The sequence below is a fragment of the Rhodococcus antarcticus genome, from assembly GCF_026153295.1.
Taxonomy (GTDB): domain Bacteria; phylum Actinomycetota; class Actinomycetes; order Mycobacteriales; family Mycobacteriaceae; genus Rhodococcus_D; species Rhodococcus_D antarcticus.
Window position 1 is genome coordinate 57188 of sequence record NZ_CP110615.1, and the last position, 115343, is coordinate 172530.

Genomic DNA, 115343 nt, shown 5'->3' on the forward strand with positions numbered 1-115343 from the left:
TGGCCCAGTACCGGCCCGACCCCGACGGTGACCACGTGCCCTGGGGCATCCACGTCCTGGACCTCTCCGGCGGGAAGGTCGTCCGGATCACGTCGTTCATCGACCCGACGCTGTTCCCCCGCTTCGGGCTGGCCGACCGCCTCTGAGCCCGCGGCCCCTCCGACCGCGACCGCAGGAGGGTTCCGACGTGCGGTGAGCGGGGTGCGCACGCGGCTGTTCCGTCGATCGACCGGGTCGCGCTAGGTTGGCGCGCGTGATGGACAAGGTGGTCCCCAGCGCGGCCGACGCGGTCGCCGACATCGCCGACGGAGCCTCGCTGGCCGTCGGCGGGTTCGGCCTGTGCGGAGTGCCCGAGGCGTTGATCGAGGCTCTGCTCGCCCAGGGTGCGACCGACCTGGAGACGGTGAGCAACAACTGCGGCACCGACGGCCTGGGCCTGGGGGTGCTGCTCTCCGAGCACCGGATCCGGCGCACCATCGGCTCCTACATCGGGGAGAACAAGGAGTTCGCGCGCCAGTTCCTCGGCGGCGAGATCGAGGTGGAGCTGGTCCCGCAGGGCACCCTCGCCGAGCGCATGCGGGCCGGGGGCGCGGGCATCCCCGCCTTCTTCACCCCCGCCGGCGTGGGCACCCAGGTGGCCGACGGTGGCCTGCCGTGGCGCTACGACGGTGCCGGCGGCATCGCGCTCGCCTCCCCGCCCAAGGAGACCCGGGTCTTCGACGGCGCCACCTACGTCCTCGAGCGCGCCATCACCACCGACTACGCCCTGGTGCACGCGTGGAAGGGCGACCGGCACGGCAACCTCGTCTACCGCGAGTCCGCCGCGAACTTCAACCCGCCGGCCGCGTGCGCCGGGCGCATCACCATCGCCCAGGTGGAGCACCTCGTGGAGCCCGGGGAGATCGACCCGGCGCACGTCCACACCCCCGGGATCATGGTGCAGCGGGTGGTCCACGTCCCGGATGCCGCGAAGCGGATCGAGAACAGGACGGTGCGCGCATGACCGACCACAGCCCCCACCCCGCCGCCCGCACCCGCGACGAGCTGGCCGCGCGGGTGGCCGCCGAGCTCACCGACGGGCAGTACGTGAACCTCGGCATCGGCATGCCCACGCTGGTGCCCGGCCACGTGCCCAAGACCATGACCGTGGTGCTGCACTCCGAGAACGGGGTCCTCGGCGTGGGTCCGTTCCCCACCGAGGAGCAGGTGGACGCCGATCTCATCAACGCCGGCAAGCAGACCGTGACCGTCCTCCCGGGCGCGAGCTACTTCGACTCCGCCACCAGCTTCGGGATGATCCGCGGCGGCAAGGTCGACGTCGCCGTGCTGGGCGCCATGCAGGTCAGCGCCACCGGCGACCTGGCCAACTGGATGATCCCCGGCAAGATGGTCAAGGGGATGGGCGGGGCGATGGACCTCGTGCACGGCGCCGCGAAGGTCATCGTGATGATGGAGCACGTCAACCGTGACGGCGAGCACAAGATCGTGGACCGCTGCACGCTGCCGCTCACCGGGGTGGGGTGCGTGAACCGGATCATCACCGACCTCGCGGTCATCGACGTCGCCCCGAACGGTCTGGTCCTGGTGGAGTGCGCGCCCGGGGTCAGCGAGGACGAGGTGCGCGCCGCCACCGGGGCGACGCTGCACTGACGAGCGCCGCTGCACTGGAGCCCTCCGCTGCTGGGTAGCGTCCCGGGTGGTTCTCGACGACGAGCGCCGTCCCCCACGAGAGGAACCCCCGTGCGCGCAGTGCAGGTCAGTCGGCTGGACGGCCCCGAGTCGGTCGAGGTGCTCGAGATCGACGAGCCCACCGCCGGGCCCGACCAGGTCGTCATCGAGGTGCACGCCGCCGGGGTGGCCTTCCCGGACGCGCTGCTCACCCGCGGGCTCTACCAGATGAAGCCCGAGCTCCCGTTCGTGCCGGGCAGCGAGATCGCCGGGGTCGTCCGCTCCGCGCCCGAGGGCTGCGGCTTCGCGGCCGGGGACCGCGTGCTCGGGCTCACCGGGGTCAGCGGCGGCATGGCCGAGGTGGCCGTGCTCCCGCCGCAGAACGTGTTCGCGCTGCCCGACGCAGTGTCCTTCGCCGCCGGCGCCGGCATCCTGTTCAACGACCTCACCGTGCACTTCGCGCTCGCCGTCCGGGGTCGCCTCGCGGCGGGGGAGACGGTGCTGGTGCACGGGGCGGCCGGCGGTATCGGCACCTCCGCGCTGCGGCTGGCCGGGTTGCTGGGCGCCGGTCGCACCATCGCCGTGGTCAGCACGGAGGCCAAGGCGGAGATCGCCCGCGCGGCCGGCGCCACGGACGTCGTGCTCACCGACGGGTGGCTCGCGGCGGTCAAGGAGCTCACCGACGGCCGCGGGGTCGACATCGTGCTGGACCCGGTGGGCGGCGACCGCTTCACCGACAGCCTGCGCTCCCTCGCCCCCCAGGGCCGGGTGCTCGTGGTCGGCTTCACCGCGGGCGAGATCCCGACGGTCAAGGTGAACCGGCTGCTGCTCAACAACGTCGACGTCGTGGGCGTGGGCTGGGGTGCCTGGTTCACCACCCACCCCGGGTTCATCGCCCAGCAGTGGGCGCAGGTGCAGCCGCTGCTCGCCTCCGGGGCGCTCGTGCCGCCGGAGCCGCAGGTGTTCGCCCTCGACCAGGCGGCGACGGCCATCGGTGCGCTGGAGCGGCGCGAGGCGCTGGGCAAGGTCGTGGTCGCGGTCCGCTGACGGTCCCGCGCCGGGCTGCCAGACTGGGCGGGTTCGCCGTCCCCGCCCAGGAGGTCCTCCCGTGCCCAGCCCCACCCGGTCGGAAGTCGCCGGCATGGTCGACCACACCCTGCTCAAGCCCGAGGCCACGGCGGCCCAGGTGGCGGCGTTGTGCGACGAGGCCCGCGCTCTCGGTGTGCTCGCCGTGTGCGTCTCGCCGTCGATGCTGCCCCTGGACGGGACCGGGCTGGTGGTGGCCACCGTGTGCGGCTTCCCGTCGGGCAAGCACACCAGCGAGGTCAAGGCTCTCGAGGCGGCGACCGCGGTGGCCGCGGGTGCCGACGAGGTGGACATGGTGATCGACGTGGGGGCCGCCGTCGCGGGCGAGATCGACGCCGTGCAGGCCGACATCGCGGCCGTGCGCGCCGCCGTGCCCACCCCGGGCGTGCTCAAGGTGATCATCGAGTCGGCCGCGCTGGACGACGACACCATCGTTGCGGTGTGTCGGGCCGCCGAGGCCGCGGGGGCAGACTTCGTGAAGACCTCCACGGGCTTCCACCCCGCGGGTGGTGCCAGCGCGCACGCCGTGCGGCTGATGGCCGAGACGGTCGGCGGGCGGCTGGGGGTCAAGGCCAGCGGTGGCATCCGCAGCACCGGGACCGCGCTGGAGATGGTGGCCGCCGGGGCGACGCGCCTGGGACTGTCCGGCTCCGCGGCCGTGCTGGCCGGGCTGTCCGACTGACCGCAGCACCTCGCGCCGACCTCTGACCCGACCACCTCGGCAGGGACTTCACGGGGACGGTGCTCACCGGGGCGGTGCTCACCAGGACATCGGCGTGCTCCTGTGGACCGTCCCGGCGCTCGGGAGTCCTGGTGATCGTCGCGGCAACATGCGGCACGCCGAGCTCCGGGTCGACGACCAGCTGCACCCGCTCACCAGCGGTGCAGGTGGCCGTGGCGCAGGGGACCGCGGTGCAGGAGGCCGCGGTGCAGGAGGCCGTGGCGCAGGGGACCGCGGTGCAGGAGGCCGAGGTGCCGCGGCGGCCCAGGCGGGAGGGGCCACGCAGTGGCTCGGGCGGGAGGGTTGCCACCGCGACGCTGTGAGATCGGGGCGCGTCCCGCACGCCGGACGGGCGCGCGACGCCCCGAAGCCATCTTCGCTCGCAGGCAAGAAGGGTGGATCGGGGCGCGTTCTGCACGCCGGGCGAGCGCCCGGCGCCCCTATTTCACAGCACCGCGCGCGAGGTCCGTCCCGCGCTGGGTCGGCCGTCCGACCAGCGTCGCGCGCGGGGTCCGTCCCGCGCTGGGTCGACCGTCCGACCAGCACCGCGCGCGAGGTCCGTCCCGGGCTGGGCCGACCGTCCGACCAGCGTCGCGCGCGGGACCCGTCCCAGGCCGGCCGGCCGCCGTCCGGGCCCCCCTACTCCGTGGCGACGACAGCGGCGATGGTGGCCAGCGAGTGCGTCCAGCCCTGGGTGTGCAGCCGCGCGACCTCGGCGCTGGAGAGCCCCTCGTTGCGCAGGTGCAGCCGGGTGCCCGCGCCGTCGGGGGTGAACGTCAGGGTGGCCACCGAGCGCTCGTCCATTCCACCACCGTGCAGCACCAGCTCCATGACCAGGCGACGGGCGGGCTCCAGCTCCCGGTAGGTCGCCGTCTCGGTGTACCCGTTCCCGTCCGGTCCCGGGCCGAAGACGACGTGGTACCCGCCGCCCACCCGCGCGTCGACGGTGCAGGTGGAGACGGTCATCTCGTCGTCCGGGCAGCACCAGGACCGCATCGTGGCGGCGTCGGTCCAGGCCGTGAACACCCGCTCCGGGGTCACCGGGTAGGTGTGGGTGAGGTCGACGTGGTGGGGCACCGCCAGCAGTGTTCCACCCACCGGTCCCCGTCTGCGTCCGACGGGCTCGCGGGCCTGGCCGCGGTCGACGGGCCGCCCGCGGCCGCCAGGGGGTGGTCGTCGGACGCCGGTCTGCTCGACGGGCGCTCGCGAGGGACGTCGAGGAGGTCCGCGACAGCCTGACCCCGTCGGCCGGGAGGGGCGGGACCACAATGGTCCGACGCCCCGGGGACCGACCGGGGCCCGCTGACCGGAGGTGCCCAGGGTGACCTCCGCCGAGCCCGACGACCCCGCCGCCGCGGAGGCGGTCCACCACGAGCTCGACGTGCACCCGTACGGCACCGAGGGCGAGGGGCCGCTCGCGGACGCGGAGGCCCGCGCCGCCGAGCTGCGCACCACGGAGCGGCCGCTGGGCATCCCCGGCCGACGCTTCGACCGGCGCTCGCCGTTCTTCCTCGGGCTGGCCGCGGCCGCGGGCGTCGCCGTCACCTACGGCGCGGTGCAGGCGCTCGTCGTCGTCCACCAGGCCCTCACGCTCGCCGGCTCGGCGCTGTTCCTGGCGGTGGGGCTGGAGCCGGTGGTGTCCTGGCTCGTCCGTCGCCACCTGCCGCGCTGGGCCGCCGTGACGGTGGTCTACCTGACGACGCTGCTGGCGGTGGTGGCCTTCCTGAGCCAGGCCGTGCCGCCGCTGGTGGACCAGGCCACCCAGCTCGTGGTGCGGGCGCCGGGCTACCTCGCGCAGGCGCAGGACCACTCCTCCTCGCTGGGCCGGGCAGTGGACCAGCTGGGTCTGCAGCAGCGGCTGACCGACCTGCTGAACAGCTCGTCGCTGGTCAACGGCCTGCTCGGCGCCGGGGTGCTGGTGTTCGACGTCGTCACCAACCTCGTGCTGCTCGCGGTGCTCACGGCGTACTTCCTGGTCGACCTGCCGCGGATCCGGGTGGTGGTCTACCGGCTGGTCCCCGCCTCGCGCCGCCCGCGGGCCATCCTCATCGGCGACGAGATCCTCGCGAAGGTCGGCGGGTACGTGCTGGGCAACGTCATCATCTCGTTGATCGCCGCGGCCGCGACCTTCGCCTGGCTCCAGGCCTTCAGCGTGCCCTACCCGCTGCTGCTGGCGATCTTCGTCGCGGTCTTCGACCTGGTGCCCGTGGTCGGCTCCACGGTGGCCGGTGTCGTGGTGGCCGCGGTGGCGCTGACGGTGTCCCTGCCCGCGTGCCTGGCCACGGTGGCGTTCTTCGTCGTCTACCGGCTCGTGGAGGACTACTTCCTGGTGCCCCGCATCATCGGGCGGGCGGTGCAGGTGCCGGCGCTGGTGACCGTGGTGGCCGTGCTGATCGGGGCGGCCCTGCTCGGGGTGGTGGGTGCCCTGGTCGCGATCCCGGTGGCCGCCGCGGTACAGCTGCTGGCCAGGGAGATCCTCTTCCCGTGGCTGGACGAGGCCTGATCGCGCCGGCGACTACACGCCGGCGCGAGCGACCGGGTCCGCGTCCTCGCGGTCCGGGGGGTACTCGGTGCGGACGAGGGCGATGACGGCCACGCCCAGGACGAGCAGCAGCGCGCCGAGGCCGAGCGCGGCGGGGACACCCTGGCGCACCTGCTCGTCGTAGACGACGACCCCGATGGCGATGCTGAGGAGCGGGTCCACGGTGGCGATGGCCGGCAGGCTGGCGCTCAGCGGTCCCGCCTGGAACGCCAGCTGGTTCAGCAGCAGACCTGTCGCCCCCACCACGACCACCACGTAGAGCTGCCAGCTGGTCAGCAGGGCGCCGACACCGTTGAGCGCGATGGAGGTCAACGCCTTGAGCAGCGCGGCCGTCGTCGCGTACACGGCGCCCACGGCGATGCCGAGCAGCGCGGCGGAGCGTCCCTTCCGGGTGGTGCGACGACCGAGCGCGACACAGGCCACCGCCAGCACGGCACCCACCGCCGCGGCGGCGACCGCGGGCTTGCGGTCGATGCCGTCGACCGGGAGCACCGAGTTGGCCGTGCCCGCGAGGGCCAGGAACCCGGCGAGGGAGGCGATGACGACGCACGCCCAGCCGATCTCGCGAGCACTGATCCGTCCTTGGCTGCGCCCGCGCAGCAGCAGCGCGAACAGCAGACCGGTGAGCAGCAGCGGCTGCACGACGCCGAGCGCGCCGAGGTGCAGGGCCACCAGCTGCAGCGAGAGCCCCACGGCGTCCGCCACGATGCCCCCCAGCCAGTACCGGTTCGACACGGTGGCCGCGACGAACCGGCCGAGCGCGCGTGGTTGCATCCCGCTGGCGTCGGGGGCCTGACCCGCGCTGACGTGCTTGAGCGCCGAGGACGTGGCGAAGGCCAGGGCGGCGGCCAGCGTCACCAGCACGACCACCCATCCGCTGCTCACGGGTCCATCGTGGCGCACGCACACCCAGCCGTCACGCCGGACTGCGGCGCGCCGGGCTCAGCGGTAGGACCACCCCGTGGTGAACGGCAGGCCCACGTAGTTCTCCGCGAGCGTCGTCATGGCCGCCCGCGAGCTGACCGTGTACCGGAGCTGGCTCAGCTGCACCCGCTCGTCGAACGGTGTCGAGGTGGCGTCGTAGCCGTCGAAGCGGTGCAGCATCGAGGTCATCCACCAGGAGAAGTGCGTGGTGCGCCACACCCGGGCCAGGGCGGTGTCGGAGTAGGCGTCCAGACCCTCGGTGGAGCCGGTGGCCGCCCACTGCCCGAGGGCGTGGCTGAGCACCCGGACGTCGGCGATCGCGAGGTTCATGCCCTTGGCGCCGGTGGGCGGGACGATGTGCGCGGCGTCCCCGGCCAGCAGCAGCCGCCCGTGCCGCATGGGCTCGTGCACGAAGCTCCGCATCCCGGTGATCCCCTTGTCGAAGATCGCGCCCCTGGTGAGGGTGAACCCGTCCTCGCCGGCCAGCCGGGTCGACAGCTCGTCCCAGATCCGCTCGTCGGACCAGTCCGCGAGGTCGGCGTCCGGGTGCACCTGCAGGTAGTTGCGGGTGACCACCGGTGAGCGCATGGAGTGCAGGGCGAAGCCGCGGTCGTGCTTGGCGTAGATGAGCTCCGCCGAGCTCGGTGCGGCGTGCGCGAGGATCCCCAGCCAGGCGAACGGGTACTGGCGGTCGAACACCTGGCCCGGGACGTGCGCCCGGCTCGAGCCGTGGAAGCCGTCGGCGCCCACCACCCAGTCGGCCGCCAGGCTCTGCGCGGTGCCCTCGTGGGTGTACGTGACGCGCGGGTGGTCGGTGTCCTCGTCGTGGATCTGCACGTCGCCGACCTCGAAGCGCAGGTCGCCGGAGTCGGCCAGGCGGCGGCCGATGAGGTCCTTGACCACCTCCTGCTGGCCGTAGACGACGATGGACTTCCCGGTGAGCTCGGCGAAGTCGACGTGGTGGCTGCGGCCGTCGACGCGCAGCTCGGTGCCGCCGTGCGCCAGTCCCTCGGCGTCCATCCGCGCGCCCACCCCCGTCTCGCGCAGCAGCTCCATGGTCCCGTGCTCCAGGACGCCGGCCCGGACCCGGGACTCGACGTAGGTGCGGTCCCGGGCCTCCAGCACCACCGACTCGACCCCCTGCAGGTGCAGCAGGTGGCTCAGCACGAGCCCGGCGGGCCCCGCCCCGATGATCACGACGGGGATGCGCTCCCCCCGTGCGTGATGTCTGGACCCAGGTGGCGAGGTTTCGTTCACAGAGCGATCGCGCCGCCCGGGGCCGGGGTGAGGTGGGGGGGTGTCCACGGGGTGCTCCGTCCCGCACCACGCCGTCGCGGTGCTGGGCACCACTGTCGCCCACCGCCCGGGTCGCGCGCGTCGCGTGGTTCACCCAGCGGAAGGGGCAGGTCGACGGGCAGTGGGCCCGGGGACGACATCGCGCCCGCGGGATGCGCACGGGGCGGGACACGGCAGGACGTCGCGCCGGACGACATCGCGCCCGCGGGACGCGCGCGGGCGGCTCAGCGGGCCGCGGCGGTGAGACCCCGAGAGATGCCTCGGCACGCCGCACGCAGCGCAGGCAGCAGGGGACCCGGATCGTCCGACGTGGACACGACCACGGACACCGCGGCCAGCACGGCACCCCCGGCCAGGACCGGTGCGGCCACGGCCACCGACCGGGGGTCCAGGTGCTGGCGGCAGGTGACCGTGCCGGTGCGCCGGACGTCGGCCAGCGTCGAGCGCAGGCGGTGCTCGCTGGTGATGGTGTTCTCGGTGAACCGCTCCAGCCCGCCCTCGAGCACGGCGAGCAGCAGCTCCGGCCCCGCGTGCGCGAGCAGCACCAGGCCCCCGCTGGAGGCGTGCAGCGGCAGCCGACCACCGGCGCGGCTCAGCAGCGGGACGGCGTGGTGGCCGGAGATCCGTTCCACGTACAGCGCCTCGGTGCCCTCCAGCACCACGAGCTGCACGTTCTGGTGGGTCGCCTCGTACAGGTCCTCCAGGAACGGCAGGGCCACCTGGCGCAGGCCGTGTGCTCGGGGCGCGAGGGCGCCGAGCTCCCAGAGCCGCACGCCGATCCGGTACCGGCCGTCCTCGGTGCGCTCCAGCGCGCCCCTGGTGCACATCTGCGCGCAGAGCCGGTGCACCGTCGGCGTCGGCAGACCCGTGCGCCGCGCGAGCTCGGACAGGCCCAGCACGGGCCGCTCCGCGGTGAAGGCGCCGAGCAGGTCGAACGCCCGGCCGAGGACGGTGCGCTCGTCGGGGTTCACCCGGCGATGGTGGCACCCCGCGGTCGCAGCGCGAGCACGACCGCCGTGGCCCGGGGCGCGACCGGTCCGGTGGCGGTTCGGCGCTATAGGAGTCCGCTGCTCATGGGCACAGCGTGCCCGGTGGACCTGGGAGCAGCCTGTGGGCCCGGCTCAGCCGACGGCGTCGCCGACCCGCACGAGCCCGGCCGCCGCGACGCCCGCGTAGACCCCGGCGCACGCCCAGGTGCCGAGCCCGGGGATCTCGCGGCGGTGGTGCCGGGCGATCGTGCGCAGGGTCTCGGCGTCCGGGTACATCTCGCGCTGGCCCAGCGTCGTCATCACGCAGCGCATCGTCAGCATGCTCACCGACACCTGCGCCCCGCCGACGGTGAGCGTGCTCCCCACCCAGTCGTCCTCGAGGAACCCGCCCTCGGCGTGCCCGGCCCCGTCGTCCCCGGCCCCGTCGTCACCGAGCAGCAGGTTCGGACGGTAGCGGCGGGGGTCGAAGTCCGGGTCGGCGCCGGACTCCACGGCCAGCTCGTGCAGCCGGTCCAGCGTCGCGGTGGTGAGCAGGTGCAGGGGCGCGAGGTCGAAGAACGTGCCGGCCGGGGCCATCGAGCCCAGCGCGATGCGGCTGACGGACTCGCCCGTCTCGGCCTCGGCGCCGTGCCGGGTGGCGTCGATGAACTGCTGGGGTGCCAGCCCGTCGATCTCCGGCCAGACCTCGTCGAAGCGGGCGTCCGCCGGGGGCTCCCGGATCAGCTGCACCGGTCGGCCGATGGCGGCGGTGAGCGCGTCGTCGACGTCCGGGTCGTCGCTGCGGTGCCGCGACCCGTCGGGGAACGCCAGCAGCACCGGCGGTGCGTCCTGCCCGGCCACCGGCTCGTCGACGAAGGTGGCGGCGAAGTTGAGCAGAGCGCCCCAGCGGCGCGGGTCCTTCGCGCTCGCGACGGTGCCCTGCTCCACGTCCAGCAGCGCGTAGGCACGGTCGGCGAGCAGGCCGCGGTCGTCCACCGCGCACTCCTGCAGGCTCTCGCCGAGCATCGACTTCACGGGGTAGCGGTGCAGGGAGCGGACGACGGTGGCCATCCGTGCTGCTTACCGCACGGCGGCGCGAACCGGTACCCCGGCCCGGTGGTGGTCGCGGCGCTGACGGGTCCCGCGCGGGGCGCCCGGTGCTCAGGCGGCCTTGGGCATGACCAGCCAGAGCACGAGGTAGGCGATGAACTGGGGGCCGGGCAGCAGGCAGGAGAGCACGAACACCAGCCGCACGGTGCTCGTGCTCCAGCCGTAGCGCTGGGCCAGGCCGGCGCAGACGCCGGCGATCAGCTTGCCGCTGCGGGGACGCTCGAGGGTGGTCACGGTGCTCAGGCTACCGACGCCGCTGCGGACCCGTGGTCATCCGACCGCTGACGGTGACCCCGGTGTGGGTGCCCGGGGTGAGCCAGCCGGGCAGCGTCGGACCGGACGAGTCCACGTCCACCCGGGCGAGCCGGAACCGGCCGGCCATCCGCACGGTCGCCACCCCGAGACCGCCGTCCACGGGCTGGGCGAAGCGGATCGCGCCCGCGACCGGCAGGCGCGGGCCGAGCGGGCGCACGGAGGTCCGCACGTGCCAGCCCTCGCCCTCGGCGGCGCCCACCGCGGTGACGTCCCCGGTGAACACGGCCAGGGTCTTGGGCAGGTCCCAGTGCACCCGCCCGCCGTGGGCCGAGGTGGGGGAGTCCACCGCGATGAACGGCACGACCATGGTGGGCAGCAGCGTCCGGCGCAGCACGGGGCTCGCCAGCACCTCGCGGTAGGGGCCGACCGGGGAGCTCAGGTAGTCCACCACCATCCCCACCGTGACCGGCAGGGACGCCGACGGACCCAGCGTGCGGGCGTCCGGGCTCGCCCGGTGCCACCACAGCGTCGCCCGCACCGCGGCCGGCCAGGGCGGCGGTGCACTGGCGGGGAGCTCGACGGTGGGCTCCGCCGACTCGGGGACCGCCCAAATCAGACCGGCTCCACCACTCCCGCGCCGACCGCCGGACCGGGTGCCACGGCCGGCTGCGGCGCGCGTGCGCCGTGCACCACCGCGCGGGCGCCGTGCACCACCGTCAGCGGCAGCCGCAGCGCACCGGGCGCGCTCGCGGGGACCACGGGCGACCGCGGAGGTACGGGGTCGACCGAGGCGTACTCCGCGCCCAGCCCCGGGCGGGTGTCCGCCTGTCCCTTGTTCGGCCACAGGGCGAAGGCCCGCTCGGCCTGCGCGGTGATGGTCAGCGACGGGTTCACCCCGAGGTTCGCGCTGACCGTCGAGCCGTCCACGACGTGCAGCCCGGGGTGGCCGTAGGCGCGGTGGTAGGGGTCCACCACCCCGGTGTCGACGGAGTCCCCGATGGCGCAGCCGCCCAGGAAGTGCGCGGTCATGGGGATGTTGACCACCTCGGCCATGCTCCCGCCGGGGTCGCCGCCGATGGTCTCCGCGAGCAGTCGCACCGCGGTGTGGCCCTGCGGGATCCACTGCGGCACCGGTGTTCCGGGTCCCGGGGCGCTGGTGAGCCGCCGTCGGCCGAGCTTGTTCCGGGCCGTGCGCAGGACCAGCGAGTTGTCGCCGGTCTGCATGACCAGCGCGATGACCGTGCGCTCGGACCACCGGTGCACCGACAGGCTCCGCACGGCCGCGCCGGGGTGCCGCAGCGCCACCCCCAGGGTCTTGAGCACCCGGGGCACCCGTCCGCCGCCGTCGCTGAGCACGGTCTGCAGCAGGCCGATCGCGTTGCTGCCGCGCCCGTACCGCACCGGCTCCACGTGGGTGCGCTCGTCGGGGTGGAAGCTCGAGGTGATCGCCACGCCCTGGCTGTAGTCCACGCTCCGGTCGCGCGCGGTGGCGGCCAGCACGGCCTCGGAGTTGGTGCGCACCGTGGTGCCGAGGCGGTCGGACAGCCCGGGCAGCACGCCGTCGGCCTTCATCCGCGACAGCAGCCGCTGCGTGCCGTAGGTCCCGGCGGCGACGACGACGTGGTCGGCGGTGAAGGTGGTGCCCGCGCGCGGCCGTAGTCCGCCCGTGCGCCGGGTGCGCACCTCGTAGCCGACGCCACCGCCGTCACGGTCATCCAGGGGCCGCACCGCGTCGACCGTGGTCAGCGGGCGCACCACGGCTCCGGCCCGCTCGGCGAGGTAGAGGTAGTTCTTCACCAGGGTGTTCTTGCCGCCCACCCGGCACCCGGTCATGCAGGCGCCGCACTCGGTGCACCCGGTGCGCTCCGGGCCCACGCCCCCGAAGTACGGATCGGCCACGGTCGTCCCGGCCTCGCCGAAGAACACCCCGACCGGGGTGGAGGTGAACGTCTCGCCCACGCCCATCTGCTCGGCCACGGTGCGCATGGCGACGTCGGACGGGGTGGTCGTGGGGTTGGTGGCCACGCCCAGCATCCGGGTCGCCTGCTCGTAGTACGGCGCGAGCTCGGTGGCCCAGTCGGTCACGTGGGCCCACTGCGGGTCGTCGAAGAACGCCTGCGGCGGCTGGTAGAGGGTGTTGGCGTAGTTCAGCGACCCGCCGCCGACCCCGGCTCCGGCCATCACGAGCACGTCGGGCAGCAGGTGGATGCGCTGCACCCCGTAGCAGCCGATCTGCGGCGCCCACAGGTAGCGCCGCACGTCCCAGCTCGTCCGCGGCAGCTCGTCGTCGGCGAAACGGCGCCCGGCCTCCAGCACCGCGACCGAGTAGCCCTTCTCCACCAGCCGCAGCGCCGCGACGCTGCCGCCGAACCCGGAGCCCACGACCACCACGTCCACGTGCGTCATGCCGCGGCCCCGGCCTTCTCGGCCGTGCGGCGCGCGGTCGAGTAGTTCTCGACGTCGAACCGGCGGGTGAGCCGGCGGAAGGTCCAGGTGAAGGTCGGCCACATCGCGGAGTTCCGGCCCGTCGCGTCGAAGTACCAGCTGGAGCAGCCGCCCGCGTTCCACACCGTGGTGCTCAGCGAGCTCTCGACGTCCGCGTTGTAGGCGGACTGGGCGGCGGGTCGGACGTCCACGCTCGTCAGCCCGCGGGAGTCCATGGTGCGCAGGGCGTCCCGCACGTAGGCGGCCTGGCTCTCCAGCATGAACACGATGGAGCTGTGCCCGAGGTTGGTGTTCGGCCCGTACATGAGGAACAGGTTGGGGAACCCGGCGACGGTGGTGCCGCGGTGGGCGTGCGGGCTGCCCGCCCAGTGCTGTGCCAGGCTCTGCCCGCCCGCGGTGACCAGGTGTGCCACGGGGGGCTCGGTGGGGGTGAACCCGGTGCCGAAGATCAGGGTGTCCAGCGGGTGCTCCACGCCGTCGTCGTCGACCACGCCCGTCGGGGTGACGCGCGCGATCCCGGCGGTGACCACGTCCACGTCCGGGCGGGCCAGGGTGGGCAGCCACGAGGCCGACAGCAGCAGCCGCTTGCAGCCCAGCGTGTAGCTCGGGGTGAGCTTGGCGCGCAGGGCGCCGTCGCGCACCTGGTTGCGCATCAGCGCCTTCGCCACGACGGTGATGCCGGGCAGGATCACCGGAGCCTTGGCCAGGGCCACCACGTAGGCCTCCCGGTAGGTGTAGACGAGCGTGCGCACGGCCCGCTGGACGGCCGGCACCCGGCGGTACAGCGCCCGCTCGGCGCGGGGGAGCTTGCGGTCGATGCGGGGGATCACCCACGCCGCGGTGCGCTGGAAGACGGTGAGGTGGTCCACGGTGTCCGCGATCTCCGGGACGAACTGGATGGCCGAGGCCCCGGTGCCGATCACCCCGACCCGCTCGCCGGTGAGGTCGTGGCCGTGGTCCCAGCGGGCGGAGTGGAACGTGGTGCCCGCGAAGGAGTCCAGGCCCGGGATGTCGGGCAGCTTGGGCTCGCTCAGCGTCCCGGTGGCGGTGACGAGCACGCTCGCGGTGAGCTCCCCCCGACTGGTGCGCACGCGCCAGAGCTGGGCGTCGGCGTCCCAGTCCGCGCCGAGCAGCTCGGTGTCCCGGCTGACCGGGATGCGCTCGTCGGCGGTGACCTTCTTGAGGTAGGCCAGGATCTCCGGCTGCCGGGCGAAGGTGTGGCTCCACTCCGCGCTGGGCGCGAAGGAGAACGAGTAGAGCGCGGTGGGCACGTCGCAGGCGCAGCCCGGGTAGGTGTTGTCCCGCCAGGTGCCGCCCACCTCGGGGGCCCGCTCGATGACCAGGACGTCCGCATCCGGGTCCTCGCGGCGCAGGGTCGCGGCCATGCCGAGGCCGGCGAACCCGGCGCCGACCACGAGGGTCCGCACGTGGGACGGCAGGTGGGAGCGGTGCACCTCGACCTGCGCGGGCGTGCTCATGCGGTCTCCAGCAGCTCGGACCAGCGGGCGAGCAGCCGTCGTCGGTGCCGCTCCCCCGTGGCCGGTGAGTTGAACAGGACGGACATCCCCAGGCCCCGCACGAGCTCCAGGGTCAGCTCGGCGTCGGTGGGACTGGCACCCAGCAGGTCCGCGGCCAGCCCGGCGAGCTTCTCGTGCACCGCGCGCTCCAGCGGCACCAGCGCCTCGCGCAGCGCCGGGTCGGTGCGCGCGGCCACCCACAGCTCCAGCGCAGCGAGGAACAGCGGACCGGTGAAGGTGTCGGCCAGCAGCTCCAGGGCGTGCTCCCGGCCGACGGTGGCGCGGATCTCAGCGTCCCGCTTCACGGCCAGGTGCTCGACCGCGGCGACCACGAGCAGCTCCTTGGTGGGGAAGTGGTGCAGCTGCGCGCCCCGGGACAGCCCGGCCCGGGCGGCGATGCCCTGGGTGGTGGTGCGCCCGTAGCCCAGCTCCACGAGGGAGTCCAGCGTGGCGTCGAGCAGCGTCGCCCGGGTCGCGGCCGTGCGCTCTGCCTGTGACCGCCGAGCCTGCGAGCGCCGAGCCGTGGTCCTGCGGGGGGTTTCCACCGTCATGGCGGCGAACGCTAGACGCGGATCCACAAACAGTCCAGACTGCATGTAACTTGGGAACCGTTCGCAGGACCCATCAACGCTGGAGGAACCGACGTGGACCGCACCCTGTACGAGCCCGAGCACCTGGCCTTCCGGGACTCCTACCGCGCGTTCCTGGCGCAGCACGTGGCACCCAACCACGAGCAGTGGGAGCGCAACCAGATCGTCGACCGCTCGGTGTGGACCGAGGCCGGCAAGCTCGGCTACCTGGGCATGGCCGTGGACGAGGCCTACGGCGGCGGTGGCGTCAAGGACTTCCGCTACAACTGCGTGATCACCGAGGAGACCACCCGCGGCGGCTACTCCGGCCTCGGCTTCACCCTGCACAACGACGTCATCGCGCCGTACCTGACCGACCTGACCACCGACGAGCAGAAGCAGCGCTGGCTGCCCGGGTTCTGCTCCGGCGACATCATCACCGCCATCGCGATGACCGAGCCCGGCACCGGCAGCGACCTGCAGGGCATCACGACCCACGCCCACCGCGACGGCGACGACTGGGTGCTCAACGGGTCCAAGACCTTCATCACCAACGGCATCAACGCCGACCTCGTCATCGTCGTCGCGCGCACCGACCCGGACGCCGGCGCCATGGGCTTCAGCCTGCTGGTCGTCGAGCGGGACATGCCCGGCTTCGAGCGCGGACGCAACCTCGACAAGGTCGGGATGAAGGCCCAGGACACCGCCGAGCTCAGCTTCACCGACGTGCGGGTGCCCGCGGCGAACCTGCTCGGCACCGAGGGCCAGGGCTTCGTGCACCTGATGAACAACCTGCCCCAGGAGCGGCTGTCCATCGGGGTGGTGGCCGCGGCCGCCATGGCCAGCGTGCTGGAGCAGACCATCACCTACACCAAGGAGCGCAAGGCCTTCGGCAAGCCGATCAGCGCCTTCCAGAACACCCGCTTCGTGCTGGCCGAGCTGGCCACCGAGGCGCAGGTGGCGCAGGTGTTCATCGACCGCTGCATCGAGCTGCTCAACGACGAGAAGCTGACGGTGCAGGAGGCGGCCATGGCCAAGTGGTGGACCACCGAGCTCCAGGTCAAGCTGATCGACCGCTGCCTGCAGCTGCACGGCGGGTACGGCTACATGCGCGAGTACCCGGTGGCCAAGGCCTACCTCGACTCCCGCGTGCAGACCATCTACGGCGGCACCACCGAGATCATGAAGGAGATCATCGGGCGCTCGCTGTAGCTCGCCCCCGTGCGTGATTTCTGGACCCAGGACACGAGCTTTCCTGCACGGTCGAGCTGAACCCGGCGAGAAGGTCAGCTCGACGCGTACGCCCGTGCGGGGCTACTGTCGGTAGGAGGCCAGGAAGTTGCCCAGGCGCTCGATCGCCCGCGTCAGGTCCCGCGCCCAGGGCAGGGTGACGATGCGCAGGTGGTCCGGGTGCGGCCAGTTGAACCCGGTGCCCTGGGTCAGCAGGATCTTCTCGGCCACGAGCAGGTCGAGCACCAGCTTCTGGTCGTCGCGGATCGCGTGCACCTCCGGGTCCAGCCGCGGGAAGGCGTACAGCGCCCCCCGCGGGACCACGCAGCTCACCCCGGGGATGGCGTTGAGCCCGTCCACCGCCGCGTCGCGCTGCTCGAGCAGCCGCCCGCCCGGCAGGATCAGGTCGGTGATCGACTGGTACCCGCCCAGAGCCGCCTGGATCGCGTTCTGCGAGGGCACGTTCGGGCACAGCCGCATGGAGGCGAGCAGGGTCAGGCCCTCGAGGTAGCTGCCCGCGTGCTGCTTCGGCCCCGTGACCGCGAGCCAGCCCGCGCGGTACCCGGCCACCCGGTAGGCCTTGCTCAGCCCGTTGAAGGTCAGGCAGAACAGGTCCGGCGCCACGGACGCCAGCGGGACGTGCACGGCGTCGTCGTAGAGGATCTTGTCGTAGATCTCGTCGGCCATCAGCACCAGCCCGTGGCGCCGGGCCAGGTCGACGATCCCGCCCAGCACCGCGCGGCTGTACACCGCACCCGTGGGGTTGTTGGGGTTGATGACGACGATGGCCTTCGTGCGCGGGGTGATCTTCGCCTCGAGGTCGGCCAGGTCGGGGTTCCAGCCCTGCTCCTCCTCGCACAGGTAGTGCACCGGGGTGCCGCCGGCCAGGTTCACCGAGGCCGTCCACAGCGGGTAGTCCGGCGCCGGGATGAGCACCTCGTCACCGGCGTCGAGCATGGCCTGCAGGCTCATGGTGATCAGCTCGGAGACGCCGTTGCCCAGCCACACGTTGTCGACGTCGAGGTCGGGGAACCCCTTCTGCAGCTGGTAGTGGTGCACCACGGCGCGGCGGGCGGGCATCACGCCCTGGGAGTCGGAGTAGCCCTGCGCGGTGGGCAGCCCGGCGATGACGTCCTGCAGGATCTCGTCCGGCGCGTCGAACCCGAAGGGCGCCGGGTTGCCGATGTTCAGCTTGAGGATGCGGTGACCCTCGGCCTCCATGCGGGCTGCGTGTGCCTGCACCGGCCCGCGGATGTCGTAGAGGACGTTCTCCAGCTTGGTCGACTGCCGCAGCGGGCGAGAGGTGGTCACGACCGCAATGGTCGCACCCGCGTCGAACGAGTTCGGCCGCACCTGGCCTCAGCCCAGCGCGCGACCGACCGGCAGCTCGCCGTAGCGGGCCAGGACCTTGGCGCGCAGCTCGGGGTCGTGGCGCGGCACGGGCTCCAGGAACACCTCGTCCACCTCGGCGAAGGCTTCCTGCAGCTCGCGGTCCAGCCGCAGGCACGCGTTCTCCACCTCGCTGGCGGTGAGGCCGTCGGCCAGGTCGATGCGCGCGCAGACCAGCACCATGTCGGTACCCATCACCTGGGTGATCAGGTCGACCACCGCGTCCACCTCGGGCGCGGCGTCGAGGAGCTCGCGCACGGCGTGCACCAGGCGCGGATCGGCCTGGCGACCGACGAGCAGCGCCTTGTTCGTGCGCCCGAGCAGGTACGCGACGCCGGCCAGCAGCACGCCGATGAGCAGCGACGCCAGGCCGTCGAACACCGCGGAGCCGCTCACCTGGTGCAGCGCGATCCCGGCGAGGGCCAGCACCAGCCCGACGAGGGCGGCGGAGTCCTCGTAGAACACGGTCTTCACGGTGGGGTCGTCGGAGCCGCGGAGGTAGGCGGCCAGGCCCCGGTGCTCGGCCGTTGCCTCGGCGCGCACCTGCTTCAGGGCCCGCAACCAGGACGCGCCCTCGAGCGCGAACGAGATGACCAGGACCACGTACGCGACCCAGACGTAGGTCTGCTCGGCCTCCCCACCGAGGATCGTGCGCACGCCCTCGTAGATCGCGAACACCGCGCCGGAGACGAAGATGCTGACCGCAGCGATGAGGGCCCAGAAGAAACGCTCCTTGCCGTACCCGAGGGGGTGGGTGCGGTCGGCGGGCTTCGTGGACCGTCGCAGGGCGGTGAGCAGCAGGCCCTCGGTGACGGTGTCGGCCAGCGAGTGCACCGCCTCGGCGAGCATCGCCGCCGACCCGGTGAGCACCCCGGCCACCAGCTTCAGCACGGCGATGGCGAGGTTCGCCGCGCCGGCGACGAGGACGGTGGCCGTGCTCTCGGCCTGGTCGTCCTCGTCCTCGGCGCCGCGGTCGTCGGGGGTGTCGGTGGAGCCGGGGGCGGAGGTCACGGTCGATGACGGTAGGCGCGTGCGCGGTGGGCTGCGCGACGGCCCGGCACCCACCAGGGGTGCCGGGCCGCAGGGCGCGTCGATCAGGCCGGGCCAGCGCCTCCGGCCGCGGTGGTGGTGGTCGAGCCGGGCCCCTCCTCGGCGTCCTCGGCGGGCAGCGCCGCGGCCTCCACCGTGCCCGTGACCTCGGCGTCGTTGCCTGCCGCGGCCGGCCGGGTGGCCGACTGCGCGGCGTCGGGGGCATCGTCACCCTCGGGCAGCGGCGTCCCGCTGGACACGTCCTCGGTGGGGGTGTCCGCGTCGAGGTCGTGCCCGGTGGCGGCGGCCTCGGCCCCGGGCGGCTGGACCACCGCGCGCCGCACGGACGCCAGCAGCAGCTGGGCGACGTCCACCACCTCGATGTTCTCCGCGGCGGCCTTCTCGTCCTTGCGGGCCCCGAGACCGTCGGTGAGCATGACGCGGCAGAACGGGCAGCCGGTGGCGATCTTGGTCGGGGCCGTGCTGAGCGCCTCGTCCACCCGCTCCAGGTTGATCCGCTTGCCGATCTTCTCCTCCATCCACATCCGCGCACCACCCGCGCCGCAGCACAGCGCGCGCTCGGCGTGGCGCGGCATCTCCCGCAGCGTGGCGCCCGACGCGCCGATGAGCTCGCGCGGTGCGTCGTAGACCTTGTTGTGCCGCCCGAGGTAGCAGGGGTCGTGGTAGGTCACGTCCTCGGCCACCGGGGCCACGGGGATCAGCTTCTTCTCCCGCACCAGCTTGTTCAGCAGCTGGGTGTGGTGCACCACCTCGTAGTCCCCGCCCACCTGGGGGTACTCGTTGCCCAGGGCGTTGAAGCAGTGCGCGCAGGTGACGACGACCTTGCGCGTGCCCGCCGGGCGGCCGTCGAAGACGCCGTTGAGGGTCTCCACGTTCTCGGCGGCGAGGGTCTGGAACAGGAACTCGTTGCCCGCGCGACGGGCCGGGTCACCCGTGCAGGTCTCCCCGGCGCCGAGCACCGTGTACGTGACGCCGGCGATGTGCAGCAGCTCGGCCACCGCGCGCGAGGTCTTCTTGGCCCTGTCCTCGAAGGCGCCGGCGCAGCCGACCCAGAACAGGTACTCGGTGTCGCCGAGCTCCCCGGAGTAGACGGGGACCTCGAAGTCCAGGCCCTCGGTCCAGGTGAGGCGGTCCTTGGAGTTCTGGCCCCAGGGGTTGCCCTTGTTCTCGAGGTTCTTGAACAGCCCGCCGAGCTCGGTGGGGAACGCCGACTCGATGAGCACCTGGTAGCGGCGCATGTCCACGATGTGGTCCACGTGCTCGATGTCCACCGGGCACTGCTCGACGCACGCGCCGCAGGTGGTGCAGCTCCACAGCACCTCCGGGTCGATGACCCCGCCGTCGACGGCCTCCGCGATGAGGGCGCGGGCCGCCTCGTCCCTCGCCTCCTGCGGGATCGCGGCCAGCCTGGCCTCCGCGTCGTCCCCGGTGATGCCGACCTCGTCGCCGGCCATGTCGGTGGAGCCGCCGGCCATGAGGTACGGCGCCTTGGCGTACGCGTGGTTGCGCAGCGAGGTGATGAGCAGCTTGGGGCTCAGCGGCTTGCCGGTGTTCCACGCCGGGCACTGGCTCTGGCAGCGGCCGCACTCGGTGCAGGTGCTGAAGTCGAGCCAGTTCTTCCAGGTGAAGTCCTCGATCTTGCCGGCGCCGAACACGTCGGTCTCGGGGTCGGCCTCCTCGAAGTCCAGGGGCTTGCCGCCGGACATCATCGGGCGCAGCGCACCGAGGGCGGTGGAGCCGTCGTCCTCGCGCTTGAAGTAGATGTTGGGGAACGCGCTGAACCGGTGCCACGCGACGCCCTGGGTGATGTTGCGGCCCACGACGAGCAGCCACACCATGCCCGAGAGCAGCTTCACCACCGCGAAGATCGACACCAGGGTGAGGCTGGCCGGCAGTCCCTTGGCGATGAAGTGGGTGGCGAAGGCCGCCCAGATGGGCGGGTCCTCCACGCCGCTGGCGATCTTCTGGGCCTTCACGAACACGACACCCAGGCCCTCGATGAGGACGACACCCTCGACGAAGTAGGCGAAGGCGAAGTCCGAGCCGGCGAAGCGCGAGACACGGTCGGCCCGGCGCGGGTGCTCGCGCTGGCGGATGACCATGAGCACCACGATGCCGATCACCGTCCCCAGGCCCAGCAGCTCGACGAGGAGCAGCCACGGGTCCCACGCGCCGAAGACCGGCCAGTGGAAGTAGGGGTCGAACGACTCGCCGTAGGCCTCGAACCAGGCCAGGAAGCCGATGAGGAAGCCCCACATGACGAGCCAGTGGGCCCGGCCGGAGCTCTTGACCCGGTTCATCCGGGTGTGCGCCGCGAACTCGGTGACCAGCGTGCGCATGCGCGGGACGAACGGGCCGCTGCGGGTGCCGTCCGGCTGGCCGAGCCGGATGACGCGGACCATGCGGGTGGCGCCGACGACGAAGTAGTACCAGCACACGAGGCTGATCAGGGCGGCGATCGTGCCGATCGTGTACGTCAGTGTGTAGTTGACGCCCATCTACCGAGCCTCTCTGTCCTGGCGCGGTCGTCCGCGCGCAGCCCCGCGCACCTGCCGCCGGAGCGGCCGAGGTGTCTCGACCCCCGGGGCAGTTAGGTTACCCACCGGTAATTGTGCCGCGCAGGGCGGCGCCGGAAACACTGCAGGACCCTCGGTGCCGAGGGTCTGCATTAGACCACCCCACGCCCGTTCGCCCCGCCGTCGGACCGCTCGACGGTGGTCTGCGTCCGCTGTCCGGACGGCAGCGCCACCCTCACGTCGCCGGGCCGTCACCCGTGGGTGTCACGCCGGGGTTCGTCTGCCCGGCAGCCCGCAGCATCGCGAACAGCTCGGACCGGGACTGCGCCCCCAGGCGACCGCGGATCCTGGCGACGTGGTGCTCCACCGTCTTCGCCGAGATGAACAGCTGCTCACCGATGTCGCGGTAGGTCAGGCCGTGCACGACGAGCGCGGCGACCTCGCGCTCCCGGTCGCTCAGCAGCGTGCCGTCCCCGGGCAGGGCCGCCGACGCGGTGGAGCCCGAGGTCGTCGTCGAGGGCGCGAGGCTGCGCGCGACGTCGAGCAGATCGGTCGCGACGGAACCGCCGGTGGCCCGGAGCGCGGCCTGCCCCGCCAGCCGTGACCCGTCCCAGGAGAGCCCGAACCGGGCCAGGGCCCGGGCCGCTGCGGTGACCTCGTCGGTGTCCACCCGACCCACGAGAACCCGCAGCCACGCCTGGCCCGCCATCGCCAGGGCAGCCGCGTACTCGCTGTGGTGGGAGGCGGCAGTGAGTGCGGCGGCGTGGGGACGCAGTCCGTCGGGGTCCTCCTGCAGGATCGCCGCGTGGACCCCCGACCAGTGCAGGGCCGAGGACCACAGCACCGGGTCGCCGAGCCGTGCGAGGAGCTCCTGCGCCTCCTCGACCAGCGGGGCGAGCCGAGCGGCCGATCCCACCCGGGCGGCCGCCACCCACAGCTCGCCGAGCGGCAGCAGGGTGAACAGGTCGGGGGTCAGCTCCCCGAGGACCTCGCCGGCGCGGCCCCACGCCGCCTTCAACGCGGCGAGGTCGCGCGAGCGCCGGGCCAGTCCCACCTCGAGCGCGCGCAGGAACAGCTCGTCCCGCAGCGCCGGACTCCCCACCGCCACACCCTGTGCGCGCAGCTCGTCGGCTCCCGCGAGGTCGCCGCGAAGCATCGCCGTCCACCCCAGCAGGGCCAGGTGGTGGGCACGTGGCGGGCCGGTGACGGCGGGGTCGCCCACGGACCGGGCCAGGACGAGGCCCGCACGATCCAGGTCACCCGCGTGCAGCGCGGCGATCGCGGCTACCGCCGTGGCGGAGACCGGGGTGGGCGCCGGGTCCGGCGGGTGCAGCATCGTCACCGCCCGGCCCAGCACGGTCAGGGAGCCGGCGGGGTCGGGTCCGAGGGAGAGCGCGAGACCCTCGACGAGCAGCCGCAGCCCGGCCGCACGGGCGGTCGGCGGTCCCGTCGGCGGGGCGGCCGCCATCGCTGCGGCCGCGGCGGCGTCGCCCGATCCCCACAGGACGACGGCAGCGAGCGGCGCGTGCGCGCCGGCGCGCTCCGGACCGAGGTGGCGGTAGAGCGCGGCCGCGTGGCGTGGCGTGCCGCGCAGCACCGACACCGTCGCCCCGATCTGGACGAGGGCGCCGAGCTCGTCGTCGGGGACGTGCTCCCACGCGGCGTCCACGATCTCCAGGGCGCCCGCGAGGTCGCCGGCCCGCACGGCCGCGTCGCCGCGCCGCACCGCCAGCGCGCCGTCGGGCGCACCGGCCCACACCGCGGCGGTGTAGAGCTCGGTGGCGCGGGCCGGGGACGACGTGGTGACGGCGTCCGCCGCGGTGACGAGCACGGCCGCGAGCCTGTGGTCGCGCAGGCCCTGCGTGGCGAGCCGGTGGGCCAGCGCCGGTTGCAGCGTCCCGTGCTCGAGCTCCACCTCCAGCACAGCGCGGCGGACGTCGTCGACCATGGTGGGCCCCGCGACCTCGGCCAGGGCGTGCACGACGGCCGGCCGCAGCCGGTCGCCCGCACCGAGCAGCCCCGACCTGCGGGCGGAGCCGAGCAGGCCGGCCACCTCGCCCGGGCCGCACCCGAGCACGACGGCGACGGTCGCCGCGTCGATCCCGTCGCGCACCTGGGCGAGCAGGAGCAGACGCACCGTGCTGGACGGGGCGGAGACGAGGTGGTCGTGGGCCGTCGTGCTCATGCCGGCGGGCTCACCGTCCTCGCCCACGGGCACCCGGTTCCGGCCGTCGCCTCCCGGGGCGGACACCCCGTCCCCGGTGCGGTCACCAACCACGCGTTGGTGCCCCGTAAGCTGTCGTGGCGCCACTGCGTCAGGGCGTCGAGCTGGTGACGGTTCCGTTGCCCGGGGCGCTCGCCGCGGGCGCTGCAGGGGCCACCGTGTCAGCGGGCGGCGCGGGCTCGGTGCCCGCCGCGGGAACTGTGGGCGCACCGCTGCCGCCCGAGCCTCCGGATGCGCCGCCGGCGCCGGCACCGGCACTACCGGCCGCCTCGTTCCTGGTGGTGGGGCCGGTGCCTCCGGCTCCCGCACCGGAGGCGGTCCCCTCGGACGCGGGAGCTGCCGGTGTTCCCGGCGCCGGCGGCTCGTCTCGTGCCTGGCTCGGAGCTGCACCCGTCGACGCGGGCCGTCCCTTGGTGCTCGCCGTGCCGGGTGTCGTGCCGGGTGTGGTGCCGGACTTCGTGCCGGGTGTGGTGCCGGACTTCGTCCCGGGTGTGGTGCCGGACTCCGTGTCCGGTGTGGTGCCGGGTCCGGTGCCGGACGTCGTGCCGGGTGTGGTGCCGGAGGAGCGGACACCGGGCGGCATCGTGGAGGCCACCTCGGTGGTAGTGCCCGGCTGTTCGGTGGCCACTGCGCCGGACCGGCTCGTCTCAGCGGTGGACGACGTGCCGGCCGGTTCGGTGGTCGACGCTCCCGCCGTGCCGAATCGCGTCGTGATGGGGCTGTCTGATCGGCCGGCGAGCTGGTACGAGCCCAGGGACACCGCGATGACCGCGACCATGGCCACGAGGACCCGAGTGAGCACGCGGTCACGGCGCCGGTCCGGGGTGGTGCGCACAGCGGGTGGGGCGAAGACGGGCCTCGGCGGTTCCACCGCGGCGGTGTAGACGTCGAGCAGGGTCGGCTCGAGCGGGACCACGGTCGGGACGAGGGCTCCCGCGAGCAGCGCCGCGCCACCGGCCACAGCCAGGCCCGGGGAGGGCTCGCTGCGCACCGGGACGCCCAGCGCCGCGGAGAGCTGCTCGGCGACGAGGGCCGCCGGCAGCACGCCGGTGACCACGATGTGGTCGAGCTCCGCAGCACTCACGCCGGCCATCTCGAGCAGGCCCGCGGCGTCGTCGGCCACCGCGCGCACCGCGGGGGCCAGCAAGAGCTCGAGCTCGGCACGGATCACCCGGACGCAGGTGCTGGTGCCGTCGAGGTCGACCGGAACGGCAGCCTCGGTGTCGACGGCCAGGTCCTGCACGGCCAGGGCGCAGTCAGCTCGTACGCGGTTCAGCGCCGCGATCGCCGCAGGTGAACGGAGCGCGGCCGGATCGAGGGCTGGGACGCCCTGCAGCACGTGCCGCAGCAGTGCGTGCCCGACCTCGTCCGCGGTCAGCACCTCGCCGGTTCGGCTGCTCACCGTCAGCAGAGGAGCAGGGTTCGGCGACGGATCCGACGGCGCGGCCGGGCCGCTCCGGCGGAGGGTGACCACGCTGGTGCGCTGGCCGATCGCGACGACGAGCAGGGACGTGCCCGTCGGCTGGCCGTCTGAGGAGCGGGGCGGGGCAGGGCGGCGGTCAGCGACCCAGGCCGCGACCGCGTCGGAGGCCGGGACCAGCTGGAACGGGCCCGCGAGCCGTCCTCCGAGCTCCTCGCCGACGACCTCGGAGGAGTACCGCGACCAGCTGTCCGGGTGGGCGACGACCACTGCGTCGCCGGGTGCCACTCCACTTCCGAGGAGCTCGGCGAGCTGCACGTGCGCCAAGACTGCCCCACGGAGCGGAACGGGGTCACCAACCCGCTCGAGGACGTCGGCGTAGTCGTCCGGGCGGATGCCCGCCGCCCTGTCGAAGCGATCGACCAGGGTCAGGGGCTGTCCACCGGTGGTCTCGAGGTCGCGCAGGGCTGCCCCTGTCGCGCCGGACACAAGATCCACTCCGTAGAGAACACCCACTGCGACCACCCCGTTCATCGGACCTGTAACGGGAGTCCGCAACCGGTTCAATCCCCCAAATCGCCAGTAGGCTACATGTCCCACCCGTGATCAACAATCCCCCCGTGAGCACTGACGGCGGGTCGTGGGCGCCGTCGGGGTCGGAACCCCCAACGAGGGGTCACCCCCTAGCGCCGAACACCCGGGGGCCGGTCGCACACGTGGTGTGCGGACCCCGTTCCCCCCGCCCACGTGTGCCTCCTAGCTTCAGATCAGGCCACACCGCCCGGGGTGGACCGACTCTGCGACCCAGGAGATCCACCGATGGCAACCACGGCCAGCTCCCTGCTCAACTTCATCCTCGGACTGCTCCGCGACCCGCAGGCGGCCGCCGAGTTCCAGTCCAACCCCGACGCGGTCCTCGCTGCGTCCGGGCTCGGCGGTGTGACGTGCTCCGACGTCGACGCGGTCGCCCCGATGCTCGCCGAGTACGCGCCGGTGCACGCCACGGCGTTCAGCGGCTTCGCCGGCACGGCCTCGGCCCACGCCTACACCTCGTCGGCCCACGCCCACACCACGTCGCACGTCGTCACGTCGACGGCGACGGCGACGGCGACGGTGGACCACGCCGCGGCCGTCAGCCAGATCCAGGTCGTGGTGCAGAACTACCAGAGCTGGGACCTCGACCTCCCGATCTCGGTGGGCATCGACAGCCACAACATCGACACGTCGACCGACTCCAACGTGTGGGCCAACGGCGACGTCCAGCAGTCCTTCGACAACCACTCCGTGATCACCCCCGGCGACGGCGCGGTGGGTGTCGGCGCGGACGCGACGGTCAACTCGCCGATCGTGACCGGGGACGGCGCTGTTGCCGCCGGTCGCGACATCACCGGCAACGTCGCGACCGGCGACGGCAACACCCAGGTTGATGGCCCCAACAACGGCGTCATCGGATCCGGCACCAACGTCGCCGGCGACGTCAACGGCGCGGTCGGCGACGGCAACACCGTCATCGAGGGCGACAACCTCGGTGCGGTCGGCGACGGCAACACCACTGTCCAGGGCGGCGTCGGCGGCCCGCTCACCCAGGGCAACGGAAACCTCGTGGTCAACGGCCCGGCGGAGGCGCCCATCACCACCGGTGACGGCAACACGGTGGTTGACGGCGACGCGAACGCACCGGTGGTCTCCGGTGACGGGGCGACGGTCACCGAGACCGGCGGCGGCGACGCCTTCCTCGGCGACGGCAACGTCGCGACCCAGGGCGGGGACGCCATGGTGGGTGACGGCAACACCAACTACCAGGGTGCGATCGATGCCCCGATCGTCTCCGGCGCGGGTGCCGTCGTGGTTGACACCCCGGCGTTCAACGCGCCGCTGATCATCGGTGACGGGAACGCCGCGGTCGGCGGGTCCGTGCCCGTCAACGCGCCGGTCTTCGCCGGCAGCGGCAACATGGTCGGCTCCAACATGGGCAACACGACGGTCACCGACAACAGCAACAACTCGAACCAGGGCAACATGACGGCCACCGACAACAGCAACAACTCGAACCAGGGCAACGACTACTCCGACAGCCGCGACCAGTCGGACAACTCGAACCAGGGCAACACCGACTCGTCGGGCTCGGGCAACACCGACAACCGTGGCGCGGGTGCTGACAACTCGGTCGACAACACCAACAACTCGAACCAGGGCAACGACAGCTCGGACAACTCGAACCAGGGCAACGACAGCTCGGACAACTCGAACCAGGGCAACGACAGCTCGGACAACTCGAACCAGGGCAACGACAGCTCCGACAACCGCGACCAGAGCGACAGCCGCGACCAGTCGAACAGCTCGGTCAACGACTCGGGCAACACCGACTCCTCGGGCTCGGGCAACACCGACAACCGTGGCGCAGGTGCTGACAACTCGGTCGACAACACCAACAACTCGAACCAGGGCAACGACAGCTCCGACAACCGCGACCAGAGCGACAGCCGCGACCAGTCGAACAGCTCGGTCAACGACTCGGGCAACACCGCCAGCACCGACAGCAGCTCCACCGTCGGCGACGTGACGACCGACTCGGGCAACACCGACAACCGTGGCGCGGGTGCGGACAACTCGCTGGACAACGTCGGCAACGACAACAGCGACAACCGGAACAACAACGGCAACACGCAGCCGGTGAACTCCAACAACGGCGGCAACACGGCCAACACCGACGCCTCGACCTCGCTCATCCTCACGGACTCGCTGAACACCGACCAGAGCCTCACCCAGGGCGACGTCCTCACGGGCAACGTGTTCGACAGCAACAACGGCAACACCGCCAACGCGAACGTGGGCAACGACCAGTCCGCCGACAACTCGCAGGCGAACGACAACTCGGTGAACATCGACAACTCGCTCGACGGCAGCCTGAACACCGACAACTCGCTCGATGGCAGCCTGAACACCGACAACTCGCTCGATGGCAGCCTGAACACCGACAACTCGCTCGATGGCAGCCTGAACACCGACAACTCGCTCGATGGCAGCCTGAACACCGACAACTCGCAGGCGAACGACAACTCGGTGAACACCGACAACTCGCTCGATGGCAGTCTGAACGCCGACAACTCTCAGGCGAACGACAACTCGGTGAACACCGACAACTCGCTCGATGGCAGCCTGAACGCCGACAACTCTCAGGCGAACGACAACTCGGTGAACACCGACAACTCGCTCGACGGCAGCCTGAACACCGACAACAGCCAGAACAACGATGGCAACCTCAGCAACGTCGGCAACGACCAGTCCAGCGGCGACGAGCTGACCAACGCCAACAACGACTACAGCTCGCAGGACGGCTCCGACAACTCGTTCGACGCCGGAGACGCGGTCACCGGCGACCAGTTCAACGACGGTGCGGACCAGAACAACGGCGTGGTCGTCGTCGACGGCGACGTCGACGTCGACCTCGGGATCGGGGTCTGACCCACCTGAGCAGCCCGGTGAGCACCTCACCGGGCCCTGGCTGACCCGACCGGACCCCGCACGCTCCTCGCGTGCGGGGTTCGTCGTCCGCCCGCATCGATAGCATCGTGTCGGCGGGTTTCGCACCGCCTCCCTCACCGTCGCAGGAGTCCCGTGAGCGCTCCCACCGTTCCGCCCCCCGCAGGCCACGCCCGTGCCTCGGCGGCCGACCTCGTCCGTGACGCCCGGTCCGTCGTCGCCGACGCCGAGCGTCCTGACCTGGTCTCCCGTCTCGACGCCGTCCTCGCCCGCACCGAGGACCCCCGCACCCGGGTCGTCGTCGTCGGTGAGCACAAGCAAGGCAAGTCGATGCTGGTCAACGCGCTGCTCGGAGCCGAGGTGTGCGCCGTGGACGACGACGTCACCACCGCCGTGCCACTGGTCCTCTCCCACGCCGAGCGGCCCACCGCGCGGATCGTGGTGCAGGGTGCCGGCGAGGTGGACCCGACGGTGCTGGAGATCGAGCCGTCCGCGCTCGCCGCCGTCCTCGCGGGGATGCCGCTGGCCGACGACGGCCGAGAGGTGCTCCGCGCCGAGGTGGGTGTGCCCAGCCCCCTGCTCGCCGAGGGGCTCGTCGTCGTCGACACCGCTGGTGCCGGTGGGCCGAGCTCGCGGCACGCAGCGACCGCGCTCGGGCTGCTGCCGGGAGCCGATGCGGTCCTGGTCGTCACCGACGCCAGCCAGGAGTACACCGAGCCCGAGCTCGCGTTCCTGAGACAGGTGCTCGCGCTGTGCCCCACCGCGGTGTGCGTGCTGAGCAAGATCGACCTCTACCCGGACTGGCGGGTGGTCGGGCAGGCCGACCGTGCGCACCTGGACCGGGCCGGTGTCGGAGTGCCGCTCGTCGCGATCTCCGCCGCGCTGCGCTCCCACGCCCTGCGGACTGGTGATGCCGTCCTCAACGGCGAGTCCGGCTACCCCGACCTGATCACGTTCTTGCGGCACCGCGTGGTGCGGCAGTCCGACCAGCTGCTGCGCACCGCCGTTGCCCGCGAGGTGACCGGTGTGCTCGACCACCTGACCCTGGGGCTGCGCACCGAGCTGGACGCGCTGCGCGACCCGGCCGTGGGGGAGCGCTCTGCCGCGGACCTCGCCGTGGCCCGCACCCGGGCCGAGGGGCAGCAGCAGCGCAGCGCGCGATGGCAGCTGACGCTCAACGACGGCGCGCTCGACCTGTTGACCGACCTCGAGCACGACCTGCGCGACCGACTGCGCCGGGTGACGAAGGCGGCGGAGGAGGTCATCGACGGCGTCGACCCGGGGATGACGTGGGGCGAGCTCAGCGACTGGGTGGAGAACGAGGTGGTCCGCGCGGTCTGCGACAACTTCGTGTGGGCCCAGGAGCGGTCGGTCTGGCTGGCCGAGACGGTGGCCGAGCACTTCACCGAGGTGCAGGCGGTGCTGCTGCCGGAGCTGGACCTCACCAGCACCGACGGGGTGCTGGAGCCGGTCAGCGGGCTCGCCGAGCTCGACGCCGGCCGGCTCACCCCCACCCAGAAGCTGCTCGTCGGCATGCGCGGCTCCTACGGCGGCGTGCTCATGTTCGGGATGGTCACCAGCCTGATGGGCTTCGCGCTGGTCAACCCGATCTCGATCGGCGCGGGCCTGCTGCTGGGGACCAAGGCCTACCGCGACGACCGGGAGCAGCGACTGGTGCGGCGCCGCAACGACGCCAAGCAGGCGGTGCGCCGGCTCTCCGACGACGTGGTGTTCCAGGTGGGCAAGCAGTCCAAGGACCGGCTGCGGGGAGTGCAGCGCACCCTGCGCGACCACTTCACCGGGGTGGCCGACCAGACGCTGCGCACCCTCAACGCCTCGCTCGCCGCCGGCAAGGCCGCAGCGCGCACGGCGGAGACCGACCGGGAGCGCCGCTGCGCCGACCTCGAGGCTCAGCTGGCGACCCTGGGATCGTTGCGCGCACGAGCAGCCGCGGTGAGCGCCCCGGAGCCCACCCGGGCCGCCGCGGCGACGGCGAACCGGTGAGCGCACCGATGACCGTCGTGGCGGTCCGGGCGGTCGTCACCGACGCAGAGGTCCTGCTGCGCGGGCGACCGGAGGCGCTCGACGCCGTGCGGGCCTGTCGGGAGCGGATCGACGGGCCGTTGCGCGTCGCCCTGGCCGGCACGGTCAAGGCGGGCAAGTCCACGCTGCTCAATGCCCTTGTCGGCGAGGAGGTCGCGCCCACCGACGCCACCGAGTGCACCCGGGTGGTCACCTGGTACCGCCACCACCACGAGCGGTCGGTGCACCTGGTCCACCGGGTCGCAGGGGGCGAGCGTCGCGACGAGCTGCCGGTGCGGCGGAAGCGTGGTGGTCTCGAGATCGACCTCGGCGACGTCGCCCCGGACGAGGTGATCCATCTCGAGGTGGGCTGGCCGGCCCGAGCGCTGCGGGCCGCGACCCTCGTCGACACCCCTGGGACCTCGTCGTTGTCCCAGGACGTCTCGGCCCGGACCGCGCAGCTGCTGACCCCGTCCGGGTCCTTGCCCGGGGTGGATGCCGTGGTCTACCTGATGCGTCAGCTGCACGCGAGCGACGTGGCGTTCCTGCGACGTCTCCACGAGACCGCGGCCGATCCCGGCAGTGACGGCGGGGCAGGACAGGGGGCCGTCGGGGTGGTGGGAGTCCTCTCCCGGGCCGACGAGGTCGGGGCCGGACGGCTCGACGCGATGGCGGCGGCGCGCGACGTGGCGGCACGGCTGGCCGCCGGTCCGGACCTGGCCGGGCTGTGCCACACGGTGCTGCCGGTGGCGGGCCTGCTGGCCCTGGGGGCACGGACGCTGCGCCAGGAGGAGTACCTGGCGTTCCGGTCGCTGGCGGCGGTGGGCCGCGACGAGCTGACGCTCGCGCTGCTCTCGGTCGACCGCTTCCTGCGGGACGACGTGGAGCTGCCCGTCGAGCCCGCGCTGCGCGAGCAGCTCGTCCGGCGCTTCGGGGTGTTCGGCCTCCGCCTCGCGGTGGCCCTGGTCCGGGGTGGGACCCCCGATGCTCCGACGCTGGCCGCCGAGCTCCGCCGCCGCAGCGGCCTCGACGACCTGCGCGACACCCTCGAGGTGCAGCTCGCGCAGCGCTCCGACCTGCTCAAGGCCCACTCGGCGCTGCTGGCGGTGCGGGCGGTCCTGCGCGAGCACGCGGTGGCCGGGTCAGCGGTGCTCGCCCGGCGGGTGGAGGCGTTGCTCGCCGACACCCACGGCTTCACCGAGCTGAGGCTGCTCGGCCGGCTCGCGGCCCTGCACCTGGACCTGCCCGCCGACGAGCTGGCCGAGCTGGAGCTGGTCCTGGGGGGGCGCGGTGCGAGGCCGTCCCAGCGCATGGGCACCGACCCGGACGCGCCGCTGCAGCTCGTCCGGGCACGAGCGCTCGAGCTCGCAGGCACGTGGCAGGCACGGGCCCGCCGCCCGCTGCAGGACCCGGCGACCGCCCGCGCGTGCCGGGCCGCCGCACGCAGCGCCGAGGGCGTGCTCGCCTCGCTCCCGGGCTGAGGGCTCCGCCCGTCATCCGCGCCCGAGGCGGGGCCCCGGGCGCCGCAGCCAGGAGCGGCTGGCCGGCAGCAGCAGCAGGGCGACGGCGACGAGCAGCAGCAGACCGTGCACCACCGGTGCGAGCCCGGCCAGGCGGAGCTGGCCGCTGGACACCCCGACCTGGGCATCTGCCAGCAGTGCGCTGGTGACCACCAGGGTGACGACGTTGAGGCTCGCGGCGCCGACGAGCAGGTACTGCGCCGTCCGGGACCGCCGGCCCAACCACACCACGGTGACCAGCTCGACGACGCCCAGGACGGCGGCGGCGCCGGCCGCGCCGAGCAGGGTGAGGCGCACGGCGGAGGTGACTGCCTGGTCGGACCGCTCGGGGTTGCCCTGCGCCAGGCCGAGCTCGAGGCGGCTGCGGACCGGGTCGAGGTTGGCGGCGATGACCAGGGCGGCCAGCACCGACACCGCCACCCCGGCCACCACGACCCGCCGCGCGGCCGTGACGACGCGGGGTGGGCGCGTCGCAGGGGACAGGTCCGGCCTCGACGGGGTGAACGGGGGCCGCTCGGGAGCTTGTGGGCGTGGGCCGGGCCGCGACGGGCCGTCCTCGGTCACCGGCCACGTCCGGCCGCGGTCGTCCTGCTGGGCCGGGGGGAGTCCGTGCGTGCCACAGAGTCGAATCTACCGCCCGCGGGCCCATGGTTCCGCTGCTCGGGAACACCGGGCGGCGCAGCGCCGTTGATCGAATCAGTACACCTTGAGCCCGTCGCGCTCAGGTCTGGCTTGACGGCCGAGCCCTCGGTCGGCCAAACTTGAGCGCAGCAGGCTCAGCCCGGTCGCGGCAGGCCCGCACCACCAGTGAGCAGCACCCCCAACATGCAGGAGGAACACCCATGTCACGTGCGGTCGGCATCGACCTCGGCACCACCAACTCGGTGGTCTCGGTCCTCGAGGGTGGCGAACCCACCGTCATCGCCAACGCAGAGGGCTCCCGCACCACGCCCTCCGTCGTCGCGTTCGCGCGCAACGGCGAGGTCCTGGTGGGCCAGCCCGCCAAGAACCAGGCCGTCACCAACGTCGACCGCACCATCCGCTCGGTCAAGCGCCACATCGGCACCGACTGGTCGACGAAGATCGACGACAAGGACTACACCTCGCAGGAGATCAGCGCCCGCACGCTGATGAAGCTCAAGCGCGACGCGGAGGCCTACCTCGGCGAGGAGGTCACCGACGCGGTGATCACCGTGCCCGCCTACTTCGAGGACGCCCAGCGCCAGGCGACCAAGGAGGCCGGCCAGATCGCGGGGCTCAACGTCCTGCGCATCGTCAACGAGCCCACCGCGGCCGCCCTGGCCTACGGCCTGGACAAGGGTGAGAAGGAGCAGACGATCCTGGTCTTCGACCTCGGTGGCGGCACGTTCGACGTGTCCCTGCTGGAGATCGGCGACGGCGTCGTCGAGGTCCGCGCGACCTCCGGGGACAACCACCTCGGTGGCGACGACTGGGACCAGCGCGTGGTGGACCACCTGGTCGAGAAGTTCAAGGCCCAGCACGGCATCGACCTGACCAAGGACAAGATGGCCCTGCAGCGCCTGCGCGAGGCCGCGGAGAAGGCGAAGATCGAGCTCTCCTCCGGGCAGAGCACCTCGATCAACCTGCCCTACATCACCGTCGACGGGGACAAGAACCCGCTGTTCCTCGACGAGCAGCTCTCCCGCAGCGAGTTCCAGAAGATCACCGCGGACCTGCTCGACCGCTGCCGCGCGCCGTTCCAGGCCGTCATCAAGGACGCCGGGATCGCCGTGGGCGCGGTGGACCACGTCGTGCTCGTCGGTGGCTCCACCCGCATGCCCGCCGTCTCCGAGCTCGTCAAGGAGCTCACCGGCGGCCGCGAGCCCAACAAGGGCGTGAACCCCGACGAGGTCGTCGCCGTGGGCGCGGCCCTGCAGGCCGGCGTGCTGCGCGGCGAGGTCAAGGACGTGCTGCTGCTCGACGTCACGCCGCTGTCCCTGGGCATCGAGACCAAGGGCGGCATCATGACCAAGCTCATCGAGCGCAACACGACCATCCCGACCAAGCGCTCGGAGACCTTCACCACGGCCGAGGCCAACCAGCCCTCGGTGCAGATCCAGGTGTTCCAGGGCGAGCGCGAGATCGCGGCGTACAACAAGAAGCTCGGCATGTTCGAGCTGACCGGCCTGCCGCCGGCGCCCCAGGGCGTGCCGCAGATCGAGGTCACCTTCGACATCGACGCGAACGGCATCGTCCACGTCGGGGCCAAGGACCTGGGCACCGGCAAGGAGCAGTCCATGGTCATCACGGGCGGCTCGGCGCTGAGCAAGGACGAGATCGACCGGATGATGAAGGACGCCGAGGCCCACGCCGAGGAGGACAAGTCGCGCCGCGACGAGGCCGAGGTCCGCAACCAGGCCGAGTCCCTCGTCCACCAGACGGAGAAGTTCGTCAAGGACAACGAGGACAAGATCTCGGCGGGGACCCGCACCAAGGTCGACGCCGCGATCGCCGAGGCCAACGAGGCGCTCAAGGGCACCGACACCGGGGCCATCAAGGCCGCGGTGGAGAAGCTCGCCAACGAGTCGCAGGTGCTGGGCACCGAGATCTACGCCGACGCCGCGGCCGCCGGTGACGCTTCCGCGTCGCAGGCCGACGACGGCGTGGTCGACGCCGAGGTCGTGGACGAGCCCGTCGACGAGGCTGCCGGTGCGCCCAAGGTCGACACCGAGAAGAAGGACGGCGAGGGCAAGTGAGCCCGCGCGAGGACGAGCGCGAGCGGGAGCCGGTGACCATCACCGACCGCCGCCGCATCGATCCCGAGACGGGCCGGGCGCGGGTGGTCGACACGGCTGCGGCCGACGTCGACCCGTCGGAGCCCCCGGTCGTGGAGCCCCCGGTCGGGGCGCCCCCGGTCGTGGAGCCCCACGACGCGGAGCCGAGCCCCGCCGAGGAGGCTGCCCTGCTGGGTGAGGTGCTCGACGCCGAGGTCACCGAGGAGGGGGCGCTCGACCCGGTGCAGCTGGAGCTGGCCGAGCGGACCGCGGACCTGCAGCGCGTCTCCGCCGAGTACGCCAACTACCGGCGCCGGGTGGACCGCGACCGGCAGTCGGTGGTCGACGGGGCCAAGGCCCAGGTGGCGGTGGCGCTGATCGGGGTGCTCGACGACCTCGACCGGGCGCGCAGCCACGGTGACCTGGAGGGTCCGCTGAAGGCTGTGGCCGACAAGCTCGTCGACGCCCTCACCGGGCAGGGTCTGGCGTCCTACGGGGCGGTGGGCGACGCGTTCGACCCCGCCCTGCACGAGGCGGTGTCGCACTCCGGTGACGGCGGCGCCCCGGTGCTGGACATGGTCATGCGGCAGGGCTACCGCTTCGGTGAGCGCGTTCTGCGCCCGGCGATGGTCGCGGTGACGGAGGATGCGCAGCAGGAGACACCGGTCGCGCAGGACGAGCAGTGAGGGGAGGGGACGCCCGGTGAGCGCGAGGGACTGGATGGACAAGGACTTCTACGGAGACCTGGGCGTCCCCTCCGACGCGTCCGAGGCCGACATCAAGAAGGCCTACCGCAAGCTCGCCCGCGAGCTGCACCCGGACGCCAACCCCGGCGACGCCGGAGCCGAGGCACGGTTCAAGACCGTGTCCGAGGCCAACGGTGTCCTCGGGGACGCCGCCAAGCGGGCGGAGTACGACGAGGCCAAGCGCATGTTCGCCACCACGGGCGGCCGCGGGTTCAGCGGGCGCGGGGCCGGTGGTGGCGGCCAGGAGTTCGACCTGAACGACCTGTTCGGCCAGGCCGGCGGGGCCGGGGCCAACGGCGGGCTCGGCGACCTGCTCGGCGGGCTGTTCACCCGGGGTGCGCGCCCCGGCGGCAGCCGGCCCCAGCGCGGCAGCGACGTGGAGACCGAGGTCCGCCTCGACTTCGCCGAGGCCACCAAGGGCGCGGTGGTGCCGCTGCGGCTGACCAGCCCCGCCCCGTGCACCACCTGCCACGGCAGCGGGGCCAAGCCGGGGACCTCCCCGCGCACCTGCCCGACCTGTGCCGGCTCGGGCCTGGTCAGCCGCAACCAGGGCGCCTTCGGCTTCAGCGAGCCGTGCCGCGACTGCCGGGGCACCGGCTCCCAGGTGGACGACCCGTGCCCGGACTGTCGCGGCACCGGCGCCACCACCCGCACCCGGACCATCACGGTGCGGGTCCCCTCGGGCGTCGAGGACGGTCAGCGCATCCGGCTCGCCGGACAGGGTGAGGCGGGGCTGCGGGGCGCACCCTCGGGTGACCTCTTCGTCACCGTGCACGTCAACGCGCACGCGGTGTTCGCCCGCTCGGGTCACGACCTGACGCTGACCGTGCCCGTGAGCTTCGGCGAGCTGGCCCTGGGCACCACGCTCTCGGTGCCGACCCTGAACGGGCGGGTCGGGGTGAAGCTGCCGCCGGGCACCTCCGACGGACGGACCCTGCGGGTGCGCGGGCGTGGCGTGAGCACCCGGGACGGCGTGACCGGGGACCTGCTCGTCACCGTGGAGGTCGCCGTGCCCCCGACCCTGGACACCGCAGCCACCGAGGCGCTCACCGCCTACGCCGCGGCCGAGCGGGCCAGCGGGTTCGACCCCCGGGCACGGTGGGCGGGCTCGCGGTGACGGGGCGGTGCCCGTGACGGGCGCGTTCGGCGGGCCACCGGTGGACCCCGACGCACGGGTGTTCGTGATCAGCGTCGCCGCCGAGCTCGCCGGCATGCACGCCCAGACGCTGCGCACCTACGACCGGCTCGGCCTGGTCACCCCGCACCGCAGCGCCGGCGGGGGTCGGCGCTACTCCCCGCGCGACGTGGCCCTGCTGCGGGAGGTCCAGCGCCTCAGCCAGGACGAGGGCGTGAACCTGGCCGGGATCAAGCGGATCATCGAGCTGACCAACCACGTGGAGGCGCTGCAGCAGCGCCTGACCGAGCTCACCGACGAGCTGCTCGCGACTCGGGCCGCAGCGGCGGCCGCCACGGCCGGGGTGCACGCCAGCTACCGGCGCGACCTGGTGCCCGTGCGGCGGGACACCGCGCTCGTGGTGTGGCGGCCGGCGCCGCGTCCGGACCGCTCCGCGCGCTGACCGGGCCTGCCGCCGACCGGCGGGACGCCCGGCTCCTGACGCCGACCGGCGGGACGCCCGGCTCCTGTCGCCGACCGGCGGGACGCCCGGGCCCGTCGTTCTCGCACACCGAACGGCCGTCACCGTGGCTACGGGGTGCCTGGGCCGTTGGGTGTGTCCAGGCGACGGCGGGCACGGGCAGGGCGGGCACGGGCAGGGCGACGGCGGGCACGGGCAGGGCGACGGCGCGCACCGCCTGCACCCCGGCGGGCAGGACGACGGTGCTCACGCCGGGGGCAGCGGGTCCCAGCTGATCTGGTGGGGCGGGGTGCCGGCCGCGGTCATCGCGGCCAGCGTGGCGCGCACCATGCCCGGCGATCCGCTGAGCAGCACCTGCCGGTCGGCCCAGTCGCCGAGCCCCGCGACCACCTCGGCGAGAGTGCCCCGCAGCACGGTGTGCATCCCGTCCGGCCGTTCCTCGGGCGCGCCGTGTCGGCCCACCGACTCCTCCAGCACCGGCACCACGGTGAGCCACGGGTTGGTGGTGGCCGTGCGCTGCAGCGCGTCGAGGTCGTAGAGGTCTGCCCGTGTGCGCCCGCCCACGAACAGCTGAACCCGCGGGTTCGCCCCCCTGGTGGCCATCTGCTCGACGATCGCGCGGAGCGGGGCGAGCCCGGTGCCACCCGCGACCATCAGCACGTCGCGCCCGCCGGCGCGGTCCACCGACATCCGCCCGAGCGCCGGGCCCACCAGCCAGCGGTCCCCGACCCTAGTGTGCGCGACGATCGAGCCGCTCACCCACCCGCCCGGCACCGCACGGACGTGCAGCTCGAGCTCGCCGGTGCCGTTCGGGGCGCTCGCGGGGGACATCCAGCGCCACATCCGCGGCCGCTGCGGCACCTGCACGCTCACGTACTGCCCCGCGGCGCGCGGGACGGGGGTGTCGCTCAGCAGCCGGACCACCGCCAGGTCGTCGCCCAGCCGTCGGTGCCCCACCACGGTGGCCGCCCAGGTGGCCGGCCCGCGCTCGGTGCGGGCGGCGGTCGACATGGTCTCGGCGACGGTGCGGAAGGCCTCGGTCCAGGCCTGCTCGAGGTCGTCGTCCCACCGGTCCCCTGCGTGACGGCGCACCGAGGTGACCAGGGCTGCGCCCACGCTGGCGTAGTGCTCGGTCAGCACGCCGAACTTCCGGTGGTCCCGGCCGAGCTGGGCCAGGAAGGGCACGAGCCGGTCGGGGTCGTCCACCCTCCCCAGCACGTGCGCCAGGGCGGCGACGAACCGCTCCCGCTGGGCGGTCATGGTCACGGGGAACAGGTCACGGGTGGGTGGATCGATCGCGAACAGGGTGGCGTAGAACAGTCGCGCGACGCTCTCTGTGTCGTCGGCGAGCGCCGCGAAGCTGGTGCGGACGAGCTCGGCGTCGGTGGCGCGGACCGGCGGGACCTCGACCACTCGGACGCCTCCCGCTCCGCCGCCACGCTCCTCGGACGCCGCCGAGGGTACCGGCGGTGCTCAGGTGCGGGCACCACGGTGGCGAACGCGTCGGAGGTGTCCACCACGCCGTCCAGGGTGCTCGCCCCGGTCGCGGCGACCGCGTCCTCGATGCCGGTCAGCGCCCCCGTCGGCCGCGAGCTGGGTGGTGACCGCCAGGGGAGGGGGTCGTGGGTCAGCAGTCGATAAACGGGCGCACGAGGAGCGACTCTCTCAGGGTTGAGCGGAAGTGACTCAACTCTGTGTACGGTGGTCCCGTAGGCCGCGCACGACGAGCACGAGGACGGACCAGTGGACTCCTTCACCCCCACCACCAAGACCCAGCAGGCCCTCTCCACGGCGGTGCAGTCCGCGACCACCGCGGGTCACCCCGACGTGCGCCCCGCCCACCTGCTCACCGCGCTGCTGGACCGGGCCGACGGCCTCACCGGCCCGCTGCTGCAGGCGGTGGGCGCGGACCCGGCGCGCGTGCGCACCGAGTCCGAGGCGCTGCTGCGCGCCCTGCCCACGGCCGCCGGCGCCGCGGTGAGCGCACCGACGCTGGACCGTGCCGCCGTCCGCGCCCTGACCGCGGCGCAGCAGCTGGCCGGGGAGATGGGCGACGAGTACGTCTCCACCGAGCACGTCCTCGTCGGCCTCGCCCAGGGCGAGAGCGACGTGGCGACGCTGCTGCGCCGCCAGGGCGCCACCGCCGAGGCCGTCCGCGAGGCCTTCTCCACCGTCCGCGGCTCCGCCAAGGTCACCTCCCCCGACCCCGAGGGCAGCTACCAGGCGCTGGAGAAGTACGGCACCGACCTGACCGCCCGGGCCAGGGCCGGCGAGCTCGACCCCGTCATCGGCCGCGACACCGAGATCCGCCGGGTGGTGCAGGTGCTGAGCCGCCGCACCAAGAACAACCCGGTGCTGATCGGCGAGCCCGGCGTGGGCAAGACGGCCATCGTCGAGGGCCTCGCGCAGCGGATCATCGCCGGCGACGTGCCGGACAGCCTGCGCGGGCGCCGCGTCATCTCCCTGGACCTGGGGTCGATGGTGGCCGGGGCCAAGTACCGCGGGGAGTTCGAGGAGCGGCTCAAGGCCGTGCTCGCCGACATCACCGCGTCCGCCGGGGAGGTCATCACCTTCATCGACGAGCTGCACACCATCGTCGGGGCGGGGGCCTCGGGCGAGGGTGCGATGGACGCCGGCAACATGATCAAGCCGATGCTGGCCCGGGGCGAGCTCCGGCTCGTCGGCGCCACCACCCTGGACGAGTACCGCAAGCACATCGAGAAGGACGCCGCCCTGGAGCGTCGCTTCCAGCAGGTGCTCGTGGGCGAGCCGAGCGTGGCCGACACCGTCGGCATCCTGCGCGGGCTCAAGGAGCGCTACGAGGTGCACCACGGGGTCCGGATCACCGACTCCGCCCTGGTGGCCGCGGCGACCCTGAGCGACCGCTACATCACCTCGAGGTTCCTGCCCGACAAGGCGATCGACCTCGTCGACGAGGCGGGCTCGCGGCTGCGGATGGAGATCGACTCGCGGCCGGTGGAGGTCGACGAGGTGGAGCGGGTGGTGCGCCGCCTGGAGATCGAGGAGGTGGCGCTGGCGGGCGAGACCGACGCCGGCTCGCAGTCCCGGCTGGTCACCCTGCGCGCCGAGCTGGCCGACGCGCGGGAGCGGCTGGACGAGCTGACCACCCGCTGGCAGAACGAGAAGGGCTCCATCGAGGGCGTGCGCGTGCTCAAGGAGCGACTGGAGGGCCTGCGCGGGGAGTCTGAGCGGGCCGAGCGCGACGGCGACCTCGGGCGGGCCGCCGAGCTGCGCTACGGGCTCATCCCCGGGGTGGAGCGCGAGCTCGCGGCCGCCGTGGACGTGACGGCTCAGGGTCCGCTGCTGCTCAAGGAGGAGGTGGGTCCCGACGACGTGGCCGACGTGGTCGCGGCTTGGACGGGCATCCCGGCGGGGCGGCTGCTGGAGGGGGAGACCGCCAAGCTGCTGCGCATGGAGGAGGTGCTGGGCGCCCGGGTGGTCGGACAGCCCGAGGCCGTCCGTGCGGTGAGCGACGCCGTTCGTCGGGCCCGGGCCGGGGTGAGCGACCCCGACCGTCCCACCGGCTCCTTCCTCTTCCTCGGCCCCACCGGCGTGGGCAAGACCGAGCTGGCGAAGGCGTTGGCGGACTTCCTGTTCGACGACGCGCGCGCCATGGTCCGCATCGACATGAGCGAGTACGGGGAGAAGCACTCGGTGGCGCGCCTGGTCGGGGCACCCCCTGGCTACGTCGGTTACGACGCGGGCGGCCAGCTCACCGAGGCCGTGCGCCGCCGGCCGTACACGGTGGTGCTGTTCGACGAGGTGGAGAAGGCGCACCCCGACGTGTTCGACGTGCTGCTCGCGGTGCTCGACGAGGGCCGGCTCACCGACGGCCAGGGCCGGACGGTCGACTTCCGCAACACGATCCTGGTGCTCACCTCCAACCTGGGGGCCGGTGGCACCGAGGAGGAGGTCCGCGAGGCGGTGCGGCGGCGGTTCAAGCCGGAGTTCGTGAACCGGCTCGACGACGTGCTGGTCTTCCACGCCCTCACCGCCGAGGACCTGGTGGCCGTGGTCGACATCCAGCTGGACGTGCTGGCCCGCCGGCTGGCCGCGCGCAGGTTGGAGCTGGCCGTGGACGACGACGCCAAGCGGTGGCTCGCGGAGCGCGGGTTCGACCCGGTGTACGGGGCGCGGCCGCTGCGCCGGCTGGTGCAGAGCGCGATCGGGGACGCCCTCGCCAAGGCCCTGCTCGCCGGGGACGTGGCCGACGGCGACACCGTGCGGGTGGGGGTGTCGGCCGACGGCTCCGCCCTCGAGCTCGGCTGAGCCCGGGTCCGTGCGGTGCACGGTCGTGCGCTGTGCCACTGTCGAGAGACACCACCAGCGCAGGAGGTACCAGTGTCCGAGATCCACCAGGGCAAGGTCGACCCGCTCGCCGCGGCCGGCGACTTCTACGACGTGAAGGGCATGCTGGCCCCGGACGAGCGCGCCGTCCTCGACCGCGTCACCGCCTTCGTCGACTCCCAGGTCAAGCCGATCGCTAACGAGTACTGGCTGCGCGGGGAGTTCCCCCGCCAGCTCGTGGCCGGCTTCCGGGAGCTCGGCATCGCCGGACTCACCTACACCGAGCACGGCTGCCCGGGCGGCAGCTACCTGCTCAGCGGCCTCGTGGCCCAGGAGCTGTGCCGCGGGGACGCCTCGGTGGGGACGTTCTACGGCGTGCACGCGGGGCTGGCCCTGGGGTCGCTCATGCTGTGCGGCTCCGAGGAGCAGAAGGCCCGCTTCGCCCCGTCGATGCTGAGCTGGGAGCGCATCGGCGCGTTCGGGCTGACCGAGCCGGAGGTGGGTTCCGCCGTCGCGCAGGGCCTGCAGACCACGGCCACCCGTGACGGCGACACCTGGGTGCTCAACGGCGAGAAGAAGTGGATCGGCAACGGCACCTTCGCCGACGTCGTCGTCATCTGGGCCCGGGACACCGCCGACGACGAGGTCAAGGGCTTCCTGGTCGAGACGCCCACCGACGGTTTCACGGCCGAGAACATCGAGGACAAGATCGCGCTGCGCAGCGTGGAGAACGCCGTGCTGCACCTGCACGACGTGCGCGTCCCGGAGGCGAACCGGCTGCAGGAGGCGAACAGCTTCGCCGACACCGCGCGCGTGCTCAAGGCGACCCGCGCCGGCGTCGCGTGGAACTCCGTCGGCTGCGCCATGGGCGCCTACGAGGCGGCCCGGGCCTACACCGTCGAGCGCGAGCAGTTCGGCCAGCCCACGGCCAGCTTCCAGCTCGTCCAGGACCTGCTGAGCCGGATGCTCGCGAACACCACCGCCAGCCAGTGCCTCGCGGCGCGGCTCTCCCAGCTGCAGGACGCGGGCGGGGTCTCCGAGCAGCAGGCGTCGCTGGCCAAGATGTACTGCACCACGCGCACCCGGGAGACCGTGCAGTGGGCGCGGGAGTCCATGGGCGGCAACGGCATCCTGCTGGAGCACGACGTCGCCCGCTTCTTCGTCGACTCCGAGGCGCTGTACTCCTACGAGGGCACCCGCGAGGTGAACTCGCTCATCGTCGGCCGGGCGATCACCGGCTACGGGGCCTTCGTCTGATCGTGGGCGGGAGCGGACGGGGCGGGCCGATAGTCTCGCCCCCGTGACGCAAGCGGTCTGGTTCGCCCTCGCCGCCCTGGCGCTGGTGGCCGGGGCGGTGCTGCTCGTGCTCGACTCCCGTCGCCGCACGGCCCGCACCCGGGCCCGGCGGGAGTGGGCGACCGCCCGCGGGCTCCGGTTCACCCCGGCCGACCCGGTGATGACCGCCCAGTACTCCTTCGGGGTGTTCACCCGGGGCGGGGCGGGCCGGGCGCTTGACCTCGCCACGGGGCCGCAGGCGGGGACCACCGTGCACGTGTTCGACCTGGAGCAGCGCGGCACGGTCACCGCGACCGTGGTCGCCCTGCAGCGCGCCGCCGCGTCGGCCACCGTGCTCGAGCTCCGGCTCAACTCCTCCGACGCGCCCCAGGAGGCGGGCACCGACCTGCTCGGCCCCGTGGGCACGCGCTTCGCGTTCACCACCGACCTGGAGTCGGCGCGGCGCGCGGTGGACCAGCGGATGGTGACCCTGGCCGATGCCACGGGCTCCGACGTCCCCGTCCTGTGGGGCGAGGGCGCCTGGGTGCTCGCCGCCGTCGCCCCGTCGGCCGGGCCGCAGCGGTGGGACGAGGTGCTCGCGGTGCTGGGCCGCTACGCCGACCTGCTCCGGGTCCTGCCGCCGGTCGAGCCCGCCGGCTCCCCCCGGGTCTGACGGGGCGGGCTGGGTAGCGTCACCCCGTGCCCACCGCCCTCGTCACCGGTCCCACCTCCGGCATCGGGGCGGCCTTCGCCCGGCGCCTGGCCGCCGACGGCAACGACCTCGTGCTCGTGGCCCGCGACACCGCCCGGCTGCAGGCGCTGGCCGCCGAGCTGCGCGGGCGGCACGGGGTGGCCGCGGAGGTGCTCACCGCAGACCTCTCCGTCGCGGCCGACCGGCTGCGCGTCGCGCAGCGGCTGGGCTCGGGGGTCGACCTCCTGGTGAACAACGCGGGCTTCGGCACGTCGGGCGAGTTCTGGACCGCCGAGCCCGCCCAGCTGCAGGCCCAGCTCGACGTCAACGTCACCGCCGTCATGGCGCTGACCCGCGCCGTGCTGCCGTCGATGGTGGCGGCCGGCGCGGGTGCGGTGGTCAACGTGTCCTCGGTGGCGGGCTTCCTGCCCGGCCGCGGGTCCACCTACTCCGCGTCCAAGGCCTGGGTGACGCTGTTCAGCGAGGGTGTCTCCGGCGGGCTGGTCGGCACCGGGGTGAAGGTCCTTGCGCTGTGCCCGGGATTCGTCGTCACCGAGTTCCACGCGCGGGCGGGCATCGACGCCGGCCGCCGGCGGGGGCCGTTCTGGCTGGACGCGGACGCGGTGGTGGACCGGTGCCTGGCCGATCTGGCCCGCGACCGGGTGGTCAGCGTGCCCGGGGCGCCCTACCGAGCGATCCTCGGCCTCACCCACGTGCTGCCGCGGCGGACGCTGCGCTGGGCCACCTCGCGGGTCGGCCGGGGCCGCGGTCGGACGTGAGCGGGCAGGACATCGCGCCGGGAACCGGTGCGCCGGGAACCGGTGCGCCGGGCCCCGACGCCCCGGGCCTCGCCGCCCCTGATCTCGCCGTGCCTGATCTCGCCGTGCCTGATCTCGCCGTGCCTGATCTCGACGCACTGGTCGCGCGGGCCTCGGCGCTGGCGGACGCCGCCGGAGCCGGTTCGGGCCGCGCCCTGCTCGGGATCGCCGGGGCGCCGGGCGCGGGCAAGTCCACCGTGGCCGCGGCGCTGGCGGGCGCACTGGGTGACCGGGCCGTGGTCGTGGGCATGGACGGCTTCCACCTGGCCGGGGCCGAGCTGCGCCGGTTGGGGCGCGTGGACCGCAAGGGTGCCCCGGACACCTTCGACGGCCACGGCTTCGTCGTGCTGCTCGAGCGTCTCGCGCGGCCCGGGCCTGCGACGGTGCACGCACCGGTCTTCGACCGCGTGCTCGACGAGGCGGTGGCCGGCGCCGTGGCGGTGCCGCCCGGGGTGCCGCTGGTGATCGTGGACGGCAGCTACCTGCTGCTCGAGGCCGATCCGTGGTCGCGGGTGCGCCCGCTGCTGACCGAGGCCTGGTTCGTCCGGCTGCCGCGCGGCGTGCGCGAGCGCCGCCTGATCGCCCGGCACGAGCACTTCGGAGCCTCGGCGTCCCGGGCCCGCGCGCACGCCCTGGGCTCCGACGCCGCCAACGCCGAGCTGGTGGCCCCCACCGCCTCCCGGGCCGACCTCGTCGTCTGACCGTGCGATGGGTCTGACCGTGCGATGGGTCTGACCGTGCGGGTCTGACCGCGCGATGGGTCTTACCGTGCGGGTCTGACCGTGCGGGGCGGGGCCGTCGACCTGGGTACGGTCGTCGGCGTGACCACACTGATCGTCGTGATCGTCGTCCTGGTGCTGCTGGCGGCGGGGGCGTGGTTCGTGCTGCAGTCCCGTCGCGGCCCTGGCGCGGCGGTGCCGGGGACCCCGGGGCCCGCCGGCGCACCGTCCCCGGCCGCCCAGGGCCGGGTGCCCGTGGTGGGTGAGCCGCCCATCGTCGGCCCGCCCACCGCGCCGGAGACGACCGTCGAGACCGGCGTGTCCACCCCGCCGCAGGGCAACCCCGCGCAGATCCCGCCGAGTGCGGCGATCACCCCGCCGGAGGGCGTGCCCGCCCAGTCCCTGCCCGAGGGCGAGAGCCGGCCGTGAGCGCCCCGGTGGTGGACGCGGCGGCCCGCGCCGAGCTGGCCGCCCTCGTCCGCGAGCTCGCCGTGGTGCACGGCCGCGTCACGCTCTCCTCCGGGCTCGAGGCCGACTACTACGTCGACCTGCGCCGGGCGACCCTGCACCACGCCGCGGCGCCCCTGATCGGTCGGCTGCTGCGCGAGCTCACCGCCGACTGGGACTTCGTGGCCGTCGGCGGGCTGACCCTGGGCGCCGACCCGGTGGCCACCGCCGTGCTGCACGCACCGGGGCGTCCGCTCGACGCCTTCGTCGTGCGGAAGACGGCCAAGGCGCACGGCATGCAGCGCCAGGTCGAGGGCCCGGACGTGGTGGGGCGCAGGGTGCTCGTGGTCGAGGACACCACGACCACCGGCCAGAGCCCGCTCGCGGCCGTCGCAGCGCTGCGCGGGATCGGGGCCGTGGTGGTCGGGGTGGCGACGGTGGTCGACCGTGCGACGGGGGCGGACGCCGTCATCGCCGCCGAGGGGCTGGACTACCGCTCGGTGCTCTCCCTCGCGGACCTGGGGCTCTGAGCCGGGTCGGTCGCCGGTGGGCTCACGGCTGCGGGAGCAGGGCCTCCAGGACGGGCGCCAGCCGTTCCAGCTCCTCCAGGTGCTGCCCGGACAGTGATCGCAGCGTGTCCTGGCCCGCTCCCGTCAGGGCGAGCCGGACCACGCGGTGATCGCCCTCGTCGGTCAGGCGCGTGACCAGCCCCAGCGCCTGGGCACGGTCCACGAGACCGACCGCCGTGTGGTGCCGGACGAGGAGGTGGGACGCCAGGTCGCCCATCGTGGGCGGCTGCGGCCCGGGGTGGCCACGCACCGCCAGCAGGAGCTGGTGCTGGGCGGCGGTGAGACCGAGCGCGGCGGCGCTCTCCTGGCTCCAGCGCTGGAACTCCCGCAGCCGCGTCCGGAACGCGAGCAGCCGGGCGTAGTCGTCGTCGGTGGGCGCTCTCGTCACGACGACCAGTGTCACCGACCGACCCGGGGGTGCGGGACGGCGTGGCACGGGTAACACCCTGGAGCGCGGTCCGGGGCGGACCGGACCGCTACGGTTTGTATCGTGCCACGACAGGAAAGCGCCGTGACGTCCAGCTCCCCCGTCCGCCGGGTGGACCACCTCGGCGACTTCAGCGTGACGCCGAGGGTCCTGGTGATCGGCGCCCTCGCGCTCGCGGTGGGAGCCGTCAGTGCCGTGGTCGCCTGGGTGTTGCTGCGCCTGATCAGCCTCATCACGAACGTCGTGTTCTACCAGCGGCTGGAGACCGCCCTGGTCGCGCCGGGCGGGGCCCACCACCCCTGGGCGCTCGTGCTGCTCGCCCCGGTCGCCGGTGGTCTCGTCATCGGGATGATGGCCCGCTACGGATCGGAGAAGATCCGCGGGCACGGGATGCCCGAGGCGATCGAGGCGATCCTGATGGGCGGTAGCCGCGTTGCCCCCCGCGTCGCCGTCCTGAAGCCGATCTCGGCGGCGGTCTCGATCGGGACGGGTGGGCCCTTCGGCGCCGAGGGTCCGATCATCATGACCGGCGGCGCCGTCGGATCGTTGTTCGCGCAGCTGCTGCACCTCACCGCGGACGAGCGCAAGACGCTGCTCGTGGCCGGGGCCGCGGCCGGCATGGCGGCCACCTTCAACGCGCCGCTGGCCTCGCTGCTGCTCGCCGTCGAGCTGCTGCTGTTCGAGTGGCGCCCGCGCAGCTTCATCCCCGTCGCCGCCGCGGTGAGCGTGGCCACCATCGTGCGGTTCCCGCTGCTCGGCCACGGAGTCGTCTTCCCGAGCACCGCCGCCTTCCACCTGTCGACGGCCGCCTACCTCGCCTGTGTCCTGTCCGGGGTCGTCGCGGGACTGCTGGCGGTGGTGGCGACGGCGCTGGTCTACTTCTCCGAGGACCTGTTCGCGCGGCTGCCGGTGCACTGGATGTGGTGGCCGGCCCTGGGTGGGCTCATCATCGGCGTCGGCGGGCTCATCACGCCGCAGGCCCTCGGCGTCGGCTACGACGTCATCGGCGCCGAGCTGACCGGTCAGATCGGGATCGGCCTCGTCGTCGGCATCCTGGTGGTGAAGACGCTCATCTGGTCGCTCTCGCTCGGCTCGGGAACCTCCGGCGGCGTGCTCGCGCCCATGTTCATGATCGGTGGCGCGCTGGGAGCTCTGGAGAGCCAGGTGTTCCCCGAGGTGGGGCTCGGCTTCTGGGCGCTGATCGGGCTCGCGGGCGTCCTCGGTGGGGTGATGCGGTCCCCGTTCACCGGCGTCGTCTTCGCCGTCGAGCTCACCGGCCGCTTCGACGCCGTGCTACCGCTGGTCATCGCGACCGGCAGTGCCTACGCGCTGTCGGTGCTGGTGCTCAAGCGTTCCGTGCTGACCGAGAAGATCGCGCGCCGTGGCTACCACCTGACGCGCGAGTACGACGTGGACCCGCTCGAGGCGCTGTTCGTGGAGGAGGTCATCGACGACACGGTCGTCGTCCTCGGCGAGGACCTCTCGATCGCCGACGCCTCCCGACGGATCGCCGACCATCCGGCCGGTGGTGGACAACGGTTGTTCCCCGTCGTGGCGGCGGACCGGACGCTGCTCGGCGTCGTCAGCCAGAACATGGTGGGCGCAGCTCTCGACCGCGGAGCCGCACGTGAGGCGGTCACCAGCCTCATGCACGCGAACCCGGTGTGCGCCCACGCCAACGACACGCTGAGGCAGGCCTCGACCGTGATGGCCGAGACGGGTGTGACCAGGCTCGTCGTCACCGACCGGGCGAACCCGACGCTGCCGATCGGGGTCGTGTCCCTGGAGCAGCTGCTGGCCGGACGGGTGCGCGACCTCCACGAGGCGACGCACCACGAGCGGGTCCTCCGACTGCCGCGACCGTTCCCCTCGCGGTGGAGTCGGTCGGCCCGGCTACCGGTAGGTGAGCAGGTCCGCGTGCGCGCCCTCGAAGTGGGCGTGGTCGTTGAACGACACCAGCGTGGACCCGCGCCGCCCGTGCACGATCTTGGTGATCCCCGCGTTCACCACGACCCGGTTGAACGCCACCGTCGCGTCCGGCGGCAGCGCCAGCAGCCGCGCGCACACCGCGCTGATCACCCCGCCGGAGGTGAACACCACCACGGTCTCCCCGCTGCCCAGCCCGTCGGCGACCGCGTCCGTGGCCGCCGTCACCGCCGAGGAGAACTCCGCCCACTCCGGGCGCAGCCCCGTCCCGGTCGCCCCGCCGGCCCACGCGTGCAGCGCCACCTCGAGCCGGTCCTGGAAGCCCCGGGCGGCCTCGGCGCGCTCGACGGGCACACCGCCGGCCGCGTAGTCGTCGTAGACGGGGGTGTGGTCGTACTCGTCCCAGCGCGGGTCGACCCGTGCCACCACGTCCGACCCGGCAGCGGCCAGCGCGGCGCGCGCGGTGTCCCGCTGACGGGCGAGCCCACCGCTCACGGCGCGGTCGACGTGCACCCCGCGCGCGGCCAGCGAGGCCCCCACCACCTCGGCCTGGCGGAAGCCGGTGGGGGAGAGGACGTCGTAGTCAGCCTCCCCGAAGGAAGCCTGGCCGTGGCGGACCAGCAGGATCACCGACACGGGCTGCTCGCAGACGGGGGCACGCCCGCGATCCTGGCAGACGTCGGGTCCGTGCCCGGGCTCACGTCGGCCCCGCTGACGATCACGCCCTCCCGCGGCTACGATCACCCGGTGGACAACCGAGACCTGACGATCCGCCGCGTGGTGGACCACGGGCGGCTCAGCTCCACGCTCTGTCCGGCCTGACGCGCGCCCACCAGCGCTGCACCAACGTCCGTCGACACCCTCCCCGCGCCCTGACGACCGCCACACCCCGCGGTCCGCGCACGCCCGTCCACCCCGTGAAGCCCCAGGAGACCCCCGTGACCAGCACCCTCCGCCGCAAGGACACCGTCGTCCCGTTCACCGTCACCGGATCCGGCACCGGTGTCGCGCAGACCGTCGACGTCGACGGCAAGCACACCATCCAGGTCGACACCTACCCGTCCTTCGGCGGTGACGACGCGGCACCGAGCCCGCTGGCGTACCTGCTCGCCGCCCTGACCTCGTGCAACCAGGTGGTCTCCGCCGTGGTCGCGAAGGACCTCGGGCTCACCCTGGGCCAGGTCCAGGCCGAGGCCGTCGGCGACCTCGACACCGCCGTGATCGGCGGCGGCGCGCAGGGCAACGCCAACTTCGACGCCGTGCGCCTGCAGGTCAGCATCGAGACCGACGCCACCGCGGAGCAGTTCGCCCAGCTCAAGAGCGAGACCGAGCGCCGCTGCCCCGTCAGCCAGATGTTCATCCGCTCCGGCCTGGAGTTCAGCAACGAGTGGACCCAGAAGCCGCTGGCCTGAACGGGCAACGCCAGCAGCACCGTCTGCCCCGCAGGAGCCCGCGGTCCCGGGAAGGGGCCTTCCCGCGGGGCAGACTGCTGCGGTGAGCACGCCCCCCGAGCCCGGACCCACCGAGTGGCAGCAGGCTCCGGTGGGGGTCGGGCCGTGGTCCGGGCCGTGGCCCACCGACGCCCGCTACGACCCGGAGCTGCTGCGTGACGGCGACCGCCGCAACGTGGTCGACGCCTACCGGTACTGGCGCCTCGACGCCGTGGTCGCCGACCTCGACACCCGGCGGCACCCGCTGCACGTGGCCATCGAGAACTTCGCCCACGACGCGAACATCGGCACCGTCGTGCGCACCGCCAACGCCTTCGGGGCCGCGGCCGTGCACGTCGTGGGGCGCAGGCGGTGGAACCGGCGCGGAGCCATGGTCACCGACCGGTACCAGCACGTGCACCACCACCCCGACGTCGCCGCGCTGGTGGCGTGGGCGGCCGTGCAGGGCCTGCACGTGGTGGCCGTCGACAACACCCCCGGCGCGCAGCGGCTGGAGACCGTCGAGCTCCCGCGGGAGTGCCTGCTGCTGTTCGGCCAGGAGGGCCCCGGGGTCACCGAGGCCGCCCGCGCGGCCGCCGAGCTGACGGTGTCGGTCGCCCAGTTCGGGTCCACCCGCAGCATCAACGCCGGGGTGGCTGCCGGCATCGCGATGCACGCCTGGGTCCGTCAGCACGCGGACCTGGACACCGCCTGGTGACACGAGCGCGACGCCTGCACGCCCTCGGCCACCCGAACGGGCAAGATCACCGGGGTGCGTGAGATCTGGTCGGGGCGTGCCGACGAGGCGGAGCGTGCCGTGCTGGGTCGTCACGTCCGCCGGCTGTGGGCGCTGCCGGGCACTGCGCTCGGCGTGGTCAGCCACCCCGCCACCCCCTCGAGCCGGCTCTTCGCCCGCTGGGACTACTGGTGGCAGGCGCACCTGCTGGACTGCGCGGTGGACGCGTTCGACCGCAGCCCGAGCCGCGAGCGTCGTGCCCTGGTCGCGGCCGTGGTCCGCGGCCACCACGTGCGCAACGGCGGACGCTGGGGAAACGACTACTTCGACGACATGGCCTGGCTGGGTCTCGCCCTGCAGCGGGCCGACGAGGTGGTGGGGGTGCGGCAGCCGGCGGCGGTCGCCGAGCTCACCCGCACGCTGCACGGCGCCTGGTCCGACGAGGCCGGTGGCGGGGTGCCGTGGCGGCGCGGGGACGACTTCCGCAACGTCCCGGCCAACGGCCCCACCGCGATCCTGCTGGCGCGCACCGGGGACGTGGTCCGGGCGGAGGCCACCGCCGGCTGGATCGACGAGCGGCTGCTCGACCCCGCCACCGGGCTCGTGCTCGACGGGCTGCGGCCGGGGGGCGTGCTGGAGACCACCGTCTACACCTACAACCAGGGCGTCGTGCTCGGCGCGGAGACCGAGCTGGCGGTGCGCACCGACGCCCCCGTGCACGCGGAACGGGTGCACCGCCTGGTCGCCGCCGTCGCCGAGCGCCTGGCCACCGACGACGTGCTGCACACCCACCGTGGCGGGGACGGCGGTCTGTTCAGCGGCATCCTCGCCCGCTACCTCGCGCTGGTGGCCCGTGCGCTGCCGGGTACCGGCGAGGCCGACGAGCAGGCGCGGACCACGGCCACCCGGCTGGTGCTGCGCTCGGCCCGGTCGGTGTGGGCGCACCGGGCGCAGACCCCGGACGGGGCCGTGTTCGGCCACGACTGGACCGTGCCGGCCCGCGTCCCCCGGCCCGGCGGCGACGAGCCGGAGCGCGACCTCTCGGTGCAGCTGGGGGCCTGGATGCTGCTCGAGGCCGCCGCCCGGGTCTGCGACGAGCCGGTCTGACGGGCGGTAGCGTCGCCGGCGTGGACTTCCAGACGGCGAAGACGATCGGCCTGGTGCTGCTGGGCGTGCTGCTCGTCGGTGGGGTGCTGCTCTCGCTGCTCGTGCGCGCCGTCGTCGGCAAGGTGCTGGTGCTCGTCGTCGCGGTCGCCGCCGCCGGGTTCGTGTTCTCCCAGCGGGTGGCGCTCTCGGACGCGGTGTGTGCGGCCCAGCCGAGCTTCCTCGGCGTCAGCGTGGACGTCTCGCCGGACCTGCGCGCCCAGTGCTCGACCCGCCTGACGCGGTGAGGCGCCGCTACAGGTAGTCGTGCCCCGGAAGGGTCGGCACGCCCACGGGGTCCTCCTCGACCGGGCGGCGCAGCTCCTGCCGGTACCGCAGCAGGCCCACCACCGTCGCGAGGACCACCACCACGGTGAGCACGGCCACGACCGTCGGCAGCAACCACGGCACGCGGTCGAGGAACCCGGCGCCGAAGTTGCCGAGCAGCACCAGCGTGGGCACCCAGGCGACGGCCCCGATGGTGCTGGCCAGCGTGTAGCGGCGGGCGTCCATCTGTGCCGCGCCCGCCAGCATCGGGGCCAGGGTGCGCACCCACGGGATCCAGCGGGCCAGCACCACCGCCCAGAACCCGTGGCGCTCCATCAGGTCGGTGGCGCGCTGCACGTTCACCGCGGTCAGCACCCGGCCGCCCTTGCGGGTCATCACCCGGCCCCCCGCCCTGCGTCCGATGCGGTAGCCGACCTGGTTGCCGGCCACGGCGACGACGGTGGCGACGACGGCCAGCGCCCACGCCTGGCCGTGGCCCTCCGACTGGGCCGCGAGCACGATCCCCGCGGTGACCAGCAGCGAGTCGCCCGGCAGGAACAGCCCCACCAGGAACGCGCACTCGACGAAGACGAACGCCAGGACGATGACCCACACGAGCACCGGGCCGGCGGTCTCCAGGTGGCGGATCACCGCTCAGGCCGCCGTGGTGCCGCGCCCGCGCCGGGCCTGCTGGCCGGCGCGCCAGGAGCGCAGGACCTGGAGCGCCACCGGCAGCACGGACAGCGCGACGATGAGGATGAGGATGAGCTCGATGTTCTTGGCCACGGCGTCGATCTGGCCGAGGAAGTAGCCCAGCAGCGTCACCCCCACGCCCCACAGCAGCCCGCCGAGGACGTTGGAGGTCAGGAACGAGCGGTAGGGCATCCGGGCCACCCCGGCCGTGACGGGGATGAACGTGCGGACGACGGGCACGAAGCGCGCCAGCACGACCGCCTTGCCGCCGTGCTTGTCGAAGAACTCGTGCGCCTCGGTGACGTAGCGGCGCTTGAACAGGCGCGAGTCGTCGCGGTCGAAGATGGACGGACCCGCCTTCCGTCCGATGAGGTAGCCCACCTGGTCACCGGCGATGGCGGCCACGGGGACGGTGACGAGCAGGAGCCACAGCGGAGCCACCGACGACACCTGGCGGCCGGCGAGCTCCGCGCCACCGGTGGCGAGCAGGCCCGCGGTGAACAGCAGCGAGTCCCCCGGGAGGAAGAAGCCGACGAGCAGCGCGCACTCCGCGAACACCACGAGCAGCAGCCCGATCAGCCCGAAGCTGTCGAGCAGGTAGTTCGGCTGGATGAACTCGGGCCCGAGGGCGAGGGTGGCGGTGCTGGTGGGCGTCACTGAAGCCACGATACCGACCACCGGCCCGTCGATCGGCTCCGCGGACGGCGTGGGTGACATGCTCGGTGCCACACGATGACCATGCTCGCGGCCGCTCGACCGCCGCGCACCACTGGAGGACCGTCACCATGCCGATCGCGAGCCCCGAGGTCTACGCCGAGATGCTGGACCGCGCCAAGGCGGGCGGCTTCGCCTACCCGGCCATCAACGTCACGTCGTCGGAGACCCTGAACGCGGCGCTGCGGGGGTTCGCCGACGCCGAGAGCGACGGCATCATCCAGTTCTCCACCGGCGGTGCGGAGTTCGCCTCCGGCACCAAGGTCAAGGACATGGTCACCGGGGCGGTGGCGCTGGCGGAGTTCGCCCACGTGGTCGCGGACCGCTACCCGGTCACGGTGGCGCTGAACACCGACCACTGCCCCAAGGACAAGCTGGACACCTACGTCCGCCCGCTCATCGCGCTCAGCCAGGCCCGGGTGGACGCGGGCGGGCTGCCGCTGTTCCAGAACCACATGTGGGACGGCTCCGCGGTCGAGCTGCACGAGAACCTGGAGATTGCCAAGGAGCTGCTCGCCGCGGCGGCCAGGGCGAAGATCATCCTCGAGGTCGAGATCGGCGTGGTCGGGGGCGAGGAGGACGGCGTCGACAACGAGATCAACGACAAGCTGTACACGACCGCGGCGGACTTCGAGGCGACCATCGACGCGCTCGGGCAGGGCGACGCCGGGGCCCGCTACATCCTGGCCGCGACCTTCGGCAACGTGCACGGGGTCTACAAGCCGGGCAACGTGAAGCTGCGCCCGGAGGTGCTCGCGGAGGGGCAGCGGGTGGCCGCGGCCAAGCTCGGCCTGCCCGAGGGGTCCAAGCCGTTCGACCTCGTCTTCCACGGCGGCTCCGGGTCGCTGACCAGCGAGATCGAGGAGGCGCTGAGCTACGGCGTGGTGAAGATGAACGTCGACACCGACACCCAGTACGCCTTCACCCGTCCCATTGCCGGGCACATGTTCACGAACTACGACGGGGTGCTCAAGGTCGACGACGAGGTGGGCAGCAAGAAGGTCTACGACCCCCGCTCGTACATGAAGGCCGCCGAGGTCTCGATGGCCGCACGGGTGTCCAAGGCGTGCGAGGACCTGCACTCCTCGGGCCGCATGCTCGCGGGCTGACCCCAGCTTCTTTTCCGCCAAGTGCGGGCTTCTGGTCGTCATCCCGGGTGGAATGACGACCAGAAGCCCGCACTTGGCGGTGGGGCGGCGGGCGCGGGGCCTGCGATGATGGGCGCATGAGCCTCCACCACCACGACCTGCTCGGCCCGCAGCCCACCCTGCTGCCCGGCGACCCCGACGCCGAGTCCGACCTGCTGAACGGGGCCGACCCGACGGCCGTGGCGGCGGCGCACCCCAGCGCCAGCATCGCGTGGGCCACCCTGGCCGAGGCCGCGCTCGACGTGGAGCAGCCGGTGCAGGCCTACGCCTACGCCCGCACCGGCTACCACCGCGGCCTCGACCAGCTGCGCCGCAACGGCTGGAAGGGCTTCGGCCCGGTGCCCTACTCCCACGAGCCCAACCGGGGCTTCCTCCGCGCCGTGGCCGCCCTGAACCGGGCCGCGACGGCCATCGGCGAGGTCGACGAGCAGGCCCGCACGCTCGACCTGCTCGAGGACTGCGACCCCGCCGCGGCCCCCGCGCTGGGCGTGCGCTGACCCTGGCGTGAGCGCCGTCCGGGTCCTGCTGGCCCGGCGGGTCGGCCGGCTCCGGACGTCCGCGCTGCCCGTGCTGCAGTGCGCCCTCGCGGCGGCGCTGGCCTGGTTCGTGGCCACCGAGGTCGTCGGCCACGCCCGGCCGTTCTTCGCCCCCGTCGCAGCCATCGTGTGCCTGGGGGTGTCGCTGGGCGCGAAGCTGCGCCGGACGGTGGAGCTCGTGGTGGGGGTGAGCGTCGGCATCCTCGTGGCCGACCTGTTCGTCACCCTGATCGGCACCGGCTCCTGGCAGATCGGGCTCGTGGTGCTGCTGGCGATGAGCACGGCCGTGCTGCTCGACGGTGGACCGGTCCTCACCCTGCAGGCCGGGTCGTCGGCCGTGCTGGTGGCGACGCTGCTGCCGCCGGGGCAGTCCGGTGGCCCCGAGCGGGCCCTGGACGCGCTGGTCGGCGGGATCGTCGCCATCGTGGTGGTGGCCGTGGTGCCGGCCGATCCGCTGCGTGCGGCCCGCCGGGACGGCTCCGCCGTGCTCACCGCGCTGGCCCAGGCGCTGCGCGGGGTGGCCGACGGGCTGGCCGAGGAGGACCCGGCCCCCGTCGGGGTCGCGCTGACCCGGGCCCGCGGCACGCAGGTCACCCTCGACGCGCTGCGGGCGGACCTCGTCAGCGGCCGGGAGATCGCCCGCATCGCCCCGCTGCGGTGGCGGTCGCGGGCCGGGGTGGTGCGCCTGGCCGCCATGGTCGAGCCGATCGACAACGCCGCGCGCAACGTCCGGGTGCTGGCGCGGCGGGCTCTCGTGGTGGTGGGTGACCAGGAGCCGGTGGACCCACGGATCGTGCTGCGGCTGGTCGAGCTGGCCGCGGCCGTGGAGGTCCTGCGGGAGGTGGTGGGTTCCGAGCCCGGCTCCGCACCCAGCCGGGCCGATGTCGCGACCGCGCTGCGCGGGGTGGCGCGGGGCCTGACGGCCGACCTCGGGGCCGACGGCGGTCTCTCGGTGCGCGTGGTGGTGGCGCAGCTGCGGTCCACCGTCGTCGACCTCATGCAGGCCGCCGGAGCCAGCCGCATCTCGGCCCTGGCCATGCTGCCGCCGACCGTGCGGCACCCCGCGGTGGCGCCCTACCTGGACGACTGAGCTCGACGCCTCGTCCGGTGGTGTCTGCTTGACCCGGTAGTCGTCGTCACTTTTGCACACATGCGCACCCCGCTATACGTTGACGGTCGACGAGGGGAGCAGCGGTGGGCGCAGGACACGGGCACGGGCACGCACAGCTGGCGGACGCCCGCACCGGCTCGGGTCGCAGCGGGCGGCTGCTGGTCTCCCTCGGCGTGATGGTCGGCTTCCTCGTGCTCGAGGTGGTCGTCGGCCTCAGCACGTCCTCGCTGGCCCTGCTGTCGGACGCGGGCCACATGCTGACCGACGTCGTCGGCATGACCATGGCCCTCGTCGCGCTGGAGCTCGTGCGGCGCGGCGGCCAGCGGGCCGCGCGCACCTACGGCTGGCACCGCGCCGAGGTGCTCACCGCCGTCCTCAACGCCGCGCTGCTCGTCGGGGTGGCGGTGTTCATCCTCGTCAGCGCCGTCGGCCGGCTGTCAGACCCGCCGGCGGTGCCCGGCCTGCCCCTGGTGGTGGTGGCCCTGGCCGGGCTCGCCGCCAACGTCGGGGTGATGCTGCTGCTGCGCAGCGACGCCCGGAACAGCCTGGCCGTGCGTGGGGCCTACCTCGAGGTGTTCGCCGACGCCCTCGGCAGCGTCGGGGTGCTCGTGGCCGGGCTGCTGACCGCGCTGTTCGGCTGGCGCTACGCCGACCCGGTGGTGGCCGTGCTCCTCGGGCTCATGGTGCTGCCCCGCGCGGTGAACCTGGGCCGCGCGGGGGTGCGCATCCTGGTCGAGGCCGCGCCGTCCCGGGTCGACGTCCCGGCCGTCCGCGCCGAGCTCGCGGGGGTGGCGGGCGTGACCGACGTGCACGACCTGCACGTGTGGACGCTGACCGACGGCATGGACGTGGCCACCGTGCACCTGTCCACCACCGACACCGACCGGGACCGCGTGCTGCACGACGCGCGCGAGGTGCTCGCCCGTCACGACCTCGGCCACGCCACCGTGCAGGTGGAGCACACCAGCCACCGGGCGGGCTGCGGCGAGGACGCCTGCTGAGGGTCAGCGGGCGCTGAGCAGGAACAGCAGCGCGCTCGTCCCCGCGGGCCGTCCGACGGGTCCCCGGCGGGCGACGCGTCCACCCACGCCCTGACGCGAGTGCCGGCCACCCTGCTACCGTGCCGAGCCCGACGACCGGCCGGACGCACACCCGGGAGCCCCCATCAACAGCAGCACACCGGTTCGGGTGGGACGGATCCTGAGCCGCGCGCTCGGCCGCTCCACCCGGAGCCTCACCTCCCCCCGCGAGGGCTTCGACCCCGCGCATCCGTGGTTCCTCACCCAGCGCGAGCGCGGCAACGACGCGACCGCCCTGCAACCGTGGACCGCGGGCAGCACCGCGCGCGCACTGGTGCACGGGAGCACCTACTTCCAGGCCCTGCTCGACGCCGTGGAGGCTGTGGGACCCGGCGACCTCGTGCTGTTCACCGACTGGCGGGGTGACGCCGACGAGCGCCTCGCTCCGGACGGACCCACCGTCAGCCAGCTGTTCAGCGCTGCCGCCGCCCGGGGGGCCGTGGTGCGCGGGCTCGTCTGGCGCTCGCACACCATCCGCCTGGGCTACACCGCCGAGCGCAACCGCACCCTGGCCGAGTCCGTCACCCGGGCCGGTGGCGAGGTGGTCCTCGACCAGCGGGTGCTCGCGCTGGGCAGCCACCACCAGAAGCTCGTGGTGGTGCGGCACGCCCGGGACCCGGCTCGCGACGTGGCCTTCGTCGGCGGCATCGACCTCGCCCACGGGCGCCGTGACGACATCGACCACCGTGGCGACCCGCAGACCCGGTCGTTCCCCGACGTGTACGGACCGACGCCCGCCTGGCACGACGTGCAGGTGGCGCTGTCCGGACCGGCGGTCCGCGAGGTGGAGGAGTGCTTCCGGGAGCGGTGGGCCGATCCCGCGCCGCTGGTCCGGCTGCCCTGGCACGTCGTCCCCGAGCTGCTGCGCCGGCGCCCGCTGCACGAGCCGTCCGAGCTGCCCGCGCCGCTGCCCGCCCCGGAGGCGACCGGCACGTGCGAGGTCCAGCTGCTGCGCACCTACCCCCGACGCCACCCCCCCTACCCGTTCGCCCCGCACGGGGAGCGCAGCGCGGCCCGGTCCTACGCCAAGGCCCTGCAGCGGGCCCGGCGGCTGGTCTACGTCGAGGACCAGTACCTCTGGTCGGCCGACGTGGCCCGGGTGTTCGCCGAGGCGCTGCGCCGCACGCCGACGCTGCACCTGGTGGTGGTGGTGCCCCGGCACCCCGACTCCGACGGCGGCATCACCCCGCCGTCGGCGCTGCTGGGACACGCGGAGGCGCTGCAGATCGTCCGGGCCGCGGGCGGGGACAGGGTGCTGGTGCTGGACGTGGAGAACCACGCCGCGGTGCCGGTGTACGTGCACGCCAAGGTGTGCGTGGTCGACGACGTGTGGGCGGTGGTCGGCAGCGACAACTTCAACCGGCGCTCGTGGACGCACGACTCGGAGCTCGGTGCGGCCGTGCTCGACACCGATCGGGATCCTCGGGCGCCGACCGACCCCGGCGGGCTCGGTGACGGGGCGCGCACCTTCGCCCGGGCGCTGCGCCTGGAGCTGCTGCGCGAGCACCTCGACCGGGAGCCCGACGACGACGACGACCTGCTCGATCCCGACGACGCGGTGGCGGCGATCGTGGCGAGCGCCGAGCGGCTGGAGGCCTGGCACGCGGGAGGACGGGTGGGCCGGCGGCCGCCCGGCCGGTTGCGGCCGCACCGGGTCTCGTCGACCCCGGTCTGGCGTCGGCGGCTGTTCGTCCCGTTCTACCGGTTGTTCGTCGACCCGGACGGCCGCCCGTTCACCCTGCGCCTGCGCCGCCGCTTCTGAGCCTGCTGGTCGGGGCCGCCCTGTGGCGGTCCGTGCCTCAGCGCACCAGCAGCCAGTCCTCGACGTGCCGGTAGAACGCCCACCGGGTGACCGACCGCTCGTGGACCACGCCGTCGTGGACCACCTCGCCCGAGACGCAACCCAGCTGCAGGGCCCGGCCCACGACCTCCGGCCCGCGTCGACGGAAGCGTCCCGTGGCCACCCTGGCGCCGACCCCGGTGGGCCCGGCGTTCACCACCACACCGGCGACGTCACCGGAGAACACCCGGGTGTCGTCGCAGTAGGCCTCTCCGCGCAGCGGCGCCCCGTCCACCCCGCGCAGCTCGCCGACCCCCACCAGCACGCCGCCGTGGTCGTCGCGGACCAGCGGCGAGGCGATCGCCGTCCCCGCGACGGCGAGGCGGGCGGCCTCGTCGGAGTGCGGCAGGCCCCACGCTCGGGTCGCGGCGGTGGCGGTCGCGCTGACCAGGGCGAGCTCGACGTCGAGGCGCTCGGCGCGCAGCAACCGGGTCAGGACGGCGGCGAGGTCCGCGTCGTCGCCCACGACCACCAGCCGGCGTGCCCCGGGGAGCAGCGGGTCGACGTCGGTGCGCCCGGGCCGCGGGGGCACCCGCACGACGCGCCGCCCGACCGGCGCGGTGGGTGCGGGCGCAGCACCGCAGGCCAGCACCACGAGACCGCCGTCCTCGACCTCCACGCGCGCGATCCTCCGGTTCTCGGACGCCCGGTCCGGGCGGTTAGGGTTCTCCGGGCGCCCCGGGTGGGGTGCCGCCCGACCATCCTGCCCTCGCACCACCTTGGAGCTGACATGCCGGCGATCGTCCTGATCGGAGCCCAGTGGGGTGACGAGGGCAAGGGCAAGGCCACCGACCTCCTCGGCGGCCGCGTGCAGTGGGTGGTGCGCTACCAGGGCGGCAACAACGCCGGGCACACCGTGGTGCTGCCCAACGGCCAGGACTTCGCCCTGCACCTCATCCCGTCCGGCATCCTCACCCCCGGCGTCACCAACGTCATCGGCAACGGCGTCGTCGTCGACCCGGGCGTGCTGCTCGACGAGCTGAAGGGCCTGGAGGACCGGGACATCGACACCACCCGGCTGCTGCTCTCGGCCGACGCGCACCTGCTCATGCCCTACCACGTGGCCATCGACAAGGTCACCGAGCGCTTCCTCGGCAACGCCAAGATCGGCACCACGGGCCGCGGCATCGGCCCCGCGTACCAGGACAAGATCGCCCGGGTCGGTGTCCGGGTGGCCGACGTGCTGGACGAGAAGATCCTGACCCAGAAGGTCGAGGCCGCCCTGGACTTCAAGAACCAGGTGCTGAGCAAGATCTACAACCGTCGCGCACTGGACCCCCAGCAGGTCGTCGAGGACGTGCTGACCCAGGCGGAGGGCTTCCGGCACCGCATCGCCGACACCCGCCTGGAGCTGAACAAGGCCCTGGAGCGCGGCGAGACGATCCTGCTCGAGGGCAGCCAGGGGACCCTGCTGGACGTCGACCACGGCACCTACCCGTTCGTCACCTCGTCCAACCCCACCGCGGGCGGCGCGGCCGTGGGCTCGGGCATCGGCCCCACCCGGATCACCGCCGTGCTGGGCATCCTCAAGGCCTACACCACCCGGGTGGGCTCCGGCCCGTTCCCGACCGAGCTCACCGACGAGTGGGGCGAGTACCTGCGCAAGACCGGCGGCGAGATCGGCGTGACCACCGGCCGGCTGCGCCGCTGTGGCTGGTTCGACGCCGTCATCGCCCGCTACGCCACCCGGGTCAACGGCATCACCGACTACTTCCTCACCAAGCTCGACGTGCTCTCCAGCCTGGAGCAGGTGCCGATCTGCGTGGGCTACACCGTCGACGGCGTGCGCACCGACGACATGCCCATGACGCAGACCGACATCCACCACGCCGTCCCGGTCTACGAGAACATGCCCGGCTGGTTCGAGGACATCACGCACTGCCGCACCTTCGAGGAGCTGCCGGCCAACGCCCAGGCCTACGTGCTGCGCGTCGAGGAGCTGTCCGGCGCCCGGGTGTCCTGCATCGGCGTGGGCCCCGGCCGCGAGCAGACCATCGTGCGTCACGACGTCCTACGGACCCGTGCGTGATTTCTGGACCCAGGACGCGAGGTTTCCTTCACAGCGGATGCTCGTGCAGCCCGGTGGTCTACTGAGCCCGTGGGGACCCGACACCCTCGTGCCGCGCCGGTTGCGGTGCTGGGGCTCCTCCTGGCGGCCGTTCCTGCGTGCGCGCAGGGTGCCGATCCCCGGGTCGCCAGGTCACTGGTCAGCCCGTCGGGGGTGGCTCGACGATTGTGACGCCCCCCGCCCTCGGCCCCGGGCGCCACGCCACCACGGCAGCTCCCCTGCGGTCGGTGCCGCGCAGTCGCAGACCCACCGCCTCGGCAGCGTGGAGGTCGCGGGCGGGGGCGGGACCGGCGCCGTCGAGCACCTCTGGGGCGAGATGGCCGGGCGTGCCGGGCACTGCTCGACCGCGGTGAGCCGCGCCTGCCGGGGTGCACGGCGAGCACGACGTCGGCCAGCGACAGCTCCGGCCACCCCGCGCCGGTGGGCTCGAGCACCAGGTGGGCTCGAGCACAGGTTGGGCCACGGTGACGTCGCGGTGCACCCAGCCCGCGGCGTGCACGTGCTCCAGGGCATCGCGGAGCTGCTCGAGCAGATCCGCGGTGGTGGCCGTGGTGGGTAGGCAGATGCGCGCCCACGGTGTCGCCGGCGACCACGCGTGAGGCGTCGACGACGTGGGCGTCCTCCGCGGCGCGGGACTGCGGGGTCAGCACATACGGGTGGCCGCGCTGGTCGCTCTGCTCGCGCACGAAGCACACCAGGCCCCCGGAGGCGCGGGTTCGCGGGTCGGGGCCGCGCAGACTGATCGAGCCGTAGGTCGTGCGCCCGCCGCACCGCTCCCGAGCCCCCGGTGGCGACGAGGTCGACCAGCGCGAAGCGCCCCGCGATCGACTCCATCGGGTTGTCCTGCCCTGTGCGTGATTTCTGGACCCAGGACGCGAGGTTTCCTTCACGATGAATGGCCTCCCCTCAACCTGGCCGGGCTCAGGGACAACGTCCGCAGCGCGCTCCACCCGTCCACCCGCCCCGAGCCAGCACCTCGGTCACCTCGTCAGCCACCCCGCACGGGTCCTTGGCAACCTCGTCCCAGCCGTAGACCAGCCGCGGCCGGCCCGCGAGCTCCGCCGCGTTGTCCCGCCGGCGGTCCCGGAAGACCACACCCGGCAGCGAGTGGTACTTCCGCCCGTCCAGCCGAACGACGAGCGGCACTCCCGACGCCGTGTAGTCGACGTCCTCGAACAGCGTCACGCCGTCCACCACGACCGGTGACTGACGAGTGGCCCGGGGCAGCCGGTGCGCGGCCTCGACGTCCACGGCGTAGCGGTGCTCCAGCGCCGACTGGACGCCGTCGGTCATCAGCTGCAGCGTCTCCCGGAGCAGCCTTCCGTGCCGCCGGGGCCGGCGTAGCTCCATCCGCGCCAGCAGCACCCCGGTGGGCACTCGACCGGCAGACGCCAGCGCCACGAGCCGCCGCGCCGCGTCCCGACCGTCCAGCTCGGCCACCGCGAGGTCGAGCACCGTGTCCGCCGAGGACGTCCGCGGCGGGTCGGCCTCGACGACGACGTGGGCAAACGCGCGGGAGCGGTGCACGACCACGCCGGGGTGGGCCAGGCCGAAGGGTCCCCAGGTGGCCGGCTGAGGGGTGGTCGAGCGGGAGTAGGGGACGGTGACGTGCACCGGGGCGTCGTCGACGGCACGGAGCATCCCCCACTCGTGTGCGGCGGTGTCGTGGCTGAGCGCGCCCTCGGGCCCGATATAGAGCAACGCCGCCTCGAGGATGGCGGGGCGGATGAGCGGCCCGGTGTGCACGGCGTACACGCGGTGCAGGACGCGTTGCCAGCGACGCTGCCGGAGCCGGTGGGCGATCGCGTGGTCGTCGAGCCCGAGGCCGATGAGCTGGCTCCGGCTGATGACGCCGAGCTGGGCGTGGACCGTCGCGAGGAACGCCGCCTCGTCGACCGCATCGCGGGTGGTGGTCACAGACCGGATGGTGCTGGACGTCGTCGGTGCGCCGTGCTGTTCAGCGGGCGGGTGTGGACAACCTCGCTCGTTGTGGACAACCCCGTGACCGTGAAGGAATCCTCGCCTCCTGGGTACAGCAATCACGCACGGGCGAGCATCGCCTCCTCCAGGTCGAGGTCGTGCAGCACCGTGCGCAGCACCTCGTCGTCGATCCGGCCGGCGTCGCGGTGGGCGATGAACACCTCGCGCTCGGCGGTGAGCATCTCCTGGCGCAGCCGCCGGAACGCCGCGGTGGGGCTCTCGCCGACCTCCTCCTCGGTGCGGCCCAGCCGCTCCCAGGCGGCGTTCGAGCGGCGCTCGGTCCAGGTGCGCAGGACCCCCGCGGCGCGCTCCCGCACCGCGCCCGGCCCCTCCTCGACGGCCACGAGCTCCTCGAGGCGGGCCAGCGCGGCGGTCCCGGCCTCGTGCTGCGCGGCGGCCTCCGCCACGGCGTCGGCCCGAGCCTCGTCGTCGGACCGCACCCCGAGCCGACGGATCACCCAGGGCAGCGTCAACCCGTGCAGCAGCAGCGTGCCGACCACCACCACGAACGTGAGGAACAGGATCTCGGCCCGGGCGGGGAGCTCGGACCCGTCGTTGACCGTCAGCGGGATGGCGAAGGCCGCGGCCAGCGAGACCACCCCGCGCATGCCGGCCCACGCCACGACGAACACCCCGCGCCACGGCGGGGCGGGCTCCCGGGTGCGCACGCGGGCGGAGAGCAGCCGCGGCAGGTAGGTCGCCGGGAACACCCAGACCAGCCGCACCAGGACCACGGCGGCGAGCACGACCACCGAGGCCACCACGAGGGAGGCGACGCTGCGCCCGGCCAGCCCGTCGAGCACCGCGCGCAGCTGCAGCCCGATGAGCAGGAACACGAACGACTCCAGGATCACGTCCGCGGCCTTCCACACGGCGTCGTCCTGCAGCCGGGTGGCGAAGCCGGCCCGCGAGGAGCGGCTGCCCAGGTACAGACCCGCCACCACCACGGCCAGCACCCCGGAGCCCTCGACCTGCTCGGCCGCGGAGTACGTCAGGAACGGCACCACGAGCCCGATCGCGCTCTCCAGCACCGGGTCCGAGAGCCGTCGTCGCACCGCGGCCACCACGAACCCGGCGACCAGGCCCACGGCCACCCCGACGACGGCGGCCACCACGAACACCTCCAGCCCGCCGAGAACGGACGCGCCGGTGCCCACCACGACGGCGAGGGCCACCTTGTACGCGGTGAGCGCGGTGGCGTCGTTGAGCAGGCTCTCCCCGCCCAGCAGGGTCATGATCCGGCGCGGCAGCCCCAGGCGTCGGCCGACGGCGGTCGCCGAGACGGCGTCCGGCGGGGCCACCACCGCCCCGAGCACGAGTGCTGCGGTGAACGGCAGCTGCGGCAGCGCCAGCCAGGCGACCCAGGCCACGGCCACCGTCGTGACCAGCGGCAGGACCACCGCGAGCAGCCCGATCGGCCGGAGGTTGTCCTTGATCGCCAGGTAGGAGCTGTCCAGCGCGGCCGAGTAGAGCAGCGGGGGCAGCACCACGAACAGCACGAGCTCGGGGTCCAGGGTCACCTGGTCCAGCCCCGGCAGCAGCGAGGCCAGCAGGCCCACCACGGTGAGCAGCAGCGGGGCCGATAGTCCCTTGGCCCTGGCCACCCCGGCGACCAGCAGCGCGAGCACGGCGACGACGAGCAGCAAGCCGTTCACTCCCGGACCTCCTCCTGCAGCCAGTGCACCCAGCACCGGGGGCTGGGGCGCGCGGCGGGCACGGTGCAGGATGATCCCTGATGAAGCTGCGCAGGAAGTCCACGGAGACCTCGACCACACCCGCGTCGCCCGTCGTCGCCCCCGTGGCGGGGTGCCCGGAGCTGCGTGCCTGCAGGGTCGAGCCGGACCCGGAGCCGCTCGGCAGCGACGGCTGCCTGGACTGCGCCGCCCTCGGCGAGCAGACGTGGACGCACCTTCGGATGTGCCTGACGTGCGGCGGGGTGCGCTGCTGCGACTCCAGCCCGCACCAGCACGCCACCGCGCACTTCCACGCGAGCGAGCACCCCGTCATGCGCTCCTTCGAGCCCGGGGAGACCTGGCGCTGGTGCTACGTGCACGCCCTGCTCGGCTGATCCCGCGCTGACCACCACCCACGACGAGCTCGACCACGGCCTCGGCATCCTCGCCGCCGCGGCCGACGACCTGCTCTCCTGAGCACCAGGACCGACCCGAGAGGAGCCACCATGATCGTGCGCACCACCGAGGAGATCACCGGGACCGAGCGCGACGTCACCAGCGAGGACGGGCAGTGGCGCAGCAAGCGCATCGTGCTGGGCGGTGACCGTGTCGGGTTCTCCTTCCACGAGACGACCATCCGGGCCGGCAGCACCAACGAGTTCCACTACGCGAACCACGTGGAGGGGGTGTGGCTGGTGGAGGGCACCGGGACCCTGACCAACCGGGAGACCGGCGAGACCCACCCGCTGGCCGCCGGCACGATGTACCTGCTCGACGGCCACGAGCGGCACACGGTGCGCGCGGAGACCGAGCTGCGGATGCTCTGCGTGTTCAACCCCCCGGTCACCGGGCGCGAGGTGCACGACGAGAACGGTGTGTACCCGCTGGTGACCGTGGACTGACTACCGTGGGCAGCCGTGCGCGTCCTCGTGATCGGTTCCGGTGCTCGTGAGCACGCCCTGCTGCTGGCCCTGCGGCGCGACCGGGGGGTGAGCGACCTGCACTGCGCCCCGGGCAACGCCGGCACCGCGCGGGTGGCCACCACCCACGCCGTGGATCCGGTGGACGCCGTGGCGGTGGTCGCCCTGGCGCGGTCGGTGGCGGCCGACCTGGTCGTGGTCGGTTCCGAGGTGCCGCTGGTGCTCGGGGTGGCCGACGCGGTGCGCGCGGCGGGGATCGCGTGCTTCGGCCCGTCCGCGGCGGCCGCACGGATCGAGGGTTCCAAGGCCTTCGCCAAGGACGTCATGGCCGCCGTCGGCGTCCGCACCGCGCACAGCGAGGTCGTGGACTCCCCGGCCTCCCTCGACGCCGCCCTGGACCGCTTCGGCCCGCACTGGGTGGTCAAGGACGACCGGATCGCGGCGGGCAAGGGCGTGGTGGTCACCGAGGACCGCGACGCCGCCCGGCGGCACGCCGCCAGCCTGCTCGACGACGGCCACCCGGTGCTGCTGGAGAGCTTCCTCGACGGTCCGGAGGTGAGCCTGTTCTGCCTGGTGGACGGCGAGACCGTGGTGCCGCTGCTGCCCGCGCAGGACTTCAAGCGGGTGGGTGACGGCGACAGGGGCCCCAACACCGGTGGCATGGGCGCCTACGCGCCGCTGCCCTGGCTGCCCGAGGGGGCCGCCGATGCCCTGGCCGCCGAGCTGGTCACCCCGGTGGCCGCCGAGCTGGTGCGCCGGGGCACCCCGTTCTCGGGGCTGCTCTACGCCGGGTTCGCCATGGGCGTGGGCGGGCCTGCCGTGGTCGAGTTCAACTGCCGCTTCGGAGACCCCGAGACCCAGGCCGTGCTGGCCCTGCTGGAGACCCCCCTGGGTGCGCTGCTGCACGCCACGGCCACCGGCACCCTCGCCGACGCGCCGCCGCTGGAGTGGGCCCCCGGCTCGGCGGTCACCGTGGTGCTGGCCGCGGAGAACTACCCGGGGCGCCCGCGCACCGGGGACGTGGTGACCGGTGGCGACGCCGAGGGCGTGCTGCACGCGGGCACGGCCGTGCGCGGAGACGGCGCCGTGGTCTCGGCCGGGGGGCGGGTGCTCAGCGTCGTGGGCACCGGGGCCGACCTGGCGGCTGCCCGTGAGGACGTCTACGCGCGGCTGGACCGGGTGCACCTGGCCGGCGGGCACCACCGCCGCGACATCGCCCTCGCCGCCGCGCAGGGCCGGGTGAGCCTGCCGGCCTGAGGGGGAACCGGTGCTCCTGCGGCGCCGTCGGAGGTCGAGGAACTCGGGAGCAGAGGGGACGTGCGGTGGCTGACCAGGACATCTCGGCCCAGCTCGGCGATCTGGAGGCGTGTGCGAGCGCGCTGAGCAGCGAGGCCTCGCCCGTCGGGGCGCTGGCGGACGAGGTCGGTGGCGCAGTGGTCGGTGGGGCCGCAGCCGGCACCACCGACGCGTCGGCGGCGCTGGTCGCCGCCCTCACCGCCGCTGCCGCGCACTGGCAGGGCGAGCTGGCCGAGTCCTCCCGGCTGCTCGGCGCGCTCGGTCTGGCCATCGACTCCGACGCGATGGCTCTGCGTGGCGCCGACGCGTCGATCGCGCGCTCCATGAGCGCCCCTGCCGCGAGGGTCTGACCCGTGGCCCCCGTGATCGGCGCGGAGCGCCTCCAGGAGATCCTCACCCAGCTCGACGGCGACCCGGGTGCGCTCTCCGCCGCTGCCGGGCAGTGGACCGCGACGACCACCGCGGCCGGCTCGACGGGCGACCTGGTGGGCACCCGGGTCACCGCGCTGGACGCGGCGTGGTCCGGGGCGGGCGCGGAGGCCGTGGTGGCCTGGACCGCCGGGTTGCGCGGCGGTCTCGACCAGGTGGGGCCGGCGGCCGACGCGGTGGCCGCGGCGCTCACCGCCGCGGGCGGGGCGCTGGAGGCGGCGAGCACCGCGGTGCAGGCGATCGTGGACCAGGTGAGCGCGGACTGCGCCGCCGTGGCGCTGACCAGCGAGCCCGCCGTGCTCGCCGCGGTGGCCGCCATCGTGCAGGCCGCGACCGGCCGGGCCGAGGAGCACCTGGGCACCGCGCAGGACGCGCTGTCCCGGGCCACGCAGGCGATCACGGCGGCGAGCGCGGCCACCCCGTTCACCGGGCTGCCGCCCATCGCCGAGCAGCGGTTCGAGCCGGCGCACTTCGCCGTCAGCGACTGGACGGTGGAGGTGCCGGCCTCCACCAGTGCGCAGGGCACGCACGTCGAGCCGGTGTCAGCGCACGTCGAGCCGGTGTCAGCGCACGGGGGCGGCTCGGGCGGCAATGGTGCGGGCGGTGGCGGGTCGGGTGGGGGTTCGGGCGGGGGCGGCGGGGGCGTCGACTCCGGGGGTGGTCCGCCGAGCGGCGGCGGGGGGTCCGCGGCCCCGGCCCAGGTCCAGCGGTGGATCGATGAGGCGATGAAGGTGTTGCAGGACAACGGCGTCGACACCTCGAAGCTGAGCCGCGACGACATCTGGACGATGATCCAGCACGAGTCCGGAGGCGACCCGCACGCCATCAACGACTGGGACTCCAACGCGGCCCAGGGCACCCCGTCCAAGGGCATCATGCAGACGATCGGCCCCACGTTCGACAGCTACAAGGTCGCCGGGCACGACGACATCTGGAACCCGGTGGACAACATCGTGGCCGCCTGCCGCTACACGCTCTCCCGGTACGGCTCGACGTCGGGCGTGCCCGGCATCGAGGCCATCCGCGGTGGCGGTGCCTACCAGGGCTACTGAGCGGGGCACGGGCCGACCGGCGGTCCGGGCGCCGCACCGGCGTGCGGCGAGCACGGCCAGCGAGCGGGTGGTCCGGACGGGCTCGGCGATGGCGACGTCGAACCCCAGCGCCGCGAGCCGGGCGGCGTGCCAGTGCTGCAGCTCGGCTCGTCGATCGCGTCGAGGACGCGGAGCTCGGTGCGGGTCAGCTCGGCACTGACCACCAGGGGGTGGGTCACCGGCCGACGGCAGCGGCGGCCGACCCTCGGCGGAACCGCCCGGGAGATCCTGGCCCGTCCGGACCAGGTCGATCGGCTGGGCTGCACCCTGCACCCCGCCCGCCGCCGTCGACACCCGCCTCGCCGTCGAGGCGCGTCCCACCGTGCAGGACCTCGGGCTGCGCCGGACGTCCTTCGTGCGCCGCGCCAGCCTCGTGCCGCGAGCGGTGGACGAGCTCCACCGCATCCTCGTCGGCCCGCTGCCGGGCCACCCGCGCCAGGCCGACCACGAGGAGCAGCAACGGCGGAGGAGCCGGGCGGTCGCCGGGGAGGAGGCTGTCGCCGTGCGGGGCGCGCTCACCGGCCACTAGCGTCGCGGGGTGACCCCGACCAGCTCCCGCCGCTCCCGGATCGAGCCGTTCCACGTGATGGACGTGTGGGCCGCGGCCGCCGAGCGCGCCCTGACCCACGGCGACGTGCTCACCCTCGCCGCCGGTCAGCCCTCCACCCCCGCGCCGGCCCCCGTGCTGCGCGCGGCCCGGGAGGCGCTGGAGGGCCAGCTGCTCGGCTACACCGTCGCCCTGGGGCTGCCGCAGCTGCGCCACGCGATCGCCGGGCACCACCGCCGGGCCACCGGGGTCGACGTCACCGCCGCCGACGTCGTGGTCACCACCGGCAGCTCGGGGGCGTTCACCCTGCTGTTCCTGGCCGCGTTCGACCCGGGCGACGTGGTGGCGATGGCCCGACCCGGCTACCCCGCCTACCGCAACACCCTCACCGCGCTGGGCTGCGAGGTGCTCGAGCTCGACTGCGGCCCGGACACCCGCTTCCAGCCCACCGTTGCCATGCTCGAGGCGCTGCCCGCCCCCTTGGCCGGGCTGATCGTGGCCAGCCCGGCCAACCCGACGGGCACGATCCTGGCCGCCGAGGAGCTCGCGGCGCTGGCCCGCTGGTGCGAGGCGCACGGCACCCTGCTGATCTCCGACGAGATCTACCACGGCATCAGCTACGGCCAGCCCACGGCCAGTGCCTGGGAGACCTCCCGCGAGGCAGTCGTGGTGGGCTCGACGTCGAAGTACTTCTCCATGACGGGCTGGCGGCTGGGCTGGGTGCTGCTGCCGGAGCGCCTGCGGGGCGCGGTGGACCGGCTGACCGGCAACCTCACGATCTGCCCGCCGGCCCTGGCCCAGCACGCGGCGGTGGCAGCCTTCACGGACGAGTCCTACGCCGAGCTCGACTCCCACGTGCACCGCTACCGCACCAACCGCGACCTGCTGCTCGCCGGGCTGCCCGCGCTGGGGATCACCGACCTCGCCCCCGCCGACGGGGCGTTCTACGTCTACGCCGACGTCGCCCACCTGACGCAGGACTCCACCGCCTGGTGCGCGGCCCTGCTCGCCGAGACCGGGGTGGCCCTGGCCCCCGGGGTGGACTTCGACACGGTGCGGGGCGGGTCCACCCTCCGGCTGAGCTTCGCCGGGGCCACGGCCGACGTGGAGGGGGCGCTGCAGCGGATGGCCACGAGCACCCTGCTGCGCGGGTAGGAGCACGCAGCGGCCCGGTCGGTGCCGTGGAGCGTGCGGGACGGCCCCCGGCATCCTGGTCACCGGGCCGTGCAACCCTCCGGCCCGCTCCGTCCGTCCTCGTGCTGCAGGGAGGTGATCGGTGCACCCGACCCAGGAGCAGGCGTTCGCCGTGTACTTCGCGGACCGGCAGGACGCCGTGCGCCGCAGCGCCTACCTGCTCTGCGGGGACTGGCACCGCGCGGACGACGTGGCCCAGACGGCCTTCGTGAAGCTGCACCGGAGCTGGGACCGGGTGCGGGACAAGGGCGCGCTCGACGCGTGGATGAGGCGGACGGTGGTTCGGGTGGTGGTGGACGAGAGCCGACGACCCTGGCGGCGCGAGCGGTCGACGGAGGTGCTGCCCGAGCCGGTCGTGGACACGGTCGACCCCGGGGAGGCCATGGGGACGAGGGAGCTGGTGCTGGCGGGTCTGCGGAAGGTCCCCCCACGCCAGCGGGCGGTGCTGGTGCTGCGCTTCATCGAGGACCAGGACGTGGCCTCGACGGCGGCCGCGCTGGGCTGCAGCGAGGGCACGGTGAAGAGCCAGACCGCCCGTGGTCTCAGCACCCTGCGCGCGGCGCTGGAGACGGACGGGGAGGTGGTGGGCCGTGGCTGACCCGCACGGGGACGAGGCGCTCACCGAGCTGCTGCGCACCGCGGCGCCCACCCGGCTCCCCCCGGCCGGCTTCGACCACGGGTCGGTGCTGGCGGCCTCCCGGCGGGCCGGGGTGCGGCGCCAGCGGCTGCTGGCTGGCGGGGCGGCGGCCGTGGTCGTGGTGCTCGCCGGGGGTGGCGCGCTCGCGGTGCTCGGTGGTCCCGGTGAGCAGGGCACGGCGGCATCGGCCGCGGCCGGGCAGCAGGAAGACCCCGCGCCCCGCCGGAGCGCGCCGGGGGCGGCCTCGCAGCCCCGGGGGGCCGGCACGTGCGGTCCGACCGACCGCACCGTGTACGCGGCGCTGCAGCGGGTGTTCCCCGAGCTCGCCGCGCAGCCGCCCTTCCCGCTGGCCCGGGCGTGCCCCGCCGGCACCACCGGAGCGGGGGTGCTGCTCAGCGCCGACGGGGTGGTGGGCCGGGTGGAGGTCCTGGTCGGCCCCGCCGCGGTGCCGGCCACCGACGGGGCGACGGGCACCGCGACCACGGCCGACGGGCGCACCCTGACCGTCGTCTCGGTGCCCGCCGGGGGGTCTCCGGCGGGGCCGTACGCCGACCGCCTCGACGACGTCGCGCGCCGGGTGGCGGCCGCACTCGGGTGAACAGGGGGCACGCGGCGAGCACGAACGGGCGCCCCGGTCCGGTCGGGGTGCCGGCGCGGGGTGCGCACGGCCGGGCGCCCCAGGTTTGGCACGATGGGGTGATGACGTCGGAGGGGGCCGCCACGCCCAAGGGGGAGCGCCGCCGCCAGGCGCTGGCCGCCGCCGCGTCGGAGCTGCTGGACTCCGGGGGGTTCGACGCCGTGAAGCACCGGGCCGTGGCCGACCGGGCCGGGCTGCCGCTGGCGTCTACGACGTACTACTTTAACTCCCTCGACGAGCTGCTCGTGGCCGCGGTGGAGCACGGTGCCGCCGTCGAGCTGGAGGCGGTGCGCGCCCGCATCGACGACGTGACCCGTCGCCGCCGCGGGGCCGACGCCGCGGCCGAGCTCGTGCTGGACCTGCTGGTGGGTCAGGGTGAGGCCGAGGCGGACCGGGAGAAGCTGGTGGCCCGCTACGAGCGCTTCGTCTCCTCCGCCCGGCGTCCGGCCATGGGTCCGCTGCAGCGCCGGCTGCGCGTGCAGCTCGACGAGCTGCTCCACGAGGTGCTGGCTCGGTGCGGCCGCACGATCACCGAGCGGCGGCTGCGGCAGATGGTGGCCGTGGTGGACGGGGCGGTGGTGAGCGCGCTCATCGAGGGCCGGTCCGACCCACGGACCGTGGCGCGGGAGATGCTGCTGGAGGTGCTCGACGATCTCGCACCGCCCGTGGGTGGTGCCCTCGGCACGACCCTCGAGGTGGAGGCGCCCGGGACCGTGGGCGGCGAGCACTAGCCTGGTCGCGTGATTCCCGACGTCCTCGCCGCCCGCTACGCCAGCCCCGAGCTCGTCGAGCTGTGGTCGCCCGAGCACAAGATCGTCCTCGAGCGACAGCTGTGGATCGCGGTGATGACGGCCCAGTCCGAGCTCGGCGTCGACGTCCCGGCCGACGCCATCGCCGACTACGCCGCCGTGGTCGAGCAGGTGGACCTCGCGTCGATCGCCGCCCGCGAGCGCGTCACCCGGCACGACGTCAAGGCCCGCATCGAGGAGTTCAACGCCCTCGCCGGGCACGAGCACGTGCACAAGGGGATGACCAGCCGCGACCTCACCGAGAACGTGGAGCAGCTGCAGGTGCTGCGCTCCCTGCAGCACGTGCACGCCCACGGGGTGGCCGTGGCCGCACGGCTCGCGGAACGGGCGACGGAGCACTCGTCGCTGGTGATGGCCGGGCGCAGCCACAACGTGGCCGCCCAGGCCACCACGCTGGGCAAGCGGTTCGCCTCCGCCGCGGACGAGCTGCTGCTGGCGCTGGTCCGGGTGGAGGAGCTGATCGCCCGCTACCCGCTGCGCGGCATCAAGGGTCCGATGGGCACGGCGCAGGACATGCTCGACCTGCTCGACGGCGACCCGGCCAAGCTCGCCGCGCTGGAGTCACGGGTGGCGCAGCACCTGGGGTTCGCGCGCGTGCTGACCTCGGTCGGCCAGGTCTACCCGCGCTCGCTGGACCACGACGTGCTCTCCGCCCTGGTGCAGGTGGCCGCGGGGCCGTCCTCGTTCGCGCACACCGTGCGGCTGATGGCCGGCAACGAGCTGGTGACCGAGGGGTTCGCGGCCGGGCAGGTGGGCTCCTCGGCCATGCCGCACAAGATGAACACCCGGTCCTGCGAGCGGGTGAACGGCCTGGCCGTGGTGCTGCGCGGGTACGCGTCCATGGCCGGGGAGCTGGCCGGGGCGCAGTGGAACGAGGGCGACGTCTTCTGCTCCGTGGTGCGCCGGGTGGCCCTGCCGGACGGGTTCTTCGCCGTCGACGGGCTCATCGAGACCTTCCTGACCGTGCTCGCGGAGTTCGGCGCGTACCCCGCGGTGGTGCAGCGCGAGCTCGACCGCTACCTGCCGTTCCTGGCCACCACGCGCGTGCTCATCGCGGCCGTGCGGGCCGGGGTCGGCCGGGAGACCGCGCACGAGGCGATCAAGACCCACGCGGTGGCCGTCGCGCTGGCCATGCGCCAGGACGGTGCGGACAACGACCTGCTCGACCGGCTCGCCGCCGACGACCGGCTGCCGCTGGACCGGGCGGGGCTCGACGCGGCACTGGCCGACCGCTCGGCGTTCACCGGGGCGGCGGGTGCGCAGGTGGAGGCCGTGGTCGCAGAGGTGGCCGCGCTCGTGGCCCGGTACCCCGAGGCCGCGGGCTACACCCCCTCGCCCATCCTCTGAGGGGTCCTGGGTGCGGCGGCCGGGTCGGGTCCTGGGTGCGGCGGATGGGCGCGGGCCAGGTCGGGTCGGGTCGGGCGTTGGCCGGGTCCTGGGTGCGGCGGATAGGCGCGGGTCGGGTCGGGCGTGGGTCCAGTCCAGGGAACGGGTGATCGCCGTTCGGGCACCGTCACGTGGGCTGGGCCCACCTGAGCGTGCCCGAACAGCGATCACCCGCCGAGGACCGCGCGCCGCACCTCGTCCACGACCTCGTCCGGCCGCACCGTCAGGTCGTGCCAGGTGTACCGCAGCACCCGCCACCCGTCGTGGACCAGCGCGTTCTGCCGCACCCGGTCGGCCTGGAACCGTCCACGGTCGACGTGCCAGGCCCAGCCGTCCACCTCCACGGCCACCCGCTCGCGGACGAACGCCAGGTCCAGCTCGTAGCCGAGTGCCCGGTGGTGCAGCGTCCAGCCGCGGATCCCGGCGACGCGGAGCAGGCGCACCAGCACGCGCTCGGCGTGCGAGCCGGCCCGGTCGGAGGCGACGGCGAGCAGGGCCGCGGCAGCGGGGGAGCCGCGGCGGCCCACGTTGCGGCAGTGCGCCCGGTGCAGCGCAGGAAACCGGACCCGCCGCTGCAGGGCGCGGTCCAGGAAGGACGGCCCGTCCGGGCCCAGCGCCACGGCCGTCTCCAGCACGGTCAGCGCCACGTCGGTGACCCACAGACCGCGCAGCTCGACGCGATCGAGGTGGCTGAGGTCGCGGCGGCGCACCACGGCCGAGGACGCACCCGCACGGCGACGGCGGGGCACGGTCACGCCGATCGTCGTGGGTGCCTCGTCGAGCAGTCCGTGCCACCACGCAGCAGCGGGTCCGTGCACGGTGGCACCGGACCCGGCGCCCAGCGCTGCCTCGAACAGCCGGGCGCGGTCGGTGTGCTCGCGGTCGGCGACGCGGTAGATCGCCGGACCGAGGCGGAGCCACCGGCCGGTCGCCGCGCGGTGGGTGACCTGGTGGGGGGCCAGCCCGGCCTCCAGCGCCTGCGCCCAGCTGATCACGCCGTCCTGGCGCCGGAGGAACTCGTCGAGGAGCACGGTCGTCGGACGGCGCGGGCCACCCATCGGTTCCGAACCCTGGCGGGTGATCGCCGTTCGGGCACCGTCACGTGGGCTGAGTTCACGTCAGCGTGCCCGAACGGCGATCACCCGGACGTGGACGGCCGCACTCCCACGGGCTGGGCCCCTGCGGACGGCCGCACTCCCACGGACGGGGCTCCTGCGGGCGGGGCTCCTGCGGACGGGGCCCCCACGGGTGCGGCGAGCCCGGGCGCAGCCACGGCCGGCGGGGTGTCGCGGCCGGGCAGGGCGAGCACGGCTACGGTCATCACCGCCGCCAGCACGGCCACGGCCAGGAACACGTGCTGCGAGCCGGTCTCCACCGCGGCCGGGGTCTCGCCCGAGCGCACGGCCAGGTTCACGATGGCCCCGAACAGCGCGATGCCGAGCGCCGAGCCGATCGAGCGGCTGAACAGGTTGTTCCCCGTCACCACCCCGCGCTCGGCCCAGTCGACGGACGACTGCGCGGCGATCAGGGTCGGGCTCGCGACCAGGCCCATCCCGAGCCCGACGACGAAGCAGTACCCGGCCACCGACCAGACGGACGTGCTCGCGGTGAGGGTGGCCACGAGCCCCGTCCCGACCACGGCCACGGAACCGCCGAGCAGCGCGGTGGCCCGGAACCCGAAGCGCAGGTACAGCCGACCCGCCTGCGAGGCCGCCAGGGGCCACCCGATGGTGAGCGTGGCCAGGGCGAACCCGGCGACCAGCGGCCCGTGCCCGAGCACCGTCTGCACGAAGGTCGGCACGTAGGAGGTGAGCCCCAGGACGACCGCCCCCACCGCGGCCGCGACCAGGCTGGTCACCACGAGCAGCCTGCGCCGGAACACCCACAGCGGCAGCACCGGCTCGGGGACCCGCTGCTCCACGAGCACGAACCCGACGAGCAGCAGCACCCCGCCGCCGAGCACGCCGACCGAGAGCACCGAGGCCCACGCCCACGCCTGGCCGCCCTCGAGCAGCCCGAGCACCAACATCGTGGACCCCACGGTCAGCAGCGCGGCGCCGGTGGCGTCGATCCGGTGCCGGGTGCAGTGCACGGTCTCGTGGAAGCGCCGCTGCAGCGCCCACGCCGCCACCAGGCACAGCGGGATGTTGACGAAGAAGATCCACCGCCAGGAGACGTACTCGCTGAACACCCCGCCCAGGGTCGGCCCCACCACGGCGGAGATCCCCCACACGCTCGCCAGGTAGCCCTGGGCCTTGGCCCGCTCGGCCAGGGTGTAGATGTCCCCGGCGATGGTGATGCTCATGGGCTGCACCGCGCCCGCGCCGAGGCCCTGCACCGCGCGGAAGACGATGAGCGCGGGCATCGACCACGCCAGCCCGCAGAGCACCGACCCGAGCAGGAACAGCCCGATCCCGAACAGCATCACGGGCTTGCGACCGACGACGTCGGCAAGCTTGCCGTACAACGGCACCGAGACCGCCTGGGCCAGCAGGTAGGTGGAGAACAGCCACGGGAACGAGCTGAACCCGCCGAGGTCGTCGACGATGGACGGCACGGCCGTGGCGATGATCGTCGAGTCCAGGGCGACGAGCCCCGTGCAGAGCATCAGCGAGACGAGGATCGGGCCGCGCTCGGAGCGGAAGCCGACGTCGACCTTCTCGGTGGTGCTGGTCATGCGGGCCTCTCGGGGACGGGCGTGGCCGTGCGGGTCGTTGCTGGACGCAACTGTGCACCGGGTCCGTCTGTTCCGCCCCCGCTGCGCCGCCGCCGTCCCCGCTAGGGTCTGCGGTCGTGCGCCCCGACCTCAGCCGCTACCCGCTCGTCGCCGCCGGCAAGGTCCGCGAGCTGTACGAGGTGGACGCCGGGCACCTCCTCATGGTGGCCAGCGACCGCATCTCGGCCTACGACCACGTGCTGGAGACACCCATCCCCGGCAAGGGTGCGCTGCTGACGCAGATGAGCGTGCACTTCTTCGACGTGCTCGCCCGCGCGCTGCCCGGGCTGCGCAACCACCTGGCCGGGACGCTGGACGACGAGCGGATCCCCCAGTCGGTGCTGGGGCGAGCCCTGGTGGTCCGGCGGCTGGAGATGCTCCCGGTGGAGTGCGTCGCCCGGGGCTACCTCACCGGCTCGGGCCTGGCCGACTACCAGCGCACGGGTGCGGTGTGCGGGGTCCGGCTGCCTGAGGGCCTGGTGGAGTCCAGCCGCCTGCCGGAGCCGATCTTCACCCCCGCAGCCAAGGCCGAGCTGGGCAGCCACGACGAGAACGTGGACTTCGAGACCGTGGTGCGCACCGTGGGCCGGGAGCGCGCCACCGAGCTGCGCGAGCTCACGCTGCAGGTGTTCGCTGCTGCGTCCGTGCACGCAGAGCAGCGGGGGATCATCCTGGCCGACACCAAGCTCGAGCTGGGCCTGGACGCCGACGGCGAGCTGGTCCTGGCCGACGAGGTGCTGACCCCCGACTCGTCGCGGTTCTGGCCCGCCGAGGGCTACGCGGCCGGCCAGGTGCAGCCCAGCTACGACAAGCAGTTCGTCCGCGACTGGTTGACCTCGCCCGCCTCGGGCTGGGACCGCCACGGCGGTGCCGCGCCCCCGGCCCTGCCCGAGGACGTCGTGGCCGCCACGGCCGCCCGCTACGCCGATGCGCTCGCGAAGCTCGCCCGTGCGTGAAGGCTGGGGACAGGTGCCCCACCAGCACGCACGACCCCGGGCGCGACACCTGCCCCGCTGGGCCGACCTGCCCCGCTGGGCCGACCTGCCCCGCTGGGCCGACCTGCCCCGCTGGGCCGACTTGCCCCGCTGGGCCGACCTGCCCCGCTCAGCCGACCTGCCCCGCTCAGCCGACTTGCCCCGCAACGGCCGTCCGCGCGACACGTCCGGGACGCCCGGCGTTCGCCTCGCGCGCCCACACTCGCCCTGTGCCCGCCCAGGTGATCGTCTCGCTGTCGGGGATCCGCTCCGCCCACCTCGATCTCGCCGCCGAGCTGTCGGAGGTCCTCGCCGCCCGCGGGGTGCCGCTGTCGCTGCTCCTCGCGCCGCGGAGCGGGGGTGGGCACCGGCTCACCCACGACGCCCCGACCCTGGAGTGGCTGCGGCTGCGCCGTGACGCGGGGGACGCCATCGTGCTCCACGGCTACGACCAGGCCGCCACCAAGGGCCGCCGCGCCGCGCTCGCCGCCCTGCCCGAGCACGAGGCGGCGCTCCGGCTCACCGCGGCCGACCGGGTGCTCGAGTCGCTCGGCCTGCGCACCCGGCTCTTCGCCCCACCGCGCTGGACCGTGTCGACCGGAGCGCTCCGAGCCCTGCCCCGCACCGGGTTCCGGCTCTGCGCCGACCTCACCGCGGTGCACGACCTCGAGCACGCCAGCCAGGTCCGCGCCCGCGTGCTGGGGGTGACCGGCCGCGCCGGGGGCTCCGGGCTGGGGGCCACGGAGAACGCCACGACCGAGCCGTGGTGGTGCCGGGCGCTGGTCATGGGGGCCGGTCGCACGGCCCGACGGGGCGGAGTGGTCCGCATCGCCGTCGACGCCCGTCACCTCGGCCGCTCGGGCCCGCGCCAGGCCGTGCTCGACGCGGTGGACCTCGCCCTGCACCACGGGGCCCGGCCGGAGCGCTACCGCCTCGCCTCCGAGCCCGCCGTCGTCCGTGCGGCCTGACCCGCCCCGGGCTCAGACCTCCGTCGCCACGCCCGGCTCCAGCACGGTCACGGTGGTCCCCTCGGGGGCGAGCCCGCGGAACGCGTCGTAGTGCATCGAGGCGATGGTCGTCACGGCCTGGTGGATCGGGACCGCCACCCGGGGCGCGACGGCCTGCAGGTAGTCGACCCCCTCGGAGAGCTTCATCCACGGGGCCGCGGTCGGCAGCGCCAGCACCTCGACGGGTGAGCCCGGCACGTGGAAGGAGTCCCCCGGGTGCAGCAGCTGGCCGGGGGCGGAGTCCGTGCCGAACAGCAGGGCCACGTTGTCCACGCCCGGGAACGCCGGGTGGATGACGGCGTGGTCACCGCCCTGCACGTCCACCGTCACCGCGCCGACCTGCAGCGACTCGCCGACGTGCAGGGCGCGCCAGGAGCCGCCCTGCTGCTCGGCGGTCTGCGGGTCGCAGGCCAGCAGGACGCCGGGGTTCGCCTCGACCAGCGCGGGCAGCACCGCGGGGTCGAGGTGGTCGGCGTGCTGGTGGGTGACGAGCACGGCGTCGAGTCCCGTCAGGGTCTCGAACCCGCTGGAGAACGAGCCCGGGTCGACGAGGATCCGGGTGCCGTCGATCTCGACGAGCAGGCAGGCGTGGCCGAAGTGCGTGAGCTTCACGGGGTGGTCTCCTCAAAACTGGCCAGGACGTCAGCGGCCGGGCGGGGGTGCCGGCCGGGGTGCAGGAAGTTGCGGGTCAGCGCCATCGTCAGCGCCGGCAGCTCGAACTGGGGCACGTGCCCGCACTGCGGGATGATGAGCGACTCGGCGTCCGGCACCGCCTCGGTGACGTGGCGGGCGAACGACGAGGGCACGAGCTTGTCGTCGGAGCCCCACAGGAACAGCGCCGGGGTGGTCATCTCCGGCAGCCGCTCCCAGAAGCCCGCCTCGCCGAAGGGCTCGTCGGTGTAGATGTTGAGCGCGGCGGAGATGAAGGCCCGGCGGTGCCCGGCGTGGCCCATCGCGTTGACGTACTCGTCCACGGCGGCGTCGTACCAGCTCTGCGGGACCCGGTCCGGCACCGCGAACATCCGCTTGAGCCCGCGCAGCACCACCGGCCGCGGCAGTCCCAGCGGGGCCCGGGCCAGCCCCACCGGCAGCACCTTCGCCAGCGGCGCGAGCTGGCGGTAGCGGCGGAAGGCGGGTGCGGCGCAGAGCAGCACGAGCTTCGAGACGGCCTCGGGGTCGCGCAGGGCCAGCTCCAGGCCCAGGCGCCCGCCGAGGGAGTTGCCGATGACGATCGCGCCCCGGGCGTCCACCGCGTCGAGGAACGAGCGCAGCCACCGGTAGAGCTGGTCGGCGCTGTAGGCCCAGGGCGGCGCCTCGGACGCGCCGAATCCGGGGGTGTCGGGGGAGAACACGTGGTGGTCGCGGGCGAGGTCGGCCAGCACCGGGAGCATGGAGGCGTTGGTGGCGCCGAGCCCGTGCAGCAGCACCACCGGTGGCCCGTCCCCCGGCCCGGCCTCCAGGTAGGCGGTGCGGGCGCCGAGCGCGCTGACCTCCCGGGCCACGGGTCGGTTCGGCTGCGGCACGTCCGGGGCGAAGGAGCCACCGATCTGCAGCACGGTCGCGAGGCTGCCGCGGGCCACGAGGTCGCCGGCCAGGAAGGCATCCACCCCGGTGCGCCGGCCCAGCAGCAGCTCCTCGAGGGTGCGGGCATCGGTGCGCAGGGAGCAGGTGGGGTGCGGCGCGGCGCCCTCGGTGAGCGTGACGGCACCGTGGTCCACGTCGACGGTCCACCTCCCCCGGCCCACCACGTCGAGCAGCAGGGAGGCGCGCGTGCCGGCCAGCACGGTGCGGCTGAGGTCACGGGGGAGGTGCTCGGCCAGCAGGGTGGCGGGGTCGGTCCCGCGGGAGGTGCTCCGCATCACGTGCCCGACGGTAGCCCGTGGCCGTCCCCAGGGCTGCAGGAAGGGCCCCGTGCCACCCATCGGTACCGGACCAGGGGTCGCCCGGCCCGGCCGTGCTCGGTGGTCCGCTCCACCAGGCCGTCACCGGCCATCCGCTCCAGGTAGCGCCAGGCCGTCACCCGGGAGATCCCGACGGCAGCTCCTGCCTCGGCCGCGCTCACGCCGTCGGTGCTGTCCCGCAGGGCGGCCGCCACCTGCTCGAGGGTCTCCGGGGCGACCCCCTTGGGGCTGGTGGCCCGCTCGTCGGTGGAGCGCAGGCTGGCCATGGCCCGGTCCACGTCGCGCTGGCTCACGGCCACCTCGCCGTCGGGCAGGGCGCGCCGGTAGTCGGCGTAGCGGTCGAGCTTCTCCCGGAACGCGGCGAACGTGAAGGGCTTGAGCAGGTACAGCAGCACCCCGCTGGCGACGGCCTCGCGGACCACGGCGAGGTCCCGGGCGGAGGTGATCGCGATGACGTCGGGGCTCGGCAGCAGGGCCTTGAGCGCACCGCAGACCTCGAGGCCGCCGGTGTCGGGCAGGCCCAGGTCCAGCAGCACCAGGTCCGGCTCGTGGGTGGCCGCCTCGCGCAGGGCCGCAGCCGCGGTGTGCGCCGTGGCCACCACCCGGAAGTCCTCCAGGCGCCCCACGTAGGCCACGTGGGCGGCGTTGATCAGCGGTTCGTCGTCCACGACGAGGACCCTGATCACCGGGACCGGACCCCCAGGGGCAGCACGGCCGTCACCACGCTGACCTCGCTGTTCTCCGCCCGCACGCTCCCGTGGTGCCGGGCCACGAGCTGGGCGACGAGGGCCAGACCGAGCCCGGCGTGGCCGGACTTGGTGGAGCGGCCGCGCTCGGTGGCGACGGTCAGCGCGGCCGCGCTCATCCCGGGCCCGCTGTCGGCCACCGTCACCACCAGCGCTCCGTCCTCGGTGCGCACGCTCACCTCCACCCACGGCTCCCCGTCCACCGCGCTCGTCGCACCCACGGCCGCGTCGCACGCGTTGTCGAGCAGGTTGCCGACCAGGGTCACCAGCTCCCGGGGGTCGAGCCCGGTGTCGGCGGCCACGGCCGTGTCCTCGCTGACCGTGAGCGCCACCCCGCGCTCGGCCGCCTGGGACACCTTGCCCAGCAGCAGGGCCGCCAGGGCCGGCTCGCCCACCGCGGCCACCAGCCGGTCGACCAGGTGCTGGCTGAGCTCCAGCTCGGCGGTGGCGAACGCGACCGCCTCGTCGGTGCGGCCCAGCTCGACCATGGTGATGACGGTGTGCAGCCGGTTGGCCGACTCGTGGGCCTGGCTGCGCAGGCTCTCGGCGAACCCGCGCACGGAGTCCAGCTCACCCAGCACGCCCTGGAGCTCGGTGTGGTCGCGCAGGGTCAGCACCGTGCCCAGGGGGCGACCCTCCCACGTCGCGGGCACCTGGCTGACCAGCAGCACCCGCGCACCCGTCAGGTGCAGCTCGTCGGTCACCTCGGCCCCGCTGCGCACCAGCTCCCGCAGCGAGTCCGGCATCTCGTCCACCCGCACGTCCGGCTCGTGCAGGTCGAGCAGCCGACGCGCCTCGTCGTTGACCAGGCTGACCCTGTGGTCGGGGTCCACCACGACCAGGCCCTCGCCGACGGCGTGCAGCACGGCCTCGTGGTGGACGTAGGTGTGGCGCAGCTCGTCCGGGCGCAGGCCCAGGGTCTGGCGACGCAGCCGTCGGCTGAGCAGCAGCGAGCCCGCGGTGGCCACGGCCAGGGCCACGGCCACCACCACCGCGAACACCGGGAGCTGGCCCACGAGCTGGCGGCCCAGGGCCTCCTGGGTGATGCCGACGGCCACCAGCCCCACCACGGCCCCGTCGGCGTTCTGCACCGGGGTCACCGCCCGGATCGACGGCCCCAGCGTGCCGGGGTACTCCTCGGTGAAGACCTGCCCCGCCAGGGCGGGGGTGATGGTGCCCTCGAAGGGCAGCCCGAGCAGGTCCGGGTTGGGGTGGGAGTAACGGGTGCGGTGCGGCGCCATCACCACGACGAAGTCCACCCCGCTCGTCCGTCGCACCGCCTCGGCGACGGGCTGCAGCTGGGCGGCGGGATCTGAAGCGGCGAGCGCCGTCCGGGTGGACGGGGCGGCGGCCAGGCTCTCGGCGATCCCGAGGACCTGGTCGCGCGCGGAGTCCTGACCGTCGCGCCGCGCGTCGAGCAGGGCGAGGCCGGCCCCGGCCAGGACGACCACGGCCAGCACCACGAGCTGGAGCACGAACAGCTGCCGCGCGAGGCTGCCCCGTCCCTGTCCGCGCCGTCGTTCCGCCACCGGAGCATCATCGCGCGGCTGAACGAAACGCACGCAAGTAGACACGTCGTCGCAGGTCAACGAGGGTCGCCTCTGTCGCTGAGTGAGCCAGGTCACTCAGGTCGACACCCGACGAGGAGGCAGCAGTGACCGTTGTTGACAAGGCCCGGAGCGATGCCGGGACCCCGCCACCCGCCAAGCGGGACCGCACCCACTGGCTCTACGTCAGCGTCATCATCGCGGTGGTGCTGGGCGCTGTGGTCGGCCTGGTGGCCCCCGGGCTGGGGAGGTCCCTGGGCCCGCTGGGCTCCGGGTTCGTCAACCTGATCAAGATGATGATCTCACCGATCATCTTCTGCACGATCGTCCTGGGCATCGGCTCGGTCCGGAAGGCGGCCAGCATCGGTCGCACCGGCACCCTCGCGCTCGTCTACTTCCTCGTGATGTCGACGTTCGCGCTGGGCATCGGCCTCGTCGTCGGCAACTTCCTCAAGCCGGGCAGCGGGCTGAAGATCACCGACGCGACGAACGCGGCCGGTGCGAAGCTCGCCGGCAGCGGCGCCGAGACCACCACCGACTTCCTGCTCGGCATCATCCCCACCTCCCTGCTGAGCTCGCTGACCGCGGGCGACGTGCTGCAGACGCTGTTCGTGGCCCTGCTGGTCGGCTTCGCGCTGCAGGCGCTGGGCACGTCCGGCGAGCCGGTCCTGCGGGGCATCGGATCCATCCAGAAGCTCGTGTTCAAGATCCTCACGATGATCCTGTGGCTGTCCCCCGTCGGTGCCTTCGGTGCGATCGCGAACGTGGTCGGGCAGACCGGGGCCGACGCCCTGGTCCAGCTGGGCGTGCTGATGCTTGGCTTCTACCTGACCTGCACCATCTTCATCTTCGGCGTGCTCGGCACCGTGCTCCGCGTGGTCACCGGGTTCAACGTCTTCAAGCTGGCGAAGTACCTGGGCCGGGAGTACCTGCTCATCGTCGCCACCTCGTCCTCGGAGTCGGCCCTGCCGCGGCTCATCGCGAAGATGGAGCACGTCGGCGTCGAGCGGACCACCGTGGGCATCGTGGTGCCCACCGGCTACTCGTTCAACCTCGACGGCACCGCCATCTACCTGACCATGGCGTCGATCTTCATCGGCGACGCGCTGGGCAAGCCGCTGGCGATCGGGGAGCAGGTCAGCCTGCTGCTGTTCATGATCGTGGCGTCCAAGGGAGCTGCGGGGGTCAGCGGGGCGGGCCTGGCCACCCTCGCCGGCGGGCTGCAGAGCCACCGGCCCGACCTGCTGGACGGCGTCGGCCTGATCGTCGGGATCGACAAGTTCATGTCCGAGGCCCGGGCGCTGACCAACTTCTCCGGCAACGCGATCGCCACCCTGCTCGTCGGGACGTGGACCAACACGATCGACGCCGACCGCGTGCGCGCCGTTCTCGACGGCGGGATCCCCTTCGACGAGTCGATGATGGACACCGACGCCCACTCCGTCGCAGGAGCGACCACGGGCACCGAGGTCCACACCAGGGCCGCGACGGGGGCGACCGGGTAGCCATCGACCCCCGGCCCGTCACCGCATCCCGCGGGCGTGATGTCGTCCAGGTTCGCCCTGGCCGACGGGCCCCGGGCAGGGCGGGGGCGGGGCGGCGGCGGGGCGGCGGACGTCGGCGAGGTCGCTGGCCCCCGATACGATGGCGCGGCCACTTCCCGAACGCCAGGAGCTCCCCGTGCCCCGTGTTGTCGTCGACGTCATGCCGAAGGCCGAGATCCTCGACCCCCAGGGCCAGGCCATCGCGGGCGCGCTGCCGCGGCTGGGCTTCGCCGGGGTCGCCGACGTGCGCCAGGGCAAGCGGTTCGAGCTCGAGGTCGCCGACGACGTGGACGACGCCACGCTCGCCCGGATCGCGGAGACCCTGCTGTGCAACACCGTGATCGAGGAGTGGACCGTCACCCGGGTGACGGCGTGAGCACCCGCATCGGGGTCGTCACCTTCCCCGGCACGCTCGACGACGTCGACGCGGCCCGCGCGGTGCGGCTGGCCGGGGCCGAGCCCGTCGCGCTGTGGCACGGCGACGCGGACCTGCGCGGGGTCGAGGCCGTGGTGGTGCCCGGTGGCTTCTCCTACGGCGACTACCTGCGGGCCGGGGCCATCGCCCGCTTCGCCCCCGTGATGGGCGAGGTGGTCACCGCGGCCGCCGGGGGCATGCCCGTGCTGGGCATCTGCAACGGCTTCCAGGTGCTGTGCGAGGCCGGGCTGCTGCCCGGCGCGCTGACCCGCAACGCCGGGCTGCACTTCCTGTGCCGCGACCAGTGGCTCACGGTCGAGTCCACGGCCACGGCGTGGACCTCGCGGTTCGAGGTGGGCGCGGAGATCCTGGTACCGCTGAAGTCCGGCGAGGGCCGCTACGTGGCGTCGGAGCAGACCCTGGCCGAGCTCGAGGGCGAGGGCCGCGTGGTGTTCCGCTACACCGGCGGCAACCCCAACGGCTCGCTGCACGACATCGCGGGCATCGCCTCGGCCAACGGGCGCGTGGTGGGGCTCATGCCGCACCCCGAGCACGCCACCGAGGTGCTCACCGGCCCCACCGACGACGGGCTCGGGCTGTTCCTCTCGGTGCTGGACTCAGTGCTCGCCGCCTGAGCGGCCACGTGTTCCCGCGGCCACGTGGAACCTTCTGGTCGCGGGAACACCGGCCAGCCCGACCACGTGGAACCTTTTGGTCGCGGGGCGCCCACCCTCGCCCCGTCCGACCCACCCTCGCCCCCTCTGGCCTCGGTCCGTCGGTCCGCCCGCCCTAGGGTCGGGGCATGACCGCTGGCCTCTCCACGTCCGAGCTCGAGCTCCGCGACCGCCTGGTGCAGGTGATGCCGGGGGTGCGCAGCGACCTCGAGGACCTCGTCCGCATCCCCTCGGTGTGGGCGCAGCACGAGCACCACGACGACGTGCACCGCAGCGCCGAGGCCGTGGCGCAGCTGCTGCGCGACGCCGGGTTCGCCGAGGTCGACGTGGTCAGCGAGGGTGGGGCGCCGGCCGTCATCGCCCACCACCCCGGCCCCGAGGGTGCGCCCACCGTCCTGCTCTACGCCCACCACGACGTGCAGCCCACCGGGGACGTCGACGCGTGGTCGAGCGCCCCGTTCGAGCCCACCGAGCGGGGCGCGCGCCTCTACGGCCGGGGTGCGGCCGACGACAAGGCCGGCATCGCCGCGCACCTGGCCGCGTTCCGCGCGCACGGCGGGCAGCCCCCGGTCGGGGTCACGGTGTTCGTGGAGGGCGAGGAGGAGTCGGGCTCGCCGTCCCTGCTGCGCCTGCTGGAGGTCCACCACGACCGCCTCGCCGCCGACGCGATCGTCATCGCCGACTCCGCGAACTGGGACATCGGCGTGCCGGCGCTCACGGTCAGCCTGCGCGGGCTGGCCGACTGCGTCGTCGAGGTCCGCACCCTGGGCCACGCCATCCACTCCGGGCTGTGGGGCGGGGTCGCGCCCGACGCCCTGACCACGCTGTGCCGGCTGCTGGCCACGCTGCACCACCCCGACGGCTCGGTGGCCGTGGCCGGGCTCGTGCGGTCCGAGGCGGCCGATCTCGACTACCCCGAGGACCGGGTGCGCGCGGAGTCCTCGATGCTGGACGGCGTGCAGCAGCTGGGCACGGGCTCGGTGGTCTCCCGGCTCTGGAACGCCCCGGCGATCGCGGTCATCGGGCTCGACGCGCCTGCCGTGGCCAACGCCTCGAACACGCTGGTGCCGGTCGCCCGGGCGAAGGTCAGCCTGCGGGTCCCGCCGGGCACCGACGCGAACGACGCCCTGCAGGCGTTGACGCAGCACCTGGAGTCCCACGTCCCCTGGGGTGCACAGCTCACCATCACCGAGGGCGAGACGGGCCAGCCCTGCGCCATCGACGCCACCGGCCCGGCCTACGACGCCGCGCGGTCGGCCTTCCGCGACGCCTGGGACGGCACCGAGCCCGTCGACATGGGCATGGGCGGGTCCATCCCGTTCATCGCCGAGTTCGTCAAGGCCTTCCCGGACGCATCGGTGCTGGTCACCGGGGTGGAGGACCCGGACACCCGGGCGCACGGCATCGACGAGGGCCTGCACCTGGCCGAGTTCGAGCGCGTCTGCCTGGCCGAGACCCTGCTGCTGTCCCGGCTCGCCCAGCGTTGACCTCCGCGGCGAACCGCGTCGCACAACGTCGATCTGGGGCCGCGCCGCCGCTCACCCCCGGCGGAAGCCCCCTCGGAGTGCAGCACCTGCCCGACGACCCACCGTCCCTCGTCGCTGACCAGCCACGACACCAGGCGGGCCGTGTCCTCGGGCTGACCCCGGCGCCCGGCGGGGAACTGCGCGGCCACGTGGGCGTGCGCCGTCGCGACCATCGTGCTGGGCGGCCAGGGCCTGGACCAGCAGGATCGCCGAGCGCGTGTTCACGGCCCAGTGTCCGTCCAGCACCTCCGCGGTGACGCCGGCGAGCGCACCGTCCGGGGCGGTGCGCGGCCACGAGGTCGTCGGAGCCCCAGGGCTGCTCTGCGTCGTGCGCGGTGTGGTGGTGCACCACCACGCGGAGCCCGTCGGCCAGCAGCCGTTGCGCGATCGCGATCGCGATCGCGAACCCGATCCCCGCACCCCGGTCACCAGCGCGGTCCGTACCCCCGCGCGGTAGCCGCGACGCGCTGCACGCCGAATCATCCGGAGCCGACGGGTGACAGGGCCGCAGCACCGCGCACGCGAGCCTCGTGTTCGGGAGGGCTGGGCTCCGAACGTCAGCCGTGAACGATTCCTCGTGCCCTGGGTCCAGAAATCACGCACGGGGGCAGAATGCCCCCGATGGACCTCCCGGTGCGCCCACCGATCAAGCCCATGCTGGCCAAGGCCGTCGACGCGGTGCCGGACCAGCCCGCCGGTGTGCCGGCGTGGAGCTACGAGCCCAAGTGGGACGGCTTCCGCTGCCTCGTCTTCCGCGACGGCGACGAGGTGGTGCTCGGGTCGCGCAGCACCAAGGAGCTCACCCGGTACTTCCCCGAGCTCGTCGAGGCCGTGCAGGCGGAGCTGCCGCCGCGCTGCGTGCTGGACGGCGAGGTCGTCGTCCCCCGGGTCGTGGACGGGCGCACCCGGCTGAACTGGGACTCCCTCAGCCAGCGCATCCACCCCGCCGACAGCCGCGTGCAGCTGCTCAGCCGCGAGACCCCGGCCCAGCTCGTGCTGTTCGACGCCCTCGCCGTCGGCGATGTCGACCTCACGGGAGAGCCGTTCTCCCGCCGGCGCTCCGAGCTGTTGTCCGCGGTGGGCGACGGTCCGTCCATCCACGCCACCGCGGCCACGCAGGACGCGGCCACGGCCACCCGCTGGTTCGAGGAGTTCGAGGGTGCGGGGCTGGACGGCGTCGTCGCCAAGCGGCTGTCCGGTGCCTACCTGCCGGACAAGCGAGACATGCTCAAGGTCAAGCACCACCGCTCCGCCGACGCCGTGGTGCTCGGCTACCGGCCGCACCGCTCCAAGCCCGGCATCGGCTCGATGCTGCTGGGGCTCTACCGCGACGGCGAGCTGCACATGATCGGTGGCGCCTCGGCGTTCACCGACGCGCTCCGGGTGGCGTACCTGGCGGAGCTCGAACCGCTGCGGGTCGGCACGGAGAAGCTGCACGGCGAGCCCAACCGGTGGAACGCCCGCGAGGACAACGGCTGGGTGCCGCTGCGCCCGGAGCGGGTCGTGGAGATCGCCTACGACCAGATGGAGGGTGACCGGCTGCGGCACGTCGCGCGCTTCGTCCGCTGGCGCCCGGACCGCGAGCCCGAGAGCTGCACGTACGACCAGCTCGACGTGCCCGTCCGGTACTCCTTCGACGCCGTGCTCGCCGGGGGCGCGTGATGGCGAAGGACGAGCACGGCGCGGCGGAGACGTTCGAGGTCGGCGGGGTCGAGGTGCGGCTGAGCTCGCCCGACAAGATCGTGTTCCCGGAGCTGGGGGCCGCCGGCGGCACCAAGCGGCACGTATTCGACCACTACCGAGCCGTCGCTGAGGACGGTGCGATCCTCACCGCGCTGCGCGACCGGCCGACCTACCTGCAGCGCTTCCCCGACGGGATCACCGGCGAGGAGGTCTACCAGAAGCGGGTGCCCGCCAAGCACCCCGAGCACCTGCGGACCGTGCGGGTCACCTTCCCCTCCGGGCGCTCGGCGGACGCGCTGTGCCCGCAGCAGGCCGCCGACGTCCTGTGGGCCGCGCAGATGGGCACCGTCACCTTCCACCCCTGGCACGCCCGCGCCCAGGACGTCGACCACCCCGACGAGCTGCGCATCGATCTCGACCCCCAGCCGGGCACAGCGTTCGACGAGGCCCGCGACATCGCGCTGCAGGTGGTGCGCCCGCTGCTCGACGAGCTGGGGCTGGTGGGCTTCCCCAAGACCTCCGGTGGACGCGGGGTGCACGTCTACGTGCGGATCGAGCCCCGCTGGACGTTCACCGAGGTGCGCCGGGCCGCCATCGCCTTCGCCCGCGAGGTGGAGCGCGGGGCCGCCGGCCGGGTGACCACGGCGTGGTGGAAGGAGCAGCGTGGTGAGCAGATCTTCGTGGACTACAACCAGAACGCCCGCGACCGCACCATCGCGAGCGCGTACTCCGTGCGCAAGACCCCGCGGGCCACGGTGAGCACGCCGGTGACCTGGGACGAGCTGGTCGACGTGAACCCCGACGACTGCACCATCGCGACGGTGGCCGGCCTGCTCGCCGAGCGCGGCGACCCGATGGCCGGCATCGACGCCCGCGCGTTCACCCTGGACTCGCTGCTGGACCTGGCCGAGCGCGACGAGGGCGGCGGGCTGGGCGACCTGCCGTACCCGCCGAACTACCCGAAGATGCCGGGCGAGCCCAAGCGGGTGCAGCCGAGCCGAGACACCGACCGCCCTGATACCGACGGCGAGAGGGCTCCCGCCGACGGCTGACGGCCCGCGGTCGTTCCCGCCGTGCGCTCCGGAGCGTCCGGGGGAGGTCACGGCACCTCCCCCGGACGGACCCCGTCAGCGGCGTCGGCGTCCCGGACCGGCCACCATGACCGCGCCGGCGGTGAGGAACGCTCCGGCCACCGCGAGCAGCGGACCGATCGGGGCGGGACCGGTGTTGGCGAGCACCCGGGAGGCCTGCGGGCGCACGGGGGTGGTGACGGCGACGACGGCCGTCGTTGTCGTTGTCGTCGGAGCAGCGGTCGTGACGGGAGCGGCCGTGGTGGTCGGCGGTGCGGTTGTGGTGGTCGGCGCTGCGGGGGCGAGCAGGGCCTCGACGACGGGGGAGAGCGCGTTGGCCATGGCCTGGGTGCCGGCCAGCGACGGGTGCAGCACGTTGGTGCCGCCCCCTCCGGGAATCACCGGCTCGACCCAGCGGGTGGCCTCCGGCGAGCAGGCGGAGTGCGCGAGCGAGGTGGGGTAGACGTCGGCGTACGAGGCCCCGCGCTCGGTGGCCTGCTGCCCGATCGCGGTGTTCAGCTGCTGCTGGAGCACCTGCAGGTACGGGATGTCGATGTCGGTGAACGGCAGCGCCGTGACCAGCGGCACCGGGAGGCCCGGGACCGGCACGGGGGTCGGCAGCGCGTTGGCCGTGAAGCAGCCCCCCTCCGGGGTGTTCGCTGCGTCCGGGGCGATCGCCGGGTAGCCGATGACGACGACCTTCGCGTTCGGCGCCGCCGCCTGCACCGCGGCGATGGCGGCCCGCACCTTCGCCGTGACCTCCGGGATGCGGGCGTACGGGTCGTCGGCCTTGCCGGCGTTGGCGAAGTAGTCCTTGCACGAGAGGGATGGGGTCTTCGTGGCCGCCGTCGCCAAGGTCGGGCCGTTCTTGGTGAGCGCGATGCAGGCCTGCGCGATGGCACTGAAGCCGAGGTCGTTGCCTCCGATGGTGATCGACACCAGGTCTGGCTGGATCGTCTTGAACACGTCGAGCTGGGCCGGTGGGTCCGGCATTGGGGTCACGGCCTGCGGGGCGGAGAAGTCGCCGGTGACCGCGCCGCTGCACGTGACGTCGGTCAGCGCGAGGCCCAGCGAGGTGGCGAGGCGGTGGGGGTAGTCCAGGGTCGTCTGCTCGCACCCCGCCACGGGCTGCCCGGTCAGGGTGGCCGGCAGCGGGAGCCCGAAGCCCGCCGCGTAGGAGTCACCCAGGGCGACGTAGGTCGGCGGGGTGGCGGCGGTGGCGGCCGAGGCGGCAGGTGCGAGCAGCACCCCCGTCGCTCCGAGGGCGGAGACGAGCAGGGCAGGGACTGCGCGGCGCAGCAGCACGGGCTCTCCAGTGAGCGTCGGTGACGCCGGTCACGCGACCGGCCGTGGGGACCGTAGCCCGTTCGGACCCAACCGGCGCACAGTGCTCGAGTCGTCGCCGTAGTCGTCGTCGTCGTCGCCCCGCCGTCGTTCAGGAGTCGTGCGCCACGTGCGGAACCAGTCGGTCCGAGGTGGTGGCTCGACCCGGACCAGGCTCGCCACCGTGCCCCCGCCCGGGCCGGAGCCACGGTCAGGCGCCCGGGTCGCGGCCCACCAGGCCGAGCAGCCGGTCCTGCAGCGGGGCGTCCGCGGGCACCGGGACCGGCGGCGGGAACACCCCGTAGCCGCGCCACTGCTCGGCGCGCGGGCCGAGGCCTTCCCACATCCCCTCCACCAGCGCCGGCGGCAGGGTGTCGTCCTGGCCGGTGGCCCGGGCGAGGTCCCGCGCGCGGATGCCGCGGAAGAAGATCACCTGCCACAGGTACTCGCGCACCGGGAAGTCCCCGAAGCTGCAGTGCGCCACCCCGTCGAGGTCCGCCCCGGCGACCGCGGCCTCGGCCCGCTCGCCGATGGACGCGAAGGCCGCCGCCGGGTCCTCGGTGCCCAGCAGGTCCCCGTCGAAGGCGGTGGCCCCCACCTCGTCCATGGTCCGCCCGGCCACCATGTCCGGCACCCACGCGTCGTCGTGGGCGTGGGTGGCCACGACCTGCGCCAGGGTGAACGGCACGTCCCGGCCGGTCACCTCCGGGGGCAGCACCTGCTCCCACTGCTCCGGCCGCGCCCGGCCCACCACGCCCACCAGCGTCCGGTTGGCCAGCACGAACAGCTCCCGCTCGTCCATCTCCTGCTCCCCTCGTCCCCCTCGGGCCACCACCGTGGCACGAGGGCCCGACAGGTTCGAGGCCGTCAGGGCCGCCGATAGGCTGTGCACCCGTGACCCCTGCCGTCCCGTTGGACTCCGCCCTCCCCGTGGACACCACCGCCGTCGCCGCCGCCAGCCCGGACACCGAGCAGCCCTGGGCCGCGCTCGGGCTCAAGGCCGACGAGTACGCGCGCATCCGCGAGATCCTCGGCCGCCGCCCCACCGACGCCGAGCTCGCCATGTACTCGGTGATGTGGAGCGAGCACTGCTCCTACAAGTCCTCCAAGGTGCACCTGGCCTACTTCGGGGAGACCACCACCGAGGCCATGCGCTCCACGATGCTGGCGGGCATCGGCGAGAACGCGGGCGTGGTCGACGCCGGCGACGGCTGGGCGGTCACCTTCAAGGTGGAGAGCCACAACCACCCGTCCTACGTGGAGCCCTACCAGGGGGCGGCCACCGGGGTCGGCGGCATCGTCCGCGACATCATGGCCATGGGCGCGCGCCCGATCGCCGTGATGGACCAGCTGCGCTTCGGCCCGGCCGACGCCCCGGACACCCGCCGCGTGCTCAGCGGCATCGTCGCGGGGGTGGGCGGCTACGGGAACAGCCTGGGCCTGCCCAACGTGGGCGGCGAGCTCGTCTTCGACCCCTCCTACGCCGGCAACCCGCTGCTCAACGCGCTGTGCGCCGGGGTCATGCGCACCGAGGACCTGCACCTGGCCTTCGCCTCGGGCGTCGGCAACCGCATCATCCTGTTCGGAGCCCGCACGGGTCTGGACGGCATCGGCGGGGTCAGCGTGCTGGCGAGCGCCACCTTCGCCGACTCCGACACCGACAGCGGCCGCCGCAAGCTGCCCGCGGTGCAGGTGGGCGACCCGTTCACCGAGAAGGTGCTCATCGAGTGCTGCCTCGAGCTGTACGCCGCGCACGTCGTCGTCGGCATCCAGGACCTGGGTGGGGCCGGCCTGAGCTGTGCCACCTCCGAGCTGGCCTCGGCCGGGGACGGCGGCATGCGCATCGAGCTGGACAAGGTGCCGCTGCGCGCCGCCGGCATGACGCCGGCCGAGGTCCTCTCCAGCGAGTCCCAGGAGCGGATGTGTGCCGTGGTCGCGCCCGCCGACGTGGACGCCTTCATGGCCATCTGCGCGAAGTGGGACGTGCTGGCCACCGACATCGGTGCGGTCACCGACGGGGAGAACCTGCAGATCACCTGGCACGGGCAGACCGTGGTGGACGTGCCGCCGCGCACCGTGGCCCACGAGGGTCCCGTCTACCACCGGCCCGTCCAGCGCCCCGACACCCAGGACGCGCTGGTCGCCGACACCTCGGCCCGCCTGGCCCGGCCCACCACCGGCGACGAGCTGCGCGCCACGCTGCTGCAGATGGTCGGCTCGCCCCAGCTGTGCAGCCGCCGCTTCGTCGTCCAGCAGTACGACCGCTACGTCCGCGGTGGCACCGTGCTCGCCGAGCACGCGGACGCCGGGATGGTCCGCATCGACGAGAGCACCGGTCGCGGAATCGCCCTGGCCACGGACGCCTCGGGTCGCTACACCGTGCTCGACCCCTACGTCGGTGCGCAGCTGGCCCTGGCCGAGGCCTACCGCAACGTCGCCACCACCGGCGCGACGCCCGTGGCCGTCACCGACTGCCTGAACTTCGGCTCGCCGGAGGACCCGGGCGTCATGTGGCAGTTCCGCGAGGCCGTGCACGGCATCGCTGACGGCTGCGTGGCCCTGGGCATCCCCGTCACCGGCGGCAACGTCAGCTTCTACAACCAGACCGGGACGACGGCGATCCTGCCCACCCCGGTCGTGGGCGTGCTGGGCCTCATCGACGACGTGGCGCGGCGCATCCCTACCGGCATCGGTCACACCGCGGGGGAGACCCTGATCCTGCTCGGCGACACCCACGACGAGCTCGACGGCTCGATCTGGGCCCAGGTGGTGCACGACCACCTCGGGGGGGTCCCGCCCCGGGTGGACCTCGTCCGCGAGCAGGAGCTCGCGGCGGTCCTGCTGGCCGGCTCGCGCGACGGGATGATCTCGGCCGCGCACGACCTCTCCGAGGGCGGGCTCGCCCAGGCCGTGGTCGAGATGGCGCTGGCCGGTGAGACGGCGTGCCGGGTGCTGCTGCCCGAGGGCACGGACCCGTTCGTCGCCCTGTTCAGCGAGTCAAGCGGCCGCATCCTGGTCGCCGTGCCCCGCAGCGAGGAGCCGCGCTTCACCAGCATGTGCACCATGCGGGGGATGCCCTGGACCCGGATCGGCGTGGTCGACGACGGATCCGACGTCCTGGACGTGCAGGGCCACTTCACGGTGCCGCTGGCCGAGCTGCGCGACACCTTCGAGGCCACCCTGCCCGCCCTGTTCGGCTAGGTCCCGCTCGACCCCGCTCGACCCCGCTCGATCCCGCCAACCCCTGGAGCACCGTGCTGCGCTCGTCCGCCGTCGCCCTCACCGCCGCCTCGCTGCTGCTGCTCACCGCCTGCGGCAGCTCCGACACCCCCGCGTCGTCCGCCGGAGCGGGCAGCGCGACCTCCCGCGCCGCGGCCACGACCGCCGCGGCTGCGGAGCCGACCGGGTGCGCACCGGCGACCGCCGCGGCCCCCGCCGGCGTCCCGGCGCTGACGGGGAACCCCACCGACACGACGACGCAAGCCGTGATCTCTGCGGGCACCGGGACCGCGCCGGCCGCGCTGGTGACCCAGGACGTCGTCACCTGCACGGGCACGGCCGCCACGGCCGCTGCCACCGTCGCCGTCCGCTACACCGGGGCGCTCTACACCGACGGCACCGTGTTCGACGCGTCCTGGAAGTCCGGGAACGCGCCGGTCTCGTTCCCGCTGAGCAAGGTCGTCCCGGGCTTCGCGCAGGGCATCGTGGGCATGCACCTCGGTGACCGCCGGGTCATCGTCATCCCGCCGGCCCTGGGCTACGGCGCGCGGACCAGCGGACCGATCCCCGGCGGGTCGACGCTGGTCTTCGTCGTCGACCTCGTCGGGATCAGCTGATCTGGTCCATCCGCCGGAGCGCGGCCGGGGCGAACGCGCGGGCGATGCGTGCGTGGCCGGCGTCGTTGGGGTGGAAGAAGTCGCCGGCCAGCTCGGTCAGGATCCGGGTGCCGGCCGTCGCGTGCTCCACCGGGGCGAGCACCAGGTGCGGCCGGGCGACCACCACGTCCCGGACCACGGCCGAGAGCTCCGCGGCAGCGGCCACCCGCGGACCCCACTGGAACTCCGGGACGTCGCCCACCACGGCCCCGGCGGGCAGCGCGTCGCAGAGCTGCTCGAGGCGGGTGCGGAACTCCGCCGGGGTCAGCCGGCCGGCGTCGTTCGACCCGACGCACAGCGTCACGACGTGCGCCTGCGCCAGCGGGACGGCCAGCTGCTGCGCGGCGGGCAGCTGGAGCGCGAGGACGTCGTCCACCCGGGCGCCGTAGACGGCCAGGTTCACCACCCGGACGGTGCGCCCGGTCCGCACCTGGGCGGCGTCCACGCAGCGTCCGAGCCACGACGTGCCCGGTCGGGTCGATCCGGTGCCCTGGGTCAGCGAGTCGCCCAGCGCCACCCAGAGCAGGTCCCCGGAGCGGGCCCGGCCGGACCAGTGGCGTCGCCTCGGTGGTACCGAGGCGCGGGTGCGCAGCGCCAGTCCGAGCAGCGCCACGAGCAGGACCAGCGCAGGCCGGAGGACGGTCACCAACGGAACCCTAGGACGTCGCCGACCTAGGCTGTGCGCGTGCCCGCCCACCGCGACGTCGACCCCGCCGAGCTGCGGTCGGCGGTGCTGGCGGTGCTCGACTGGCTCGACGGGGGAGACGCCCCGGACCGCCCGGTCGTGGCGGCCGCGGTGCGGCTGAGCGCTCGCTCGCTGGCGCAGTCCGCCCCGGGCAACAGCGTCGAGGTGCGGGTCCCCCCGTACGTGGCCGTGCAGTGCGTCGTGGGTCCCCGGCACACCCGCGGGACCCCGCCGAACGTGGTGGAGACCGACCCGAGGACATGGCTCGAGCTGGTCACCGGGCGGACCGGGTTCCTCGCGGCCGAGGCGGCCGGCCGGCTCACCGCGTCCGGCACCAGGGCCGGCGACATCGAGCACTGGTTGCCGATCCTGCCCGGCTGAGCGCGTCCGTCCCGAGGGCTCGGGGGTGGCTCACCAGGACGAGGGGTCCCACCCCGTCGGCCACCGTCGGTCCAGGCCCCGCAGCTCCGACGTCGCCCACCCGAGCCCGCCGAGCACCGCGTCCCCGGCGTCCCCGGCGAGGTCGCCCAGCCCGGCCAGGACGGCCTCCGCCGCGGCGTCCCGGTCGCCCGCCCCGAGTGCCCGTCCCATCTCGGCGGTGTGGCGGAGCACGTCCCCGGCGGCCTCACCGAGCCCGTCCGGCCGAGCGGACGTCACCTCCCCGAGGTCGCCGGTGGCGATCGCCCCGAGGTTGCGCAGGCTCTCCGAACCCGGCTCGTAGTAGGTCGAGTGCGCGCCCAGCAGCGACGCCGGGTCGTCGGCGGCGAACAGCCGGGCGCCGAAGGAACGGTCGTAGGGGCCGTCGGTGGCACCGGGGGAGAACCACGACCCGGCCGTGGCCTGCACGACGGGATCGTGCTCGGCCCTGGCCGCCCAGACGTGGCCCACCCCCGGGGTGAGCTGGGAGGCGCGGTCCACCGCGACGCCCGGGGAGCCGAGCAGGACGATGTCGTCGGCCGCGAGCCCGCGGGAGCCGGCCAGCCCGACCACCGTGCTGCCGTAGGAGTGCCCGACGGCGGTCACGTGCGGTGGCGCGGTACCGGCCTGCTGGGCCGCGGCCCGCCACCCCGCGACCTCGCCGACGAGGTGGTCCGCGGCCTGGGTGGCCAGTCCCAGCCGGGCGACCTCCGGGTCCAGCAGGCTCGTCGGGGCCTCGTAGTCCACCCACTGCACGGCCGCGTGGGTGCCGGACGGGTCGGCGGCGTCCATCTGCGCCCGCAGGGCCACGGCCTGCTCGATCCGGGTCTGGGCCACGCTCGAGCTCGTCCCCGGCACGGTCACGGCGACGTCGGTCGCGGTGGAGGGGTCGCCCACGGCCACCACCACCCCGCGGCCGTCCTGCGTGGAGTACCTCAGCAGCAGCACGGGTCCGGCCCCGGCGGCCACCGACCGCGCCGTCTCGAGGGCGGCCGAGGCGACCTGGGCCGCGTGCCCACGCACGGTCACCGCGCCGCGCCGGACCACCATCTCGGCGAGGTCGCCCCCGGTGAACTCGTCCCCGGTGGTCGTCGCCCCGGCGGGGTGGGCCAGCCGCCAGAGGTCCCGGGACAACCGGGTCCGGTTGACCCGGTCGAGCACCACCGGCGGGAGCCCCGTGAGCGCCGCGAGCTCCTCGGGCCCGGAGCGCTGCAGATCCTTCTGCTGCTGGTGGGACAGAGCCCCCCACCACCGGGCCACCTCGATCGGGTCGGTGCCCTCCGGTGGCGGGTCCGGGACCGCGGGGGAGGGCGCAGGGGAGACCGGCGCGGCCACCGCGGCTCCTCCGGCCAGCGCGTCGAAGGCGGTGGCCGTGCGGGCCAGCTCGCCATCGAGGTGGTCGCGCAGCGCGAGCAGCTCCCTGGCCACCGCGACCGTGACCCCCGCGGTGGTGACCGGGTCGGTGAGGGCGCGCGCGGCGACGGTGGCCAGCCAGCCGAGCAGCAGGCCGTCGGCGGCCCGCACCACGTCGTGCTGGGTGCGGGCGACGCCCGCCAGGAGCTCCTGCGCCACACCGAGCTCGGCGTCGGCGGCGAGCAGGGTGGCGGAGCGGCCGTCGAGCGTGCGTGCGGCGGCGCTCGCGGTCGAACCCGTCCAGGCCGCCCCGAGCACGGTTCGGGCGGTGTCGAGGTGCTGGCCGGTGCGGTCGACGGCGACGCGGGCCGCGGCCAGGCGGCTCGAGCCCGCGCGGCCCAGCCGACCCGTGGTGACCTCCCGGTGCAGCTGCTGGGGATCGGGCCCGCTCACGCCAGCACCTCCAGCTCCCGGGCGAAGGCGCGGTCCACGGCGACGTAGCCCCGGGCCGCCGTCCGGACGGCTCGCGCGTCGCCGCCCAGCCCGTCCCCGGTGGCGACGAGCCGGTCGCCGGCCCGCCCGGCGAAGCGGGCCACGGCGTCGGCGAGGGCGGCGCCCCGGGGTCCGACCTCGGCGGGGCCCAGTGCGAGCCCCCGCACGGCCGCGGCCGCGACCTCCAGCGCGCGGGCCGACTCGGCGACCTGCCCGGCGGCCCGGTGCAGCCCGCCCACCTCCACCTCGAAGCCGTCCACGGGGGTGAGACGTGCCGCACCCGGGACCGGTTCCCGGCCGCTGCCGACCGCGGCGAGGCCGTACAGTTGGGGTCGTCCCACCCCCGCCCGCGAGGGAGCCCCACCCGGTGTCCGACGTGTCCGCTCGTGACCGTTCCCCCGAGCTCCGCACCCCCGACGTCCCGGAGGAGTCCCCGCGCGAGGAGTGCGGCGTCTTCGGGGTGTGGGCGCCGGGCGAGCAGGTGGCCAAGCTCAGCTACTACGGGCTCTACGCGCTGCAGCACCGGGGCCAGGAGGCGGCGGGCATCGCGGTCGGCGACGGCGCGCAGGTGCTGGTGTTCAAGGACCTCGGCCTGGTCAGCCAGGTGTTCGACGAGCAGACGCTGACGGCCATGAAGGGCCACGTCGCCATCGGCCACACGCGCTACTCCACCACCGGGTCCACCACGTGGGAGAACGCCCAGCCGACGTTCCGGACCACCTCCGCGGGCACCTCCGTCGCCCTGGGACACAACGGCAACCTGGTGAACACCGCCGACCTGGCCCACCGCGTGCGGGAGGCCGGGCTGCTCGACACGCGCAGCGACCGGATGGCCGCCACCACGGATTCGGACCTGATCGCCGCGCTGCTCGCGCACGCCGCGGGGGACACGTCCATCGAGCAGGCCGCCATGGCGCTGCTGCCGACCCTGCGGGGGGCCTTCTGCCTGACGTTCATGGACGAGCACACCCTCTACGCGGCCCGCGACCCGCACGGGGTGCACCCGCTGGTGCTGGGCCGCCTGGAGCGCGGCTGGGTGGTGGCCAGCGAGACCGCCGCGCTGGACATCGTGGGCGCGTCCTTCGTCCGGGAGATCGAGCCGGGCGAGCTGCTGGCGATCGACGCCGACGGGGTGCGCTCGAGCCGGTTCGCCAACCCCGAGCCCAAGGGCTGCGTCTTCGAGTTCGTCTACCTGGCCCGGCCGGACACCGCGATCGGCGGCCGCTCCGTGCACTCCACCCGGGTGGAGATCGGGGCGAAGCTGGCGACCGAGTCCCCCGCCGAGGGGGACCTCGTCATCCCCGTCCCGGAGTCGGGCACCCCCGCGGCCATCGGCTTCGCCCGGGCCTCGGGCATCCCCTACGGACAGGGCCTGGTCAAGAACGCCTACGTGGGGCGCACCTTCATCCAGCCCAGCCAGACGATCCGCCAGCTCGGGATCCGGCTCAAGCTCAACCCGCTCAAGGACGTCATCCGCGGCAAGCGCCTGGTCGTGGTGGACGACTCCATCGTCCGCGGCAACACCCAGCGGGCGCTGGTGCGGATGCTCCGCGAGGCGGGCGCGGTGGAGGTGCACGTGCGGATCGCCTCGCCGCCGGTGCGCTGGCCGTGCTTCTACGGCCTGGACTTCGGGAGCCCGGCCGAGCTCATCGCGAACGGGGCGGACTCCGAGGCCGGCCTGGTGGAGAGCGTGCGCCGGGCGATCGGCGCGGACTCGCTGGGCTACATCTCGGTGGACGGCATGATCGCGGCCACCGAGCAGCCCCGCAACCGGCTGTGCACCGCCTGCTTCACCGGTGAGTACCCCATCTCGCTGCCCACCGAGGCCGCGTTCGGCAAGAACGTGCTGGAGGGGATGTTGGAGAGTGCGGCCGACGCGGTGGCCCGCGAGATCGACGCGAACGACAACGTCGCGGCGCTGGGCCGGCCCTAGCTCGCTCCCGCTGGCCGCAGCCGGGCCACGTGGAACCTCGTGGTCGCTCCTGAGCTCGAACCCGGGCCACGTGGAACCTCGTGGTCGCTCCTGAGCTCGAACCCGGGCCACGTGGAACCTCGTGGTCGCTCCTGAGGCCGCACCCGGGCCACGTGGAACCTCCTGGTCGCGGACGTGGTCGCGGACGTGGTCGCGGACGTGGTCGTGGCCGGGCTCAGCGCCGGGAGAGCCGCAGCCGCAGACCGTCGACCAGCGCGCTGAGGGCCAGCTCCACGGTGTCGGCGTCCACGGAGTCCCGCCGGCCCGGCAGCCGGTGCGCCGAGGCGAGGTTCGGGTAGCGCCCCGCGTACACGGCCGGGTCCGCGCTGAACCCCGCGGTCACCGAGCCCGACGCTGCCCCCATGACCAGGAACTTCACCGCCGCCGCGATCTCGGTGGCCTCCCGGTGGCTCCACCCGGCCGCGACGAGCCCGCCGTGCACGGCGTCTACCCGCTGCAGCGCGGCGGCGGACCGGCCGGGCGAGCGGACGAACAGCGGGGCCAGCGCCGGGTGCTCGGCCAGGGCCCCGTGGTAGGTCCGCCCCCAGCGGAGCAGCGCCTCGTCCCAGGTGCGGACCCCGAACCACGAGGCGTCGGCCCCGGCCCCCACCCGCTCCACCAGGGCGTCGAGCAGCTCGTCCTTGCTGGCCACGTGGTGGTACAGCGACGGGGCCTGCACACCCAGCTCGGTGGCCAGGCGACGCATGGACAGCGCGTCCATCCCCTCGGCGTCGACGAGGGCCAGCGCGGCCTCCGCGATGCGCCCGGGGTTGACGTCTGCCATGCTTGTGAGCGTAGCCTAACGGCGTTAGGCTCACCCCCGAGCCACGAGCAGCAACCGACCGAGCACGAGGAGGTGCGGCGTGGACCTCACGCTGTCGCAGGAGCACCAGGCCCTGAAGGAGTCGGCGGCCGCGTTCGTCGACAAGGAGGTCGTGCCGCACGCCCCCGCGTGGGACCGCGCGCAGGAGGTGGACCGCGGCATCGTCGCCAAGCTCGGTGCCGCCGGCCTGCTCGGCCTGGGCGTGCCCGAGGAGATGGGTGGCTCGGGCGGGGACATGTTCGCCTACGCCCTGGCCATCGAGGAGCTGGGCCGGGGTGACCAGGCCATCCGCGGCATCGTCAGCGTCTCGCTCGGCCTGGTGGCCAAGTCCATCGTGAAGTACGGCACGCCCGAGCAGCAGGAGCGCTGGCTGCCCGGACTGTGCTCCGGCGAGCAGCTGGCCTGCTTCGGTCTCACCGAGCCCGGCACCGGGTCCGACGCGGGCGCCCTGACCACCAAGGCGGTCAAGGACGGCGACAGCTACCGCATCACCGGCTCGAAGCAGTTCATCACCAACGGCAACTGGGCCGACGTGGCGCTGGTCATGGCGCGCACCGGCGGTGAGGGCGCCCGTGGCGTCAGCGCGTTCCTCGTGCCGACGGACTCCGAGGGGTTCTCCGCCACCAAGATCCACGACAAGCTCGGCCTGCGCGGCCAGGACACCGCCGCCCTGCACCTTGACGACGTGGTCGTGCCCGCCAGCGCGATGCTGGGCGAGGAGGGCCGCGGGTTCACCGTGGCCATGACCGCGCTCGACCGCGGCCGCACCTCCATCGCGGCCTCCGCCGTCGGCCTGGCCACCGCGTGCCTGGACGCTGCGCTGTCCTACGCCCAGGAGCGCACCCAGTTCGGCAAGAAGGTCGCCGGCTTCCAGCTCGTGCAGCAGCTGCTGGTCGAGACCCAGGTCGAGCGCGACGCCGCCCGGCTGCTGGTGTGGAAGGCCTGCGACCTGGCCGACCACGACCAGCCCTTCCGCAACGAGGCGTCCGCCGCCAAGTACTACGCGGCGGAGATGGCGGTCCGTGCGGCCAACCGCTGCGTCCAGGTCTACGGCGGCTACGGCTTCACCGAGGAGTACCCGCTGGCCAAGTACCTGCGCGACGCCCGCGTGCTAACCCTGTACGAGGGCACCACCCAGGTGCAGACCCTGCTGCTCGGCCGGGCGCTGACCGGGGTGTCGGCCTTCGTCTGAGCCCCGGCAGGGCGGGGTGCGTGACGCGGGGCCGGGGGGTGCGGTGCCCGTGGTCCCCGAGCCGTCGGTGACGGCGCGGGGGTGGGCGCGCTGCTCCGGTACCCTCAGCACGCACTCCGCCGCGGCCCTCGTCGCTGGTGACGCCGACCCCGGAGCCTTCCTGCGATGACCGACGACCAGCGCCTCCCCGGCACCTCCTACGCGGACGCCGGGGTGGACATCGCCGCCGGAGAGCGCGCGGTGGAGCTGTTCGCGCCGTGGGCGCGCAAGGCCAGCCGGCCCGAGGTGATGGGCGGTCTCGGGGGGTTCGCCGGACTGTTCAAGCTGAAGACCGACCGCTGGCGCGAGCCCGTCCTGGCCGCGTCCACGGACGGCGTGGGCACCAAGATCGCCGTCGCGCAGGCCATGGACAAGCACGACACCGTCGGCCTGGACCTCGTCGCCATGGTCGTCGACGACCTCGTGGTGTGCGGGGCCGAGCCGCTGTTCCTGCAGGACTACATCGCAGTGGGCCGGGTGGTCCCCGAGCGGGTGGCCGAGATCGTCGGGGGCATCGCGCAGGGTTGCGTGCTGGCCGGCTGCGCCCTGCTCGGTGGCGAGACCGCGGAGCACCCGGGGCTGATGGCCGATGGTGCCTACGACCTCTCGGCCACCGGTGTCGGCGTGGTGGAGGCGGACGACGTGCTCGGACCCGAGCGGGTGCGCCCGGGCGACGTGGTGCTCGCCATGGAGGCCTCCGGGCTGCACTCCAACGGGTACTCCCTCGCCCGCCGCGTGCTGCTCGACATCGCCCGCATGTCGCTGGGGGGCCAGGTCGAGGAGTTCGGCCGCACGCTGGGAGAGGAGCTCCTGGAGCCCACCCGCATCTACGCCAAGGACTGCCTGGCCCTGGTCGCCGAGACCGAGGTGCGCACCTTCTGCCACGTCACCGGAGGTGGCCTCGCCGCGAACCTGGCGCGGGTGCTGCCCGCCGGGGTCGTCGCCCGGCTGGACCGCGGCACCTGGAGCCCGGCGCCGGTGTTCGGGCTGATCGCCCAGCGTGGTCGCGTCGACCGGGCCGAGATGGAGCAGACGTTCAACATGGGTGTCGGCATGGTCGCCGTGGTCGGGCCCGAGGACGTCGACCGGGCACTGGCCGTGCTCACCGCCCGGCACGTCCGCTCCTGGGTGCTGGGCACCGTCGAGAAGGCCGACGGGGTGGAGCAGTCCGCCGCCGAGCGGGTCCGCGTGGTGGGTGAGCACCCCCGCTTCTGAGCAACCGGTCACCCCGGGGAAGGGCCTCCGCCCGTGCGGTGTTGACCCGACACGTGACTGAACCCGACTCCACGACCCCCCTGCTCGCCACCCCGTTCACGGTGCGCGGCGTCACCCTGCCCAACCGCATCGTGGTCAGCCCCATGTGCCAGTACAGCTCCACCGACGGACTGCCGAACGCCTGGCACCTCGTGCACCTGGGCTCCCGGGCCGTCGGTGGGGCCGGCCTGGTCCTCACCGAGGCCGCCGCGGTCAGTCCCGAGGGTCGCATCACCCCCCAGGACGCGGGGATCTGGAACGACGACCAGGTGCAGGCCTGGAAGCCCGTCGTGGAGTTCGTCCGCGCCCAGGGGTCGGTGGCGGGCGTGCAGCTCGCCCACGCCGGCTTCAAGGCCTCCACCCACCGGCCGTGGGACACCGAGCACGGTGCCCTGCCCGCCAGCGAGGGCGGCTGGCCCGTGGTGGGGCCCACCGAGGATCCCTTCAGCAGCAGCTATCCCGTGCCCCGGCAGCTCGACGAGGTGGGCATCAGCCGGGTGGTCGACGACTTCGCCGCGGCGGCCCGTCGTGCCCTCGAGGCGGGCTTCCAGGTGGTGGAGGTCCACGCCGCGCACGGCTACCTGCTGCACGAGTTCCTCTCCCCGCTGAGCAACACCCGGACCGATGTCTGGGGCGGCAGCCGGGAAAACCGGATGCGGTTGGTCCTCGAGGTCACCCGCGCCGTGCGGGAGGCGGTGGGGGAGGACGTGCCCGTGCTGGTGCGCATCTCCGCCACCGACTGGACCGAGGGGGGGTGGAACGGCGAGGACAGCGTGGCGCTGGCCGCCGAGCTGAAGGCGGCGGGTGCCGACCTCGTGGACTGCTCCACCGGTGGCGTGGTGCCCCGGGCGGAGATCCCCGTCGGACCCGGCTACCAGGTCCCCTTCGCCGAGCAGGTCCGGACGCAGACCGGTCTTCCCACCGGGGCCGTCGGGATGATCACCGGTGCCGCGCAGGCCGAGGCCGTCCTGCAGGAGGGCCAGGCCGACGTGGTGCTGCTGGCCCGCGAGCTGCTCCGCGACCCGTACTGGCCCAACCGGGCGATCGCCGAGCTCCAGGGTGCGGCCCCGTGGCCGGCCCAGTACGAGCGAGCCTTCTGACCTGGGGCGACGGTGCTCCCGTGCGGGAGGACGACGAGGGCCCGCCGCGCCCAGGGGGGTGGAGCGCGGCGGGCCCGGCCAGTGTGACACGGTCGACGTCGGCAAGTTGATCGGTCGCCCGGATGGCCGAAGCCGCCCGGGCGTCGATCAGTAGCGACGCTCGGTGTCGTCGTCCTCGTCCCAGGGGCTGCGCGGCTCCTCGGTGCGGGGCTCGCTGCGCGCCGCGTCCGTCCGGGGTGCTCCCGTCGGGTGACCCGAGAGCTCTCGCTGCAGGGTGTCGAAATCGGTGGAGGGGGAGCTGTACTTGAGCTCCCGTGCAACCTTGGTCTGCTTCGCCTTAGCCCGGCCGCGGCCCATAGGACCCCCTCGTACGTGACGGGGCGGCCAGGGGAGTCGGCGGCCCCGTTCGAGTGTGTGTTCTTCCTTTCGCCACAGTACCGCGCGATCCCACCCGCCGCTGACACGTGGCCGGGAGCACCGGCCGGGTGCCGCCGGGCGTGTGATGATCGGCCGGTGCTGCCTCCCACGCCGGCGCAGGGACCGCTCCCGGCCGTGGCCCACCTGCGGGTCTACGAACCGTTGTCCCAGGTGGCGGAGCCGCGCCGGTCCGAGCTGATCCGCGCGGTGTCCCGGCCCCGGCTCGGCGTGGTCGCCGCCCTGCGGGCCGAGCAGGTGGGCAGCGTGCGGGCCGGGCGCACCGGTGCCCTTCCCACCGGGGACACCACGGTGCTCACCCTGGAGCCGGCCGACGTCCCCGGCGGTGCCCACCGGGTGGTCGGCCCCGGGACCCTGGTCTGTCCGTGGGACACCGGACGTCGCAGCGCCGCGGCCGTCGTCGGGGCCGCGGCGCGCCTGCCGGGGATCCTCGCCGAGGCCGCGGGGCTGGACGGAGAGGCGGTGCGGCGGGCCCGGCAGGTGCTGGCGACGGGTGGACCGGGGCCGGTGCACGTGCTGTCCAGCACGTGGGCCGTCCCGCTGGCCTGGTTCGCGCTGGTCGACCCGGCCGACGTGCGGGTGATCACCGACGACGGGCTGCGCCGACCGGTGTGGCGCGCACCGGCCGACGACGTGCGGGTGCGTGCCGGTCGGGTGCTGCGCACGGTCACCGAGCACCTGGGAGAGGTGGCGTCGGTGGTCGCGCTGGCGGACGTGCTGCGGTGGATCGGCAGATTCCCCCACGGCAGCGCGGTCGAGCTGGACTACGCAGGGCTGGGTGCACTGCTCGACGATTCCGCCGTGGCCGAGGACACCGGCTGCGCCGCGGTGCACGCGGTGGTGCGCCAGCTCGAGCGGGGCGACGGTCACCTCGTGGCCGCGACCCTGGCCCCGGTGACCGCGTTCTGGGCGCGGGTGCGTGCCGGTGAGCACGCGAGCTGACCGGGCCGGACCGATCAGGGCTGGAGCAACCCGGGCAGCAGCCGGGCCGAGCCCACGCGGAGCCCACCGCCGAGCAGCGGCTCCTCGGCCAAGGAGGCCAGGGCGTCGGAGTCCGGCACCCCGAGGTGGCGCAGCACGCCCACGGTGACCGGCCCCCGGGCCCGGCCCGCGCCGTCGTCGATCTTCACCGCGAACGCACGACCGTCGGGCAGCGCACCGGCGTGCACGCCCTCGGCCCCGGCCTTGCAGAGCAGGCCCGGCACGGCCGCCATGAGCAGCAGGTCCTCGCGACCGGTTCCGGAGACCAGGAACGGGTGGGCCCGCACGGCGTCGGCCACGCGGCGCTCGGGGCTGCCGGCGGGTGCGGTGACGATGCGGGCGAACGCCGTGGCCAGGCCGGTGAGCGAGAGGGCGAAGATCGGTGCGCCGCAGCCGTCCACGCCGACGGCGTCCACCGCCTCGCCGGCCAGCTCGGCCACGGTGCTCACCGCGGACTGCTGCAGCGGGTGGGCCGGGTCGAGGTAGTCCGGCAGCGACCAGCCGTTCGCCGCGCACGTCGACACCATCGCCGAGTGCTTGCCGGAGCAGTTCATGTACACCCGCCGGCGTCCACCGCCCGCGGCCAGCAGCGCCTCGCGGGTCGGCTCGTCCCCGGGCAGGTCGGCGGGGCAGCGCAGGTCGTCCTCGGTGAGCCCGGCCTCGGCGAGCAGCCGCAGGGCTCCCTCGACGTGGGCGGCCTCGCCGGAGTGCGAGGCCGAGGAGAGCGCGAGCTGGGTGGTGTCGCGCGGGGCGAACCCGCTGCGCAGCATGGCAACCGCCTGCATCGGCTTGTTCGACGAGCGCGGGAAGACCGGGGTGCGCACGTCGCCCAGGGCCAGGTCGACGGATCCGTCGGCCGCGAGCACCACCAGCGAGCCCCGGTGCACGCCCTCGCGGAACCCGGACCGGACGACCTCGACCAGCTCGACGCTCACGGCCGAACCCCTCGGGCGGTCCCGGGGTGGGCCCGCTCGGCGGCGAGCAGCCCGTCCACGGAGGCATCACCCTCCCGGTAGCGGCGGCCGATCTCGGCGTTGCAGGTGTCCATGACGAGCTGGACCTGGTGGCGCCGGTCGCTCACCGAGGCCTCCTCCTCGCGGTAGGAGGTGAGGGCGGCGTCGAGGGCACGGTCGTCGAGCGACGTGACGTCGGAGAGCTGGGGATCGCCCGCCAGCGCCTCGGCGGCCCGGCGGTGCTCGCCCGTGCGGGACGGGTTCACGGTCTGGAAGCGGCCGGAGCCGTGGGCGGCGGCGACCACACCGACGCCGAGGATCGTGGGCAGCTCGTCGACCGTGGTGCCGGGCTCGCCGCCGCGGTGGCGCAGCTCGGCCCGGACGAGGTCCATCCGGCCCTGCAGCAGCCGCCGGAGGTAGGACAGGTCCGTCTCCTCCTGGGCCGCGTCGTCGCGCCGGGAGCGGAGCTCGTCGAGCGGGAGGCCCTGCAGACCGTGCAGGAACGCGGGGTCGAGCACTCGGTCGATCCGGCGACGGCCGCCGTGACGCACCTCGATCATCTCCTCATCCTGTCCTCCCGCTGCTGAACAGGCAAAGGGGACGCGGCCCGTGCAACCTGGTCGAGGACCGTCGGGCTGCGATTCTCACCGTCGGGCGGCCCGGGGCGTGCTCATCGACCGCGGAGCCGGTCCACCGCGGCCCTGCCGGCCTGCACGAGGTCCTCGGTCACCACCGAGTCCGGGTCGATGGCCGCCGCGCACGGACCGGCCACCAGCTCGGTCTCCACCGGCACCGAGCGCTTCACCAGCGCCAGCGCGATGGGTCCGAGCTCGAAGTGGTCCACGACCGTGCCGAGCCGGCCCACGGTCCGTCCACCGGCCGTGACGTCGTCACCGGGCTCGGGGCGCCCGTCCGCGGAGCCGTCCAGGTGCAGCAGCACCAGTCGCCGGGGGGGCTTGCCCAGGTTGTGCACCCGCGCGACCGTCTCCTGGCCGCGGTAGCAGCCCTTGTCCAGGTGCACCGCCCCGCCCTGCTCCACCCCGCCGATCCAGCCGACCTCGTGCGGGATGGTGCGGTCGTCGGTGTCCAGCCCCACGCGCGGACGCAGCGACTGCACGCGCAGCGCCTCGAAGGCCCAGGTGCCGGCCGGCCGGGCCCCCGCGGCGGTGAGCCGAGCCCACCAGGCGCCGAGCTGGTCCCGGGGCACGAGCAGGTCCGCGGCGTCGGCGGCGGGCCACGGCATGCGGCGCACGAAGCCACCCCCGGGCAGCGCGGCCGCCCCGTACGTGGCCGCCGGGAGCTCGAGCACGTCCCGGGTCGACGGGCCGACGAGGCTCAGCACGGCGAGCTCCTCGCCCGCGTCCCGTGGCTCGGCCTTCGCCCAGAACACCATCTTCTGCAGGAACGACAGCAGGGCGGCGCCACGGTCGGCCTCGGTGTCGATCCAGGTGGTCCCGCCGAGCTCGGTCAGCAGCAGGTGCTGCTCCACCCGGCCCTGCACGTCGAGCAGGAGGTTCTCCGCGCTCGCCCCGTCGGCCAGGGTGAGCAGGTGCTGGCTGGTCAGCGAGTGCAGCCAGCTCAGCCGGTCCTCGCCCCGGACCGCGAGCACGCTCCGGTGGCTGCGGTCGACCACGGCCACCCCCGTGGCGGCGGCGCGCTGCTCACCGAAGGGATCGCCCAGGTGCCAGGCCACTCCGGCGTCCGGGGTTCCGGGCGGGTTGGCGATGGCGCCGGGGGTGGTGAGCAGGGGGGAGGTCACGGGTGGTCCTCTCGGTCGGGGGCGGCGGCGCACGCGGCGCACAGCCCGGACAGCGCCAGGTGGGCGGGGTCCAGGCGGAACCCGTGCCCGTCCTGCAGCGCCGAGGCCAGCGGCACCAGGAGCGCGGGGTCGATCTCGGTGACGCGCTCGCACCGGTGGCACACGAGGTGGACGTGCGGGTGCCCGTCGGCGGAGTAGGTGGGCGCGCCGTGGCCGAGGTGGGTGTGCCGGACGACGCCGATGTCCTCCAGCAGGTCGAGGGTGCGGTACACGGTGCTGATGTTGACCGCGGGGGCGGTGCGCTGCACGTGCGTGCACACGGACTCCGGGGTGGCGTGGCCCAGCGCGCGGACGGCGTCCAGCACCATCTGCCGCTGGGGTGTCATGCGCAGGCCCCGCTGGTGCAGGGTGCCGCGCAGCCCGGTCGAGGACGACGCGGTGGTGTCCGGGTGCGGAGCGTGATGGTCGGCCACCCCTCGATCGTAGGCTGGTGGGGTGACGGTGCAGGTGCTGGTGACCCTCGACGGGACCGTGCGCGACCCGGAGGTGCCGCTGCTCGCCGCGGACGACCTCGCGGCCGTGCGCGGGGACGGGGTGTTCGAGACGCTGCTGGTGCGCGACGGGGTGGTCCGCGAGCAGGAGGCGCACCTCGCCCGGCTCGTGCGCTCCGCGCGGGCGCTCGAGCTCGGCGAGCCGGACCTCGACGCCTGGCGGGCGTGCATCGCCGTCGTCCGCGAGCGGTGGGCGTCGATCGGGGGAGGCCGCGAGGAGGACCTGGTGGTGCGGCTCGTGCTCAGCCGGGGCCGGGAGGGGACGGGCACCACCACCGCCTGGGCCACCGGCTCACCAGTATCGGAGACCGCGGTCCACCAGCGCGCCCACGGGGTGTCGGTGCTGCGGCTGGAGCGCGGGTTCGCCAGCGACGTCGCCGAGCGGGCGCCGTGGCTGCTGCTGGGGGCGAAGACGCTCTCCTACGCGGTGAACATGGCGGCGCTGCGCCACGCGGCCGAGCGCGGGGCCGATGACGTCGTCCACACCAGCGCCGACGGGTTCGTGCTCGAGGGGCCCACCTCCACGGTGGTGGTGGCCACCGGGCGCGCGCTGCGCACCCCGCCCGCCGACACCGGCATCCTGCCCGGCACCACGCAGCAGGCCCTGTTCCGCGCGGCCACGGTGGCAGGCTGGGACTGCCGGGTGGAGCCGGTGCGCGCCGACGAGCTGGAGGCGGCCGACGGGGTGTGGCTGCTGTCCAGCGTGCGGCTGCTGGCGCGGGTGCACACCCTCGACGGGACGCCGCTGCACACCGCGTCCGGGGTGCACGGGGAGCTCACCGCGCTGCTGGGGTGAATTCCCGTTGCCGGGTGCGCGGTGCGGACGTAGCGTTCGACGTACACGAGAGAGGAGGTGGTCTGACGTTGATCAACACATGGACACGTGAGGTGGCTGCCCGCTAGCCGCTCCGACCGGGTGTTCACCCCGCGCGAGCGGACGGCGAATCCCCGGCAGCTACCCGGCCCCCGAGCCCCTGGTCGCGTCTGGACCAGGCCCGCTGCACCTCGGTGCGGCGGGACCGCTCGGGGGTCGCACTGCGTCCGGCCGCGCGGGCGGCCGAAGGGTTCCACGTGGCCCGGGTCCGGCCGCGCGGGCGGCCGAAGGGTTCCACGTGGCCCGGGTCCGGCCGCCGGGGCGCAGCCGGGGCGCCGGCAGTGGTTCAGCCGACGTGGCGGGTGAGCTTGGCCGAGAGGTGGGGCTGCAGGGGCTGGCCGACCATGGCCCGCTCCTCGACCCAGGCCAGGTCGCCGTCCTCGACGATGCCGTAGAGCCGGGTCGCCGCGGTGACCTCCTTGGCCGTCTCCGTGCGGATCACGACGTCGGTCGCGAGCTCCCAGGCGGACTGGCTGATCGGCGCACCGTAGTAGAGCTCGACGATGCCGGTGTTGTGGGTGAGCAGCAGCTCGAGGGTGTCGTCGCCGTCCTCGCGGACGTTCACCCGCCAGAAGCCGGACTCCCGGGCGGCGGGACGGACGTACTCGCCGTCGGGTCCGAGGATCCAGGAGCGGGACTCCCAGGTGAGGAACCCGCGACCGTCGTGGGCGACCACCACCTGCTGACCGAACCGGTGGGTGGCGATGGTGGGGTAGCTGGCCTCGCCCTCGCCACGCCAGACGCCGACCAGCGGCAGCAGCGAGAGCAGCGCGGGGTTCAGGTCCGGACCCTGGCGCAGGTTGGCGGTGTCGTCCGGGACCGGCAGCCCCGGCAGCTGGGGGAGGTTCAGCCCGCGGGTGGCCGCGGCACGCACGTCCGCGGCCGCCAGGGCAGCGTCGCCGGAGGCGGTGGCGGGCAGGTCGGGTCCTGCGGGGTCGGAGGCGGAGCTCACGACTCGTCGGTGACCAGGCGGTAGACGACGTACAGCGCGAAGACCGTGATCGCGACGCTGTCGACGATGAGCATCGCAGTGAAGAAGTGGGTCAGCATCCGCCGATGGTAACGCCGCGGACCCCCGTTCCCCCGGCGAGGGAGGGCGGGGGCCGTCACACCTGCGGTCGAGCCCGGCGTGCCGCGGTCAGGTCCTGCCCGGTCCCCTCACCACGGTGACGTCGGTGCCGGTTCCCGCGACGACGATCTCGGAGCCCTCGGCCCGGACGGCGGTGGGGAGGATGCCGAAGGGGACGGTGGAGGGGTCGAGGGTGACCGAGAGCCGGGCGAGCAGCGCGCTCACCACGGACTCGGCCAGGGAGGAGCGGCCCCCGTCCGCCCCGAGGTCGAGACGGGTCGCCGTGACCGCGACCCCGCCGGCCGCGGTCAGCGAGAGCGACGCGTCGACGCTCACCTTCTTCTCCAGGCCGACCACGTCGACGGTGCCCGTGAGCACCACGGTGGTGCGCGGGGCGTCGGGGCTCGTGCCGGTGGCCCGCGGCGGCTCGGACACCTCGAGGTCGGGCACGCGGAGGTAGCGGCCGAGGTCGGTGGCACCGATGCGGACACGGGCCTCCACCGAGGCCGCCACCACTTCGCCGACCTTGCCCGAGACCACGTCGGAGGCCGGCACGCGCACGCCCCGCAGGGTGGCCTCCACCGTCACCTCGCCGAACCCGGCGACCGGCACGCCGCTCGCCCGCACGTCCACCGACCGGTAGTCACCGGCCACGGCCTGGGTGAGGAACGGGAAGCCGTTGATGCGCACGTCGGGGTCGGCGTCGAGGGAGAGCGTGGAGCGAAGCTCGCGGGAGACCCGGTACTCGGCGTAGGCCGCGGACCCGAAGTCCGTGAGCAGGGCCACCACCACCAGGACGACGACCGTGGCGACGAGCTTCCTCACGAGGGCACCACTGCCGGGGTCGCGGTGCGGGCGCCCCAGGATGCGATGCGCCCCGCCAGCTCGTCGGTGGTGGCCGACTCGGCGTGGTCCATCCCGTCCTCGACCCAGAGCTCCGCGCCGGGTCCGGCGGCGGCCACCAGCGCGCGGGGGTGCTCCAGGGTGAAGTAGTGGTCGCGGGCGCCGTGCACCACCAGCAGCGGACGCGGTGCGATGCGGTGCACCACCTCCACCGGCGAGGAGGGCACCCGGTCCCACGCGGCGCCCAGCCGCACGCCCAGCCCGCGGGCGACCACCCGGCCCAGCGGTTGCTCGCACAGCCACGACACCCGGCGCATCGCCGGGGTGTCCCGGCACCACCAGCGGGCGGGTCCGCTGACCGAGACCACGGCATCGGGCCGGGCGGCCGCACCCCCGGAGCCCGGTGCGCCCCCGGCCTGCCGGACGACGAGGCTGGCGCCCATCGAGAACCCCACCGTCACGACGTGGGTGCAGCCCAGGCCCCGGGCGAGCTCCACCGCGGCGGCGACGTCGGCCACCTCGGTGTCGCCGACGCTCGCGGTGCCCCCGGACGACCCGTGCCCGCGGAAGTCGAGCGCGACCACGTCACCGTGGACGGCCAGCGCGGCGAGCACGCGGCGGACGTCGGGGCGGGCAGAGCTGCCGGTGAACCCGTGCGCCACGACGAACCCGAGGCCGCGGGTGCCCGCCGGCCCGGCCGGCACGTGCACGCCGACCAGGGGCACCCCGTCACCGCTCGTCGTCCGCACGGTGCGGGTGCCGGCGGGGGCCCCGAGGTCGGCCGGGGCTCGGAGCTGGGGGGCGCGCACGGGTCCATCCTCCCCGACGCCGCGGACCGACCGCGTCCCCGTCCGGCGTGCCGGTCCGGGCGGCCCCGCTAGGCTGCGGTCTCGCGTCGATGGCGCGGCGCGAGGACGACCCTGCTGCTGGAGGGTGTGCGTGGACCTGTTGATGCTCACGGCGGACCCCGATGCCGACGCCGTGCTGCCCTCGTTGTCCCTGCTCTCGCACTCCGTGCGGGTGGCGCCACCGGAGGTCGCCTCGCTGCTGGAGGCCGGATCGTCGGACGTCGCGCTGGTCGACGCACGGCTCGACCTGGCCGGGGCGCGCGGGCTGTGCCGGCTGCTCGGGAGCACCGGGGTGGGTGTGCCGGTGGTGGCCGTGCTCACCGAGGGGGGCCTGGTGGCCGTGAACCCGGAGTGGGGCCTGGACGACGTGCTGCTGCCGGGCACCGGTCCGGCCGAGCTGGACGCGCGCCTGCGGCTGCTGGTCGGGCGGCACAGCGGTGCGGCCGGCGGCGACGCCAGCGGCACGGTGTCGCTGGGCGACCTGGTGATCGACGAGGCCACGTACACGGCGCGGCTGCGGGGGCGCCCGCTGGACCTCACCTACAAGGAGTTCGAGCTCCTCAAGTACCTCGCGCAGCACGCCGGCCGCGTGTTCACCCGCGCCCAGCTGCTCCAGGAGGTGTGGGGCTACGACTTCTTCGGTGGCACGCGCACCGTGGACGTCCACGTCCGGCGGCTGCGGGCCAAGCTCGGTCCCGAGCACGAGGCCCTCATCGGCACCGTCCGCAACGTCGGGTACAAGGCGGTCCGGCCCAGTCGTGGCCGCGCGGAGGGTGCGGCCGCGGTGGACGACGGGGACGAGCCCCCGGACACCGACCCGGCCGGCCCCGTCCCCCCGACGCCCGAGGACCCCAGCCGGCTGGCCAGGATGAGGGCGTGACCACACCGCACCTCAGCTGGACCGCCGACCCGACCGCGGAGCAGGTGGCCGACGTCCGCGACCTGCTGCGAGCGGCATCGAGGGCCGACGGGGTGGAGGCCGTGGGTGAGCAGGTGGTGCGCGCCCTGGACCACCGCGCCCCGGACTCCGCTGCCTCCCACCTGCTGGCGACGGTGGACGGTCGGGTGCGCGGCTACGCCCACCTCGAGCCCGCCGCGGCCGACGAGCCTGCGTTCGTCGAGCTCGCCGTGCACCCGGAGCACCGGCGCGCCGGGACCGGCTCCGCGCTGCTCGAGGAGGCGCTCACCGGCACGGCACGCGCGTGGGCCCACGGTGACGGGGCGCCCGCCCGGGCCCTCGCCGCGCGGGCGGGCCTGGTCAGCGTGCGGGAGCTGTGGCAGATGCGGGTGGACCTCACCGCCGTCGAGCTGCCCGGGCTCCCGCCGCGCGAGGACGTCGTCCTGCGGACCTACGCGGGTGCCGACGACGACGATGCCGTCCTCGCGGTGAACAACGCGGCGTTCTCCTGGCACCCGGAGCAGGGTGGCTGGAGCGGTCAGGACATCGCCGACCGCCGCGCGGAGCCGTGGTTCGACGCCGCCGGGTTCTTCCTGGCCGAGGACGCGGCGGACCGGGAGCTGCTGGGTTTCCACTGGACCAAGGTGCACCGGCCCGAGGGTGGTGAGCCGGCCCTGGGCGAGGTCTACGTGGTGGGCATCGCCCCCGCCGCCCAGGGCCGGGGGCTCGGCCGGCTGCTCACCCTCGCCGGGCTGCGCCACCTGCGCGACACCGGGCTCGCCACGGTGCTGCTCTACGTCGAGGGGGACAACGCCGCGGCCGTGCACACCTACGAGAGGCTGGGCTTCGCCCGGTTCCACGTCGACCGGGCCTGGGCCCGGGCCTGATCACAGGGTCCTGATCACAGGGTCCTGGTCACACGGGGTGTGCGCCCCCGGCGCCGACGTCGACCCCACCCAGGGTGGCGACCGCGATGCGCGCGATGCCGCGCTCGTCGGGGTGCGCGAGCCGGGAGACGAGCTCGTCGACGGGCACCCAGGCCACCTCGGTGACCTCGTGGTCGGCGTCGGAGAGCTCCCCGTCGACGAAGCGCAGCAGGAAGTGGTGGACGGTCTTGCGGATCGTGCGGCCCTCGGCGGCGAAGAAGAACTCCACCTCTCCGAGCGGTGCCAGCACCCGGCCGCGGATCCCGGTCTCCTCCTCGACCTCGCGCTCGGCGGTCTGCTCCAGCGTCTCGCCCTCCTCCACGTGGCCCTTGGGCAGCGACCACAGCAACCGCCCCCGCCGGTCGGTGCGCCCGATGAGGGCAGCCTCGAGCTGGTGGTCGGGCCCGCGGACGACGAGCCCGCCGGCCGAGGTCTCCCGGACGGTGGCGCCACCCGGTCGGCGGCCGGTCCCGCGCCGCCCGCCACCGCGCCGGGTGGCCTGCTCGTCCGGCGGGGTGGCGGTCACGGCGGGGCGCCTGCGCCTGCCGCTCACGCGAACCCGACGCGGTGGGCTCGGACGGTGCTGTTCACGGGGGTCCTCGGGATCGTGGGGGTCGTGCGACGCACCGGGCGGTGGCGGCCGGTGCTGCTCCTGACCCGACGGTAGCCGGGCCGGACGTCGGGCACCGCACCGCCGCGGTCCGATGACCGCCGCGAGGTGGTCACCCCGCGCAGCGGAACGGTCACCACGGGTGGCCCCGGGTGCCGTTGGGGTCACGGTCCGGGCCCGCACCGGACGGGTTCACCCTCCGTTCATCTTCGTCGCACGGGTCGTTCACCACGGACCCCTACCTTTCCGGTCGTGCGGCACAGACGCTGCTCCGCGGTCTTGCCCGTGTCACGACCTCACGAGCCGCCACCGCCCGGTGGTGGCCATGATGTTCCCGGAGGATCTGAGTGAAGCTCAACCGTTCCGGTGCCGCGATCAGCCTGCTGGCTGCCGGCGCCCTGCTGCTCTCCGCCTGCGGCAGCGACAACAACGTCGCCCCCAGCGCGAGCTCGGGCGGCTCCGCCGTCGCTCCCGCCGCCTCGGTCACCTGCGACGGCAAGGACAACCTGGCCGCCGAGGGTTCCAGCGCGCAGCAGAACGCGATGGCCTCGTTCGTCGCCGCCTACCAGGCCGCCTGCCCCGGGAAGAACCTCGCCTACACCGCGAGCGGCTCGGGCACCGGCCGCAAGCAGTTCATCGCCGGCCTGGTCGACTTCGCCGGCTCGGACTCGGCCATCAAGACCGAGGAGGCCA

108 protein-coding genes and 1 pseudogene (2 of these 109 running past the window's edge) are annotated in these 115343 nt (G+C 74.1%); 64 read left to right on the forward strand and 45 right to left on the reverse strand.

Going from position 1 to position 115343, the window contains the following annotated elements:
• The 6 genes from RHODO2019_RS00270 to RHODO2019_RS00295 all read left to right on the forward strand — a co-directional run.
• Positions 1 to 146, forward strand: partial view of a sigma-70 family RNA polymerase sigma factor gene (locus RHODO2019_RS00270; protein WP_265383099.1) — the final stretch only. The gene continues 850 nt to the left of window position 1, outside the view; 146 of the gene's 996 nt are visible here — the last part of the coding sequence; its start codon lies off the left edge, out of view; the stop codon is at positions 144 to 146.
• Positions 147 to 256: 110 nt separating this feature from the next.
• Entirely contained in the window at positions 257 to 1003 is a 747-nt protein-coding gene (locus RHODO2019_RS00275; protein ID WP_265384858.1) for a CoA transferase subunit A, read from the forward strand.
• Entirely contained in the window at positions 1000 to 1650 is a 651-nt protein-coding gene (locus tag RHODO2019_RS00280; RefSeq protein WP_265383100.1) for a CoA transferase subunit B, read from the forward strand. Before RHODO2019_RS00275 ends, RHODO2019_RS00280 begins: the two co-directional genes overlap by 4 nt.
• A gap of 90 nt (positions 1651 to 1740) precedes the next feature.
• Entirely contained in the window at positions 1741 to 2715 is a 975-nt protein-coding gene (locus RHODO2019_RS00285; protein ID WP_265383101.1) for an NADPH:quinone oxidoreductase family protein, read from the forward strand.
• Between the two features lie 94 nt (positions 2716 to 2809).
• Complete coding sequence (gene deoC / locus RHODO2019_RS00290) at positions 2810 to 3436, forward strand: deoxyribose-phosphate aldolase (protein WP_265384859.1); 627 nt, start codon at positions 2810 to 2812, stop codon at positions 3434 to 3436.
• A gap of 212 nt (positions 3437 to 3648) precedes the next feature.
• Positions 3649 to 3798: a hypothetical protein gene (locus tag RHODO2019_RS00295; RefSeq protein ID WP_265383102.1), complete on the forward strand. Its 150-nt coding sequence runs from the start codon at positions 3649 to 3651 to the stop codon at positions 3796 to 3798.
• Positions 3799 to 4114: 316 nt separating this feature from the next.
• On the opposite strand, the gene RHODO2019_RS00300 is transcribed toward RHODO2019_RS00295, so the two are convergent.
• On the reverse strand, positions 4115 to 4552 hold the full coding sequence (locus tag RHODO2019_RS00300; RefSeq protein WP_265383103.1) for an SRPBCC family protein: 438 nt from the start codon (positions 4550 to 4552) through the stop codon (positions 4115 to 4117).
• 244 nt (positions 4553 to 4796) lie between these two features.
• Between RHODO2019_RS00300 and RHODO2019_RS00305 the strand changes: the two genes are divergently transcribed.
• Positions 4797 to 5978, forward strand: a complete 1182-nt coding sequence (locus tag RHODO2019_RS00305) for an AI-2E family transporter (RefSeq protein ID WP_435532147.1) — start codon at positions 4797 to 4799, stop codon at positions 5976 to 5978.
• Between the two features lie 12 nt (positions 5979 to 5990).
• On the opposite strand, the gene RHODO2019_RS00310 is transcribed toward RHODO2019_RS00305, so the two are convergent.
• From RHODO2019_RS00310 to RHODO2019_RS00350, 9 genes are all read right to left on the reverse strand, one after another.
• On the reverse strand, positions 5991 to 6902 hold the full coding sequence (locus RHODO2019_RS00310; protein ID WP_265383104.1) for a DMT family transporter: 912 nt from the start codon (positions 6900 to 6902) through the stop codon (positions 5991 to 5993).
• Between the two features lie 57 nt (positions 6903 to 6959).
• The gene (locus tag RHODO2019_RS00315; RefSeq protein ID WP_265383105.1) at positions 6960 to 8138 is read right to left on the reverse strand and encodes a 4-hydroxybenzoate 3-monooxygenase; all 1179 of its coding nucleotides are present in this window, start codon (positions 8136 to 8138) and stop codon (positions 6960 to 6962) included.
• Positions 8139 to 8461: 323 nt separating this feature from the next.
• Positions 8462 to 9208 carry an IclR family transcriptional regulator gene (locus tag RHODO2019_RS00320; RefSeq protein ID WP_265383106.1) on the reverse strand — a complete coding sequence of 249 codons (747 nt, stop codon included), beginning with the start codon at positions 9206 to 9208 and terminating at the stop codon, positions 8462 to 8464.
• 150 nt (positions 9209 to 9358) lie between these two features.
• A complete protein-coding gene (locus tag RHODO2019_RS00325) occupies positions 9359 to 10276 on the reverse strand; it encodes an MOSC domain-containing protein (RefSeq protein WP_265383107.1) in 918 nt (305 codons plus the stop codon).
• Positions 10277 to 10366: 90 nt separating this feature from the next.
• Positions 10367 to 10549 (reverse strand): PspC domain-containing protein, encoded by a 183-nt coding sequence (locus RHODO2019_RS00330; RefSeq protein ID WP_435532148.1) that lies wholly within the window; start codon positions 10547 to 10549, stop codon positions 10367 to 10369.
• 10 nt (positions 10550 to 10559) lie between these two features.
• Positions 10560 to 11183, reverse strand: a complete 624-nt coding sequence (locus RHODO2019_RS00335; protein ID WP_265384862.1) for a hypothetical protein — start codon at positions 11181 to 11183, stop codon at positions 10560 to 10562.
• Positions 11183 to 12976 carry a GMC family oxidoreductase gene (locus tag RHODO2019_RS00340; RefSeq protein ID WP_265383108.1) on the reverse strand — a complete coding sequence of 598 codons (1794 nt, stop codon included), beginning with the start codon at positions 12974 to 12976 and terminating at the stop codon, positions 11183 to 11185. The genes RHODO2019_RS00335 and RHODO2019_RS00340 overlap by 1 nt, the downstream gene beginning before the upstream one ends.
• Complete coding sequence (locus RHODO2019_RS00345; protein WP_265383109.1) at positions 12973 to 14493, reverse strand: flavin-containing monooxygenase; 1521 nt, start codon at positions 14491 to 14493, stop codon at positions 12973 to 12975. Before RHODO2019_RS00345 ends, RHODO2019_RS00340 begins: the two co-directional genes overlap by 4 nt.
• The gene (locus RHODO2019_RS00350) at positions 14490 to 15083 is read right to left on the reverse strand and encodes a TetR/AcrR family transcriptional regulator (RefSeq protein WP_265383110.1); all 594 of its coding nucleotides are present in this window, start codon (positions 15081 to 15083) and stop codon (positions 14490 to 14492) included. Before RHODO2019_RS00350 ends, RHODO2019_RS00345 begins: the two co-directional genes overlap by 4 nt.
• 93 nt (positions 15084 to 15176) lie before the next feature.
• Between RHODO2019_RS00350 and RHODO2019_RS00355 the strand changes: the two genes are divergently transcribed.
• Entirely contained in the window at positions 15177 to 16313 is a 1137-nt protein-coding gene (locus tag RHODO2019_RS00355) for an acyl-CoA dehydrogenase family protein (protein WP_265383111.1), read from the forward strand.
• A gap of 102 nt (positions 16314 to 16415) precedes the next feature.
• Here RHODO2019_RS00355 and RHODO2019_RS00360 read toward each other — a convergent pair whose 3' ends face one another.
• The 5 genes from RHODO2019_RS00360 to RHODO2019_RS00380 all read right to left on the reverse strand — a co-directional run bounded on the left by RHODO2019_RS00360 (position 16416) and on the right by RHODO2019_RS00380 (position 25464).
• Complete coding sequence (locus RHODO2019_RS00360) at positions 16416 to 17642, reverse strand: pyridoxal phosphate-dependent aminotransferase (protein ID WP_265383112.1); 1227 nt, start codon at positions 17640 to 17642, stop codon at positions 16416 to 16418.
• A 48-nt stretch (positions 17643 to 17690) separates the two neighbouring features.
• The gene (locus RHODO2019_RS00365; protein WP_265383113.1) at positions 17691 to 18731 is read right to left on the reverse strand and encodes a cation diffusion facilitator family transporter; all 1041 of its coding nucleotides are present in this window, start codon (positions 18729 to 18731) and stop codon (positions 17691 to 17693) included.
• An 83-nt stretch (positions 18732 to 18814) separates the two neighbouring features.
• Entirely contained in the window at positions 18815 to 21268 is a 2454-nt protein-coding gene (locus RHODO2019_RS00370; RefSeq protein WP_435532149.1) for a (Fe-S)-binding protein, read from the reverse strand.
• Positions 21269 to 21521: 253 nt separating this feature from the next.
• Positions 21522 to 23537, reverse strand: coding sequence for a LuxR C-terminal-related transcriptional regulator (locus tag RHODO2019_RS00375; RefSeq protein ID WP_265383114.1), 2016 nt, complete (start codon positions 23535 to 23537; stop codon positions 21522 to 21524).
• Between the two features lie 64 nt (positions 23538 to 23601).
• On the reverse strand, positions 23602 to 25464 hold the full coding sequence (locus RHODO2019_RS00380; RefSeq protein ID WP_265383115.1) for an Hsp70 family protein: 1863 nt from the start codon (positions 25462 to 25464) through the stop codon (positions 23602 to 23604).
• Between the two features lie 285 nt (positions 25465 to 25749).
• Here RHODO2019_RS00380 and RHODO2019_RS00385 point away from each other — a divergent pair, with 285 nt between their 5' ends.
• The 3 genes from RHODO2019_RS00385 (at position 25750) to RHODO2019_RS00395 (ending at position 31916) form a co-directional block, all read left to right on the forward strand.
• Positions 25750 to 28395 carry an IniB N-terminal domain-containing protein gene (locus RHODO2019_RS00385; RefSeq protein WP_265383116.1) on the forward strand — a complete coding sequence of 882 codons (2646 nt, stop codon included), beginning with the start codon at positions 25750 to 25752 and terminating at the stop codon, positions 28393 to 28395.
• Positions 28396 to 28548: 153 nt separating this feature from the next.
• Positions 28549 to 30417 carry a dynamin family protein gene (locus tag RHODO2019_RS00390; RefSeq protein ID WP_265383117.1) on the forward strand — a complete coding sequence of 623 codons (1869 nt, stop codon included), beginning with the start codon at positions 28549 to 28551 and terminating at the stop codon, positions 30415 to 30417.
• A gap of 8 nt (positions 30418 to 30425) precedes the next feature.
• Positions 30426 to 31916, forward strand: a complete 1491-nt coding sequence (locus RHODO2019_RS00395) for a dynamin family protein (protein ID WP_435532242.1) — start codon at positions 30426 to 30428, stop codon at positions 31914 to 31916.
• Between the two features lie 12 nt (positions 31917 to 31928).
• Here RHODO2019_RS00395 and RHODO2019_RS00400 read toward each other — a convergent pair whose 3' ends face one another.
• Complete coding sequence (locus RHODO2019_RS00400; RefSeq protein WP_265383119.1) at positions 31929 to 32375, reverse strand: hypothetical protein; 447 nt, start codon at positions 32373 to 32375, stop codon at positions 31929 to 31931.
• Between the two features lie 422 nt (positions 32376 to 32797).
• Here RHODO2019_RS00400 and dnaK point away from each other — a divergent pair, with 422 nt between their 5' ends.
• From dnaK to RHODO2019_RS00420, 4 genes are read left to right on the forward strand one after another with little or no spacing between them, the layout of a single operon-like run.
• Positions 32798 to 34672 (forward strand): molecular chaperone DnaK, encoded by a 1875-nt coding sequence (gene dnaK / locus RHODO2019_RS00405; protein ID WP_265383120.1) that lies wholly within the window; start codon positions 32798 to 32800, stop codon positions 34670 to 34672.
• Positions 34669 to 35376: a nucleotide exchange factor GrpE gene (gene grpE / locus RHODO2019_RS00410; RefSeq protein ID WP_265383121.1), complete on the forward strand. Its 708-nt coding sequence runs from the start codon at positions 34669 to 34671 to the stop codon at positions 35374 to 35376. Before dnaK ends, grpE begins: the two co-directional genes overlap by 4 nt.
• A 34-nt stretch (positions 35377 to 35410) precedes the next feature.
• Positions 35411 to 36553 carry a molecular chaperone DnaJ gene (dnaJ, locus tag RHODO2019_RS00415; protein WP_435532243.1) on the forward strand — a complete coding sequence of 381 codons (1143 nt, stop codon included), beginning with the start codon at positions 35411 to 35413 and terminating at the stop codon, positions 36551 to 36553.
• Between the two features lie 7 nt (positions 36554 to 36560).
• Positions 36561 to 37013 carry a heat shock protein transcriptional repressor HspR gene (locus RHODO2019_RS00420; RefSeq protein WP_290428886.1) on the forward strand — a complete coding sequence of 151 codons (453 nt, stop codon included), beginning with the start codon at positions 36561 to 36563 and terminating at the stop codon, positions 37011 to 37013.
• Between the two features lie 264 nt (positions 37014 to 37277).
• Here RHODO2019_RS00420 and RHODO2019_RS00425 read toward each other — a convergent pair whose 3' ends face one another.
• Positions 37278 to 38444 (reverse strand): globin domain-containing protein, encoded by a 1167-nt coding sequence (locus RHODO2019_RS00425; RefSeq protein ID WP_265383123.1) that lies wholly within the window; start codon positions 38442 to 38444, stop codon positions 37278 to 37280.
• 330 nt (positions 38445 to 38774) lie between these two features.
• On the opposite strand from RHODO2019_RS00425, the gene clpB reads away from it, so the two are divergent.
• The 7 genes from clpB (at position 38775) to pyrE (ending at position 45819) form a co-directional block, all read left to right on the forward strand.
• Positions 38775 to 41321, forward strand: a complete 2547-nt coding sequence (gene clpB / locus RHODO2019_RS00430; RefSeq protein WP_265383124.1) for an ATP-dependent chaperone ClpB — start codon at positions 38775 to 38777, stop codon at positions 41319 to 41321.
• Between the two features lie 72 nt (positions 41322 to 41393).
• Complete coding sequence (locus tag RHODO2019_RS00435) at positions 41394 to 42596, forward strand: acyl-CoA dehydrogenase family protein (RefSeq protein ID WP_265383125.1); 1203 nt, start codon at positions 41394 to 41396, stop codon at positions 42594 to 42596.
• Between the two features lie 43 nt (positions 42597 to 42639).
• Positions 42640 to 43287, forward strand: coding sequence for a TtfA family protein (locus tag RHODO2019_RS00440; RefSeq protein ID WP_265383126.1), 648 nt, complete (start codon positions 42640 to 42642; stop codon positions 43285 to 43287).
• A 26-nt stretch (positions 43288 to 43313) separates the two neighbouring features.
• On the forward strand, positions 43314 to 44084 hold the full coding sequence (locus RHODO2019_RS00445) for an SDR family NAD(P)-dependent oxidoreductase (protein ID WP_265383127.1): 771 nt from the start codon (positions 43314 to 43316) through the stop codon (positions 44082 to 44084).
• A 104-nt stretch (positions 44085 to 44188) separates the two neighbouring features.
• A complete protein-coding gene (locus tag RHODO2019_RS00450) occupies positions 44189 to 44824 on the forward strand; it encodes a nucleoside/nucleotide kinase family protein (RefSeq protein WP_435532244.1) in 636 nt (211 codons plus the stop codon).
• Positions 44825 to 44944: 120 nt separating this feature from the next.
• Positions 44945 to 45271, forward strand: a complete 327-nt coding sequence (locus RHODO2019_RS00455; RefSeq protein ID WP_265383128.1) for a hypothetical protein — start codon at positions 44945 to 44947, stop codon at positions 45269 to 45271.
• Positions 45268 to 45819 carry an orotate phosphoribosyltransferase gene (gene pyrE / locus RHODO2019_RS00460; protein ID WP_265383129.1) on the forward strand — a complete coding sequence of 184 codons (552 nt, stop codon included), beginning with the start codon at positions 45268 to 45270 and terminating at the stop codon, positions 45817 to 45819. Before RHODO2019_RS00455 ends, pyrE begins: the two co-directional genes overlap by 4 nt.
• Positions 45820 to 45841: 22 nt before the next feature.
• Here pyrE and RHODO2019_RS00465 read toward each other — a convergent pair whose 3' ends face one another.
• Positions 45842 to 46246, reverse strand: a complete 405-nt coding sequence (locus RHODO2019_RS00465) for a MarR family winged helix-turn-helix transcriptional regulator (protein WP_265383130.1) — start codon at positions 46244 to 46246, stop codon at positions 45842 to 45844.
• A 429-nt stretch (positions 46247 to 46675) separates the two neighbouring features.
• On the opposite strand from RHODO2019_RS00465, the pseudogene RHODO2019_RS19250 reads away from it, so the two are divergent.
• Positions 46676 to 48022: pseudogene (locus RHODO2019_RS19250) on the forward strand (chloride channel protein); the annotation flags it as partial.
• Positions 48023 to 48178: 156 nt separating this feature from the next.
• On the opposite strand, the gene RHODO2019_RS19255 reads toward RHODO2019_RS19250, so the two are convergent.
• Positions 48179 to 49099 (reverse strand): histidine phosphatase family protein, encoded by a 921-nt coding sequence (locus RHODO2019_RS19255; protein ID WP_354005609.1) that lies wholly within the window; start codon positions 49097 to 49099, stop codon positions 48179 to 48181.
• 50 nt (positions 49100 to 49149) lie between these two features.
• Between RHODO2019_RS19255 and RHODO2019_RS00475 the strand changes: the two genes are divergently transcribed.
• From RHODO2019_RS00475 to RHODO2019_RS00490, 4 genes are all read left to right on the forward strand, one after another.
• The gene (locus tag RHODO2019_RS00475) at positions 49150 to 49623 is read left to right on the forward strand and encodes an OsmC family protein (protein ID WP_265383132.1); all 474 of its coding nucleotides are present in this window, start codon (positions 49150 to 49152) and stop codon (positions 49621 to 49623) included.
• An 82-nt stretch (positions 49624 to 49705) separates the two neighbouring features.
• Entirely contained in the window at positions 49706 to 50359 is a 654-nt protein-coding gene (locus tag RHODO2019_RS00480; RefSeq protein ID WP_265383133.1) for a TrmH family RNA methyltransferase, read from the forward strand.
• Positions 50360 to 50413: 54 nt separating this feature from the next.
• The gene (locus RHODO2019_RS00485; protein WP_265383134.1) at positions 50414 to 51484 is read left to right on the forward strand and encodes a glycoside hydrolase family 76 protein; all 1071 of its coding nucleotides are present in this window, start codon (positions 50414 to 50416) and stop codon (positions 51482 to 51484) included.
• 20 nt (positions 51485 to 51504) lie between these two features.
• Positions 51505 to 51768: a hypothetical protein gene (locus RHODO2019_RS00490; protein WP_265383135.1), complete on the forward strand. Its 264-nt coding sequence runs from the start codon at positions 51505 to 51507 to the stop codon at positions 51766 to 51768.
• Positions 51769 to 51775: 7 nt separating this feature from the next.
• Here RHODO2019_RS00490 and RHODO2019_RS00495 read toward each other — a convergent pair whose 3' ends face one another.
• Positions 51776 to 52438, reverse strand: a complete 663-nt coding sequence (locus RHODO2019_RS00495; RefSeq protein WP_265383136.1) for a DedA family protein — start codon at positions 52436 to 52438, stop codon at positions 51776 to 51778.
• Between the two features lie 3 nt (positions 52439 to 52441).
• Positions 52442 to 53137 (reverse strand): DedA family protein, encoded by a 696-nt coding sequence (locus RHODO2019_RS00500; protein WP_265383137.1) that lies wholly within the window; start codon positions 53135 to 53137, stop codon positions 52442 to 52444.
• 128 nt (positions 53138 to 53265) lie between these two features.
• Here RHODO2019_RS00500 and fbaA point away from each other — a divergent pair, with 128 nt between their 5' ends.
• The 5 genes from fbaA to RHODO2019_RS00525 all read left to right on the forward strand — a co-directional run bounded on the left by fbaA (position 53266) and on the right by RHODO2019_RS00525 (position 58830).
• Positions 53266 to 54303 carry a class II fructose-bisphosphate aldolase gene (fbaA, locus tag RHODO2019_RS00505; protein ID WP_265383138.1) on the forward strand — a complete coding sequence of 346 codons (1038 nt, stop codon included), beginning with the start codon at positions 53266 to 53268 and terminating at the stop codon, positions 54301 to 54303.
• Positions 54304 to 54419: 116 nt separating this feature from the next.
• On the forward strand, positions 54420 to 54839 hold the full coding sequence (locus RHODO2019_RS00510) for a DUF3151 domain-containing protein (RefSeq protein WP_265383139.1): 420 nt from the start codon (positions 54420 to 54422) through the stop codon (positions 54837 to 54839).
• 7 nt (positions 54840 to 54846) lie between these two features.
• Positions 54847 to 55968 carry an FUSC family protein gene (locus RHODO2019_RS00515; protein WP_265383140.1) on the forward strand — a complete coding sequence of 374 codons (1122 nt, stop codon included), beginning with the start codon at positions 54847 to 54849 and terminating at the stop codon, positions 55966 to 55968.
• A 104-nt stretch (positions 55969 to 56072) separates the two neighbouring features.
• A complete protein-coding gene (locus tag RHODO2019_RS00520) occupies positions 56073 to 56990 on the forward strand; it encodes a cation diffusion facilitator family transporter (protein ID WP_435532150.1) in 918 nt (305 codons plus the stop codon).
• A gap of 187 nt (positions 56991 to 57177) precedes the next feature.
• Positions 57178 to 58830 (forward strand): phospholipase D family protein, encoded by a 1653-nt coding sequence (locus RHODO2019_RS00525; protein WP_265383141.1) that lies wholly within the window; start codon positions 57178 to 57180, stop codon positions 58828 to 58830.
• 37 nt (positions 58831 to 58867) lie between these two features.
• On the opposite strand, the gene RHODO2019_RS00530 is transcribed toward RHODO2019_RS00525, so the two are convergent.
• Positions 58868 to 59527: a hypothetical protein gene (locus RHODO2019_RS00530; protein ID WP_265383142.1), complete on the reverse strand. Its 660-nt coding sequence runs from the start codon at positions 59525 to 59527 to the stop codon at positions 58868 to 58870.
• A 111-nt stretch (positions 59528 to 59638) separates the two neighbouring features.
• Between RHODO2019_RS00530 and RHODO2019_RS00535 the strand changes: the two genes are divergently transcribed.
• On the forward strand, positions 59639 to 60937 hold the full coding sequence (locus tag RHODO2019_RS00535) for an adenylosuccinate synthase (protein WP_265383143.1): 1299 nt from the start codon (positions 59639 to 59641) through the stop codon (positions 60935 to 60937).
• 960 nt (positions 60938 to 61897) lie between these two features.
• Here the strand turns inward: RHODO2019_RS00535 and RHODO2019_RS00540 are convergent.
• Positions 61898 to 62893 carry a hypothetical protein gene (locus RHODO2019_RS00540; RefSeq protein WP_265383144.1) on the reverse strand — a complete coding sequence of 332 codons (996 nt, stop codon included), beginning with the start codon at positions 62891 to 62893 and terminating at the stop codon, positions 61898 to 61900.
• Positions 62894 to 63015: 122 nt separating this feature from the next.
• Positions 63016 to 64611, reverse strand: coding sequence for a Na+/H+ antiporter (locus RHODO2019_RS00545; protein ID WP_265383145.1), 1596 nt, complete (start codon positions 64609 to 64611; stop codon positions 63016 to 63018).
• Between the two features lie 80 nt (positions 64612 to 64691).
• Here RHODO2019_RS00545 and RHODO2019_RS00550 point away from each other — a divergent pair, with 80 nt between their 5' ends.
• From RHODO2019_RS00550 to purB, 11 genes are all read left to right on the forward strand, one after another.
• The gene (locus RHODO2019_RS00550) at positions 64692 to 65024 is read left to right on the forward strand and encodes a UBP-type zinc finger domain-containing protein (protein WP_265383146.1); all 333 of its coding nucleotides are present in this window, start codon (positions 64692 to 64694) and stop codon (positions 65022 to 65024) included.
• Between the two features lie 111 nt (positions 65025 to 65135).
• Complete coding sequence (locus tag RHODO2019_RS00555; RefSeq protein ID WP_265383147.1) at positions 65136 to 65531, forward strand: ectoine synthase; 396 nt, start codon at positions 65136 to 65138, stop codon at positions 65529 to 65531.
• A 15-nt stretch (positions 65532 to 65546) separates the two neighbouring features.
• A complete protein-coding gene (purD, locus tag RHODO2019_RS00560; RefSeq protein WP_265383148.1) occupies positions 65547 to 66806 on the forward strand; it encodes a phosphoribosylamine--glycine ligase in 1260 nt (419 codons plus the stop codon).
• A 65-nt stretch (positions 66807 to 66871) separates the two neighbouring features.
• Positions 66872 to 67195 carry a hypothetical protein gene (locus RHODO2019_RS00565; protein WP_265383149.1) on the forward strand — a complete coding sequence of 108 codons (324 nt, stop codon included), beginning with the start codon at positions 66872 to 66874 and terminating at the stop codon, positions 67193 to 67195.
• A 3-nt stretch (positions 67196 to 67198) separates the two neighbouring features.
• Positions 67199 to 68326, forward strand: coding sequence for a transglycosylase SLT domain-containing protein (locus tag RHODO2019_RS00570; RefSeq protein WP_265383150.1), 1128 nt, complete (start codon positions 67199 to 67201; stop codon positions 68324 to 68326).
• Between the two features lie 361 nt (positions 68327 to 68687).
• The gene (locus RHODO2019_RS00575; RefSeq protein ID WP_265383151.1) at positions 68688 to 68894 is read left to right on the forward strand and encodes a hypothetical protein; all 207 of its coding nucleotides are present in this window, start codon (positions 68688 to 68690) and stop codon (positions 68892 to 68894) included.
• A 57-nt stretch (positions 68895 to 68951) separates the two neighbouring features.
• Positions 68952 to 70067, forward strand: a complete 1116-nt coding sequence (locus RHODO2019_RS00580; RefSeq protein ID WP_265384866.1) for an aminotransferase class I/II-fold pyridoxal phosphate-dependent enzyme — start codon at positions 68952 to 68954, stop codon at positions 70065 to 70067.
• A gap of 121 nt (positions 70068 to 70188) precedes the next feature.
• Positions 70189 to 70704: a SigE family RNA polymerase sigma factor gene (locus RHODO2019_RS00585; protein WP_265383152.1), complete on the forward strand. Its 516-nt coding sequence runs from the start codon at positions 70189 to 70191 to the stop codon at positions 70702 to 70704.
• Positions 70697 to 71341: a hypothetical protein gene (locus tag RHODO2019_RS00590; RefSeq protein ID WP_265383153.1), complete on the forward strand. Its 645-nt coding sequence runs from the start codon at positions 70697 to 70699 to the stop codon at positions 71339 to 71341. Before RHODO2019_RS00585 ends, RHODO2019_RS00590 begins: the two co-directional genes overlap by 8 nt.
• A 101-nt stretch (positions 71342 to 71442) precedes the next feature.
• Positions 71443 to 72111 carry a TetR/AcrR family transcriptional regulator gene (locus RHODO2019_RS00595; RefSeq protein WP_265383154.1) on the forward strand — a complete coding sequence of 223 codons (669 nt, stop codon included), beginning with the start codon at positions 71443 to 71445 and terminating at the stop codon, positions 72109 to 72111.
• A 12-nt stretch (positions 72112 to 72123) separates the two neighbouring features.
• A complete protein-coding gene (purB, locus tag RHODO2019_RS00600; protein ID WP_265384867.1) occupies positions 72124 to 73536 on the forward strand; it encodes an adenylosuccinate lyase in 1413 nt (470 codons plus the stop codon).
• Between the two features lie 206 nt (positions 73537 to 73742).
• Here purB and RHODO2019_RS00605 read toward each other — a convergent pair whose 3' ends face one another.
• Complete coding sequence (locus RHODO2019_RS00605; protein WP_265383155.1) at positions 73743 to 74633, reverse strand: PDDEXK-like endonuclease domain-containing protein; 891 nt, start codon at positions 74631 to 74633, stop codon at positions 73743 to 73745.
• 80 nt (positions 74634 to 74713) lie between these two features.
• Entirely contained in the window at positions 74714 to 76252 is a 1539-nt protein-coding gene (locus RHODO2019_RS00610) for an MDR family MFS transporter (RefSeq protein ID WP_265383156.1), read from the reverse strand.
• A gap of 116 nt (positions 76253 to 76368) precedes the next feature.
• On the opposite strand from RHODO2019_RS00610, the gene RHODO2019_RS00615 reads away from it, so the two are divergent.
• Positions 76369 to 77247, forward strand: a complete 879-nt coding sequence (locus tag RHODO2019_RS00615) for a phosphoribosylaminoimidazolesuccinocarboxamide synthase (protein ID WP_265383157.1) — start codon at positions 76369 to 76371, stop codon at positions 77245 to 77247.
• Between the two features lie 248 nt (positions 77248 to 77495).
• Positions 77496 to 78233 (forward strand): DUF2334 domain-containing protein, encoded by a 738-nt coding sequence (locus RHODO2019_RS00620; RefSeq protein ID WP_265383158.1) that lies wholly within the window; start codon positions 77496 to 77498, stop codon positions 78231 to 78233.
• A gap of 12 nt (positions 78234 to 78245) precedes the next feature.
• On the opposite strand, the gene RHODO2019_RS00625 is transcribed toward RHODO2019_RS00620, so the two are convergent.
• Genes RHODO2019_RS00625 through RHODO2019_RS00640 form a run of 4 tightly spaced genes read right to left on the reverse strand, consistent with a single transcriptional unit; the run spans position 78246 to position 82448 of the window.
• Positions 78246 to 78884 carry an MBL fold metallo-hydrolase gene (locus tag RHODO2019_RS00625; RefSeq protein WP_265383159.1) on the reverse strand — a complete coding sequence of 213 codons (639 nt, stop codon included), beginning with the start codon at positions 78882 to 78884 and terminating at the stop codon, positions 78246 to 78248.
• A complete protein-coding gene (locus RHODO2019_RS00630; protein ID WP_265384868.1) occupies positions 78881 to 80131 on the reverse strand; it encodes an alpha/beta fold hydrolase in 1251 nt (416 codons plus the stop codon). Before RHODO2019_RS00630 ends, RHODO2019_RS00625 begins: the two co-directional genes overlap by 4 nt.
• Entirely contained in the window at positions 80131 to 80859 is a 729-nt protein-coding gene (locus tag RHODO2019_RS00635; RefSeq protein ID WP_265383160.1) for a response regulator, read from the reverse strand. Before RHODO2019_RS00635 ends, RHODO2019_RS00630 begins: the two co-directional genes overlap by 1 nt.
• Positions 80856 to 82448: a sensor histidine kinase gene (locus RHODO2019_RS00640; RefSeq protein ID WP_265383161.1), complete on the reverse strand. Its 1593-nt coding sequence runs from the start codon at positions 82446 to 82448 to the stop codon at positions 80856 to 80858. The genes RHODO2019_RS00635 and RHODO2019_RS00640 overlap by 4 nt, the downstream gene beginning before the upstream one ends.
• A gap of 125 nt (positions 82449 to 82573) precedes the next feature.
• Between RHODO2019_RS00640 and RHODO2019_RS00645 the strand changes: the two genes are divergently transcribed.
• The 6 genes from RHODO2019_RS00645 to ligD all read left to right on the forward strand — a co-directional run bounded on the left by RHODO2019_RS00645 (position 82574) and on the right by ligD (position 89360).
• Complete coding sequence (locus RHODO2019_RS00645) at positions 82574 to 83971, forward strand: cation:dicarboxylate symporter family transporter (protein WP_265383162.1); 1398 nt, start codon at positions 82574 to 82576, stop codon at positions 83969 to 83971.
• 175 nt (positions 83972 to 84146) lie between these two features.
• Positions 84147 to 84386 (forward strand): phosphoribosylformylglycinamidine synthase subunit PurS, encoded by a 240-nt coding sequence (purS, locus tag RHODO2019_RS00650; protein ID WP_265383163.1) that lies wholly within the window; start codon positions 84147 to 84149, stop codon positions 84384 to 84386.
• Positions 84383 to 85060, forward strand: a complete 678-nt coding sequence (gene purQ / locus RHODO2019_RS00655) for a phosphoribosylformylglycinamidine synthase subunit PurQ (protein WP_265383164.1) — start codon at positions 84383 to 84385, stop codon at positions 85058 to 85060. The genes purS and purQ overlap by 4 nt, the downstream gene beginning before the upstream one ends.
• Positions 85061 to 85227: 167 nt before the next feature.
• Positions 85228 to 86586 carry a dipeptidase gene (locus RHODO2019_RS00660; RefSeq protein WP_265383165.1) on the forward strand — a complete coding sequence of 453 codons (1359 nt, stop codon included), beginning with the start codon at positions 85228 to 85230 and terminating at the stop codon, positions 86584 to 86586.
• 660 nt (positions 86587 to 87246) lie between these two features.
• Positions 87247 to 88287, forward strand: coding sequence for an ATP-dependent DNA ligase (locus tag RHODO2019_RS00665; RefSeq protein WP_265383166.1), 1041 nt, complete (start codon positions 87247 to 87249; stop codon positions 88285 to 88287).
• The gene (ligD, locus tag RHODO2019_RS00670; RefSeq protein WP_265383167.1) at positions 88287 to 89360 is read left to right on the forward strand and encodes a non-homologous end-joining DNA ligase; all 1074 of its coding nucleotides are present in this window, start codon (positions 88287 to 88289) and stop codon (positions 89358 to 89360) included. The genes RHODO2019_RS00665 and ligD overlap by 1 nt, the downstream gene beginning before the upstream one ends.
• Before the next feature lie 75 nt (positions 89361 to 89435).
• Here the strand turns inward: ligD and RHODO2019_RS00675 are convergent, their stop codons facing one another.
• On the reverse strand, positions 89436 to 90683 hold the full coding sequence (locus RHODO2019_RS00675) for an SGNH/GDSL hydrolase family protein (RefSeq protein ID WP_265383168.1): 1248 nt from the start codon (positions 90681 to 90683) through the stop codon (positions 89436 to 89438).
• Positions 90684 to 90912: 229 nt separating this feature from the next.
• On the reverse strand, positions 90913 to 91503 hold the full coding sequence (locus tag RHODO2019_RS00680; RefSeq protein ID WP_265383169.1) for a DinB family protein: 591 nt from the start codon (positions 91501 to 91503) through the stop codon (positions 90913 to 90915).
• A gap of 128 nt (positions 91504 to 91631) precedes the next feature.
• Between RHODO2019_RS00680 and purL the strand changes: the two genes are divergently transcribed.
• Positions 91632 to 93902 carry a phosphoribosylformylglycinamidine synthase subunit PurL gene (purL, locus tag RHODO2019_RS00685; RefSeq protein WP_265384869.1) on the forward strand — a complete coding sequence of 757 codons (2271 nt, stop codon included), beginning with the start codon at positions 91632 to 91634 and terminating at the stop codon, positions 93900 to 93902.
• A 53-nt stretch (positions 93903 to 93955) separates the two neighbouring features.
• Positions 93956 to 94537 (forward strand): FKBP-type peptidyl-prolyl cis-trans isomerase, encoded by a 582-nt coding sequence (locus RHODO2019_RS00690; RefSeq protein WP_265383170.1) that lies wholly within the window; start codon positions 93956 to 93958, stop codon positions 94535 to 94537.
• On the opposite strand, the gene RHODO2019_RS00695 is transcribed toward RHODO2019_RS00690, so the two are convergent.
• On the reverse strand, positions 94530 to 95222 hold the full coding sequence (locus RHODO2019_RS00695) for an SGNH/GDSL hydrolase family protein (protein ID WP_265383171.1): 693 nt from the start codon (positions 95220 to 95222) through the stop codon (positions 94530 to 94532). The genes RHODO2019_RS00690 and RHODO2019_RS00695 overlap by 8 nt on opposite strands.
• Positions 95223 to 95261: 39 nt before the next feature.
• Between RHODO2019_RS00695 and RHODO2019_RS00700 the strand changes: the two genes are divergently transcribed.
• Positions 95262 to 95642 (forward strand): sterol carrier family protein, encoded by a 381-nt coding sequence (locus RHODO2019_RS00700; RefSeq protein WP_265383172.1) that lies wholly within the window; start codon positions 95262 to 95264, stop codon positions 95640 to 95642.
• A gap of 30 nt (positions 95643 to 95672) precedes the next feature.
• Here RHODO2019_RS00700 and RHODO2019_RS00705 read toward each other — a convergent pair whose 3' ends face one another.
• Positions 95673 to 97484 carry an alpha/beta hydrolase gene (locus tag RHODO2019_RS00705; RefSeq protein ID WP_265383173.1) on the reverse strand — a complete coding sequence of 604 codons (1812 nt, stop codon included), beginning with the start codon at positions 97482 to 97484 and terminating at the stop codon, positions 95673 to 95675.
• A complete protein-coding gene (locus RHODO2019_RS00710; RefSeq protein ID WP_265383174.1) occupies positions 97481 to 97864 on the reverse strand; it encodes a hypothetical protein in 384 nt (127 codons plus the stop codon). Before RHODO2019_RS00710 ends, RHODO2019_RS00705 begins: the two co-directional genes overlap by 4 nt.
• A gap of 26 nt (positions 97865 to 97890) precedes the next feature.
• Between RHODO2019_RS00710 and purF the strand changes: the two genes are divergently transcribed.
• Complete coding sequence (gene purF, locus RHODO2019_RS00715) at positions 97891 to 99456, forward strand: amidophosphoribosyltransferase (protein ID WP_435532151.1); 1566 nt, start codon at positions 97891 to 97893, stop codon at positions 99454 to 99456.
• A 214-nt stretch (positions 99457 to 99670) separates the two neighbouring features.
• On the opposite strand, the gene RHODO2019_RS00720 is transcribed toward purF, so the two are convergent.
• A complete protein-coding gene (locus tag RHODO2019_RS00720; protein ID WP_265383175.1) occupies positions 99671 to 100279 on the reverse strand; it encodes a TetR/AcrR family transcriptional regulator in 609 nt (202 codons plus the stop codon).
• 79 nt (positions 100280 to 100358) lie between these two features.
• Between RHODO2019_RS00720 and RHODO2019_RS00725 the strand changes: the two genes are divergently transcribed.
• The 3 genes from RHODO2019_RS00725 (at position 100359) to RHODO2019_RS00735 (ending at position 103903) form a co-directional block, all read left to right on the forward strand.
• A complete protein-coding gene (locus RHODO2019_RS00725; protein WP_265383176.1) occupies positions 100359 to 101510 on the forward strand; it encodes an acyl-CoA dehydrogenase family protein in 1152 nt (383 codons plus the stop codon).
• 165 nt (positions 101511 to 101675) lie between these two features.
• The gene (gene purM / locus RHODO2019_RS00730; RefSeq protein WP_265383177.1) at positions 101676 to 102764 is read left to right on the forward strand and encodes a phosphoribosylformylglycinamidine cyclo-ligase; all 1089 of its coding nucleotides are present in this window, start codon (positions 101676 to 101678) and stop codon (positions 102762 to 102764) included.
• Positions 102765 to 102817: 53 nt separating this feature from the next.
• The gene (locus RHODO2019_RS00735) at positions 102818 to 103903 is read left to right on the forward strand and encodes an NADH:flavin oxidoreductase/NADH oxidase (RefSeq protein WP_265383178.1); all 1086 of its coding nucleotides are present in this window, start codon (positions 102818 to 102820) and stop codon (positions 103901 to 103903) included.
• 147 nt (positions 103904 to 104050) lie between these two features.
• On the opposite strand, the gene RHODO2019_RS00740 is transcribed toward RHODO2019_RS00735, so the two are convergent.
• Positions 104051 to 104260: a DUF3073 domain-containing protein gene (locus tag RHODO2019_RS00740; RefSeq protein ID WP_265383179.1), complete on the reverse strand. Its 210-nt coding sequence runs from the start codon at positions 104258 to 104260 to the stop codon at positions 104051 to 104053.
• Positions 104261 to 104416: 156 nt separating this feature from the next.
• Here RHODO2019_RS00740 and RHODO2019_RS00745 point away from each other — a divergent pair, with 156 nt between their 5' ends.
• On the forward strand, positions 104417 to 105280 hold the full coding sequence (locus RHODO2019_RS00745; RefSeq protein ID WP_265383180.1) for a DUF8083 family protein: 864 nt from the start codon (positions 104417 to 104419) through the stop codon (positions 105278 to 105280).
• Between the two features lie 14 nt (positions 105281 to 105294).
• Here the strand turns inward: RHODO2019_RS00745 and RHODO2019_RS00750 are convergent, their stop codons facing one another.
• The 4 genes from RHODO2019_RS00750 to RHODO2019_RS00765 all read right to left on the reverse strand — a co-directional run bounded on the left by RHODO2019_RS00750 (position 105295) and on the right by RHODO2019_RS00765 (position 108504).
• The gene (locus RHODO2019_RS00750) at positions 105295 to 106254 is read right to left on the reverse strand and encodes an asparaginase (RefSeq protein ID WP_265383181.1); all 960 of its coding nucleotides are present in this window, start codon (positions 106252 to 106254) and stop codon (positions 105295 to 105297) included.
• Positions 106251 to 106832: an RsiG family protein gene (locus RHODO2019_RS00755; protein ID WP_265383182.1), complete on the reverse strand. Its 582-nt coding sequence runs from the start codon at positions 106830 to 106832 to the stop codon at positions 106251 to 106253. The genes RHODO2019_RS00750 and RHODO2019_RS00755 overlap by 4 nt, the downstream gene beginning before the upstream one ends.
• 110 nt (positions 106833 to 106942) lie before the next feature.
• On the reverse strand, positions 106943 to 108031 hold the full coding sequence (gene ygfZ / locus RHODO2019_RS00760; RefSeq protein ID WP_265383183.1) for a CAF17-like 4Fe-4S cluster assembly/insertion protein YgfZ: 1089 nt from the start codon (positions 108029 to 108031) through the stop codon (positions 106943 to 106945).
• Positions 108028 to 108504, reverse strand: coding sequence for a Fur family transcriptional regulator (locus RHODO2019_RS00765; protein WP_265383184.1), 477 nt, complete (start codon positions 108502 to 108504; stop codon positions 108028 to 108030). Before RHODO2019_RS00765 ends, ygfZ begins: the two co-directional genes overlap by 4 nt.
• A 22-nt stretch (positions 108505 to 108526) precedes the next feature.
• On the opposite strand from RHODO2019_RS00765, the gene RHODO2019_RS00770 reads away from it, so the two are divergent.
• Entirely contained in the window at positions 108527 to 109378 is an 852-nt protein-coding gene (locus RHODO2019_RS00770; RefSeq protein WP_265383185.1) for an aminodeoxychorismate lyase, read from the forward strand.
• 364 nt (positions 109379 to 109742) lie between these two features.
• Here RHODO2019_RS00770 and RHODO2019_RS00775 read toward each other — a convergent pair whose 3' ends face one another.
• The 3 genes from RHODO2019_RS00775 to RHODO2019_RS00785 all read right to left on the reverse strand — a co-directional run bounded on the left by RHODO2019_RS00775 (position 109743) and on the right by RHODO2019_RS00785 (position 112177).
• Entirely contained in the window at positions 109743 to 110408 is a 666-nt protein-coding gene (locus tag RHODO2019_RS00775; RefSeq protein WP_265383186.1) for a heme-binding beta-barrel domain-containing protein, read from the reverse strand.
• 186 nt (positions 110409 to 110594) lie between these two features.
• Positions 110595 to 111350 carry an LmeA family phospholipid-binding protein gene (locus tag RHODO2019_RS00780; RefSeq protein WP_265383187.1) on the reverse strand — a complete coding sequence of 252 codons (756 nt, stop codon included), beginning with the start codon at positions 111348 to 111350 and terminating at the stop codon, positions 110595 to 110597.
• Entirely contained in the window at positions 111347 to 112177 is an 831-nt protein-coding gene (locus RHODO2019_RS00785; RefSeq protein WP_265383188.1) for an alpha/beta hydrolase, read from the reverse strand. Before RHODO2019_RS00785 ends, RHODO2019_RS00780 begins: the two co-directional genes overlap by 4 nt.
• Before the next feature lie 130 nt (positions 112178 to 112307).
• Between RHODO2019_RS00785 and RHODO2019_RS00790 the strand changes: the two genes are divergently transcribed.
• Positions 112308 to 113096: a winged helix-turn-helix transcriptional regulator gene (locus RHODO2019_RS00790; RefSeq protein ID WP_265383189.1), complete on the forward strand. Its 789-nt coding sequence runs from the start codon at positions 112308 to 112310 to the stop codon at positions 113094 to 113096.
• Positions 113093 to 114001: a mycothiol synthase gene (mshD, locus tag RHODO2019_RS00795; protein WP_265383190.1), complete on the forward strand. Its 909-nt coding sequence runs from the start codon at positions 113093 to 113095 to the stop codon at positions 113999 to 114001. The genes RHODO2019_RS00790 and mshD overlap by 4 nt, the downstream gene beginning before the upstream one ends.
• Positions 114002 to 114029: 28 nt before the next feature.
• On the opposite strand, the gene RHODO2019_RS00800 is transcribed toward mshD, so the two are convergent.
• A complete protein-coding gene (locus RHODO2019_RS00800) occupies positions 114030 to 114566 on the reverse strand; it encodes an NUDIX hydrolase (RefSeq protein WP_265383191.1) in 537 nt (178 codons plus the stop codon).
• A 431-nt stretch (positions 114567 to 114997) separates the two neighbouring features.
• Here RHODO2019_RS00800 and pstS point away from each other — a divergent pair, with 431 nt between their 5' ends.
• A protein-coding gene (gene pstS / locus RHODO2019_RS00805; RefSeq protein ID WP_265383192.1) for a phosphate ABC transporter substrate-binding protein PstS crosses the window boundary here: on the forward strand, positions 114998 to 115343 show its 5' portion. Its footprint extends 773 nt past the window's final position; 346 of the gene's 1119 nt are visible here — the first part of the coding sequence; the start codon lies at positions 114998 to 115000; the stop codon falls past the right edge of the window.

Excerpts from the sequence above, each read along its gene's own strand:
- RHODO2019_RS00275 (WP_265384858.1), top strand. The coding sequence starts at position 257 with ATGGACAAGGTGGTCCCCAGCGCGGCCGACGCGGTCGCCGACATCGCC.
- RHODO2019_RS00280 (WP_265383100.1), top strand. The coding sequence starts at position 1,000 with ATGACCGACCACAGCCCCCACCCCGCCGCCCGCACCCGCGACGAGCTG.
- deoC (WP_265384859.1), top strand. The coding sequence starts at position 2,810 with ATGGTCGACCACACCCTGCTCAAGCCCGAGGCCACGGCGGCCCAGGTG.
- RHODO2019_RS00325 (WP_265383107.1), bottom strand. The coding sequence starts at position 10,276 with ATGGCCACCGTCGTCCGCTCCCTGCACCGCTACCCCGTGAAGTCGATG.
- RHODO2019_RS00340 (WP_265383108.1), bottom strand. The coding sequence starts at position 12,976 with ATGACGCACGTGGACGTGGTGGTCGTGGGCTCCGGGTTCGGCGGCAGC.
- RHODO2019_RS00345 (WP_265383109.1), bottom strand. The coding sequence starts at position 14,493 with ATGAGCACGCCCGCGCAGGTCGAGGTGCACCGCTCCCACCTGCCGTCC.
- RHODO2019_RS00350 (WP_265383110.1), bottom strand. The coding sequence starts at position 15,083 with ATGACGGTGGAAACCCCCCGCAGGACCACGGCTCGGCGCTCGCAGGCT.
- RHODO2019_RS00370 (WP_435532149.1), bottom strand. The coding sequence starts at position 21,268 with ATGGGCGTCAACTACACACTGACGTACACGATCGGCACGATCGCCGCC.
- RHODO2019_RS00380 (WP_265383115.1), bottom strand. The coding sequence starts at position 25,464 with ATGAACGGGGTGGTCGCAGTGGGTGTTCTCTACGGAGTGGATCTTGTG.
- RHODO2019_RS00385 (WP_265383116.1), top strand. The coding sequence starts at position 25,750 with ATGGCAACCACGGCCAGCTCCCTGCTCAACTTCATCCTCGGACTGCTC.
- RHODO2019_RS00395 (WP_435532242.1), top strand. The coding sequence starts at position 30,426 with ATGACCGTCGTGGCGGTCCGGGCGGTCGTCACCGACGCAGAGGTCCTG.
- dnaK (WP_265383120.1), top strand. The coding sequence starts at position 32,798 with ATGTCACGTGCGGTCGGCATCGACCTCGGCACCACCAACTCGGTGGTC.
- dnaJ (WP_435532243.1), top strand. The coding sequence starts at position 35,411 with ATGGACAAGGACTTCTACGGAGACCTGGGCGTCCCCTCCGACGCGTCC.
- fbaA (WP_265383138.1), top strand. The coding sequence starts at position 53,266 with ATGCCGATCGCGAGCCCCGAGGTCTACGCCGAGATGCTGGACCGCGCC.
- RHODO2019_RS00510 (WP_265383139.1), top strand. The coding sequence starts at position 54,420 with ATGAGCCTCCACCACCACGACCTGCTCGGCCCGCAGCCCACCCTGCTG.
- RHODO2019_RS00535 (WP_265383143.1), top strand. The coding sequence starts at position 59,639 with ATGCCGGCGATCGTCCTGATCGGAGCCCAGTGGGGTGACGAGGGCAAG.
- RHODO2019_RS00550 (WP_265383146.1), top strand. The coding sequence starts at position 64,692 with ATGAAGCTGCGCAGGAAGTCCACGGAGACCTCGACCACACCCGCGTCG.
- RHODO2019_RS00555 (WP_265383147.1), top strand. The coding sequence starts at position 65,136 with ATGATCGTGCGCACCACCGAGGAGATCACCGGGACCGAGCGCGACGTC.
- RHODO2019_RS00580 (WP_265384866.1), top strand. The coding sequence starts at position 68,952 with ATGGACGTGTGGGCCGCGGCCGCCGAGCGCGCCCTGACCCACGGCGAC.
- RHODO2019_RS00595 (WP_265383154.1), top strand. The coding sequence starts at position 71,443 with ATGACGTCGGAGGGGGCCGCCACGCCCAAGGGGGAGCGCCGCCGCCAG.
- RHODO2019_RS00605 (WP_265383155.1), bottom strand. The coding sequence starts at position 74,633 with ATGGGTGGCCCGCGCCGTCCGACGACCGTGCTCCTCGACGAGTTCCTC.
- RHODO2019_RS00610 (WP_265383156.1), bottom strand. The coding sequence starts at position 76,252 with ATGACCAGCACCACCGAGAAGGTCGACGTCGGCTTCCGCTCCGAGCGC.
- RHODO2019_RS00630 (WP_265384868.1), bottom strand. The coding sequence starts at position 80,131 with ATGCGGAGCACCTCCCGCGGGACCGACCCCGCCACCCTGCTGGCCGAG.
- RHODO2019_RS00660 (WP_265383165.1), top strand. The coding sequence starts at position 85,228 with ATGACCGCTGGCCTCTCCACGTCCGAGCTCGAGCTCCGCGACCGCCTG.
- RHODO2019_RS00665 (WP_265383166.1), top strand. The coding sequence starts at position 87,247 with ATGGACCTCCCGGTGCGCCCACCGATCAAGCCCATGCTGGCCAAGGCC.
- ligD (WP_265383167.1), top strand. The coding sequence starts at position 88,287 with ATGGCGAAGGACGAGCACGGCGCGGCGGAGACGTTCGAGGTCGGCGGG.
- RHODO2019_RS00680 (WP_265383169.1), bottom strand. The coding sequence starts at position 91,503 with ATGGACGAGCGGGAGCTGTTCGTGCTGGCCAACCGGACGCTGGTGGGC.
- RHODO2019_RS00720 (WP_265383175.1), bottom strand. The coding sequence starts at position 100,279 with ATGGCAGACGTCAACCCCGGGCGCATCGCGGAGGCCGCGCTGGCCCTC.
- purM (WP_265383177.1), top strand. The coding sequence starts at position 101,676 with ATGACCGACGACCAGCGCCTCCCCGGCACCTCCTACGCGGACGCCGGG.
- RHODO2019_RS00740 (WP_265383179.1), bottom strand. The coding sequence starts at position 104,260 with ATGGGCCGCGGCCGGGCTAAGGCGAAGCAGACCAAGGTTGCACGGGAG.
- RHODO2019_RS00755 (WP_265383182.1), bottom strand. The coding sequence starts at position 106,832 with ATGATCGAGGTGCGTCACGGCGGCCGTCGCCGGATCGACCGAGTGCTC.